Annotated in this window: 106 protein-coding genes and 4 pseudogenes (2 of these 110 running past the window's edge); 57 read left to right on the plus strand and 53 right to left on the minus strand. The window is 65.1% G+C overall.

Annotation, left to right across the window (positions count from 1 at the left end):
• Both BLT45_RS01475 and BLT45_RS01480 read left to right on the plus strand, forming a co-directional pair.
• Window positions 1–273 carry the 3' portion of a fasciclin domain-containing protein gene (locus tag BLT45_RS01475; RefSeq protein WP_175455684.1) on the plus strand. 180 nt of this gene lie to the left of the window's left edge, so 273 of the gene's 453 nt are visible here — the last part of the coding sequence; the start codon falls outside the window, past its left edge; it ends in the stop codon at window positions 271–273.
• Window positions 274–894: 621 nt separating this feature from the next.
• A complete protein-coding gene (locus tag BLT45_RS01480; protein WP_093294232.1) occupies window positions 895–1521 on the plus strand; it encodes a DUF4142 domain-containing protein in 627 nt (208 codons plus the stop codon).
• Window positions 1522–1675: 154 nt separating this feature from the next.
• Here BLT45_RS01480 and BLT45_RS01485 read toward each other — a convergent pair whose 3' ends face one another.
• Window positions 1676–2494 (minus strand): transglutaminase family protein, encoded by an 819-nt coding sequence (locus BLT45_RS01485; RefSeq protein ID WP_093294235.1) that lies wholly within the window; start codon window positions 2492–2494, stop codon window positions 1676–1678.
• Window positions 2495–2803: 309 nt separating this feature from the next.
• Here BLT45_RS01485 and BLT45_RS01490 point away from each other — a divergent pair, with 309 nt between their 5' ends.
• A complete protein-coding gene (locus BLT45_RS01490) occupies window positions 2804–3430 on the plus strand; it encodes a tyrosine-type recombinase/integrase (RefSeq protein ID WP_093294238.1) in 627 nt (208 codons plus the stop codon).
• Window positions 3431–3711: 281 nt separating this feature from the next.
• Here BLT45_RS01490 and BLT45_RS01495 read toward each other — a convergent pair whose 3' ends face one another.
• Window positions 3712–4608: an alpha/beta fold hydrolase gene (locus BLT45_RS01495; protein ID WP_175455685.1), complete on the minus strand. Its 897-nt coding sequence runs from the start codon at window positions 4606–4608 to the stop codon at window positions 3712–3714.
• Between the two features lie 700 nt (window positions 4609–5308).
• On the opposite strand from BLT45_RS01495, the gene BLT45_RS01500 reads away from it, so the two are divergent.
• Window positions 5309–7900, plus strand: coding sequence for a histidine kinase (locus BLT45_RS01500; RefSeq protein WP_175455686.1), 2592 nt, complete (start codon window positions 5309–5311; stop codon window positions 7898–7900).
• 166 nt (window positions 7901–8066) lie between these two features.
• On the opposite strand, the gene BLT45_RS01505 is transcribed toward BLT45_RS01500, so the two are convergent.
• On the minus strand, window positions 8067–9317 hold the full coding sequence (locus BLT45_RS01505; protein WP_093294246.1) for a GAF domain-containing sensor histidine kinase: 1251 nt from the start codon (window positions 9315–9317) through the stop codon (window positions 8067–8069).
• Window positions 9318–9420: 103 nt separating this feature from the next.
• Window positions 9421–9771: a hypothetical protein gene (locus tag BLT45_RS01510; protein ID WP_139187862.1), complete on the minus strand. Its 351-nt coding sequence runs from the start codon at window positions 9769–9771 to the stop codon at window positions 9421–9423.
• 240 nt (window positions 9772–10011) lie between these two features.
• Here BLT45_RS01510 and BLT45_RS18255 point away from each other — a divergent pair, with 240 nt between their 5' ends.
• Window positions 10012–10167: a hypothetical protein gene (locus BLT45_RS18255; RefSeq protein ID WP_175455687.1), complete on the plus strand. Its 156-nt coding sequence runs from the start codon at window positions 10012–10014 to the stop codon at window positions 10165–10167.
• A gap of 767 nt (window positions 10168–10934) precedes the next feature.
• Here BLT45_RS18255 and BLT45_RS01520 read toward each other — a convergent pair.
• Window positions 10935–11561 carry a tyrosine-type recombinase/integrase gene (locus tag BLT45_RS01520; protein WP_093294255.1) on the minus strand — a complete coding sequence of 209 codons (627 nt, stop codon included), beginning with the start codon at window positions 11559–11561 and terminating at the stop codon, window positions 10935–10937.
• Window positions 11562–11815: 254 nt separating this feature from the next.
• Entirely contained in the window at window positions 11816–12724 is a 909-nt protein-coding gene (locus BLT45_RS01525) for an NAD(P)/FAD-dependent oxidoreductase (RefSeq protein WP_093298355.1), read from the minus strand.
• Between the two features lie 175 nt (window positions 12725–12899).
• On the opposite strand from BLT45_RS01525, the gene BLT45_RS01530 reads away from it, so the two are divergent.
• Complete coding sequence (locus BLT45_RS01530; protein WP_139187864.1) at window positions 12900–13262, plus strand: hypothetical protein; 363 nt, start codon at window positions 12900–12902, stop codon at window positions 13260–13262.
• On the opposite strand, the gene BLT45_RS01535 is transcribed toward BLT45_RS01530, so the two are convergent.
• Window positions 13263–13526 carry a hypothetical protein gene (locus BLT45_RS01535; protein ID WP_093298358.1) on the minus strand — a complete coding sequence of 88 codons (264 nt, stop codon included), beginning with the start codon at window positions 13524–13526 and terminating at the stop codon, window positions 13263–13265.
• A 39-nt stretch (window positions 13527–13565) separates the two neighbouring features.
• Here BLT45_RS01535 and BLT45_RS01540 point away from each other — a divergent pair, with 39 nt between their 5' ends.
• Window positions 13566–14570: a magnesium transporter CorA family protein gene (locus tag BLT45_RS01540; protein WP_093294261.1), complete on the plus strand. Its 1005-nt coding sequence runs from the start codon at window positions 13566–13568 to the stop codon at window positions 14568–14570.
• 1 nt (window position 14571) lies between these two features.
• Here BLT45_RS01540 and BLT45_RS18260 read toward each other — a convergent pair whose 3' ends face one another.
• Entirely contained in the window at window positions 14572–14748 is a 177-nt protein-coding gene (locus BLT45_RS18260; protein WP_165688562.1) for a hypothetical protein, read from the minus strand.
• A gap of 148 nt (window positions 14749–14896) precedes the next feature.
• Between BLT45_RS18260 and xth the strand changes: the two genes are divergently transcribed.
• On the plus strand, window positions 14897–15691 hold the full coding sequence (gene xth, locus BLT45_RS01545; protein WP_093294264.1) for an exodeoxyribonuclease III: 795 nt from the start codon (window positions 14897–14899) through the stop codon (window positions 15689–15691).
• Between the two features lie 7 nt (window positions 15692–15698).
• Here xth and BLT45_RS01550 read toward each other — a convergent pair whose 3' ends face one another.
• On the minus strand, window positions 15699–16256 hold the full coding sequence (locus BLT45_RS01550) for a cysteine hydrolase family protein (RefSeq protein ID WP_093294267.1): 558 nt from the start codon (window positions 16254–16256) through the stop codon (window positions 15699–15701).
• Between the two features lie 7 nt (window positions 16257–16263).
• Window positions 16264–16923: a DUF6766 family protein gene (locus BLT45_RS01555; protein WP_093294270.1), complete on the minus strand. Its 660-nt coding sequence runs from the start codon at window positions 16921–16923 to the stop codon at window positions 16264–16266.
• A 129-nt stretch (window positions 16924–17052) separates the two neighbouring features.
• On the opposite strand from BLT45_RS01555, the gene BLT45_RS01560 reads away from it, so the two are divergent.
• The 5 genes and pseudogenes from BLT45_RS01560 to BLT45_RS01575 all read left to right on the plus strand — a co-directional run bounded on the left by BLT45_RS01560 (window position 17053) and on the right by BLT45_RS01575 (window position 21660).
• The gene (locus BLT45_RS01560; RefSeq protein ID WP_093294272.1) at window positions 17053–17661 is read left to right on the plus strand and encodes a spore coat protein; all 609 of its coding nucleotides are present in this window, start codon (window positions 17053–17055) and stop codon (window positions 17659–17661) included.
• Window positions 17662–18107: 446 nt separating this feature from the next.
• A pseudogene (locus BLT45_RS01565) lies at window positions 18108–19882 on the plus strand (catalase); the annotation flags it as partial.
• Window positions 19883–20152, plus strand: a complete 270-nt coding sequence (locus BLT45_RS18445; protein WP_343123875.1) for a type 1 glutamine amidotransferase family protein — start codon at window positions 19883–19885, stop codon at window positions 20150–20152.
• A 6-nt stretch (window positions 20153–20158) separates the two neighbouring features.
• Window positions 20159–20929: a DUF72 domain-containing protein gene (locus tag BLT45_RS01570; RefSeq protein WP_093294274.1), complete on the plus strand. Its 771-nt coding sequence runs from the start codon at window positions 20159–20161 to the stop codon at window positions 20927–20929.
• Window positions 20929–21660 (plus strand): DNA-formamidopyrimidine glycosylase family protein, encoded by a 732-nt coding sequence (locus BLT45_RS01575; protein ID WP_093294277.1) that lies wholly within the window; start codon window positions 20929–20931, stop codon window positions 21658–21660. Before BLT45_RS01570 ends, BLT45_RS01575 begins: the two co-directional genes overlap by 1 nt.
• 106 nt (window positions 21661–21766) lie before the next feature.
• Here the strand turns inward: BLT45_RS01575 and BLT45_RS01580 are convergent, their stop codons facing one another.
• Window positions 21767–22930, minus strand: a complete 1164-nt coding sequence (locus BLT45_RS01580) for a zinc-dependent alcohol dehydrogenase (RefSeq protein ID WP_093294280.1) — start codon at window positions 22928–22930, stop codon at window positions 21767–21769.
• Between the two features lie 268 nt (window positions 22931–23198).
• Here BLT45_RS01580 and BLT45_RS01585 point away from each other — a divergent pair, with 268 nt between their 5' ends.
• Window positions 23199–23435 (plus strand): hypothetical protein, encoded by a 237-nt coding sequence (locus tag BLT45_RS01585; protein ID WP_093294283.1) that lies wholly within the window; start codon window positions 23199–23201, stop codon window positions 23433–23435.
• Window positions 23436–23512: 77 nt separating this feature from the next.
• On the opposite strand, the gene BLT45_RS01590 is transcribed toward BLT45_RS01585, so the two are convergent.
• From BLT45_RS01590 to BLT45_RS01615, 6 genes and pseudogenes are all read right to left on the minus strand, one after another.
• On the minus strand, window positions 23513–24235 hold the full coding sequence (locus BLT45_RS01590; RefSeq protein WP_093294286.1) for an SOS response-associated peptidase: 723 nt from the start codon (window positions 24233–24235) through the stop codon (window positions 23513–23515).
• Between the two features lie 219 nt (window positions 24236–24454).
• A complete protein-coding gene (locus BLT45_RS01595) occupies window positions 24455–25645 on the minus strand; it encodes a catalase family protein (RefSeq protein ID WP_175455688.1) in 1191 nt (396 codons plus the stop codon).
• A 94-nt stretch (window positions 25646–25739) separates the two neighbouring features.
• Window positions 25740–28222, minus strand: a pseudogene (locus BLT45_RS01600) (excinuclease ABC subunit UvrA).
• Between the two features lie 23 nt (window positions 28223–28245).
• Entirely contained in the window at window positions 28246–29127 is an 882-nt protein-coding gene (locus BLT45_RS01605; protein WP_093294289.1) for an NAD(P)H-hydrate dehydratase, read from the minus strand.
• Window positions 29124–29902: pseudogene (locus tag BLT45_RS01610) on the minus strand (histidine phosphatase family protein). Before BLT45_RS01610 ends, BLT45_RS01605 begins: the two are co-directional and overlap by 4 nt.
• A gap of 190 nt (window positions 29903–30092) precedes the next feature.
• Window positions 30093–30779 (minus strand): annotated as a pseudogene (locus BLT45_RS01615) (response regulator transcription factor); the annotation flags it as partial.
• A 222-nt stretch (window positions 30780–31001) separates the two neighbouring features.
• On the opposite strand from BLT45_RS01615, the gene BLT45_RS01620 reads away from it, so the two are divergent.
• Window positions 31002–31358 carry a BON domain-containing protein gene (locus tag BLT45_RS01620; RefSeq protein WP_093294295.1) on the plus strand — a complete coding sequence of 119 codons (357 nt, stop codon included), beginning with the start codon at window positions 31002–31004 and terminating at the stop codon, window positions 31356–31358.
• Between the two features lie 364 nt (window positions 31359–31722).
• Here BLT45_RS01620 and BLT45_RS18265 read toward each other — a convergent pair whose 3' ends face one another.
• Window positions 31723–31863, minus strand: a complete 141-nt coding sequence (locus BLT45_RS18265) for a hypothetical protein (RefSeq protein ID WP_175455689.1) — start codon at window positions 31861–31863, stop codon at window positions 31723–31725.
• A gap of 333 nt (window positions 31864–32196) precedes the next feature.
• Here BLT45_RS18265 and BLT45_RS01625 point away from each other — a divergent pair, with 333 nt between their 5' ends.
• Window positions 32197–32823 (plus strand): DUF4142 domain-containing protein, encoded by a 627-nt coding sequence (locus tag BLT45_RS01625; protein WP_093294298.1) that lies wholly within the window; start codon window positions 32197–32199, stop codon window positions 32821–32823.
• Between the two features lie 717 nt (window positions 32824–33540).
• Window positions 33541–34008 carry a nuclear transport factor 2 family protein gene (locus BLT45_RS01630; protein ID WP_093294302.1) on the plus strand — a complete coding sequence of 156 codons (468 nt, stop codon included), beginning with the start codon at window positions 33541–33543 and terminating at the stop codon, window positions 34006–34008.
• A 297-nt stretch (window positions 34009–34305) separates the two neighbouring features.
• Here the strand turns inward: BLT45_RS01630 and BLT45_RS18450 are convergent, their stop codons facing one another.
• The 3 genes from BLT45_RS18450 to BLT45_RS01645 all read right to left on the minus strand — a co-directional run bounded on the left by BLT45_RS18450 (window position 34306) and on the right by BLT45_RS01645 (window position 39004).
• Window positions 34306–34989, minus strand: coding sequence for a hypothetical protein (locus BLT45_RS18450; protein ID WP_254771762.1), 684 nt, complete (start codon window positions 34987–34989; stop codon window positions 34306–34308).
• A 656-nt stretch (window positions 34990–35645) separates the two neighbouring features.
• Window positions 35646–36647, minus strand: a complete 1002-nt coding sequence (locus BLT45_RS01640; RefSeq protein WP_139187866.1) for a hypothetical protein — start codon at window positions 36645–36647, stop codon at window positions 35646–35648.
• Entirely contained in the window at window positions 36644–39004 is a 2361-nt protein-coding gene (locus BLT45_RS01645) for an integrase catalytic domain-containing protein (RefSeq protein ID WP_093294310.1), read from the minus strand. Before BLT45_RS01645 ends, BLT45_RS01640 begins: the two co-directional genes overlap by 4 nt.
• A gap of 434 nt (window positions 39005–39438) precedes the next feature.
• Between BLT45_RS01645 and BLT45_RS01650 the strand changes: the two genes are divergently transcribed.
• The 7 genes from BLT45_RS01650 to BLT45_RS01680 all read left to right on the plus strand — a co-directional run bounded on the left by BLT45_RS01650 (window position 39439) and on the right by BLT45_RS01680 (window position 48795).
• Window positions 39439–40299: an MlaA family lipoprotein gene (locus tag BLT45_RS01650; RefSeq protein WP_175455691.1), complete on the plus strand. Its 861-nt coding sequence runs from the start codon at window positions 39439–39441 to the stop codon at window positions 40297–40299.
• A gap of 84 nt (window positions 40300–40383) precedes the next feature.
• Window positions 40384–41568 carry an efflux RND transporter periplasmic adaptor subunit gene (locus BLT45_RS01655; protein ID WP_217629520.1) on the plus strand — a complete coding sequence of 395 codons (1185 nt, stop codon included), beginning with the start codon at window positions 40384–40386 and terminating at the stop codon, window positions 41566–41568.
• Entirely contained in the window at window positions 41565–44666 is a 3102-nt protein-coding gene (locus BLT45_RS01660; RefSeq protein WP_093294319.1) for an efflux RND transporter permease subunit, read from the plus strand. Before BLT45_RS01655 ends, BLT45_RS01660 begins: the two co-directional genes overlap by 4 nt.
• A gap of 97 nt (window positions 44667–44763) precedes the next feature.
• Window positions 44764–45750 carry an aspartyl/asparaginyl beta-hydroxylase domain-containing protein gene (locus tag BLT45_RS01665; protein WP_093294322.1) on the plus strand — a complete coding sequence of 329 codons (987 nt, stop codon included), beginning with the start codon at window positions 44764–44766 and terminating at the stop codon, window positions 45748–45750.
• Window positions 45751–45827: 77 nt separating this feature from the next.
• The gene (locus BLT45_RS01670; RefSeq protein WP_217629543.1) at window positions 45828–46508 is read left to right on the plus strand and encodes a response regulator transcription factor; all 681 of its coding nucleotides are present in this window, start codon (window positions 45828–45830) and stop codon (window positions 46506–46508) included.
• Complete coding sequence (locus tag BLT45_RS01675; protein ID WP_093294328.1) at window positions 46501–47841, plus strand: sensor histidine kinase; 1341 nt, start codon at window positions 46501–46503, stop codon at window positions 47839–47841. Before BLT45_RS01670 ends, BLT45_RS01675 begins: the two co-directional genes overlap by 8 nt.
• 159 nt (window positions 47842–48000) lie before the next feature.
• Window positions 48001–48795, plus strand: a complete 795-nt coding sequence (locus BLT45_RS01680) for a MipA/OmpV family protein (RefSeq protein WP_093294331.1) — start codon at window positions 48001–48003, stop codon at window positions 48793–48795.
• Window positions 48796–48802: 7 nt separating this feature from the next.
• Here BLT45_RS01680 and BLT45_RS01685 read toward each other — a convergent pair whose 3' ends face one another.
• From BLT45_RS01685 to nirK, 5 genes are read right to left on the minus strand one after another with little or no spacing between them, the layout of a single operon-like run.
• A complete protein-coding gene (locus BLT45_RS01685) occupies window positions 48803–49042 on the minus strand; it encodes a hypothetical protein (protein WP_093294334.1) in 240 nt (79 codons plus the stop codon).
• Between the two features lie 54 nt (window positions 49043–49096).
• Window positions 49097–49552, minus strand: coding sequence for an azurin (azu, locus tag BLT45_RS01690; protein ID WP_093294336.1), 456 nt, complete (start codon window positions 49550–49552; stop codon window positions 49097–49099).
• 55 nt (window positions 49553–49607) lie between these two features.
• Window positions 49608–50174, minus strand: coding sequence for an SCO family protein (locus BLT45_RS01695; RefSeq protein WP_093294339.1), 567 nt, complete (start codon window positions 50172–50174; stop codon window positions 49608–49610).
• Window positions 50171–50953 (minus strand): formylglycine-generating enzyme family protein, encoded by a 783-nt coding sequence (locus tag BLT45_RS01700; RefSeq protein ID WP_093294342.1) that lies wholly within the window; start codon window positions 50951–50953, stop codon window positions 50171–50173. Before BLT45_RS01700 ends, BLT45_RS01695 begins: the two co-directional genes overlap by 4 nt.
• A 7-nt stretch (window positions 50954–50960) precedes the next feature.
• On the minus strand, window positions 50961–52019 hold the full coding sequence (nirK, locus tag BLT45_RS01705) for a copper-containing nitrite reductase (protein ID WP_093294345.1): 1059 nt from the start codon (window positions 52017–52019) through the stop codon (window positions 50961–50963).
• A gap of 216 nt (window positions 52020–52235) precedes the next feature.
• Between nirK and BLT45_RS01710 the strand changes: the two genes are divergently transcribed.
• On the plus strand, window positions 52236–54299 hold the full coding sequence (locus BLT45_RS01710; protein ID WP_093298361.1) for a TonB-dependent copper receptor: 2064 nt from the start codon (window positions 52236–52238) through the stop codon (window positions 54297–54299).
• 25 nt (window positions 54300–54324) lie between these two features.
• Here BLT45_RS01710 and BLT45_RS01715 read toward each other — a convergent pair whose 3' ends face one another.
• Genes BLT45_RS01715 through BLT45_RS01730 form a run of 5 tightly spaced genes read right to left on the minus strand, consistent with a single transcriptional unit; the run spans window position 54325 to window position 57629 of the window.
• On the minus strand, window positions 54325–55563 hold the full coding sequence (locus BLT45_RS01715) for a hypothetical protein (protein WP_093294348.1): 1239 nt from the start codon (window positions 55561–55563) through the stop codon (window positions 54325–54327).
• The gene (locus BLT45_RS01720) at window positions 55560–55826 is read right to left on the minus strand and encodes a DUF2249 domain-containing protein (RefSeq protein ID WP_093294351.1); all 267 of its coding nucleotides are present in this window, start codon (window positions 55824–55826) and stop codon (window positions 55560–55562) included. Before BLT45_RS01720 ends, BLT45_RS01715 begins: the two co-directional genes overlap by 4 nt.
• A complete protein-coding gene (locus tag BLT45_RS18270) occupies window positions 55811–55960 on the minus strand; it encodes a hypothetical protein (RefSeq protein WP_175455692.1) in 150 nt (49 codons plus the stop codon). Before BLT45_RS18270 ends, BLT45_RS01720 begins: the two co-directional genes overlap by 16 nt.
• 5 nt (window positions 55961–55965) lie before the next feature.
• Entirely contained in the window at window positions 55966–56367 is a 402-nt protein-coding gene (locus BLT45_RS01725; RefSeq protein ID WP_093298364.1) for a SirB2 family protein, read from the minus strand.
• Between the two features lie 5 nt (window positions 56368–56372).
• Window positions 56373–57629 (minus strand): NnrS family protein, encoded by a 1257-nt coding sequence (locus tag BLT45_RS01730; RefSeq protein WP_093294354.1) that lies wholly within the window; start codon window positions 57627–57629, stop codon window positions 56373–56375.
• Window positions 57630–57793: 164 nt separating this feature from the next.
• Here BLT45_RS01730 and BLT45_RS01735 point away from each other — a divergent pair, with 164 nt between their 5' ends.
• Entirely contained in the window at window positions 57794–58039 is a 246-nt protein-coding gene (locus tag BLT45_RS01735; RefSeq protein WP_093294357.1) for a hypothetical protein, read from the plus strand.
• 55 nt (window positions 58040–58094) lie between these two features.
• Here the strand turns inward: BLT45_RS01735 and BLT45_RS01740 are convergent, their stop codons facing one another.
• From BLT45_RS01740 to BLT45_RS01790, 11 genes are all read right to left on the minus strand, one after another.
• Entirely contained in the window at window positions 58095–58376 is a 282-nt protein-coding gene (locus BLT45_RS01740) for a hypothetical protein (protein ID WP_093294360.1), read from the minus strand.
• Between the two features lie 9 nt (window positions 58377–58385).
• Complete coding sequence (locus tag BLT45_RS01745) at window positions 58386–58628, minus strand: hypothetical protein (RefSeq protein ID WP_093294363.1); 243 nt, start codon at window positions 58626–58628, stop codon at window positions 58386–58388.
• Complete coding sequence (locus BLT45_RS01750; protein WP_093294366.1) at window positions 58625–59173, minus strand: hypothetical protein; 549 nt, start codon at window positions 59171–59173, stop codon at window positions 58625–58627. Before BLT45_RS01750 ends, BLT45_RS01745 begins: the two co-directional genes overlap by 4 nt.
• Before the next feature lie 85 nt (window positions 59174–59258).
• A complete protein-coding gene (locus tag BLT45_RS01755; RefSeq protein ID WP_093294369.1) occupies window positions 59259–59687 on the minus strand; it encodes a DUF3592 domain-containing protein in 429 nt (142 codons plus the stop codon).
• A 40-nt stretch (window positions 59688–59727) separates the two neighbouring features.
• The gene (locus tag BLT45_RS01760) at window positions 59728–60024 is read right to left on the minus strand and encodes a hypothetical protein (protein ID WP_093294372.1); all 297 of its coding nucleotides are present in this window, start codon (window positions 60022–60024) and stop codon (window positions 59728–59730) included.
• Window positions 60025–60051: 27 nt separating this feature from the next.
• Complete coding sequence (locus tag BLT45_RS18275; RefSeq protein WP_093294374.1) at window positions 60052–60573, minus strand: YqhG/Tai3 family protein; 522 nt, start codon at window positions 60571–60573, stop codon at window positions 60052–60054.
• 52 nt (window positions 60574–60625) lie between these two features.
• On the minus strand, window positions 60626–61006 hold the full coding sequence (locus tag BLT45_RS18280; RefSeq protein ID WP_093294377.1) for a hypothetical protein: 381 nt from the start codon (window positions 61004–61006) through the stop codon (window positions 60626–60628).
• A gap of 534 nt (window positions 61007–61540) precedes the next feature.
• Entirely contained in the window at window positions 61541–63814 is a 2274-nt protein-coding gene (locus tag BLT45_RS01775) for a nitric-oxide reductase large subunit (protein ID WP_093298367.1), read from the minus strand.
• Window positions 63815–64020: 206 nt separating this feature from the next.
• On the minus strand, window positions 64021–64776 hold the full coding sequence (locus BLT45_RS01780) for a helix-turn-helix domain-containing protein (protein WP_093294379.1): 756 nt from the start codon (window positions 64774–64776) through the stop codon (window positions 64021–64023).
• 19 nt (window positions 64777–64795) lie between these two features.
• On the minus strand, window positions 64796–66193 hold the full coding sequence (gene hemN / locus BLT45_RS01785; RefSeq protein WP_093294382.1) for an oxygen-independent coproporphyrinogen III oxidase: 1398 nt from the start codon (window positions 66191–66193) through the stop codon (window positions 64796–64798).
• A gap of 93 nt (window positions 66194–66286) precedes the next feature.
• On the minus strand, window positions 66287–67264 hold the full coding sequence (locus BLT45_RS01790; RefSeq protein ID WP_093294385.1) for a precorrin-2 dehydrogenase/sirohydrochlorin ferrochelatase family protein: 978 nt from the start codon (window positions 67262–67264) through the stop codon (window positions 66287–66289).
• Window positions 67265–67359: 95 nt separating this feature from the next.
• Here BLT45_RS01790 and BLT45_RS01795 point away from each other — a divergent pair, with 95 nt between their 5' ends.
• The 16 genes from BLT45_RS01795 (at window position 67360) to BLT45_RS01870 (ending at window position 84156) form a co-directional block, all read left to right on the plus strand.
• Window positions 67360–67935: an ANTAR domain-containing response regulator gene (locus tag BLT45_RS01795; RefSeq protein WP_175455793.1), complete on the plus strand. Its 576-nt coding sequence runs from the start codon at window positions 67360–67362 to the stop codon at window positions 67933–67935.
• 5 nt (window positions 67936–67940) lie between these two features.
• Window positions 67941–69005 (plus strand): CmpA/NrtA family ABC transporter substrate-binding protein, encoded by a 1065-nt coding sequence (locus BLT45_RS01800; protein WP_093298370.1) that lies wholly within the window; start codon window positions 67941–67943, stop codon window positions 69003–69005.
• Window positions 69006–69414: 409 nt separating this feature from the next.
• The gene (locus BLT45_RS01805) at window positions 69415–70584 is read left to right on the plus strand and encodes an MFS transporter (RefSeq protein ID WP_175455794.1); all 1170 of its coding nucleotides are present in this window, start codon (window positions 69415–69417) and stop codon (window positions 70582–70584) included.
• Window positions 70585–70595: 11 nt separating this feature from the next.
• Window positions 70596–73052, plus strand: a complete 2457-nt coding sequence (gene nirB / locus BLT45_RS01810) for a nitrite reductase large subunit NirB (RefSeq protein WP_093298373.1) — start codon at window positions 70596–70598, stop codon at window positions 73050–73052.
• A gap of 1 nt (window position 73053) precedes the next feature.
• Window positions 73054–73416, plus strand: coding sequence for a nitrite reductase small subunit NirD (gene nirD / locus BLT45_RS01815; protein ID WP_093294394.1), 363 nt, complete (start codon window positions 73054–73056; stop codon window positions 73414–73416).
• 8 nt (window positions 73417–73424) lie between these two features.
• Window positions 73425–76184 (plus strand): nitrate reductase, encoded by a 2760-nt coding sequence (locus BLT45_RS01820; protein ID WP_254771763.1) that lies wholly within the window; start codon window positions 73425–73427, stop codon window positions 76182–76184.
• 71 nt (window positions 76185–76255) lie between these two features.
• A complete protein-coding gene (cobA, locus tag BLT45_RS01825; RefSeq protein WP_175455795.1) occupies window positions 76256–77005 on the plus strand; it encodes a uroporphyrinogen-III C-methyltransferase in 750 nt (249 codons plus the stop codon).
• Window positions 77006–77136: 131 nt separating this feature from the next.
• A complete protein-coding gene (locus tag BLT45_RS01830) occupies window positions 77137–78360 on the plus strand; it encodes a molybdopterin molybdotransferase MoeA (protein ID WP_256385818.1) in 1224 nt (407 codons plus the stop codon).
• The gene (locus BLT45_RS01835; RefSeq protein ID WP_093294405.1) at window positions 78357–78917 is read left to right on the plus strand and encodes a molybdenum cofactor guanylyltransferase; all 561 of its coding nucleotides are present in this window, start codon (window positions 78357–78359) and stop codon (window positions 78915–78917) included. The genes BLT45_RS01830 and BLT45_RS01835 overlap by 4 nt, the downstream gene beginning before the upstream one ends.
• A gap of 98 nt (window positions 78918–79015) precedes the next feature.
• Window positions 79016–79186: a periplasmic nitrate reductase, NapE protein gene (locus BLT45_RS01840; RefSeq protein WP_093294408.1), complete on the plus strand. Its 171-nt coding sequence runs from the start codon at window positions 79016–79018 to the stop codon at window positions 79184–79186.
• Between the two features lie 3 nt (window positions 79187–79189).
• Window positions 79190–79702, plus strand: coding sequence for a ferredoxin-type protein NapF (gene napF / locus BLT45_RS01845; RefSeq protein WP_093294411.1), 513 nt, complete (start codon window positions 79190–79192; stop codon window positions 79700–79702).
• Window positions 79699–80028: a chaperone NapD gene (locus BLT45_RS01850; protein WP_093294414.1), complete on the plus strand. Its 330-nt coding sequence runs from the start codon at window positions 79699–79701 to the stop codon at window positions 80026–80028. Before napF ends, BLT45_RS01850 begins: the two co-directional genes overlap by 4 nt.
• A complete protein-coding gene (gene napA / locus BLT45_RS01855; protein WP_254771764.1) occupies window positions 80012–82504 on the plus strand; it encodes a periplasmic nitrate reductase subunit alpha in 2493 nt (830 codons plus the stop codon). The genes BLT45_RS01850 and napA overlap by 17 nt, the downstream gene beginning before the upstream one ends.
• Before the next feature lie 10 nt (window positions 82505–82514).
• Entirely contained in the window at window positions 82515–83072 is a 558-nt protein-coding gene (locus BLT45_RS01860; RefSeq protein ID WP_093294421.1) for a nitrate reductase cytochrome c-type subunit, read from the plus strand.
• A gap of 3 nt (window positions 83073–83075) precedes the next feature.
• Complete coding sequence (locus tag BLT45_RS01865) at window positions 83076–83675, plus strand: NapC/NirT family cytochrome c (protein ID WP_093294424.1); 600 nt, start codon at window positions 83076–83078, stop codon at window positions 83673–83675.
• Window positions 83676–83763: 88 nt separating this feature from the next.
• A complete protein-coding gene (locus BLT45_RS01870) occupies window positions 83764–84156 on the plus strand; it encodes a transposase (protein WP_093294427.1) in 393 nt (130 codons plus the stop codon).
• Window positions 84157–84182: 26 nt separating this feature from the next.
• Here the strand turns inward: BLT45_RS01870 and BLT45_RS01875 are convergent, their stop codons facing one another.
• From BLT45_RS01875 to BLT45_RS01895, 5 genes are read right to left on the minus strand one after another with little or no spacing between them, the layout of a single operon-like run.
• Window positions 84183–85457: a dicarboxylate/amino acid:cation symporter gene (locus BLT45_RS01875; protein ID WP_093294430.1), complete on the minus strand. Its 1275-nt coding sequence runs from the start codon at window positions 85455–85457 to the stop codon at window positions 84183–84185.
• Window positions 85454–86236: a L,D-transpeptidase family protein gene (locus BLT45_RS01880; RefSeq protein WP_093294433.1), complete on the minus strand. Its 783-nt coding sequence runs from the start codon at window positions 86234–86236 to the stop codon at window positions 85454–85456. Before BLT45_RS01880 ends, BLT45_RS01875 begins: the two co-directional genes overlap by 4 nt.
• Entirely contained in the window at window positions 86236–87090 is an 855-nt protein-coding gene (locus BLT45_RS01885) for a MurR/RpiR family transcriptional regulator (protein WP_093294436.1), read from the minus strand. Before BLT45_RS01885 ends, BLT45_RS01880 begins: the two co-directional genes overlap by 1 nt.
• 55 nt (window positions 87091–87145) lie before the next feature.
• Window positions 87146–88243, minus strand: a complete 1098-nt coding sequence (locus BLT45_RS01890) for a dipeptide epimerase (protein ID WP_093294439.1) — start codon at window positions 88241–88243, stop codon at window positions 87146–87148.
• The gene (locus tag BLT45_RS01895) at window positions 88240–89613 is read right to left on the minus strand and encodes a C40 family peptidase (RefSeq protein ID WP_254771765.1); all 1374 of its coding nucleotides are present in this window, start codon (window positions 89611–89613) and stop codon (window positions 88240–88242) included. Before BLT45_RS01895 ends, BLT45_RS01890 begins: the two co-directional genes overlap by 4 nt.
• A 359-nt stretch (window positions 89614–89972) precedes the next feature.
• Here BLT45_RS01895 and BLT45_RS01900 point away from each other — a divergent pair, with 359 nt between their 5' ends.
• The 6 genes from BLT45_RS01900 to BLT45_RS01925 all read left to right on the plus strand — a co-directional run bounded on the left by BLT45_RS01900 (window position 89973) and on the right by BLT45_RS01925 (window position 102251).
• A complete protein-coding gene (locus BLT45_RS01900) occupies window positions 89973–91394 on the plus strand; it encodes a transglutaminase-like domain-containing protein (RefSeq protein WP_093294444.1) in 1422 nt (473 codons plus the stop codon).
• A gap of 52 nt (window positions 91395–91446) precedes the next feature.
• Window positions 91447–94455 (plus strand): TonB-dependent receptor, encoded by a 3009-nt coding sequence (locus tag BLT45_RS01905; protein ID WP_093294447.1) that lies wholly within the window; start codon window positions 91447–91449, stop codon window positions 94453–94455.
• A 139-nt stretch (window positions 94456–94594) separates the two neighbouring features.
• Window positions 94595–95371, plus strand: a complete 777-nt coding sequence (locus BLT45_RS01910) for an N-acetylmuramoyl-L-alanine amidase (protein WP_093294450.1) — start codon at window positions 94595–94597, stop codon at window positions 95369–95371.
• A gap of 362 nt (window positions 95372–95733) precedes the next feature.
• Window positions 95734–98646: a TonB-dependent receptor domain-containing protein gene (locus BLT45_RS01915; RefSeq protein WP_093294452.1), complete on the plus strand. Its 2913-nt coding sequence runs from the start codon at window positions 95734–95736 to the stop codon at window positions 98644–98646.
• Window positions 98647–98742: 96 nt separating this feature from the next.
• Window positions 98743–100989 (plus strand): serine hydrolase, encoded by a 2247-nt coding sequence (locus BLT45_RS18455; RefSeq protein ID WP_254771766.1) that lies wholly within the window; start codon window positions 98743–98745, stop codon window positions 100987–100989.
• Entirely contained in the window at window positions 100986–102251 is a 1266-nt protein-coding gene (locus BLT45_RS01925; RefSeq protein WP_175455694.1) for an NAD(P)/FAD-dependent oxidoreductase, read from the plus strand. The genes BLT45_RS18455 and BLT45_RS01925 overlap by 4 nt, the downstream gene beginning before the upstream one ends.
• Window positions 102252–102266: 15 nt before the next feature.
• On the opposite strand, the gene BLT45_RS18285 is transcribed toward BLT45_RS01925, so the two are convergent.
• From BLT45_RS18285 to BLT45_RS01945, 5 genes are all read right to left on the minus strand, one after another.
• Entirely contained in the window at window positions 102267–102407 is a 141-nt protein-coding gene (locus BLT45_RS18285) for a hypothetical protein (protein WP_175455695.1), read from the minus strand.
• Window positions 102408–102503: 96 nt separating this feature from the next.
• Window positions 102504–103349 carry a helix-turn-helix transcriptional regulator gene (locus tag BLT45_RS01930; protein ID WP_093294456.1) on the minus strand — a complete coding sequence of 282 codons (846 nt, stop codon included), beginning with the start codon at window positions 103347–103349 and terminating at the stop codon, window positions 102504–102506.
• 19 nt (window positions 103350–103368) lie between these two features.
• A complete protein-coding gene (trmL, locus tag BLT45_RS01935) occupies window positions 103369–103848 on the minus strand; it encodes a tRNA (uridine(34)/cytosine(34)/5-carboxymethylaminomethyluridine(34)-2'-O)-methyltransferase TrmL (protein ID WP_093298375.1) in 480 nt (159 codons plus the stop codon).
• Window positions 103849–103954: 106 nt separating this feature from the next.
• Window positions 103955–104332 (minus strand): hypothetical protein, encoded by a 378-nt coding sequence (locus BLT45_RS01940; RefSeq protein WP_093294458.1) that lies wholly within the window; start codon window positions 104330–104332, stop codon window positions 103955–103957.
• A 400-nt stretch (window positions 104333–104732) separates the two neighbouring features.
• Window positions 104733–105437 (minus strand): SDR family oxidoreductase, encoded by a 705-nt coding sequence (locus BLT45_RS01945; protein WP_093294460.1) that lies wholly within the window; start codon window positions 105435–105437, stop codon window positions 104733–104735.
• A gap of 143 nt (window positions 105438–105580) precedes the next feature.
• On the opposite strand from BLT45_RS01945, the gene BLT45_RS01950 reads away from it, so the two are divergent.
• From BLT45_RS01950 to BLT45_RS01965, 4 genes are all read left to right on the plus strand, one after another.
• Complete coding sequence (locus BLT45_RS01950; protein WP_093294462.1) at window positions 105581–108445, plus strand: M16 family metallopeptidase; 2865 nt, start codon at window positions 105581–105583, stop codon at window positions 108443–108445.
• A 105-nt stretch (window positions 108446–108550) separates the two neighbouring features.
• Window positions 108551–108868, plus strand: coding sequence for a DUF4156 domain-containing protein (locus BLT45_RS01955; protein ID WP_093294464.1), 318 nt, complete (start codon window positions 108551–108553; stop codon window positions 108866–108868).
• 134 nt (window positions 108869–109002) lie between these two features.
• Complete coding sequence (locus BLT45_RS01960; protein WP_093294466.1) at window positions 109003–110019, plus strand: 3-oxoacyl-ACP synthase III; 1017 nt, start codon at window positions 109003–109005, stop codon at window positions 110017–110019.
• Between the two features lie 67 nt (window positions 110020–110086).
• Window positions 110087–110992, plus strand: a complete 906-nt coding sequence (locus tag BLT45_RS01965) for an alpha/beta fold hydrolase (protein WP_093294469.1) — start codon at window positions 110087–110089, stop codon at window positions 110990–110992.
• Between the two features lie 114 nt (window positions 110993–111106).
• On the opposite strand, the gene BLT45_RS01970 is transcribed toward BLT45_RS01965, so the two are convergent.
• Window positions 111107–111487, minus strand: coding sequence for a YkgJ family cysteine cluster protein (locus tag BLT45_RS01970; RefSeq protein ID WP_093294472.1), 381 nt, complete (start codon window positions 111485–111487; stop codon window positions 111107–111109).
• A gap of 93 nt (window positions 111488–111580) precedes the next feature.
• On the opposite strand from BLT45_RS01970, the gene oleC reads away from it, so the two are divergent.
• The 5 genes from oleC to ubiB form a co-directional block, all read left to right on the plus strand.
• On the plus strand, window positions 111581–113224 hold the full coding sequence (gene oleC / locus BLT45_RS01975) for an olefin beta-lactone synthetase (protein ID WP_093294475.1): 1644 nt from the start codon (window positions 111581–111583) through the stop codon (window positions 113222–113224).
• Entirely contained in the window at window positions 113221–114222 is a 1002-nt protein-coding gene (oleD, locus tag BLT45_RS01980) for a 2-alkyl-3-oxoalkanoate reductase (RefSeq protein WP_093294477.1), read from the plus strand. The genes oleC and oleD overlap by 4 nt, the downstream gene beginning before the upstream one ends.
• Before the next feature lie 154 nt (window positions 114223–114376).
• On the plus strand, window positions 114377–114535 hold the full coding sequence (locus tag BLT45_RS01985; protein ID WP_093294480.1) for a DUF1328 domain-containing protein: 159 nt from the start codon (window positions 114377–114379) through the stop codon (window positions 114533–114535).
• Between the two features lie 114 nt (window positions 114536–114649).
• A complete protein-coding gene (locus BLT45_RS01990; protein ID WP_093294483.1) occupies window positions 114650–115291 on the plus strand; it encodes a ubiquinone biosynthesis accessory factor UbiJ in 642 nt (213 codons plus the stop codon).
• Window positions 115288–115343, plus strand: the start of a protein-coding gene (ubiB, locus tag BLT45_RS01995; RefSeq protein WP_093294486.1) for a ubiquinone biosynthesis regulatory protein kinase UbiB. The gene runs 1597 nt beyond the window's last position; 56 of the gene's 1653 nt are visible here — the first part of the coding sequence; its start codon is at window positions 115288–115290; the stop codon falls past the right edge of the window. Before BLT45_RS01990 ends, ubiB begins: the two co-directional genes overlap by 4 nt.

A 115343-nucleotide genomic window follows, 5' to 3' on the forward strand; every position in this document is an offset into this window, starting at 1 on the left:
CACGGCATGCTGGACAGGTTGCTCAGGCCCGAGAATAGAGACGAGCTAGCCGCAATCCTGACTTACCACATGGTCATCGGTTCTAGGACAACGGCGGATATCCGCAAGTGGGACTCCGCGCCAACCCTTCATGGCCAGGCCGCGTCGATCACGATATCTAGCGGGCAGCTGCATATTAGCGGTGCACAGATAACACGCCCCGATATCATGGCCGGAAATGGCGTCATACATGGGATCGACAGGGTCAATATTCCGGAAACCGAGACTCGCTAAGGCAAAGGAATGCGCACAGAATGAAGAGGCCCGTGCGTTCATTTCTCGCACATGACATCACCATTTACGCACGATTGGTATGTCTTCATAGGTTCCCATCCTCTGCTCCATGCTGTGGATGTCTAGTGATTTGTGCGACAACGATGGCTTAGGGAGTGCACAGAATGGCAAAGGGACTGGACAAGAAGAAGGAGCAGAAGAAGAAGCCGGCAAAGACCTTGAAAGAAAGGCGGTCTGAGAAGAACGAAAAGAAGGCCACGCGCGGATTCGCGCCGGTTTGAGCTCAGGGCAGCAGCACGCAGTTGTGGAGATCGTCGGCGTACTTAACGACTCGAACCGCGACGGGCTGGTTCGACGCGAAGTTGATTTCATCGCCACTTTCGGGGAGTTGCTGAGAGTTGTGTGCCAGTACAGTTTTGAGACCGCGAGATCAATAGATGCCTTAGCGGAATAGCGCTCGACGCGGAGGTGCTAGCTGGATCCTGGCCAAAACGGTGACCCGACGTTCCAAATGCATCCAATGCGCCCTCACTGTCCTGGTGCTTCTAGGAGTGCTCCTCAATCATGTAGTCCTCGTAGGGTGGCGACCGCGCCACTTACCTATTCTCCAAGAGCACCTTCATGAGAACCCTGCATCTGTCCGTACTCATCGTCGCGTGCACAAGCACCTTCATGCTGTCGGCCTGCCGCATCCAATCAGATTCACCTGATGTGATTGCGAGAAAGTCCGCACGCGTGAACTCGAGCTCCACAGATCACGCGTTCGCCACCGCATCAGCCGGTCCGGAAATGGCGCCCGCCGCCGTACGGCCCATACTCGATGAACGTGCGGCGCTGGGTATTCTCAACGTTATCAATGACTTTGAGATCGCGGCAGGCCAGCAGGCCCTGGCCAAGTATGTGGGCGGCGATGTGGCCGAGTACGCCCAAATGATGATCGATCAGCACACACGAAGCCGAACCATGACTAACGCGCTGGATCCCGATGGCTACACGGCAGAGGCCGACGCTAAGCGCGAAGCATTGAAGCGGGAACTGGACGCCTTGGATTCTACGGCCGAGGATGACTACGCGAGGACGTACATCTCCGCTATGGTCAAGGGTCACGCCGACGCGCTGGCAGCACTCGATGCCACCTTGATTCCTAGTGCGACGCGTGCCGAGGTAAAGGAACATCTGACAGCCACGCGTAAACGTGTTGCACGAAATCTTGAAGAGGCAAAGGTGCTGGAGGCGAAGCATCCATAGACAGTAACACCGGCTCAAGGATTCTTAGCCCGAACTGGTCACCTGAAACCAAAATCGGTCCCTCGGGCCAGCAGTAGGACAGTGATTTCAGGGCACCCCAAGTGTTTCGAGGGGTTAGGTGGTGCAAGGCCATGGCTGGCATACCGCTCGAGCACTAGTTGCCGTCGACCGGGAATGAAGAAGGCGATCCAACGGGCCGCTCGCCCACCCATACCTGCATTTCCAACGTCGTCAGCCACCCGTAGTTGGTCAGGAACGCGACATCGGCAGCGTCGCGACCGTAGGCGACGACGATCCGACCGCCACGAGGCGCGGACTGCGTAGGGTCGAAGGTGTACCAGCGACCATCCAGGTATGCCTCAAACCAGGCATGCAGATCCATGGGTTCCAGTCCGTAGAGATACCCGACCACCATGCGGGCAGGAATACGCAGGCTCCTGCATAGCGTGATGCCCACATGGGCGCAATCGCGGCAGACACCGGCACCGGCGTCCATGGTTTCTAGTGCATCCGTGCTGGCGTCGCTCACGCCATACCGGTAGGCGATCTGCGCGCGGATCCATTCCACGATCGCGCCGACCTGACCACTGCGTGGGGTGGCAGCATCCACGATAGCCTGGGCCTTATCGAAAGCGCGATCACTTGGACAATAGCGACTGGGCAGCAGGTACTGGAGTGTGTGATCGGGCAGGAGAATGGCCGGCGCTGGCGCGGCCCAAGGAGCGATGGCAATGTCGCGCTCGGTCTCGACCTCAAGTTCGGCGCGGATTCGCATGCGCCCGTTCGGCACCACGAAACGCTGGCACAAGTTGCCGAACACATCGACGAACTCCGTCGGCCGCACGTGAGGATCGAATGCATACGTTTCGCTGATCAGCCATTGGGCTTCGCCACTGCGCGGTCGCAACATGGCAACCACCGCGCAGTTCTCGTTGGACTCGACTATCAGTTCGCATCCGGCTAGCAGGCGCATCTTCGGTCCGATGGAAGGTGGGAGTGTTCCGCGAGAGCATTCAGCTCAAGGCATAGCCACGATGCAGAAAGTATCCTCGCACATGTCAAAAACATCCTGCGTGACGCTTCAAGGAAGCGTGCGACAGGCGAGTCTAGGTCAGTACCGGCATCCAGGTTTCTCACATCTTGATCGCGATCCGGGCAAGGTAGGCAGAAAATGTCCGCTTCGGGTCAGAAGTGGCCTAGCTGCGCTGTCTAGCACCTCTTGACAGAGGGGACACGTAAGCACCTGCAGCCTCTGCTTCCCATCCCGAGATTGGAGGAAGCTATGAAGCGAAGTTCAGGCCACTCATCGGCACGTCCTGCCTGGAATCTAGGCAAGCTGGTCGGACAGAAGGCACCTCTAAAGCTCAGGGAGATCTGGTCGATTCGAGTCAGACTTCAGCTTAGGGGCGATAGCCGGCAACTGGCGCTCTTTGATCTTGCAATCGACAGCAAGCTGCGTGCATGCGATCTGGTTGGGCTGAGGGTCCGTGACGTTGCACACGGCATGCACATTGGATCGAGAGGATGCGTCATCCAGCGGAAGACAAAGCGTCCTGTCCAGTTCGAGATCACGCCGCAGACTAGAGATGCATTGGTCGCTTGGATCGATAGTCAGAAGCTCGGCCTCGACGATTACCTCTTTCCTGGCAGGCAGCGAGGCTCGTCCCACTTTTCTACACGCCAGTACGCCCGCTTTGTGAAGGCCTGGGTGCTGAGCATCGATCTGGATCCAGTGAACTACGGGACGCATTCCATGCGTCGCACCAAGGCATCACTCATCTATCAACGGACCAAGAATCTGCGTGCCGTCCAACTGCTGCTGGGGCACAGCAAGATTGAGAGTACCGTGCGCTACCTGGGAGTGGAAGTGGATGATGCATTGTCGCTAGCAGAGCAGACCGAGGCGTAGCTCGTCCCCAGAAGCGGCCTTCAAACGGCCGCTTTTGGCCGGAAGCAGACATGGATCGAGAACTAAGCGAAGGACAGGCGCTCACTCCATCGACTCGCCCAATAACGCAAACCGGCCAGTTGCTAGTAGTTCTGGGATGACGCCGGTCCAGTGGCCTGCCAGGGATCAAACCAAGGTCGAAAAGTGCGCCTACTAATGCCTCTTCTGGCCTTCTGATGGCCGGCGTACGCTCGGCATGGGCGTAGTCAGCAGCGACATCTGTGTTTGGCAGGGAATCTCGCTTAGCGAGCCAAGAACTCTGTGATAATTTTTCCCACCTCGCCAGGATATTGATGATGAGGTGCATGGCCCGTCTTTGAGTAAAAAACAAATCTCGCGTTCTGCATCTTTCCTATCATAGGGAACCAGTTTTGGCCCGCCGTACTCGTATCGTGATCGCCGGCGATCACAAGAATAGGTAAGCTCGTCTCGGCCAGCTCGCCTCGGCGGCCGTCTACATCAGCATGAAACTCACCGGCGGCCTTGAAGTATTTATCAAACTGGGCTTGGTTTGATGGTATACGCTCGTCTACTCCCGAACGTTGACGAATCCTTGCTCGGGAGGCTGCGGCGCTCTCTCGACTAAAACTGGATGCAGGCTCAAAAAAGAGCACCTCCTCATCCTCAAGATCGTTGATCGGCTTGAGGGCTCTCTCTAGAAATTCGGGCTGCAGAGGGATTTCATTCTTGCCCGGAGGATTCGTCGCAAGAAGCACCAGTCGTCGAACTCGCCCAGGCCTATCGATGACATACGCTTGTGCGAGAAGTCCACCCCACGACCACCCTAGAAGGTCGAAGTCCCGCAGATTGAGCGCCCGAGCAAGGCCGTCAAGTACCTCAACACCACTACTCATTGAGTCGGGCTGCGTGCCTTGAGAATACCCAACGCCTGGAAGATCAAAAATGTACAAGGTGTGGTAGGTTGCAAGCTCGTCTAGGAATGCGGGATCCCAGGTGTCTATGGTGCCCCGGAAACGATTGACCATCAGTAGCGGTCGTCCCGTGCCAAGCTTTCTATAAGCCACCTTGTCTTGGCCAACATTGATCGTATGCGTCGCAGCCTCGACTGCGCTGTAAGCCTTTGCCGGCGCCGCAATTGCCATGATCGCAACTAGGAGTATGGAAAAGCGGTTGCGCATGACGGGCTCCGGCCAGGGGGAATATATGAAGTTTCCTTCTGGAGATTGGTGGCCTAAAGCCCCCGGGGGGTGCCTCTTCTGCCCCCCAAATAGGTGAGGTCCCAACTCAGGGCTGCGGCGCGGCCCTGTACAGCTCCACGGAACCCGTGTCACAGTTTGGAATAAGTGCGCCATAGCCGGGGGGCATAACAGGCGCTGACCGCCGCTCTCTGGGGGATTGGCTATGCGGGTCGTGATGGCATTGCTAGCACTATGCGTGCTCTTCTTGTCACCTCCGGCCCATTGCGGAGGAAGGCCGACGCCTCTCAACCAGTACGTCGCAGTGGATTTCACCGATCGGCCTAATCGCCCACTCACGTTCGACTGGGTGCTCGCAGACGCCAATGGCCTCCTATGGATCATGTCCGGCAGCCGCCTCTATCGGTTCGACGGCACTAGACACAACCGTTACGGTGCCAACACTGAGGCTGAAGACCTGGCTATGCGGCCAAGGTCGTTTATTCCCGACCCACGAAGCGGTATATGGCTTGGATATCTGACAGGTGGCGCCGTTCATGTGGAACATGACCGGTACACGCGATTCGATGAATCGTCAGGTCTTCCACCAGGCGCGGCAGTAACGGGCTTTGCCTTTAGTGAAGGCCGCGTGGTTGCGGCTACAGCCAAAGGCATCTTTGAGCTCGCCGGCGGAGGGTGGTCGATGCTGGCCGGTCATGACTTGCTGGAAGGCAAGTTCATTGACGATGTCGAGTTTGATCGCCTAGGGGGACTTTGGGCAAAGACCTCTGAAGGTGTGTTCCACCAAGCCAAAGGTGCGTCAGCCTTCTCGTCGCAGCCGCTTCCGCCCGGCGATAGCGTCCTTGGCGGCTTAGTTGTCAGCCCCGCGGGACAACCGTGGCTATGGAACATGTCGGGTCAAACTATGTGCCGACTCGATTCCATCAAGCCATTTGCATGCTGGCAGGCGCCGGGCGTCGCCGACCCGAAGTTTGATGGCGACGGAAATCTTTGGTGGGCGGACAATACTCTCGTGCATCGCGTCGCAAATGCCGACTCCCTCGATCCTTCTGACTCGCAAGCTTTGGCAAAGAGACATGAGAAGCGCGCTGTGTCTGCAGAAGAAATTGTTCATAGCCCGGATGGCAGCGTCTGGCTGGGAAATGACGACACGCTGATTCGGCTGAGGCGTCCGGTCATTGAGCGGATGCCATTGCCATACGGGGGACTTCTGGCGGAGGGCGATGATGTTTGGGTTCTAAGCTTTGTGCGAGGAATGATGCGGACGGGCGCCACGTCCGCATCGCCAGGCCAACTACTAGCGGCTGCAGATGGCAGCCAGTTCTTGCGATCCGTAGTTCCTCCATCTGAGTTGACTGACTACGAAGCCGTTACTCAGCTAGACGTTCCAATCGCGGTGCTTGAACAGCACAAGCGCGACCTATATGGGGCGATCAGGGTGGAAAGGGCGGAGGATGGGAGTATTTATATTGCTAGGCTAACGCCTCCCACTTTGGTTCGCTGGTCGCCCTCTGCGTCTGAAGAGATCGCTTTACCTGAGTTGGAGCGGGGAGCGAATATCCGGCGCGTGCAAACAGATGCGTCTGGGCGAGTCTGGGTCACACTTGATCGCGGGCAAGTTGTGGCCTACGCCCTTGAAAGCGGGAAGTGGATTCCCTACGGGGGATACAAGAGTATTTCGCGCCCCGGCCTGGTCGGGCTAGGGCTTGGAGCCGATGGTCGCTTCTGGCTCGCAGACGAAAACGATGCGTTAGCTATAGGCGAAAAGGAGCCACTAAGGTATGGCGTGCGGGAGGGGCTATCCATTGGGCTGCCGCGTCGAATTGTCCAGTCGGGCGGCAGCACGTGGGCGCTCGGAACCCGAGGCATAGCTGCGCTAGTTGCGGATCGGTTCGTTGCCCTCACCGGGCTCGACGGCGATCGCATCGAGGGCGCGACGGACATATTCCATGATCTGAACGGTGATCTGTATGTAAATGGTGCCGACGGAGTAACTCGCATAGCTGCGGAGGACTGGAAGCGAGTCCTTGCAGGAACTCTACCGGCGGTACCTTTTGTTCGTTTTGATCGGTGGGATGGAGTCCGTTGGCCACCAATGCATGCCCCTGGGCCCTCGATCGCCAGAAGCCCGGATGGAACATTGTGGTTCTCTCGCGCAGGCGGATTAATGAGACTGCTGCCCGGTGCCATCGTGCGGAAGACATCGATGCCACAAGTGATCATTGCGAGCTTAGAGATCGATGAGAAGCCCATCGATGCAAAGATCCCTACGATGCTCGAATCTGGCTCCCATAGGCTGAAGATGGAGCTGTTAGCGGCAGGGGGAAATCGTCCAGAAAAGATTCGCCTTCGCTATCGAACCATAAAGGACGGAGCAGAGGAGCAGTGGAGGCTGTTGGGAGAGGAGCGAGTGCTTTCGCTTGATCTTATAGACGCAGGTAGCTACCAGATTCAAACCCAAGCCTCTGACGAAGATGGTGCATGGCGCGGGCAGGTATCGAATTATTCGCTAGCCATTAGACCGATGTTCTACCAGACGACGTGGTTCTACTTGCTAGTAGCGACCATCGTCATTGGTGTGATCGCGGCCGTATATGTGCTCCGGATGCGAACGATCCGAAATCGAATGCATATCCAGATGATTGCCAGGATCCGCGAGCGTGAAAGAATTGCCCGTGACCTCCACGACACAATTCTGCAGGGGGCACAAGGGATGCTTTTGAGCCTTCAGGCGCTGGCGTCTAAGCTCCCTTCCGGAGATTCGTTCAGGACGCGCATGGAGGCCGTTCTTGATCGGACAGAGGATGTTATTAGCGAAGGCCGTGACCGAATTCACCTATTGCGTGCACCTGAGGCGAGTACCACTGATCTTGCGGAATGCGTGAAGTGCCACGCGGAAGATTGCGCGACCGAACACGGTTTGATTTGCAATTTCGTCGTTTCTTACGCCATACGTCCGCTTGACCCCATTGTCTATGAGGAAGTGAGGCAGATCGCGCGAGAAGCCATTGCTAACGCATGCGTCCATGCGCAGGCGCGTCAGTTGGATGTGCTGATTGAGTATGGAAAGACGGAATTGCTACTTGTCGTAAAGGACAATGGCGTTGGGATATCAGCAGATCGCCTGAAGGCGGACAGACATTGGGGTATTAGCGGCATGCGCGAACGCGCTCGCATAATAGATGGTGCTTTAACTATCGAAGTCCAGGCTTCAGGCGGTACTGAGGTCAGGCTGATGGTGCGCGCAGAACGTGCGTATACTGATAGGAGGTGAATGAGGGCCCGGTCATTTCCCTTTCTATGCCTAGCGTCTACACGCCCCGGTGATCGAGTGCATGCAGGTAGGTCAATGATGTGCTTCGTCAATTGGACATGACAGCTTCCGGCCAGAAGCGGACATGCCGCCTGGCGCCTAATACATTCATTCATTCAGCGATGATCTATCTCTGAATCAGAGGCTCGAGAGGCATCTGAAATTCGAAGATCGTGCCGCTGTCTTCAGCGGACATGACGTGTAAGGTGCCCTCGTGCGCGATGGCGATCTGGGATGCGATGTACAAGCCGAGACCCAACCCCTCTTCAGGCCGAGCGGCTCCCTGGCGATCGAATGGCTCGAATATGCGTCCGATCTTGGTTGGTGGAATCGCCCCGCGATTGGCGACACTGAGACGGAACACGCCGTCCTCCGTGCTACTGATGACTTGTATGACTGACTCCGGGCTCCCATGGACCACGGCGTTGATAAGCAAGTTGCTCAACAGCTGGGAAATTCGATACTGATCGCACAAGACCCTCTCCGTAATGTCAGTCGATGAGGTGAATGTGCGCTCAGAATGTGCCTGCCTGATTTCGTCGATTACCGCATCCAGGGTACGTGCGAGATCTTCGTTCACCTCCTTGCGCACGAGCATTCCCCCGCCTAGACGGCCGCGCGCGAAGTCCATGGTGACTTCAATGAGCTCGTGTATTCGTGCCGCACTTTGCTTGACATGACTAACAAGCTTGAGTTGCTTCTTGTCCAGCTTGCTCGTCCCGATGATCTCGGCTGCCATGGTTATTGACTGCAAAGGGTTGCGGAGATCATGAGCCAGGACAGCAATGAACTCTTCGCGTAGTTTTGCTACGCCGTTGGCAAGCAATAGGCTGTTTTCCGACTCGTCGAGATCGAGTCTTGACTGCGCGAGCGACATCTCGCGTGACGTTGCCTCCGAACTCGCGCGTGTCCTGTCATCCGCACTGTCGACATGCAAACCGTACAGGTTGGCAAGCCTCTGCATGGATTCCACCTCTTTCAAAGAGATGGGGCGAGGATCCGGATCGAAGGCGCATAGCGTTCCAAATAGCGTGCCATCGCGAGTGACCAAAGGCACGGCCACATAGCTCCGAAAGCCCATAGTCGCGGGAATGTAGTCATGGTCCAGGCTTGGGCCTTTCTCCGCGTCGGAAATGCAGATGGGTATGCGTGTATCTTTTACCTTCTTGCATAAAGTAAGTTCGGCATCGAGTCGGGAGCCCTTCCGGATGCCGTAACCAGCTTTATCAATAGCGTCGAGCGCGATCCAGCTTTCGCGTGTGACGCGAGCGGCAACCGCGCACCGCATCCCGGTAATGACTGCAACAAGCTCCAGGATGTCGCGACTTCCCGTAGACGAAGTCGTGACAGACCCCTCAACCGCTGCCTCGCTATGCATGCTCTTCCCCTTGGGCTACGAGGAAGGTGCGCTACTTAGACGGCTCTGTCCAATAGCCGGCTGAGCCAAGCTGAGTCAGTCAGCGCTGGGCATAGAGGGGCCATCATCTGCGTGGCATCCAGTTGGCGAGCTCCCAGGCATAGGACAAATGTGGGGTTGGGTATGGCAGGAGCGCCACAAGATCGTCTCGCCCGCACGCATGGGCGATGATGTGCTGCCGCTCCATCGTCCAGCTCTCCGCCTTCGATTTTCCAATCTCGACGGTTCGCACAGCGAACCGCAGCGGCGTAATACCAGGGGCTTTGAGCAATGATCGGAGCACCCAAACGTCGCGATCAGGATCAATCTGTATGAGAGCGTGTTCGCCAAGATGCAGGATGTGCTGGTCTCCCTCCTGCCGCCATTCATACTCCAGCGAGAGCTCACGGGTGCTAGGCATGTGCAGGATGTCCACGATGGGACAAACCACACTACGCCGTTGTCGTTGCGCTACCGTGAGGATGCCGCATTGACGACCGACAACATTTCCCGCTGAGGGACAAACAACAAGTTGGGGCAACAGCTGCCGAAAGACTACCGTCCGTCGGTCCGGCGAACGGACTATTGAAAGCCGTCTAGCCCTAAGGCTGCACACGGTCGTCATGTTCGTCGGCGCATGGTGAGTTACCGACAACCTTGTCGGTGGAGATTCATCATGAGCAGCACCAAGAACAGGCCGGACCAACCACAGCGAAAGACGCCCGCGGCAGTCGCCGGCGAACGACCAGAAAAGGCCGCAACGGGTAAAGACATGAAGCCCGCGAACTCGCCAGGGAAGGGCGAGCAGCGCAATCCCAGCAAGCGATCCTGAGCGGGAAAGCGATTCGACATCGCTTTGGCGCTGGCCGTCGTTTTTGTAAACGTCCAGCGCCGGATTCAGCATTCGTCGAGCCGCACTCATGACCGTAGACCATACGAGCGCGGCTGGTGCGCTCATGAAGAAGATCTGCTACCAACTGAGGCCTTCAGCCAGCACCACTATGTCGCTTTGCTCCCGCTGTTCCAAGCCGAGCCCGGGCGGACAGCCTTGCGCCTACTGCTTGACGAGCGAGCTCGGGAAGCTGATAGAGAATCATGGGGCGGCGGTGCGCTGGCTCGAATCTACCAAGCAAGCCACTCAGGACGAGAACACGGTCCTTAGATACGCCCGCCAACTTCATGAAGTCGGGTAACCATAGCCGCTCCCCAAGGATGGGGAAGTACGCAAGGATGCGTCAAATGCGTGCCGGCCGAACCTAGAGTGAGCTGGATATGAGAACGCCATCGGAGATTCGCTCTCTGTTGCAGGAAAGCTCGGCTCGGCTACGAGATGGCCAGGTCGGGAATCCTGGCGAATTCCTGCAGAAGCTGAGAATCCAGCTGCTGTGTGACGTGCCTGGAGAGATGGAGCTCATTATTCGTGAGGGTTTGGCAGTGTTGGACGCTAGGCTTGACGACAAGGCGCCCGCACTACTCACTTTGGGTGAGTTAGCGCCTCCGCCTGACTGAAACCCTCATGCAGAGCGCCGCCAAGCTTTCAACTGTAGATGTCCGCTTTGGGTCGAAAGCGGCCGTTCGTGGCCGCTTTCGGAAGGCAGACTACGCCTCGGTCTGCTCTGCTAGCGAGAGGGCATCATCCACCTCAACCCCCAGGTAGCGGACGGTGCTCTCTATCTTGCTGTGCCCCAGAAGCAGCTGGACGGCACGCAGATTCTTGGTGCGTTGATAGATCAGTGATGCCTTGGTGCGACGCATGGAATGCGTCCCGTAGTTCACTGGATCCAGACCGATACTGAGCACCCACGCCTTCACCAAGCGGGCGTACTGGCGCGTAGAAAGGTGGGACGGGCCCCGCATCCTACCCGGAAAGAGGTGATCGTCGAGGCTGAGCTTCTGACTATCGATCCAAGCGACCAATGCGTCTCTAGTCTGCGGCGTTATTTCGAACTGGACAGGACGCTTTGTCTTGCGCTGGATGACGCATCCACGTGAGCCAATATGCATGCCATGTGCAACGTCACGAACGCGCAACCCAACCAAATCGCATGCGCGCAGCTTGCTGTCGATTGCGAGATCAAAGAGCGCCAGCTGCCGGCTATCGCCCTTGAGCTGAAGCCTGACTCGAATCGACCATATCTCCTTGAGTTTCAGGGGCGCCTTCTGCCCAACCAGCTTGCCTAGATTCCAGGCAGGACATGCCGTTGAGCGGCCTGAACTTCGCTTCATAGCTTTCTCCAATCCAGAGATGGGATGGAGAGGCTCTAGTTGCCCATGTGTCGCCTTAGTTAAGAGGCGCTAGGCGGTCCAGCTTGACCGCTTACGACCCGGAGCGGACGTCAGGCTGGGATGCGCCGCGAGCGAAAACCGCTCGCAAGTTGGGCCATCGCTGCCCCAAAAGCCTGCTCTTCCGAGCTTTACCAAGTCTCAGCAGAAGAAGTGATAGGACGCGACGCCTAGATTTTTCGAGTGGAATGTTAGGTCTATGGCTTCGATCGATTTCGGCGTGCTTCGGGCAGAGCGCGGTGTATCGCGCTAGCGGCCACGGCCGCATGACCGTAGGCAACCGCAATCTGATTGAGATCAGTTACCACGTCGCCTATGGCGTAGAGTCCCGGACGGGTGGTTTCCATGTGCTCGTTGGTCAGCACCGCGCCGTCGGCGTCCACCATCGCACCCGCCTGTTTCGCCAAGTCGCCCCGGGCTGGCGCCCCCATGGCTGCGTAAACCAAGTCAAACCAATGGACGTGGTCGTCTGCATCGATGACTTTCCAGCCCCCGTCGATGCAGGCCAAGCTTTTCAACGGAGGAAGGGTCGCGATTCCTTCCGTGGAAGGAGTGGCGGACGGCTGCGTTCCCTCTTGCGATAGCGGTACGATGGTGACGTCTGCCGAGAAGGTGCTGAGGTAGTGGGCGTTGGCCGTGGCTTTGGCAAGGGGCCCTACCACGGCTATCCGGCGATCCGTCGCTTCATAGCCATCGCAGAGCGCACACGATCGCAGCAATCCGCTCCGCAATGCTTCTTCTGCGTCGCCGGACGAAAGCTCCGGCAGGCGATCCACCACGCCGGTGGCCAGCAGCACCGCGGGAGCGCTCCAATGCCCGGATTGCGTGTCAACGCGCCATCCGCCCGTTGTGGCATGCAAGGAGCCAACGCGCTGGGACCGAATCGTTGCGCCATACGTTTCCGCTTGGGCCTTTAGTCGGCTGAGCAATTGATCGCCCGACACGCCCGAAGGAAAACCCGGACAGTTGTGGCTTTCGGGGATCCAGCGAGCCCGGCTCCGACCGTCGTCGAACACGACGACGCGACGATGCAAGCGGCGGAGGTAGGTGGCTGCGGTCAGCCCCGCAGGTCCGCCGCCGATGATGATGCAGTCGAGGTCCGTCATGGCGTCCTGCTGAAAAGGGTGGATGGCCAAGTTCTACGGTGCCATGAAAAGGCTGCGTAGGCATGAGGGATGGCGAAGGCGACGCAGGTTTCACGGGTGGGAGGGTAGTGATGATCCGTGGCCCATGCTCGCGGGGCCACGCGGAGGCCTCTGGTGCGCGGGATGGAGTGAAACGATGGGACGGTTTGATTCTGAGCGCTTTCATCGCGTGGTGGAATTTCTCCACCGGTCGGGTGGGGTGGGCAAGTGTCTTCAGTATCCCGACATGACCCCCATTCCCGCCGGCTTCAACGACTTTGCCAGCCGGGATGCCAAGTCGGTGGAAGGTGACTGGGAGGATGTGTGCCCGGCCTACGCACTCGCCCTGATCTCGGTGGGCACCTATGGGCTTCCCCAAGACGACGCCGAGATGGAAGTGTTGTGGGACGAACTTGGCGGCAATTCCACCAAGCTATGGCCCGAGGTGCGCGACATTGTCATGCGCTCGTGGGGGTGGCTGGACGCCCAACAGCCACAAGCGACGAGCGATAGGGCTTGATCAGCCAGCGATTCGTTTCTTCCGCCACACGACCCATTGGCCGATGACGGCTGTCAGGAGAATGAGGCTGTTCGTAGTGATGAAAACCCAGTTGTCGAGCAACCAGCTGTAAACGATGAATCCGACCGACGCCACCATTTGCCCCAGAAACAGCCACCGGGAAACCCCTTCCGCGTTGTCTTGGGTCGCTTGCTTGTGAATCTGCTTCACCAACGTCGCTAGCAAAATGGCAGACGCTAGCCAACCGATGGCATCGGGCGACATGAAGAAACCCCCCAATCTGGATGACATAGGTAGGAAGGAATGACCGGCGTCACCGAAGTCACCGAGAAGCGCCAGGTTCGAATGCAGGCCATGCTATTTGACGCCCAACGAGGAAACCGTGAAATCGGCGCGGATGACCTGCTGGCGCAGGAGCGGTCGAGCGACCAACTGGTGTGGATCGACCTAGAAGACCCATGCGAAGAGGACGTCCATGAGCTGGCCGTGCGCTTGTCCTTACCCTCTGCGGCGGTGGAGGGATACTTGGGGACGGAGACGAACCCCACACTGGAGAACTGCGGGAAGTGCTTCTGGCTTCGCGTGGTGGCGGTGGCCGACACATCCGGTCACGAGTTCACGGGAACCGTTCTAACCATCGTCGCCGGTTCCAACTTCGTGGCTACCTTGCATCGCACCCCGGTGGAGTTCCTGGAAACGTTCCGCCAAGGGACGGCGTCGAAAGGTGGGGTGGGAGCGTTGGGATCCGGCAGCTTTGTGGCCGCCCTGCTGGACTGGCATCTGGGAACCTACTTCGAAGCGGTGTCACGCTTTGAATTGGCCGTTGAGCGACTGGAAGTCGAGGTGCTCTCCACGGAGCCTCGCGATTGCTTGACCGAACTTCGGCTGCTCCGTAAGGGTGCTTCCCGCCTGAGGCGGATGCTCGCCCCACATCGGATCGTGTTCACCGCTTTGTCGCGCCCGGATTTCCGACCAGAAGAAGATGAGCTGACCGACCGCCACTTTCGAGTCCTGGACACTCACTACGAACGCGCCATGGACATGGTGGAGAACGCCCGGGATTTGGTAGTGGGCAGCTTCGAGTTGTTCAGCAGCCAAACCGCATTGGCTGCCAACGAGACGATGAAAGTGCTGACATTCGTCACGGTGGTGGTGGGCGTGCTGGCCGTCATCGGTGGTGTTTTGGGAATGAATTTCGAGGCGCCGTTCTTCAAGACCGGCGTCATAGGCTTTTCCGTCGCGGTCGCCTTGATGCTGATTCTGGCTGGTATCTCCGTCTTCTTGGGGCGGAAGCGACGGTGGATCTAGGTTACTCCGGGGCCTTGGCGGGCACGAAGGGAGACACTGGATCGCTGGCGGGGAAGGTTTCCTCCAAGGCTTGGTCCTGGTTTTCGCTCTCGTGCTGCTTGCGCTCCTGGCGCTTAGCACTGCTTTCCTCGCAGTCCACTGATTCACCCGGTGCGGGCGTGTCTTTACGGTCTCTCATGTCAGTGCTCCTCAGGGGTTAGGCCCATTGAAGTCCTCGTCGCGTGTAAGCGATGTGGTGTTGCCACCCATGAGAGTTCACGGGGCAGTTACAAGGGTTGGCGTGGACTGAGGTTCTTCCCTTGATGCCTACTTAGTCGAACACTCCTATGGCACGCAAGAAGACGCTCAAGATCGCCACCTTCAACGTCAATGGGGTCAACACCCGTCTGGCGCACCTGCTGGGGTGGTTGAAGAAAGAGCAGCCGGACATCGTGGGGCTGCAGGAGCTCAAGGCGCTGGACGGTGCGTTTCCCGAAGACGCCATCCGTGAGGCGGGGTATGGCGCGATCTGGCAAGGGCAGAGGTCCTGGAACGGCGTCGCGTTGTTGGCCAAGGGCCAGGACCCGGTGGAAAGCCGGCGGGGCTTGCCCTGGGATCCCAAGGACGAGCAGAGCCGCTACATCGAGGCAGCCATCCACGGCATCGTCGTGGGTTGTCTATACCTGCCCAACGGCAATCCCCAGCCGGGTCTGAAGTTCGACTACAAGCTCAAATGGATGGCACGCCTCCAGCACCACGCCAAGACCTTGGTGGATCTGCCCCATCCTGTCGCCCTCATCGGTGACTTCAACGTCGTGCCAACCGACGAGGACATCTACGATCCCAAAGGGTGGCGGCGGGATGCCCTCTTGCAGCCCGAATCCAGAGAAGCGTTTTTCAAGCTGCTGGAGCAAGGGTGGACTGACAGCCTTCTCACGATTCACGGGTCGAACAGCGGGGTCTTCACCTTCTGGGACTATTTCCGCCAACACGCCGAGCGCGACCGAGGTTTGCGCATCGACCACTTGCTGCTGAACCCCGTGCTCGCCAAGCGGCTGAAAGATGCGGGTGTGGATCGATGGGTTCGGCTGCAAGAGAAGGCGAGTGACCACGCGCCCTCCTGGATCCAAGTGGGCGCCTGAAGAAACGCTACTGCTCAGCAGCCAAGCTGCGAAGGACGGTCTTGGCCCCTCTGGTGTCCAAGCTCATTGAATCGCGCATCAGTGCCAAGCCGCGGGCGGATCGGGCAGGGGTCTGGGCGGCAACGCAATCCTGAGGGACCCGCACCTTGTATCCCCGCATGTGGGCGTCCTGCACGGTGGCCAAGACGCACGAGTCGGTGGCCACACCGGTGATCACAAGCTTCTGAAGCTTCAAGTCCGCCAGAATCGCGGGCAGGGTCGTGCAGAGGAAGGCCGAATGCCTCGGCTTGAGCACGTAGTATTCCCCCGGCTTGGGCTCCAGCACGGCGGCAATCTCGCTTGACGGGCCAGGATGCTGGCGGCACTTCGCCACCAGGTCAGTGAACTCCTGGTTCCAGTCCATGAAGTTGTCGTTGGCGAACAGCACCGGCCAGTTGCGGTCGGCGAAGGCTTGGCGAAGGGTGGCAATAGGGCCGCACGCTTTGAGCGCTTGGACGCCCAGTTGGTCGCCCCCTTCGAAATCGAAGAGGTTGATCATGTCGATGATGAGAAGCGCGGGGCGCATAACGGCATTACGTCCCGGTCTGACTGTGGGGTGCTTCGACCGGCTTGGACTGCGGCGAATCCTTCTGGCGCAGAAAGATGGTCAACAAGACAAGCGCCGCCACGGCGAGGAACTCGCTTTGCCAGTTCTGAAACGACTCGAACCAGAACTGGGCGCTGACCAGGTGATCCCATAGTTCAGTGGGAGGTTTCCCATCGAGCTGACGCTGGACGCTTTCATGGCGCCAACTGCCATCCAAATGTAGTGCGAACGAGAGCAGGAAGAGCACACCAAACGCGATGGCCAGAGAGTGCTCATAGAGCTTCAGCCACACTCCGCCAATTCGCACGGGCCAAGGAGTAGCGCCGCCTTCAACGCGATCCTCTTCTTGCGAGGGCTCCAATGGGCGCGACTCTGCCGAGCCCTTTTGCCGAAGGGAGACGCTTAGCAGCACATACATGCCCATCTGAAGAAACTCGCTCTCCCAGTTCTCAAACGTGGCAGACACGAAGTGGCCACTAGCAAGGTATTCCAGCAGGCTAAGTTGCGGGGCGCCGAGGTCGGAGAGTTCCTCGTTGTAGACAACGTGTCCCGTCAGGATTTGTCCGAGCCACGTTCCGAGCATGAAAAGCAGTACGACGATCGACAAACCGTTGCGCTTCCAGAAGGTGGTGTTGCTGTTGTGCATGTTGCTCCCCAGTTGTTCGCAGGGTGGGCGCGGAGAAGTGTTGACGAAGTGAAAGTTTTTTTCACGTTGCGTTGCCGCCGTGGCGGCCACTATGCGCTCCTTAGTTCACCCCAGCTAACGGAGTCAGTCATGGCAAGCAAGGGTTACGATCAGAGCGGCGTTAAGGAATTGCTCCTTCAGTCGCTGGAAACAGAGCGTGGCGGCATCAAGATCTACACGGCTGCCATCAGCGCCGCGGTCAATGAAGACCTGCGTGAAGAATGGCAGGAATATCTGGAAGAGACCCAGCATCACGAGGAGGTTCTCACTCATGTTTTCGGTGAGCTGGGGATGGATACCGAGGAAATGAGTCCGGGACGTGAAGTCTGTGCGCACAACGGCGCTTCCCTTGTCGCGGCCATCGAGCTGGCAAAGGCGAACGCTGATCCAGCTGCAGCAGAACTGGTGGCGTGCGAGTGCGTCGTCCTGGCCGAGACCAAGGATCACTCCAACTGGGAGTTGATCGGAAAGGTCGCCGAATCAGCGGATGACAAGGTAGCCAAAGTCTTGAAAGCCGCCTACGACGAGGTGGAGGAGGACGAGGATCACCACCTCTACCACACCAAGGGATGGTGCCGTGAGCTATGGATCCAGAGCTTGGGGATGCCAGCGGTGTTGCCCCCGCCCGAGGAAGTGAAAAAAGTCGAGACCGCCATCGGCGCGGCACGGGCCGAGCAAGCCCGCGAAGACATGTTGTGAGCAAAGCCCGCCTTATAGCGGGCTTTTACCATCTTTACGCACGCCCCGACCCCCAGATGGTGGTTGGGGTATTGCCCATCCGAACAGGAAGCGGTCCCATGGCGACGTCACGCAAGAACTCCCCCAAAGACAAGAAGAGCGTGGCTAGTGCCTCTACTGCTCGCAACTCGGACAGTTCCGCGTCCAAGGCTCCATCGCAAGGCTCGAACGACTTGGCAGCTGAGCAGAGCGCGGAGGTGGAGGCCACGGCCGCCGCCATGCCGTTCAACGAGAACAAGGCAGCCGAGCACGGGCGCGAAGCGGCGCTGGATCCACCCGAGGGCACCCAGATCGTTCCACCGTCGTCGTTGGTGACCGCAAGCACCCTGGCGGAGACCAATACGTCCGAGAAACTGGGCACGCGTGCTGAAGAAGGCGCGAATCCGACGGTCGGCTCCCTCGATCGCGTGCGTGTTGACAGTAGTGGACAACGCCTGACAACCAACCAGGGCGTGCCGATCGCCGACAACCAGAACTCGCTCAAGGCAGGCCTGCGAGGCCCGGCCCTGCTGAAGGACTTCATCCTGCGGGAGAAAATCACGCACTTCGATCACGAGCGGATTCCCGAGCGGATCGTGCACGCGCGAGGCTCGGGCGCGCACGGCTTCTTCGAGAGCTATAAGAACCAGCGGAAACTGACGCGCGCGGCACCGTTCCAGGAGGCAGGCAAGATCACGCCCGTCTTCGTGCGGTTCTCCACGGTCGCGGGAGAGCGGGGCAGCAAAGACACCGCGCGCGACGTGCGCGGGTTTGCTGTGAAGTTCTACACCGATGAGGGAAACTGGGACCTGGTGGGCAACAACATGCCCGTGTTCTTCATCCAAGATGCGATGAAGTTTCCTGACCTGGTGCATGCGGTCAAGCCCGAGCCGCACCACCAAATGCCGCAGGCCGCCTCGGCTCACGACACCTTCTGGGACTTCGTGTCGCTGATGCCAGAGTCCACTCACATGCTGATGTGGCTGATGTCCGACCGCGCCATTCCGCGCAGCTACCGCATGATGCAAGGCTTCGGTGTTCACACCTTCCGCTTCGTCAACGACCAAGGCCAGTCGTCCTTCGTGAAGTTCCATTGGACACCTCTTCAGGGCACCCACGCTCTGCTTTGGGACGAGGCTGTGAAGATTTCCGGCTGCGACCCTGACTACCACCGGCGAGATCTCTGGGAGGCCATCGAGGCGGGCGCGTATCCGGAGTGGGAGTTGGGCGTGCAAATATTCTCCGAAGAGGATGCTGAGCGTTTCTCGTTCGACATCCTGGACGCGACCAAGATCATCCCTGAAGAACTCGTGCCCGTTACCCCCTTAGGCCGCATGGTGCTCAACCGTAACCCGGACAACTTCTTCGCCGAGACAGAGCAGGTGGCGTTTTGCACGGCACACGTCGTCCCAGGCATCGACTTCACAAACGACCCCCTGCTGGCCGGGCGGATCCATTCCTACGTCGATACGCAGCTCTCTCGCCTGGGTGGACCGAACTTCCACGAGATCCCGATCAACGCCCCCATAGCGCCGGTCCACAACAACCAGCGCGACGGGTTGCATCGCCAGGCCATTCACCGCGGCAAGGTCTCCTACGAGCCGAACTCGTTGGGGGGCGGCTGTCCCTTCCAGGCCGGGGCTGCCGGTTTCGTCTCGTTCCCCGAACCGGTAGAGCAGGACGAGGTGCGCGGCAAGCCCGAGAAGTTTGCCGAGCACTTCAATCAGGCCGCCCTGTTCTTCAACAGCCAGACACCTGTGGAGCAAGCTCACATCGTGGCCGCGTTCCGCTTCGAGCTTTCCAAGCTGACGGTGCCGGCCATTCGCCAGCGCGTGGTGTCCATGCTTCGCAACGCCTCAGAAGAGCTGGCGGCGCAGGTGGCCGAAGGACTAGGCATGCCGCTCCCGGATGCCATGCCCCGGGCGCTGCCGAAGCCGCCCAAGGCAGAGGTGGACATTTCCCAGCCGTTGTCGATGTTTGCCCACCCAGGGAAGGCAGGCGTGGCAACGCGAAAAGTCGCCATCTTCGTGGGCGACGGTGTTGACGGCGAGCAGGTTGCGGAAGCCCAGCAGGCATTGCTGGACGCCGGAGCCGTCGGCCGTCTGGTAGGACCGCGCGTGGGAATTTTTACGCAGCCGATGGCAGTGAGATCGATGCGGACGCGTCCTTCGAGAACGAGCCCGCCGTCCTTTTCGATGGGGTGATCCTTCCTGATGGGGAGGGCACGGCAAAGGGATGGGCGCGAGACGGGCGCGCTGCCGAGTTCGTGAAGGATCAGTTTCGCCACCTCAAGACCATTCTGGCCTTGGGCGAGGCGGTCGCTTTCGTGGAGGGTGCCGGCGTGCTGAGGGATGAGGCCGATCCCGGACTGCTGCTGCAGAGTGAGCCAGAGGACAGTGCGATCGGTCAGTTCCTGGAGGCCTTGGCTCTGCATAAGCACTTTGGGCGGGAAACCGATCCGCCCCTGTTATGAAGCCGAATGGCGGCTTCCATGACCGCGGCTAGGACTCGCCTGCGGATTGGGTGCGCAGGGTGGAGCATTCCTGCCCCCCAGCGCGGTCTCTTCGGTGAAGGTGAGACCGCGCTGGAGCGCTATGCAACGCTGTTCGATGCAGCTGAAATCAATTCCTCGTTCTATCGTCCCCATCAGGCCAAGACCTACGATCGCTGGGCGCAGGCGGTCCCTCGCCATTTTCAGTTCTCTGTAAAGATACCGAAATCCATCAGCCACGAAGCGCGGCTGCAAGGCTGCGGCGAACTCTTGGATCAATTCATTGGTGAAGTTGAGGGGCTCGGTAGCAAACTCGGCGCTCTCCTTGTGCAGTTGCCGCCCTCACTGGGGTTCGATGCACGAGTGGCGTCCACGTTCTTTGCCATGGTCCGTAGACGAACGTCAGCGCAGATTGTCTGTGAGCCACGCCATCGCACCTGGTTTGAAGCCAACGCTGACCTTGCTCTCAAGCGATACGAGATCAGTCGAGCCGGTGCGGACCCTGCGATCACTGGCGAAGCCGCCACACCAGGTCCCTTTGGGCGACTCCGCTACTGGAGGTGGCATGGATCGCCTCGGATGTATTACAGCAGTTACAGCGAAGATGCGTTGGCGGCATTGGCCGATCAAGTACGCGGCCAACTTTCAAAGCGGATATCGGCATGGGTCATCTTCGATAACACGGCCCACGGGTATGCCACTGCCAATGCGGCACGCTTGAAAACGCTGTTGTCAGCCGATCTAAAGGGTGAGCCCTGATGCCGGAAGTTCCTTCCATCCTCATTCTCCGTCAGGAGGCTGCACGATTTAGAGGTAAGACGGTGCGTTCAGTGAGTGGGAACAGCACCCTGGACATTGAGCGCATGCAGGGCAGGCGGATTGTCTCCGTGCGCAGTTGGGGCAAGCATTTCTTGCTCGAGTTCTCCGGCTTTAGCCTGCGCATTCATCTGATGATGTTCGGTTCCTACAGAATCGATGAAAAGAAGGCAGGCGCAGAACCACGGCTGTCCCTTCGCTTTGATAAGGGTGAGATCAATTTCTACACGTGTTCCTTGAAATACATCGAAGGTCCGCTCGAGGAGGCCTACGATTGGAGCGGCGATGTGCTGTCCGATCAATGGAGTCCAAAAAAGGCTAGAGCAAAGCTGAAAGAGATCCCCGATACGCTGGTATGCGATGCCCTGTTAGATCAGAACATCTTTGCTGGCGTGGGCAACATCATCAAGAACGAAGTGCTGTATCGCATCCGGGTCCAGCCAGCCAGCCTGGTGGGGGACCTGCCTCCCCGGAAATTGGGCGAGATGATCAAGCAGGCGCGCCAATACAGTTTCGACTTCCTGGAGTGGAAGAAGGCCTTCGTTCTGAAGAAGCACTGGTCGGTGCACACCAAACGGGTTTGCCCTAGTTGTGGTCAGCTCTTGACCAAAGCCTATCTGGGCAAGACACAGCGGCGAAGCTTCTTCTGTGAGCGCTGCCAGGTTCTCTACTAGCTCAACCCGAAAACACGATACGTATGGGTAAGAGAACACCCCGTGACGTGGTCGACGGAGTGTTTGGCGGATCCCTTCTTTCGGTAAACCCTTTTGCCCATTTCCGCTATGGGGTTAAGACAACCTTCCTGCAGTCGTCCTCTGCCTTATCGAACGTAGCGTAGCCTTTGGCGGCGTCTGCCAAGCTCATCCGATGCGAGATGATGATCTCCGGTTTGATGAGGCCGTTGCCTACGTGTTCCAGCAGCTCAGGCATGAGCGCCTGGGCATGGGTCTGGCCCATCTTGAAGGTCAGGCCCTTGTCGAAGGCGTCCCCAAACATGAACGCATGGATGAAGCCTGCATAGACGCCCGGCACGCTTACCGTGCCGCATCGGCGGGTGGCAGCAATGCACTGGCGCAGAGCGGCACCGCTGCTGCCCTCGATCTTGAGGTTGGTCAGGATGGTTTCCGTGGTGCTGCCTTTAGCTTCGAAGCCTACGGCGTCCACGGTGGCGTCCACGCCACGACCATTCGTCTGCTGCATGATCAGCTCAGCGGGGTCATCGACGTCTTTCATATTAATGGGGATGACGCCATACGCTTGAACGGCGAAGTCGAGCCGATACTGCAACTCATCCACCATGAAGATCTGTTCCGCACCCAACATTCGTGCGCATGCGGCAGACATCAAACCCACGGGTCCGGCACCGAAGATGGCAAGGGAGGAGCCTTTTCCGATGCCGGCGTTGAGCACCGCCTGATACCCAGTGGGCAGGATGTCTGAAAGGAACAGAACCTGTTCATCGGACAGGGCGTCTGGAATCCTTAGCGGCCCCACGTTGGCCTTGGGGACCCGCACGAACTCTGCTTGCCCTCCTGGCACCCCCCCGTAGAGGTGGGTATAGCCGAAGAGGGCGGCCGGGGGCTTGATCCCCTTCTGGTTGAGCGCCGCGCCTTTTCCTGTGTTGGTGGTCTCGCACGCCGAATATTCGTCGAGTAGGCAATGGAAGCACTTGCCGCATGCGATCACGAAGGGAATGACTACCCGATCGCCCACAGACAGCTCGGTGACACCACTGCCGACCTCCTCCACGATCCCCATGAACTCGTGACCTAGGATGTCGCCATCCTTGAGGGCGGGAATCTTGCCGCGATAGAGGTGAAGGTCTGAGCCGCAAATGGCGGTGGCGGTGACCCGCAGAATGATGTCGTCGTTCTGAACGAGACTCGGATCGGGCACTTCCTCAACGCGAACGTCGTGCGAGCCGTGATAGGTAAGAGCTTTCATATGAATCCTTAGAGTGAGTTCTTCTTATGTTTAATAGAGCAGTTCTGCGTCGTGCGCCTCGCAGAACTACGCGTCTCAAGCTATCTGAATGAAAGTCAGATTTCTCAGAAAAATTCTCCATCTGAGCCGACTGTCATCACCTACTTCTACTCCTCAGACGTCAATGCGAAGTGAGGTTGAAAATAACGTCCATGGATCACGTTGCGCTCACTGCATAGCGCCTAGCTTCGGTGCTACGACAAGTGTGTCGGCGATCAGGAGAATAAAAATGGGTAACAACCAAAACCAGAATGACCAGAACCAAGGTGGTCAGAAGCAGAGCGATCAGCAGGGCCAAGGCCAAAACCGCGAGCAGCAGGGTGGCCAAGGTCGCGATCAGCAGAATGACCAGCAGAAGGGCCAGGGTCAGGGCCGTGACCAGCAGGAAGGTCAGAACCGCGATCAGAAGCAGACCACCGAGCAGCAGGCGAACGATCAGCAGAAAGATCAGAACCAGAAGCGCTGATCAGCAGTGGTAGCAAGAAAATGCCCCGCGTTGAGCGGGGCATTTGCTTTGAGCGATGACTATTTCTTCTGGGCGCGTTAGTCACCATCCACCTCGTCAAAGTCATCTTCCATAGTAGTCCGCTGCAAGTCTGGATCTACTGGTTCGAGCAGTGTGTAGTCTTCTCGCGTCGGGTCTCCTATGGCGCGAGTGACGGGATAGCTCTCCAGCAGTGGGCGCTGGGCATGCCGCATCAAACTGCGGGGAGTAGACAGCGAGCCTCGCAGCCAGCGCAGCGCTTGGTCCGTGTCGAGGAACACGGGACCATCAGGGGTAAGCGGGAGGGGAATCGAAGGATTGGGTCCGGTCAATAGCGCGAAGCTGTGCAGAAACGCTCCTTCTTCCCCTAGCCAGGTTTCCCACAGGCCAGCAGCTAACAGTGTTAAGCCGTCCTGCCGCTGGATGAAACGCGGCCACGGTGGCTTACGCTGCCGATCCCATTTGTAATACCCGGTCATCGGAACAACGCAGGGTCGTTCTTTCCAGGCCTGAGCAAATATTCGGCTTCTTGGAGCGCGCTCAAGCCGAGCTGTAACAGTGGTGTAGGGGGTTGCCGGTTCTTTGGACCAGCGCGGTATTAGGCCCCAGATCATCTCCGCGACGCACAGTTTTCCTTGCGCATCCATGGCCAGCACCAACGCCGGTTTTCCTTTGGCCACGTTATAACGATCTGGGCCATCTATCAGCGCACTAGCCAAGACCTCGGGCAAACCTTCGGGAAGAACTTCTGAAGTTGCTAATGCTTGAGCGAAGCGGCGCATAGCGGAACCGTATCTGACTCCGCGTGTAGGAGACGTTGGGCACGTTTCAATAGTGGGTTGTTCACGCCTTCATCAAGCCTGACACTGGACACTGCTTTGGCGCCCAGTCGCCTTTACTGGTGGCGGGTTTGCGGTAGGGCCGGCATCCCCTGTGTCGGCCCTACCTTATTGGGGCTACAACGCATCTATAGCGCGGCGCTCGCTACGACTTCGGAATCTTCAGTCCCGCTGCGGAGTTTCCGCCGATAGATCGATGTCGTCGCCATCAACTCCACGCGCTGTTGGATCGAATCCGTGGGGCTCGGTAATAGGACATCGGTTGAAGGCGCTACGAAACTCCCTGGACGCCGCCATAACCTCGCGCCTAGCTCGGTTGACGCCACCCAACGGGCGATGGGCCGCCAAGCAATTCCATGGAGCAAAGGCCAGACCGACCTCCTGCTGCGCTGCTGCGTCAGACCATCCCCGCTGAGGCGGCACATACACGGTGGCCACTGTCAGCCATGGGCTCTCCTCTTCCGACCAAGGCACCGAAGCATCTTCCAATGGCATGTCGCTGAGGTTTCGGCACAACTGCACACGAAACTCCCACGTCAGATCGTGATCCAGGGCGCTGGTGAGTTGATCAATAGCCTCTCGCTGGGTGTCGGGCGAGCTTGAGATCGGGGCTCCTTCCAATGCAAGCAGTGCATTGTCAGACGGCGCGAGTGAGAATTTGGCTATGTAGCGCCCGTAGAGGAACGGCACCTGTGTGAAATAGGTCTCGCCAAGGGGATGACGCTGGGGCTCACCTCCCAATGCTTTCAATTTGTCACTGGGTGCGCCTAAAGCATCCAGTGCTGCTTCGGCCCCTCGCAGCGTGGCGGATATCACCGTCTTCGTTCGTGGCATTTTCTCTGTCGTGGAGGCTAGCAGTTTTGCTGGGCCCAAGAACTTGGCTGGAGTAGGTGCTGTAAATGTAGGTCCGTTGACCAGCAGGAAATCTTGGGTCTTTCCAGGAAAACTATCCGGTAGCCGCTCACCTTCCACACCGATGATCTTTATTGCCACAGCTCGGGGTGTTGAAACCGAATCTGGCAACTGTTCTGCAGGAGGGGAGGAGAAGCGAATCAGCGCCTGATACCGGCCAGGAGACGAGAACAGACCTTGAGCGAGCTCAGGTGGCAGGTCGGCATGAACCTTAAAGGCTGCTCGCAAGAGCGCCTGACCTTTGGCGTGAACTGCTCGATGGGCCTGCCCCTCATGTTCGGCCACCGTGCTAGCCATGCGCACGAAAACTTCTTTCAGCTCCTCGATAGCAGCGCTTTCTCCTTCTTGGATCTGCTCCAACTCGGAGTGATAAAGCACGGGGTCTTGTAAGGCGGGCATATGAATCCCCACGTATTGGATTTGCTTGGGAGCCTCAATCAACCCGACTGGCGTGCTGGGCGGCTTGCAGGCGACGACTACCCTGGCGAACAGGTGGGCCCACCATACGCGCTACCCGTGTAAGGCCAGTGAAGCACTAAGGTGCCTGCTGCATTGCGCTTAGCAAGTAAGGAGCAGTAGCACTGCGCTTAGACGTCGCAATCTTCGAGGGTGATCCTTCCGCGACGATCCTACCGCCTTGATCACCTGCTCCCGGACCAATGTCGATGACCCAATCACTGTCGGCGACCACGCGCATCTCGTGTTCCACGATAACCACGGTGTTTCCAGCGTCAACCAATCCCTGGAGTTGCGCCATGAGCTTATCGACGTCAGCCGGGTGAAGGCCCGTAGTGGGCTCGTCTAGAACGTAAAGGGTGTCGCCGCGTTGGCTGCGTTGAAGCTCTGTGGCGAGTTTGATCCGCTGCGCCTCACCGCCTGACAATTGCGTGGCCGGCTGTCCGAGTGTGAGATAGCCAAGCCCTATATCTCGCAGCAACAGCAATGGGCGAAGAATGACGGGTTCGCCTTCGAAGAGGTTGATCGCCGCATCTACAGATAGGGCTAATACCTGTGCGATATCGTGCGAACGCCACGTAATCTCGAGCGTCTTTTCGTTGTAGCGCTTGCCATGGCAGGTCGGGCAGGGCGCGTAGACACTTGGCATGAAAAGCAACTCCACATGCACGGAGCCTTCCCCTTCGCACGTCGCGCAGCGACCTTGCTCGATATTGAAGGAGAACCGACCTGCACTGAATCGCCGCTTCTTTGCCGCGGGCGTGGCGGCGAACAACTTGCGCACATGGTCGAACAAGCCGGTATAGGTGGCCAGATTGGAGCGCGGCGTGCGCCCAATTGGCTTTTGATCCACGTTGACCAGTCGCTTGACCTGCTCAGCGCCTGAGACGATACGTCCCTGTGTCTTGGCCAGCGACTCGACGAGTGTCGGCTCACCTTCACCTTCCTCAGTGGCGGGGGCGTGTCCAAGATGCTCACTCACCAGTTCGACCAGCGCCTGGCTCACGAGGCTGGACTTGCCCGATCCCGACACCCCGGTAACCGAGGTTAGCGCTGCCAGCGGAAATCGGACCTCCAAGTCGCGCAGATTGTTGCGAAGAATTCCGCCGAGCACCAACCAGCCCGCCGGCTTTCGGGGAAAACGGGGTGCTACTTGGCTATTTGGAAACAGATAGCGACGGGTATGGGAGCGCTCGACACTTCGAAGACCCTCAGGTGGTCCGTTGTAGATGACGTGGCCGCCCTCGGTGCCCGCGCCTGGCCCCACATCCACCAGCCAGTCAGCCCGCCGAAGCATGTCCAAGTCGTGTTCGACCACAAAAAGCGTATTGCCGACGGCTTTGAGATCGTCCAATGCATCATGCAGGGCAGCAGCGTCTGCGGGATGCAGCCCCGCAGAGGGCTCATCCAACACATAGACAACGCCGAATAGGTGAGATCGGATCTGTGTAGCCAAGCGCAGTCTTTGTAGCTCGCCCGATGACAGCGTCGGCGTGATCCGATCCAGGGATAGGTAGCCCAGTCCCAATGCCTGCAAGGAGGCAATTCGCTCGGTCAGATCCTGCGCAATGCGTTGGGCCGCGATCTGCTTCTCCTCCGACATGTCAGGGGTTCGCCGGACGTCAGAGCTGCCAGAATGGGCAGCACCCCCTTGGCTCACGCGCAGGCGGGCATCCTGCTTGCTTGTAGCTTTGCTTCTGGATTTGCCGCGCCCCTGGGGTGAGAACTGTCCCGAGGCCGCCGGCATCAGCACCTCAGCAATGCGGTTCAAGGGTAGGTGCGAGAGCGTGCCGATATCCAAACCGGCGAAGGTGACAGACAGTGCTTCCCGCTTGAGACGCCCCCCTTTACACATGGGGCACACCGTGCCTTTCAGGAAACGGGATACCCGCTTCTTCATCTGTGCGCTTTGGGTGGTCGCGAATGTATGAAGCACATACTTACGAGCACCTATGAAGGTGCCAATATAGCTGGGCTCCGTTTTTCGCCGCAGCGCCGTTCGGGTTTCCGCAGGCGTGAAACCGGCATACACCGGCACGCTAGGCTGTTCTTCGGTAAAGAGGATCCAGTCTCTGTCCTTCTTGGGAAGATCCCGCCAAGGCTTATCGACGTCATAGCCAAGCGTTACCAGGATGTCCCGAAGGTTCTGGCCGTGCCATGCCGGTGGCCACGAGGCGATGGCCCGGTCGCGAATACTCAGGCTGGCGTCCGGCACCATGGATGATTCGGGAACGTCATACACATGTCCAAGCCCGTGACAGTGGGGGCAGGCGCCCTGAGGTGTATTGGGAGAGAAGTCTTCTGCGTAGAGCATGCGCTGCTTGGCCGGATACGTGCCGGCGCGCGAATAGAGCATGCGGAGCGAACTGGAGATCGTCGTCACGCTGCCTACAGCGTTCCGAATGCAAGGGAGGATTTGCCGGAACCCGAGATGCCAGAGAACACGACCAAAGCGTCGCGCGGGATATCTAGATCGACGTTTTTGAGATTGTGCTCGCGTGCACCTCGGACGACGATGTATCCGTCTGTTTCCTTGCTGCCGTTGTTCGTTCGTTTGCTCATGGGGTATCCGTAGGGTCTCGAGACTAACCCTGTGGCGGTGCAAGAGAGTCCAAGATCGCAGGCACCTCGATGGGCAGCTCTCGTGCAAGTAATCCCAAGCTACCGATCGAGCGGGCGAGGGATTCACCCGCGCGACCGTGCAGATATACGCCCCACACCGCGGCTTGAACCGGCTCAGCGCCACGCGCCACCAAGCCGGCAATGATCCCGCACAACACATCGCCAGAACCGGACGTTCCCAGACCGTGGCAGCCCCCGTCATGCCGCCACAGCCGTCCGTCCGGATCTGCTATCCATGTGCGAGGACCTTTCAAGACGACGATGATGCCCGCTCGAACGGCCAGCTGGATTGCGACCTCATCCGGCCTAGCTTGAACCTCCTCCAGGTTAGCATTGATGAGCGAAGCCATTTCACCTGCGTGGGGTGTGAGGATCGGTGTGGCAGAGAATGTTTGGGTTTGATCGAACGCTGCTATCGCCCCCGCGTCGGCAACGACCGTGCATTTTGCGTGTCCCGCGATCCTACTGATAAGACGCCTAAGGGTGGGGGTGTCATCCATACCCGGGCCAATCAGAATTGAATCAGCGTAGGAACAGGCAAGCTCCAGCGCCGGGGTGGGCCGGCATCCCCCCGCGTTGGTAGTAGGCAGTGGCATCACCTTGGCTTCTGGCAAGGCCAGTGCCAGCGCGGAAGCAACCTGGGCGGGCACCCCCAGTTGGAGTTTGCCGGCCCCAGACCTCAACGCGGCCTCGCCCGCCAACAAGGCTGCGCCAGGAACTTGAGGAGATCCCGCAATGACTACCACGCGCCCTCGGTCGTCCTTGCCTTTGCTGCCTTCTGGCGAGGGTAGGGGCCATCCCTTAAGCAGGGTTGCTTTGATTAAGACCGTGCTGCGGTTGCTCATTTCGGGCCAACAGGCGTGTCTGCTGCGACGGTAACCTCAGCCATTGCGGCGAGTTCTGGCGGGACATAGTTGGCGCGGCGCAAGGCGAAGCGTTCTGCGTCTCTCCCCTCGCCAAACCCATACTCCGTAACGGAACAGTTGGGCACATCGGCAAGCTTGTCTATGTCGAGAATCGCCTTTTCATCCAGGCATTCGAGCAGATAGCGAAAACAGTTGACGATCACTTGATGACCACGATAACTACGCGATCGCCAACATGATCCCGACGTAACACTTCCACAACACTTCGCAAGCGAAGAATGACGTCACACCAGCTCTCACCGCCTGGTGGACGGAAATAGAACTTGCCAACCAAGGCGCGTTGCTCTGCCAGCTCAGGGAACTTAGACCGAATCCCATGCACCGTATAACGGTCGAGAATCCCGAACTATTTTTCTCTCAGCCTTTCGTCGACGCTGATGTTGTCGACGTCGACGTCGACGTCGACGTCCAGTTGAGTGGCGATCGCAGCGCAAGTTTGATGCGCCCTTACAAATGCGGAGCTCAAAAAATGAGTCGGACGTTGATTTTCTATCAGGCTGGCAAACCATTGGGCCAATGCCTCGGCCTGCCTTTCGCCTAGCTCTGATAGGGGTGTGTCGGCGTCACGGTGTTCGAGATCAATGAGGGTGGCACCCCCCAACTCAGCTGCGTCCCGTGCGACGTTGCCCGCGCTTTGCCCGTGCCGGATGACCCACAGTCGCTCGGGCCAATCCGTATGTTGAAGTTTGGGCATTGCTCCCTCCTTGGTTGTCTTACAGACATTAGCGGGACGAGCGTGAAGAAGGGGGTATGAGTCGCGGCAGCGAAAGTGCCAGTGCAGACGGCTACCTAGTGGGCACTTCCCCTCGAATCGGAGCACAAGGAGTCGCACCGGGTGCTGAGTGATGTGCCGTCGATGAAGAGGTTGCCACTTTACGCATAGCAGCAAGGTCGGCGATGCGATAACCGGAACTTTGAACCGTGTGAAGGAGCGGGTTCTCAAAGCCGCGATCTATGATCCTTCTTAGGTTGTAGAGCTGGCTGCGCAAAACATCAGAATCAGGAAGGGCATCACCCCAGAGCTCGCGTTCGATCTGTCTACGACTTACGACTCGAGGAGATTCGCGCATAAGTATGCTCAGCAGCTTGGTAGCAGACGGTGAGAGCTCAATCTCCTTACCAGCTCGTTGAATGCGATGGCACGTGGGATCAAACGAGAGATCTCCGACCCTAAGCACCTGACGCCCGACTTCCCGACGGCTGCGACGAATTACAGCGATCAATCTTGCTTCCAACTCGCGTGTGGCAAACGGTTTCGTCAAGTAGTCATCTACCCCTTGTTCCAAGCCCTTAACCTTGTCTTCCAGTTGATCTCTTCCCGTCACCATGATGATCGGTGTTGAGATGCGCGCCTCATTCCGGAGCATTCTCACGATCTCGAGGCCGTCGAGCCAGGGAAGATGCCCATCTAGGACAATCGCGTCATAACGGTTCTCGGCCGCTAGTCGATAGCCTTCGGCGCCGTCATAGGCGTAGTCAACCTCCATGCCCTTGGCTTCCAAATAGCCGCCTATTGTTTCAGCAACGAAACGGTCGTCCTCCACGATCAGCACGGATGCAGAAAAAGACATGGCGCTACCTTCTTTCCATAGTCATCTCTGTTAACTTTGCGCCAAAGGTCGTCGTACGGTCGTGAAAGACAATTGTCGCCGTGCTCACATCGCCGTTCAGCTTGCGCGAGGTGAATTCACGGTGCCGCTACGGTTGAGGGGTCAGCCTGCAAGTCCGAAGCGATGGAACCGAAGACGACGCTGAGGACTACGAATCTAGACCTCACAACTTGGAGAAGACTTATGAAGATTTCAAACATGGCGCTTTCCGCGCTTGCAGTTGCAATGCTTGCCGCGCCGGGTTTTGCTTTCGCATATGGAGATGGCGATAAGCCCAAAGCGGCAGCTGAACACGCTCAGCATAAGGACTCTGCCCAGCCCGTGGATGACACATGGATTACCACGAAGGTGAAGGCTGATCTGTTGACCAGCTCCAATGTTCCCGGCACGGAGATCAAGGTCGAGACTGTTAATGGCGTAGTTACGCTGTCGGGCACCATTTCGTCTCAGGCCGAGAAGGATAAGGCACTGAAGGTTGCCCGTGGGATTAAGGGCGTCAAGACAGTGGAGTCGGCAGGCCTCAAGGTGGCCACTCGCTGAGCAGGTCGGCGCAATAGCGCCTCGACCCTGCGACCGTGAGAGGCACTTGGCTCCTCGTTACCCAAATAGTTGAACACTACCTGGGCGGCGGGGAGCTTTTGTTTTTCCAATAAGCGGCACGTAGCTGAGCATGCACCGGCTTCCGAGAATGTGTAGTGGTAGATATCGACTCCACGCGCCCGACCCTACAAGTGAGGCTCTGCTACGTTGGAGTTGCTCATGGCCCGCCCGATCTGGACCGGATCGCTGTCGTTTGGTCGTCTAAACATCCCCGTATCCCTCATGTCCGGCGAGCGTCGAACGGATCTGGGGCCAAGACGGGAAGGGTCAGAATCTGAATCAGGGTGGCCAGGGTGGGCAGCGACTAGATGACCAGCGACAGGGTCAGGATGAACAGGATGAGGATCAGGAAGATCAAGGTCAGTCGCCCGACGAAGAAGATGAATAAGAAGGTGACGGCGATGAGACCGGACCTGGCCGAGGCGAGCAGTAGCAGGACGGGCACGCGACTGCCCACGCAGCTCGGGTCCCGCCACTGCACTCAAGGAGCTCCCTAGGGAGCTCTTTGTTTTCGGGTGAAGCATCAAGCGGCGCGAGGTAAGGACGATTAGAGTCATGGCTAAAGACCGCCACAGGTCTCTTCCAAGCGCGGCGCCATAGAGCGCATTACCTAAGTGCCCGCTTACAAAGGCAGGCAATCTCATGGCACGCGATGTTCCGAAGACGCATAAAGAAGAACACGCTGCGTTCACACCGTGAAGCGCTCTGTGGTGCAGCCGGCGCCTGAGAGCGGACCAGCTTGAGGCGCGCGATATCCCGAATCTACTGGAGTACCGAAATGAAGACACATCCCTTGAGCGTTCTTGCTATCGCATGTGCTGTCACGCTGGCAATTACGAGCTGCCGCAACGAGCCAGATGCGCCGACAGTCGATAACGATCCGACAGCGGAGGTCGCCGCCCCGATGGATACGACAGCCGCGGACACTACAAAGCCCATGCAGGACACCATGGCCAGTGCAACCAAGACAGGAGCTTCGGAGAGCGCGTCACTTGGTGTGCTCAATGCTATCAACGATCATGAAATCGCCACCGGAAAGCAAGCGTTGGCCAAGGGTGTTACAGGCGATGTGGCGAAGTATGCCCAGATGATGATTGACGAGCATACGAAGAATCGGACCGAAACTAATGCATTAGGTCCTGACGCAAATGCCTCCGATGCCCAAGCGCAGCGGCAAACAAGCGAGCAGGAGCTTGCCACATTGGATTCAAAGAACGCTTCTGACTATGCCAGCGCATACGTGGCGGCCATGGTCAAAGGTCACGCTGACGCGCTGCAGGTCCTGGACACTAAACTTATTCCAAGCGCAACACGCCCCGAGGTTAAAAGCCATCTGACTGCAACCCGAGGTCATGTGGCGGAGCACTTGGAGAAGGCAAAAGAACTCGAGACTGCCGCTCGCTAGCAAGTATTCTCCTCATGCATGCCTCGTCCGCCGTGGCTGTGAAGTTCTGCCTGGTTGTTCGAGTACCTTTGCTGCAAGGACTTAGAGCTTGACAGAATGTCGGCTGCTGGCTTGAAACGGATACCGGGCAGATTGATATGGGAATGTACTCACGGCCCTTCCGGCTCAAGCGAAGGACCGTCGCATTCGTAAAGCCTCCAACGCAGTTCCGAAGCGACACTTACAAGCAACACCGAACAAGGCCCGCAGATGCGGGCCTTTGTTTTTTTCAGGTGTTTCCAGTGGATGCGGATGATATGTATCCAACCGCGAAATGGACGGTTGGAGCGTAAGTTGCCTTAGTGCCGGCTTCGGGGCATCTGAAGAATTTGCCGAGAGTCGGCATCTGTCCGAATCTGTTGAAAGCACAGTCGGGCGCCATCCGGCTAAGGGCACCGGGTAGGGTTACAAGTCGGCTTGTTGGTCGAAACAAGTCATGTAGCCGGACCCGAGCTAGTGCACTGGCAAATAGCCCGAAGACATCAAATAGCGCGAGGCATCTTAGCCGGCCCCAGCCACCCTAAGATCGAGTCGCACCAAGGGGGACAGCCCACTACATGGTGCGCTGAGGACAAGTCGTATACCGGCCCCAGGTGTCGGGCTGTTAGATAGTTGGGCGGGCTGACTGTTCAGCCAGTTCCCGGGTCAGCTTTTCTCAATATCAAAGGGAAAGAGACTATGTTTAGAGCACTGGCCATCGCTACGCTTATAGCCTTAGCGTTTTCTTTGTCTCCCCACGTGTTCGGCCAAGTGGCCGACCAACAATCGAGCGACACGACCCCAGCCAAATACATACAGGCTCTTGCCAACGAACTTGCAAGCGCCATTGTCAAGCGAGACGTCGCCGCGATGGAGCAGCTACTGGCCGACGACTACATGGACGTAAATCCAGATGGCGTAGTCAGTTCCAGAGCACAATTCATCGCTGAGCATAAGAACTCCCCAGCTACGACCAATAAGTTCGAAGCTGCTGAGTTCGGAGAAAGCGGCTTAAAGGTGCGTTTCTACGGCGACGTGGCAGTGCTGACAGGGCGAAGCACTTGGCGTGGACACACGGCAGAGGGACATGCCTTTACCGGCACACTGGTGTCAAGCATGGTGGCTGTGAAAGAGAATGGGCAATGGAAAATTGCAACAACTCACTAAAGTTCAGTTCCACCATCACAGGCAGCGACTAATCCACCAGAGTAGGGTGCGGTGTGACCATGCCTGCCTAGCAGTTCATTCAAGCCGACGCCGCTTCGCGGAGCGGCTTAGTTCAGACGTTGGTCGATGTCCGCTTCTGGCCGAAGGAGGACAAGGAAACGACGTGTCTGCGCGTCGCCAGGCAAGCTTCGCCGCTCTTTCGTTGGAAATTCCAGCTCTTCAATGTAGTCAACCAGAACGTCGATCAACCAAAGTCGACGTCGCACTCAGATACATCACCCGCCTAACTGGGCTGGGCTAGACAGAAATCCTTGGCATGGAGAGCCCCTCTCTCCAGCTTTCTTCCCAGGGAGCTTGCCAGTCGTCTCGCGCGTCTCTGAACATTCTTGATGTGTACTCCTCGACATTAAGTATTCCGTTTGAGACGGCAACTATCCGAGCGGCTTCTCGTTCCTGAATGCCGAACACTGAGCAAAGCTCGGGCGTTGGATCCCTATCTCTCTCTTCCTCTTCAAGGATTCTCAAGGCCAATCCAAAAGCTCTGTTCCTGGCCCGGCCCAAAACAAGATGAGGCTGCGAGGCATAAGCATTCTTGTACTCGTCATAGAGCTCGCCGGCGAACAAGCTTAGAATTCCGCCGCAAAGGCCGTAACGCTTCTTGATAAACGTTAGGCTGGGCAGAGGGTGTCGAATGGAAAGGAGCCCGGACATAAGCAGGACCGCTCTCCGCGCGGGAAAGTCTCTCCAGTACTCATGGAAAGGAACTCCCACGAATCGATCCTCCGCATCAAAGAGTCCCCTTACGGGCGCTGTGTAGGGGTTAACTAGAAAATCACGGATGAAGACACCGTGGACTGCTGCAATGTTCAGCAGGCCCCTAATAGTAGGATGACTGAGAGCGAATCCATTAAAGCGATTGAAGAGAGATCCATCATCTTCCATCCTCGATGTGAACACTCTGTAGTTCGCTTCGGGGATCATGAACGACTGGTCTGATGACATCCAGAGGACTAGATCTGTGAGGCAGTCGTCGATCCACTGAGAGACAAAGCTTGGCGGTTGCTCAACATAGCGACCGGCACCAAAGAGAGGGGAGCTACAATGCGGGCATAAGAGGCTCAGGCGAAGGGGAGTACTCGTTGGCAGGCTCGCTGAGCATGTCCGGCACGAGTCTTCAATCAAGCAGCCGTGCAATCCGCATCGGCTCAACTGATCGAAGACCCAGATCAGTTGCTGCGTCTTGCCAACGGCGCGCCCAGCCTCCAGGCAAGGCGGACACCAGCGCCGATGGGTACTGATCCCAAGCCCAGCGCGCTCCCTAAGCACGCAATTGAGAGATAGAAGCGTCCCCTTATGGAGATCCTCAACGCCAGTCGCTGATACAAGCCCCTTGAGCCTGCGCACAAATCTGTTTCCCGGGCCAACCAGTAGGCCGGGCAGCTGACCACTGCCGGCGTCCTTCCTGCCTATGGACCGATCAAGGGTAGATAAGAATCCTTTGACACTTTCACCAGTTGTGGCTGAAATCCTTACGACATAGCTTTCGAGTGACTCGACCTGCGCGGTACCCGTGTCTAGGAGGGGTAAACACGGTAAGGCGGTCCAATGAAAGACTTGGCTTGTGTGCGGGCGATAAGTCACTTGCCCTTGCCCCAAGTAATCACAAGGTCACCGAGGTCGCGAGGGTCGTCGACGTCCTCGAGTAGCGAGTCAAAGGCGGCTGCCTTCGCCCAGAGAGTGACTCTGTTCTCCTTGCTCAGAGCCGCCTTCTCAAAATCACGAAGTGTAATCGTGTCGCCTGATCGGTTTCTCCGGGACAGATCTGCTCGAACATGGAGCTGGAGAAGCTCGCCATACGAGCCGGCAGTATTGGCGAGTGCAAGATCCAAATCGTTCAGTAGAACGTCTGGCTCATTGAGTGGAAACCTTCTTCCCACCGCCATTACCAGGTCGGCAAATCCTTGCAGATCGCTTTCCACGCGCTCACTGTATCTCTTTAGCCAAACGAACAGTGACCTCCTTACTACGTCTGGAAACCCGGACCAGAGTTTGAAGGAGTCACCCGTTCCGAGAAGAATGATGGTCAGTTTGCATTCCTCTGCCAACTGCATCAGTCCTATCATGTACTTGTCGATATCGTGGCCACGTGGCATACACGTAATACATGCAGAGTCCTCAATGAACAGCCACCTTACCCTTCTAGCGATGGCGTTCTTCTCGAATTCCAGTATTAGCTGATGTGCTGTCGTTCCTCTGCGCTCGGCCTGCCAGATAGGAGTCTGCACGAAGGACTCTGTCCTATCATGGACGATGTCAGGGTCCAATACCTCATCACGCGAGAGCGCCCATCTGATGTCAGGCTGGCGAAGCGAGAGCGCCAGGCGCTCTGCCAGATCCTTTTGGTTGAAGTTGTTCCTGTCAGTTAGAGTTGCGCGAACCGCCACCGCAGGAAGTGTCCCCCTTAGCCACGAATCCGGCTTTCCACACACCTTGCGCATTGCTCTGTATCTAAGTTCGCTCTTCCCGGAGCCGGAAACTCCGGTGACGAAAACCAAGGCCCCAGGTTTGCTGGCATCGAGTGCGTTAAGAAGGTCTTGCGTTCCTCTTGAGAAGTGTTCGTGAAGAATGACAGCGCTCATGACTTAGCCTCTATAAGCTCGGTAGTACTTCGCGGAGGACTGATCTTCAGGGGCGCTTGTTGCTCAGTGACAGCGGCGGCGGCGTCATCTTTGGCTAGGTCAGGGTGCTGGGTAGCGGAAACCATTGCGCTTCGGCGTGCGTATGAGTTTTCGGCTATCCGTTGCCGGATTTCCGCCTTCTGCTTGCCGAGTTGCGCGAGGTAGTAGCTCCTAAACTCAATGTCTATTTCCGAATCCGTCGCATGGAGGGGAGCGATACTTGACCAGGCCCTGTACCTTCCTGAGGTTGTCTGAACACGAAGCAGCGAAGAATCTTGGCAGTCTCTTCTGACCTCGCTAATTTCGGAGCTCCTAAGTGCCACTAGGAGCTCTCTGCTCGTGTATCTATACGCGCCATGATGAACCTCGCCGCGAGCGCCAGCCTTCTTGACGTCCGTTTTAATGGATGTCTGAAACCGAAAGTCTTCATCGAATGGGCACGGCGTACCCTGCATTCCGAACTGACGAATCGACTCCTCTTGTATCTCTAGAGGGGTGAATCCATTGGCCAGGGGAAGGTTTGATATGTCCTCATACAAGATTTGGTCAACTTCCTTCCTGATGTGGCGAAACTGCAGAGCGGCTGTGCGGCGGCTCTTGAACCGTCCATCTGCGCTTCGACCCTTCTTGTCGAAGTACGTGCCACCAGGGAGACGCTCAAGCGGCCCGTTTACTCGCCCGAGCAAGTTCTCTACTTGGCCGTTCGATCGAGATTTTGCCGCGGGGTTGATGATCAATGTGATTCTGTAGTGCTCACAGAACTTCCGCAGCCACGAAGATCGGTTCTCTGGCCCTCGATCGATCTGAATTATCGAGGGAAGACATCCATGGCGAGCCACGTAGTCCCGCAGCAGAATAGCGAGTCCGTCTCTTCTGGCGGGCCCGAAAATTAGGCTGGATGCTGCTGGGGTGCTGCTGTGGCAGTCCACTGCTACATAGAGAACTGGAGCTTCAAGAAGTAGTTTGTCCTCGATTCCTGGGAAGACTTTGTTGTCCACCTTCGTGGAGTCGATCTGAATCTTTATGCCCGTGGCAGAAGGAGGTGCAGAGCGTGAACGTGGATCAGCTGTTTGCGAGATGGCTTGGTACGCTCTCTTCCCGCCTTGGGCAAGGGCACGCTTGGCAGCGCTAGTCGCTTCTAGACGCTTTCGAAGTGTCGTCTTAGAAGGTGGTTCGATCTTTCGCTCGCGACATGCAATTGACAGTTCCGAGTACGCGTCCCCGAAAGAGGTCAAGTTGCCGCTCTGCCATTTCTTGCAGACGCCACTAAGCAGCTGAGCTTGGATCTCATCCAGCCTGCTAGTCCTGTTGCCGGAAGCCTGGTAGTTCGTTATGCACACTTCAAGTGCATTCGTTCCAGCGCGATCTGCTTCTAGAACACTCCTAACAAGCGGCTTAAGCCGCTCAGTCGCGGCGACTGTGCCGGCGATTACTTGACGTACCAGCGTCAGCCTCTTGATCCCCTTGTCAATGTCTAATTTCGAGGCTTTTGATAGACGGTCATCCGATTGCCTGAGAAGTTGATCTACTGAGGACGCGGTTCTGTCGCGCAGTATTTGTGCTTGATGTACGTCCGTCGTTAGCCAGAAGCTTTCTGTGTTGTCGATTGGCGTGGACGAGATAGGGCCGTAGACCAACGCCGTCGCGAGCATGTGACCTATATCTTTGATCATCAAACCGCTTATTCTTTCCCGGAGAAAGTGAAGTGATGCCGGTCCCTTCCTCAATTCATTCAAAACCGCCGCTTCGTACTTAGGCCTGCTGCCAAAGTCAACATTCGCATAGAGGAACTCGAGATTTCTGAGTTCAACAGAGAAGTGGCTTGGTTGCACCCATACCGTAAAGTTCGCACCGATGGCGTCAGCCCATTTCTCAAGAACTGGATTTGAGACCTTCGTACTAGTCCTTACCCACTCTTCTGGCTTCTTCTGGATCAGGGACTCGACCGCACTTAGCGGCTTACACTCAACTAGATCGACACTGGACTTCCGTATTACTAGGAAGTCCACCGTGAAACTAGACACATGTCGTCTTCCATATCTTTCGCGAACGATGTTCTTGCACAGAACTTGGGTGAAGTACCCAAGGACATCGCTATCTAGTTCCAGCTGATAGGCATAGAGGCGCTCAACGGTGTGACTTTCCATTTCCCGGAAAGCGCCGTTCTTCTTTGAGTACAAGTAGACAATCGAGTTCTCCAAGGCGTGCTCACCCACCTGCCGTGCTGCGGCGGCTTCGCACATTTCAGCGATCCGCGAGATGGCATCAGGGTCTAGTCCCTGCTGAGCAAGCGCCAGTCGAACTTTTGAGATGTCCATGGAGAGCGTCCGGCAACAGTCACCCGACGCACCAGAGGGTGGTGCGGGGCTGGATGGTCTTGGAACGGGCAACACAGATCGGGAGGCGCGAGTCGTCAATCTCGGGCGGCCCCGTCAGTGACCATGCCACCGCGCTGTCGAGATGTCAATAAGTAATTGATTTTGCTACTTTTATTGCAGAATAAAGCTCAACTTTTGTTTGTGTAAGAACGCTACTGAAAACCAACTTTGGTTATCAGAATCACCATAGTTGGTATGGAAATCATCCGGAGGACTACGCACTTTGGTGTGCGATCACCCACGCACTTTGGCTTCCCGGCCATGTGGAGCCGCTTCCGCGCGACCTTCCGCCCACATTGCGACGACATCGACACACCACGCTGCAGCACATGCCGATCCGGCGGTACGTGCCGGAGGCGCACCGGGTGACTGTCATGCACGCTCTCAGGATCGGTTTCCTCTTCGTGGCGCTCATCGCAGGCAGCGGCTGCGCGAGCCGCTCCGCGCAGGTGCGTCCCTCGCTGGACGACATGCAAGTCGTCGCTGCGAACGACATACAGGTGCCGGATGCCGACGCGCTATCGGACGCGCGACCACTCGCCGATGCGCACGCCGTGTCGCCCCCCGGCGAAGACGCCGCGGTCATCGAAGAAGACCTCGCGCTCGTCTATGGCGACGCCGAGGTGTGGGATCCGTGGGAGAAACAGAACCGCCGCGTCCATCGTTTCAACACTGTGGTCGATGCGCACGTCCTGCGCCCGCTGGCGCGCGCGTACACCCGCGCGCTGCCGGCTCGGATCCGTGCGGGCGTCACCCGCTTCTTCCGCAATCTCGGCGAACCCGCCAACGCGATCAATCACGCACTGCAAGGCCATCCCGGGCATTCGCTGGCCACCCTCGGCCGCTTCGCGCTCAACACCACGCTCGGCGTCGGCGGCGTGTTCGATCCCGCCTCGCGCATGGGCCTGCGCCGTCGCGATGAGGAGGACGTCGGCCAGACGCTCGGCACGTGGGGATGGCGGCGCTCGCGCTACCTCGTCCTGCCGCTGCTCGGGCCGCGCACCGTACGCGACACGCTGTCGCTCGTGGCCGACCAGCGCGTGGCGCCGCTGCGGTACGTCAACGACGGCACCACCGCGCTCGCTTTGCAGGCGCTCGAGGTCGTCGACGGCCGCACGCAGCTCGCGGCCTTCGACGACGCCCGCGAGGACGCCTACGACGACTACGCCTTCGTGCGCGATGCCTGGTCGCAGCGCCGCGTCCACCAGATCGAGCGCGACGCGCCGTCCGAGTAAGCGGACGCCCGACATTTGGACGACACCGCGATTCCATCCTTCCTCCCGCCGGGCGCAAGCCCCTCCCGACGCGCGCCCCTCCCCATGCCCATGCCCTTCCTCCAGCACCGTCGTCCTCTCGTCATCGCGGCCATCGTCATCGGCGTCCTCGCCGTCGTGCTGGCGCTTGCGTCCGGGCGCGCCGACGACGTGCCCGCGTCGAGTGCGCCGATGCCGGTGATGTCGGTCGTCCTGACCACGCCGCGCGCCGCACCGTTGCCGCTGCGGGTGCCGGCGACGGGCCACGTGATGGCGTGGCAGGAAGCGACCATCGGTGCCGAAACCGAAGGCCTGCGCCTGACCGACGTGCACGTCAACGTCGGCGACCTCGTCGTCCGCGGCCAGGTGCTGGCCACGTTCAACGCCGCGCTCGTGCAGGCCGACGTGGCGGAAGCGCAGGCCGCGGTCGCGGTGGCCCAGGCCGAGGCGCAGGAAGCGGACGGCAATGCGCGCCGCGCGAAGCTGCTGGAAGGTTCCGGTGCGATGTCGGCGCAGCAGATCAGCCAGTACCTGGCGGTGGCCGCCGTGGCGCGCGCACGCCTGGACGCCGCCCGCGCCGCCGCGCAACGCGAACGGGTGCGCCTCTCGCATGCGCGCGTGCTCGCGCCGGCCGACGGCATCATCTCCGCGCGTACCGCGACGGTCGGCGCGGTGGTGCCGGCGGGCCAGGAACTGTTCCGCATGATCAAGGACGGACGCCTGGAATGGCGCGCGCGCGTGGCGCTGTCCGACCTGGACGCGCTGGTGCCAGGACAGCTCGCGTTGGTGCGTGTGTCCGGCCACGCGCCGATCCGCGGCACGCTGCGCATGGTCTCGCCCGACATCGACACGCAAACGCACAGCGGCCAGGTTTACGTCGACCTGCCGCGCGACAGCGGCGTACGTGCGGGCACCTTCGTCACCGGCCATGTCAAGGTCGGCGAGATCCCGGCGCTCACCCTGCCGCAGACGGCGGTCTTGCTGCGCGACGGGTTCCACTACGTGATGCGCGTGGGCGCTACCTCGAATGTGGTGGCGGTGAAGGTCGAAGTGGGTCGGCGGATCGGCGACCGCATCGAGATCACCCGCGGCGTGGGGGCGGCCGACCGCGTGATCGCCTCCGGTCTCAGCTTCCTCAGCGAAGGCGACTCGGTGCGCGTGCTCGAGGCGTCGCCGCAAGCCGCCGCCGTCGTGCGCCACGGCAACCCCGCGCGCACGAATGCCGAAGCGCCGGCCCGGAGCGCGCCGTGAACCTCAACGTCTCGCGCTGGTCGATCCGCAACCCGGTCGCCACCACGCTGCTGTTCCTGCTGCTGACGCTGGCCGGCACCGGCGGCTTCCTGGCGATGAAGGTGCAGAACTTCCCCGACATCGACTTCCCGGTCGTCACCGTCACCGCCGCGTTGCCGGGTGCGTCGCCCGCGCAGCTGGAGAACGACGTTGCCCGCAAGATCGAGGATTCGCTGGCCAACGTGCAGGGGTTGAAGCACGTCATCACCACGCTGACCGACGGCGTGGCCACGATCACTGCGGAATTCCGCGTCGGCAAGCCGGTGCAGCAGGCGATGGACGATGTGCGCGATGCCGTCTCCGCCACGCGCGCGCAGCTGCCGGCGGACCTGCAGGACCCCGTCATCACCAAGATGGAGTTGGCCGGCACGCCGGTGCTCACGTACACGGTCGCGTCGTCCACCCGCGACGATGAAGCGCTGTCGTGGTTCATCGACAGCCAGGTGAGCAAGCAGTTGCTCGCCGTGCCCGGCGTGGGCGCGGTGTCGCGCGTCGGCGGCGTGGACCGCGAAGTGCGGGTGGAACTGGACCCGACCCGCCTGCTCGCGTTGAACACCACCGCCGCGGATCTCTCGCGCCAGCTGCGCGAACTGCAACAGGAAGCCTCGGGCGGCCGCGTCGACGTGGGAGGCGCCGAGCAGTCGGTACGCACCATCGCCACCGTCGAGGCCGCGCAGGACATCGCCCGGCTCGACGTCGCGCTCAGCCACGGTCGCCGGGTGCGGATGGACCAGGTGGCCACGGTCACCGATACCTCGGCCGAGCCGCGGTCGATGGCGCAGATGGACGGCCGCCCGGTGGTGGCCTTCGACGTGCTGCGCGCCCGTGGCGCCGGCGAGATCGACGTGGCGGAGGCCGCGCGCGCGGTGATCGACGAGCTGCGCGCCGCGCATCCGGAGATCGTCTTCGCCGAAGCGGTGAATCATGTGGATCCGGTCGCCGAGAACTACCACGGCTCGATGATGTTGCTGTACGAAGGCGCCGCCCTGGCGGTGCTGGTGGTGTTCTGCTTCCTGCGCGACTGGCGCGCCACCGTGATCGCCGCCGTCGCATTGCCGCTGTCGGCCATCCCGACGTTCGCGGTGATGCACCTGATGGGCTTCACCCTCAACACCGTGTCGCTGCTCTCGCTGTCGCTGGTGGTCGGCGTGCTGGTCGACGATGCGATCGTCGAGATCGAGAACATCGAACGCCACTTGCTGATGGGCAAGCCGCCGCTGCGCGCCGCCACCGAGGCGGCCGACGAAATCGGGCTGGCCGTGGTGGCGACCACGTTCACGCTGATCGCGGTGTTCGTGCCGACCTCGCTGATGGGCGGCACGGTGGGACGGTACTTCGTTCAGTTCGGCTGGACCGCGGCGATCGCCGTGTTCTTCTCGCTGGTGGTCGCGCGCATGCTGACGCCGACCATGGCCGCCTACCTGCTGAAGGCGCCGCAACGCGCGCACAAGCCACCGCGCTGGATCACCCGCTACCTGCACCTCGTGCGCGCCTGCCTGCGGCACCGCGCGCTGACGGCCGCGGCGGCGCTGCTGCTGGTCGTCCTCGGCCTGGGCGTGGCGGCGGTGTTGCCGGGCGAATTCATCCCACCCGATGACGGCAACCAGACCCAGGTGACGCTGACCCTGCCGCCGGGCAGCACGCTGCAGGACACCCGCGCGCTCGCCGAACAGGCGCGCACGCTGTTGCGCGCGCATCCGCAGGTCGTCTCGGTCTACACCGCCATCGGCGCGCCGACGCGCGGTGGCGATCCCGACGAGGGCGCCGCGATCGCCAGCGTCGCGACGGCCGTGCTGACCGCCAACCTGGTGCCGCGCGCCGAGCGCGACGGGGTCAGCCGGCAGGCGATCGAACGCCGCCTGCGCGAGGACCTGGTCCAGCTGCCCGGCGCGCGCGTGGGCGTCGGCGCCGGTGGCGACAGCGAAGGCTACGAACTGGTGCTCGCCTCCGACGACGGCCCGACGCTGATGCGCCATGCCAGCGTGGTGGAGCGCGAACTGCGCGGCATCCCCGGCATCGGTGCGGTGACCTCGTCCGCCAGCGTGGTGCGGCCCGAGCTGGTGGTCCGCCCCGACTTCGCCCGCGCCGCCGACCTGGGCGTGACCTCGGCGGCCATCGCGGAAACGCTGCGCATCGCCACCGCCGGCGACTACCGGCAGGACCTGGCCAAATTGAACCTCAGCGAGCGACAGGTCTCCGTGGTGGTGCGCCTGGCCGATGAAGGCCGCGACGATCTCGACACCTTGCGGCGCCTGCCGGTGCCCGGCGCGCGCGGACCGGTGCCGCTGGAAAGCGTGGCGGACTTGCAGTTGCTCAGCGGCCCGTCCGAGCTGACGCGCTTCGACCGCATGCGCAACGTGACGCTGAAGGTGGAACTCAACGGGCGGCCGCTGGGCGACGTGGAAGAGGCGGCTGCCGCTTTGCCCAGCCTGCAGGCGTTGCCGCGCGGCGTGGTGCAGGCCGCGGCCGGCGATGCGGAAGTGATGGGCGAACTGGTGGCGAGCTTCGCCGTCGCCATGCTCGCCGGCGTGCTCTGCGTCTACGCCGTGCTGGTCTTGCTGTTGAAGGACTTCGCGCAGCCGCTGACCGTGCTGTGCGCGCTGGTGCTGTCGATTCCCGGCGCCTTCCTCGCCTTGTTCGTCGCCGGCGCCACGTTGTCGATGCCGTCGATGATCGGGCTGATCATGCTGATGGGCATCACCACCAAGAACTCCATCCTGCTGGTCGACTACATCGTGATCGCGCGGCGCGACCACGGCATGAACCGCACCCGCGCCATCGTCGATGCCTGTCGCAAGCGTGCGCGGCCGATCGTCATGACCACCATCGCGATGGGCGCCGGCATGCTGCCGGTGGCCTTGGGCGTCGGTGCCGACCCCAGCTTCCGCGCACCGATGGCGATCGTCGTCATCGGCGGCCTGCTCACCTCCACCGTGCTGTGTCTGCTGGTGATCCCGGTGGTGTACAGCGGCGTCGACGATGCGATCCGCCATGCCCGCGCATGGATCGGCCTGCGTCGCGACGATGCCTCCCCACGTGCCGCCGAGGCCCGCGCATGACCCCGGCCCCCGACACGGACGCAGCGTCCCTTCTTTCTTGCGCGGCGACGGCACGGCAAGGCCCGTCGTCCGCGCCTTTTTGTCCAAGGTGCGTCCCATGACCCCCAGCACTCTCGCGCTGGCCCTGCTCGGCCTGTACGTGGCCGGCAGCATCGCCTACGTCTACCGCTGGCGTGGCCGGCGGCGCTATGCCGGGTTCGGCGAATACCTGCGCAAGAGCTGGCCGGTGTTCGCGCCGCTCAACTGCGTGCTGTACATGGCCACGCGCCGGTTTGCGCGGCAGCCGGTGATCGACCGCGGCTATCTCGACGGCATCTCGATCCTGCGCGCGCACTGGCCGCGCATCCGCGACGAAGCGTTGACGCTGTACCGCGCAGGGCATCTGGACGCGACCGCCCACCCGGGGTCGCCGGGCTACCACGACCTGGGCTTCCGCACGTTCTACAGGCGCGGCTGGAGGAAGTTCTACCTGGCCTGGTACGGCACGCCGCATGCGTCGGCGCAACGGCTGTGCCCGGAGACGGTGTGGCTGCTGGCGCAGGTGCCCGGCATCCGCGCCGCGATGTTCTCGGTGTTGCCGCCGGGTGCGGAGCTCAGCCTGCATGCCGATCCGCTGGCGTGCTCCTTCCGCTACCACCTGGGCCTGGCCACGCCGAACGACGATCGCTGCTTCATCAACGTCGATGGTCGTGCGTTGTCATGGCGCGACGGTGAGGACTTCGTCTTCGACGAGACCTATCCGCACTACGCGCGCAACGACACCGATCAGATCCGCCTGATCCTGATGTGCGATGTCGAGCGGCCGATGCACGCGGCCGGGCGCGCCTTCAATTTCGGCTACGCGCAGCTCGCGCGTGCGCTTGCGGTGCCCAACACGCACGGGGATCCACGCGGCTGGCTCACCGCGGTGTTCGCCGGCGTCGCGCCGCTGCGCGAGCGCGCGGTGACGATGAAGTCGCGCCATCGCGGCGCGTACGTGCTGCTGAAATATTCGTTGAACGCGACGCTGCTGTTGCTCGCCTTCCTGCCCGTCTACGCCGTGCTACAGTGGGTCGAGCGCGCGGGCATCGCCGCGCTGTACTGAACCATGTGCAGCCCATTGCGCCCGATACCGCACCCGGCCGCCCACCGCGAGGCGCACGCGCCATGAGCAGGGAATCCCTGTCGATTCTGATCATCGAGGACAACGCGCAGCTCGCGGCCAACCTCTACGACTACCTGGAAGGTTGCGGCCACGTGCTCGACGCCGCGCCGGACGGGTTGTCCGGCCTGCACCTGGCGTCGTCGAAGGACTACGATGCGATCGTGCTCGACTGGAACCTGCCGCGGCTGGACGGCCTGACCGTGCTGCGCCGCCTGCGTGGCGAAGCGAAGAAGAAGGTGCCGGTGATCATGCTCACCGCGCGCGACCAGCTGACCGATAAGATCGACGGCTTCGAATCCGGCCTCGACGACTACCTGGTCAAGCCGGTGGCGCTGCCGGAGATCGAAGTCCGGCTGCGTGCATTGGTGACGCGGCTGCGCCAGTCGGCCGCACCGGAGGACATCCTGACGGTGGGCGACCTGACGTTCCACATGGGCACGATGGAGATCCATCGCGGCGCGCGCCGCATCGTGCTGACGAGGACCGGGCGGCGCCTGCTGGAACTGCTGATGCGCGAAAGCCCGCAGGTGGTCAGCCGCGCGAAGCTGGAGCGCGCCGCGTGGGGCGAAGGCGTGCCCGGCACCGACCTGCTGCGTTCCCACATGTACGTGCTGCGCCGTGCGTTGGAACAACCGCCGGAAACCACGCTGCTGCACACGGTGCCCGGCACCGGCTACCGGCTGTACGCGCTTGAATAGGCTGCGCGCCCTGCTCGCGAAGCCGCGCGGCGTGCACGGGGGCATCACCGTGGCGCTGGTGGTGTTCGGGCTGATCATGATGGCTTCGCTGACGTTCCAGAACTTCAGCAGCCAGGGCCTGATCGAACACCGCTACTGGGCCGACCTGCTGCGCTCGGTATCGGCCGACCACGCCGCGCGCGTGCGGGCGGGCGAAGCGGACACGCTGCCACAGACCGGCCTGGTACGCTCCTGGTACATCGCCCCGGGCCAGCGCGCCACGTCCGCGCCGTCGTACCTGGCGGACCTGCCTCCGGGCTACTACTCCACCGAAAACGGGTTTCGCAATTTCACCGCGCTCGACAGCTTCGACGGACACGGCAGCTTCCATTCGGTGGTCGTCGAGCTGCCGCCGGGCCGGCTGATCACCGCGCTCGACATCGGCGAGATCGAGGACCAGCAGAACCGCACTTCGCTGTGGAGCGTGGCGTGGGCGCTGTCGTTCGCGCTGATGATCGGCGCGGTGATCGCCTGGCTGCACACGAATCTCGTGCGCCCCGTGCGCGACCTGGCCGACCGCATGCAGGCCATCGATCCGCGCGACAGCAGCGCCCGCCTGCCGACGACCTACCTGCGCGAAGAGATCCAGGTGATCGCGCAGGCCAGCAACGTGCACCTGGAGCGCGTGGGCCAGTTCATCGAGCGCGAGCGCAGCCTGCTCGACCAGGCCAGCCACGAATTCCGCACGCCCATCGCCGTCATCGCCGGCGCCGTCGACGTGCTCCAGCAGATGCCATTGCCGGATACGTCGCGTCCGGCGCTCGCCCGCATCGAGCATGCGGTCGAAGGCCTCTCCGAGACGATGGTGGCGCTGCTCTACCTGGCGCGCGAACCCGAGGCCGGCGACGAACCGGCCGATGTCACCGCGTTGCACGAATGCCTGCCCGGCGTCGTGCGGGACCACGAACACCTGCTGCAAGGCCGGAGCACGCAGCTGCGCATCGGCGCGCTGCCGCCGACCTACCTCGCCGCACCGGAAGCCATGGTGCGCATCGCGGTCAGCAACCTGGTGCGCAACGCCATCGAGCACACCGAGGCCGGCGCCATCGACGTCACCCTGGCCGACGGCGTGATCGCCGTCGTCGACTCGGGCAGCGGCTTCGATCCGGTGGAAGCCGCGCGCCGCTACCGCGACAGCCTGCGCCAGGCCACGCCGCCGCGCGGCCAGGGCCTGGGCCTGTTCCTGATCGGCCGCATCTGCGACCGCTTCGGCTGGAAGCTCGATATCGACGCCGGCGGCATCGCCGGCACGCGCGCGCGCCTGGACGTGTCCGCCAGCATCATCCCGCTGTAACGGCCGCCGACAGCCGGCATTCAGCGCGCCGCCGCCGCGCACGACATTGCGGCGACATCGCCCCTCCATCCTGCCGTGGCCGTTCGCCGCCACGCATCCGAGCATGCGCTGACCGCGTCGCGAACGCGGCATCCCACCCCAGACAAGGTCGCGCATCCCATGAAGAAGCTCCTGTTGTCCGTGTTGTTGTCCAGCCTGCCCTTGGCGGCGTTCGCGCAGGAAGACGGCGATGGCCCGCCGGAAGGCGGCCCGCCGCGCTGGAGCGTCGGCCTGGGCGCGATGATCAAGGACAGCCCCTATGCCGGCGAGGGCACCGACGTGCAGCCGATCCCGCTGGTGTCGTACGAGGGAGAGCGCTTCTACTTCCGCGGCATCACCGCCGGCTGGCGCTTCATCGATACCGGTGCGTTCGAACTGAGCGCCTTGGGCAAGTTCCGCTTCGACGGTTTCAAGGTCGATGATCTCGGCCGCGTCGAACTGGCCCGCAACGGTCTGGATTACCGACTGCTCGACGACCGCGACATGGGCTTTGACCTGGGCCTGGGCATGACGTGGAAGGGCCGCGGCGGCGAGCTGGAAGTCGAACTGCTGGCCGACGCCACCGGCACCAGCGAAGGCCAGGAAGTGTCGCTGCAGTACGGCTACCCCATCGAGATCGGCCGCGGACAACTGACGCCGAACATCGGCGTCACCTGGCAGTCCAAGGACATGGCGAATTACTACTACGGCACGCTCGACGAGGAAGTCGCGCGCCGCGTGGTGGACTACAAGCCGGGCGCGGTCACCGTCCCGCACATCGGCGTGCAGTACTTCCGCCCGATCGGCGAGAAGTGGTCGGTCATGGGCTTCGCCCGCTACAGCAGCCTGCCGGACGAGATCTCCGACAGCCCGCTGCTGGAGCCGGACACCGACGGCAGCGCCTCGCTGTTCATCGGGTTCTCGCGCGGCTTCTGATCCTTGATCAACCGCTGCACCCGCCGCAGCAGACCGACGGCAGCCGCACGATGTCATCGGGACTCAGCCGGTAACCGGCATGCGCGAACGCCAGCAACAGTTCCACGGCAAGGGCGCTGGTCGCGCAGCGCAGATCGCCGGTGATCACGTCGCGATCGATGAGCACGGCAGGATCGAGGTCCACCAGATGGTGCGCCAGGATGGCGAGGTCGACCGGTCGCGCGCCCACGTGGATGACGTATTCCATCGCAAGACTCCTGAAACGGATGCGCCGCCCGGGTGGGCGGCGCGTCGGATCGGCTTACTTGGTCACGACCAGCTTGCCCTTCATCATCGTGGAGTGGCCGGGGAAGCTGCAGAAGAAGCTGTAGTCCCCGCCGGCGGTGAGCTTCTTGCCGGGGAAGGTGATCTTGGTCTTCTGGCCACCGCCGACCAGCGCGGTATGCGCGATCACGCGTGCGTCGTTGGCCTGCACGTAGGCACCGGCCGCGCCGGCCTTCATGCCGTCGCGGGCGACGGCGGCCAGGTCGGCGGTCTTGGACACGACCACGTTGTGGCCCATGGCGGTGACCGGCAGCTTGCCGCTGTGGGTCAGCTCGATGGTGATGGTGGGGCAGCTGGCGGAGACGGTGGCCTCCTTCAGGTCGAACTTCATCGCGTCATCGCCCTTCAGGCTGACGGTGCAGTTGCCGGCCGCCTGGGCCATGCCGGCGGCGCTGAGCAGGGCGATGGCGGCGAAGGTACGGGAGAGTTTCATGGTGGGGCTCCTTGGAGGAAGGGATGGAATCGGGAGGGCTGTGGGTGCCATGTCATCACGGCCCGGCGAGCAGCGCCTTGATCTGGATCAGGAAGGCGGGGTCGACGGCGGCCGCCGTCACTTCGCTGCGGGCGCGCACCCGTCCCTCGGCGTCGAGCAGCACCAGCACGCTGGTGTGGTTGATGCTGCCGTCGTCGCGGAAGCGGTAGCGCACGTCCAGCACGCTGGCGATGGCGCGGACGTCGTTCGCCGCCGGCGTCAGGAACTGCCATCCCTCCGGCACGCGATGGCGCCGGGCCACCTCCTGCATCGCATCGGGGGTGTCGCGGCCGGGATCGAGGCTGACCATCACCATGCCCAGCTGCCGGCGCTCGGCCGGCGACAGCTGTTTCTGCACGCTCTTGGCGTTCTCGATGATCAGCGGGCACATCAGGTGGCAGTTCGTGTAGAACATCGACACCAGGCGCGGCTGTCCGCGCAGCGAGGCCCACGCCACAGGCGCACCGTGGCTGTCCTGCGTGCGGGCTTGCAGGTGGTAGACCGAATCGCCGGGCAGCGACTGCGCCTGCAAAGGCGTCGCGAGTACCAGCAAGGCGGAGAGGAACAGGGAGGCGATCTTCATGGCGTGCTCCTTGCACAGCGGAAGCCGAGGTTGCCCAGCGTGGCGTCGGGTTGCAGCGCGGACAGCAGCACGAAGCGCTTCACCACGCCGTAGTCGCCGGGATCGTTGAAACTCATGGCGGTCGCGCCGCAGTAGCGCAGCGCGTCCCCGTCCTGCTGGCCGCGACGATCGCCGTCGCCCAGCAGCGAGGCGTAGTCCTCGCTCCATTCCCAGTGCGCGCCATGCAGACCGTGGATGCCGTAGGCATTCGCGGGCGCGTCGGGCGCCGCATCGATGGCGTGCGGCGTGCCGTCGTTGACCTGGCGCATTCGCCATGCGGCATCCTGGCGTGCGTCACGGCGCGCGGTATCGGCGGCCGCCGCGTACTCCCATTCGACGAAACGCGGCAGCCGCGCTTGTTGCGCGCGGCAATAGGCATCGGCGGCATACCAATTGACGTGCACGACGGGTGCTTCCGGATCGACGCCATCGCCCGGCGCATCCGGGCCGGCCCAATGGCCGAGATACCCCGGACTGGCGAACACGGCAGGAATGCGGTCGCGCCGCCATTGCGGCTCGCGGGCGACGAAGGCGGCGAAGTCGCGGTTGCTGACGGGTTGCGCCATCAGCGAGAACGACGCCACCCGCACGATGCGGGTGGACTCTTCATAGCGCACGGACGAACGGAAGTCGCCGCCCTCGATCCACCGGTAGCCGCTACCTGCGTCGCCGGCGACGGCGAGCGCCGACGCCATGGCGAGCAGGAGGAGCGAGGCGGTCGGGGGCAGCGTCCGTTTCATCCGTTCCTCACTTCTTGTCGGCCGGTTTCGCTTCCGGGTACTCGATGTCGTGCTGCTGGCCCGTGTAGATGTCGGGGTTCTTGTCGCCCTCGACTTTCAGGATGCCCAGCGAGCCCTTGTGGAACGTGCGGAAGATGCTGTGGTCCACCAGCACGAAGTTGCCCGGCACGTCCGCCTTGAACTCGACCATGGCCGAACCGCCGGCGGGGATCAGCGTGGTCTGCACGTTCTCCTGGTACTTGCTGCCGCCCTCGGTCCAGACCTTGTCGAAGATCTCGCCGATCACGTGGAAGCTGGAGACCAGATTTGGGCCGCCGTTGCCGACGAACATGCGGATCGTCTCGCCGGCCTTGGCCTTGAGCGCGTTGTCGCCCTGCAATGCGTCCACCGATCCGTTGAACACCACGTAGGTCGGGTGCTCGTCGATCGCCTTCTCCAGGCTGAAGGGCTGCAGGCCGGGCTCGCCGTACGCGCCTTCGGTGTAGAAGTCGCCCTGCACCACGTAGAACTCCTTGTCGACCGGCGGCAGGCCTTCTTCCGGCTCCACCAGGATCAGGCCGTACATGCCGTTGGCGATGTGCATGCCGACCGGCGCCATCGCGCAGTGGTAGATGTACAGGCCGGGATTCAGCGCCTTGAAGGAGAACTGCGTTTCCTTGCCCGGCAGGGTGAACGTGGCTTCCGCGCCGCCACCCTGGCCGGTGACCGCATGCAGGTCGATGTTGTGCGACATGTGCGAGTCGTGGCGGTTCTTCAGCTTGAACTCCACCGTGTCGCCCTTGCGCACGCGGATGAAGCTGCCCGGCACGGTGCCGCCGAACGTCCAGAAGTTGTAGGTCACGCCGTCGGCCATGCGCATGTCCTTCTCGATCATCTCGAGATCGACGACGACGTGGGCCGGCGTCTTGCGCGTCAGCGGCGGCGGCACCATCGGCGGTGCCGTCAGCACGGCATGGATCGTTTCGCCGGCGGGCGTGATCTTGCCGCCTTCCCCACCCGCGAAGGCGGGGCCGGCGAGCAATGCGGCGAGGGCACAGGCAAGCAGCGAGGTATGCAGGCGTTTCATGGCGCTTTTCCTTGATCGGTCGTGGGTGGGTGTGTGGCCATGGTGGAAATGCGCGCGCCCCACGACGTTGATCTGGATCAATCGACGCATGCCGATCGCGCGGATTCGTGCGCAGGCTTGACCAAGGTCAAGCGCGCGGCCGCCTGCGACACCGTGTCGCATCTGCACTCCAGGGTGCATCCCGACAATGGATGCATCCATGAGGAGCACCGCGCCATGAACCGAAATCTGCTTGCCGTCGCCCTGATCGGCGCACTCGCCCACACGGTGTCCGCCCATGCGCAGGACGCGCACGCCGGCGCGCACGCCGACGCGCTGCCGGTCACCACGCTGGACGACGTTGTGGTGGTGGGTGTCGCGCCCGCGATGGCCACCACCGTCATCACCGATCCGAAGCTCCCGCGCCAGCCCGTGCCCGCCAGCGACGGTGCCGATTACCTGAAGACCATTCCCGGCTTCTCCACGCTGCGCAGCGGCGGCACCAACGGCGATCCGGTGCTGCGCGGCATGTTCGGTTCGCGCATCAACCTGATGACGAACGATGGCGCGATGAGCGGCGCCTGCCCCGCGCGCATGGACAACGCGCTCTCGTACATCGCGCCGGAAACCTACGACCGGCTGGTCGTCATCAAGGGGCCGCAGACGGTGCTGTGGGGCGGCGGCGCGTCGGCGGGCACGGTGCGCTTCGAACGCGAGATTCCGTACTTCGCCGAACCGGGCGTGCAGGGGTCCGGCAGCGTGCTGGCCGGCAGCCACGGCCGCAACGACCAGGTGCTCGACCTCAGCGCCGGCACCCCGCGCGGCTATGCGCGCCTGTCGGCCAACCGCTCCGAGGCCGACGACTATGAGGACGGCAACGGCGACATCGTGCCGTCCGCCTGGAAGAAGTGGAACGCCGACGCTGCGCTCGGCTGGACGCCGGACGAGAACACCGTGCTCGAACTCAGCGCCGGCATCGGCGATGCGCAGGCGCGCTACGCCGGTCGCGGCATGGACGGCGCGCAATTCCGCCGCGACAGCCTGGGCCTGCGCTTCGAGAAGAAGCATATCGGCGGCGTACTGGACGCCGTGGTCGCCAACGTCTACCAGAACGACGTGGACCACGTGATGGACAACTACAGCCTGCGCGAACCCGACCCCGCCAGCAGCATGCCGATGCCGATGGCCAGCAACGTGGCGCACCGCACGCGCGGCGGTCGCGTCGCGACCACCTGGCAAGCGGGTCGCTGGGAAGTGACCACCGGCCTGGACCTGCGCGACAGCCGGCATGGTCAGCGCAGCGCCAGCGGTCGCGGCGCCTACCTCGCCGTGCCCTGGCGGGTGGACGCGAAGTTCCAGAGCTGGGGCGCGTTCGCCGAGTCGCACTGGCACATCACCGACACGCACCACCTGATGAGCGGCGTGCGCCTCGATCGTGCCGAAGCGCAGGACCTGCGCGTGACCACCGGCGGCATGATGCCGATGCCGAATCCCACCGCCGGCATGACGCGCGAGGAATCGCTGCCCAGCGCCTTCGTGCGCTACGAATACGACCTGGGTGGCCGCTGGGGCGCGTACGCCGGCCTGGGCCACACGCAGCGCATGCCCGACTACTGGGAGCTGTTCTCGCCTACGCGCGGCCCGGTCGGTGCAGCCAACGCCTTCGCGGGCGTGGAGCCCGAGCGCACCACGCAGCTGGATGTCGGCCTGCAGTTCAAGGGCGCGAAAGTGGATGCGTGGGCATCGTTGTATGCCGGACGCGTGCAGGATTTCATCCTGTTCGACTACTCGACCGGGATGATGGGCAGCAGTACCCGTGCGCATAACGTGGATGCCGACATCCGCGGTGGCGAGGCCGGCATCGACTGGCGTCCGGCGCAAGGCTGGAAGCTGTCGGGCGCCGCGTCGTACGCCTGGGGTGCGGTGCGCGATACCGGCACGGCGCTTCCGCAGATGCCGCCGCTGGAGGCGCGTTTCTCGGTCAGCCATGAACGCGGGCCGTGGTCGTGGGGCGCGTTGTGGCGCGTGGCGGCCGCGCAGGAGCGCGTCAGTACACAGCAGGGCAACATCGTCGGCCGTGACCTCGGGCCGAGCGCGGGCTTCGCGGTGTTCTCCCTCAACAGCGGCTATCGCTTCAACGATCGCCTGCAACTGACCGCCGGCATCGACAACCTGTTCGACCGCACCTACAGCGAGCACCTCAATCTCGGCGGCAACAGCGCCTTCGGTTATCCGGCCGACCCGGTGCGCATCAACGAGCCCGGGCGCACCGCCTGGGTGAAACTCAACCTGCGCTATTGAGCCCCGTGCGCGCGGCGCCGGCGCATCAGCCGGGACCGGGCGCCTGCCACGTCATCGAGAGCCGCCAGCAGCGGAGGAGCGCGTGCAGGCTCACCGCATAAGCCAGCGTCACGACGAGGCCTGCGATGCGCGCGAGCGCGGGCATCGCGACGGCGGCGACCAGCAGTCCGCCTGCGATCGCCTGGATGACGAAGGCACGCTGCTTCCGGGTTTCGTCGAACAGGCTGCCCACGCCCGGCACGCGCACGCCGCGCGGCACCCGCTGGCGCAGGGCGATCCAGGTCAGGAAGCCGGTGATCTCCATCGCCATGCCCACCACCGGCAAGGACAGGCCGACGCCGAGTACCAGCGCACCGGTGAGCATCACCGGGATGGCAGGCCACGGCGCGAGCATTCCGGCAAGGAGCAGGGCGGCGCAGCCCGCTTGCCAGAACGCACGCAGCTTCGCGTTGCGCCGGTGCGGCGCGCGTGCCTGCAGGACGAACACCGCCATCGCGAACACGACGAACGGCCACGCCGCGATACGGGCGGCCTCCGCCGCAAGAACCCCTGCGCGCGCGGCCACGACGATGCCCACGGTCAGCAGCAGCGCGATCTGCCAGGCTCGCGAGGCCGCGGCCGGCGGTGCGCGCGTGCCCTGCAGCATCGGCAGCGTCACCGCGCCCACGGCCGCGAGCAGTCCCATCGCCCAGCCGATAACGCCGAAGGCCGCGTGCATATCGACCACGCCCGGTGCCGCCGGCGCACGCCAGCCCGTGCGCGCCGCCAGCAGAAGCAGCCCCAGCAGCGCCGTCGCCAGCAACGCGAGCACGGCCATGCCGATGCCCTCGCGCACGACGCGCGCCCCGCGTCCGCGCACGACGGCCGCCAGCGCCAGCGAGGCGAAGAGTGCCAGTGATCCCCCCAGCAACAACGCAGCGGGTACTGCCAGCACATGCGACGACATCGCGAGCGTCGCCAACAGCAAGGCCAGGCCGAGGTTGAACGCGAAGTGCAGTCCCGGCACGAGGCGCATGCAAGGCAACGGACTGCCGGCGGCGACCGGGAGGAACTGCACCAGGCTGCCCAGCATCGCGTTGCCGAGCAGGCCCAGCGCGAACACGTGCACCAGCACGAGCGTCGCCGGCGTCCACCGCGACAGCAGTGCGACCTCGCCATGCCAGGCCAACCACAGGCCGGCCACGCCGCCCCATGCCAGCGCCGTGGCGAGGAAACGCATCGGCAGCGACGGCGGCGGCGCCTGCGCGAACGCCAGCCCGCTCATGCCGCCTGCGGCGGTTCCAGCGCGTGCCGGTCGGCGACGTGGCAGATCGCGATGCAGGCACTGCCTGCTTCGGCATCGCGCACGCGATAGGCGAATCCCCACTGGTCGAGGATCGGCAGCAGCGGCGCCGGAAACAACGGCGTCATCGCCACCAGTCGTTCTCCGCGCTGCAGGCCGCGCAGGCAGTCGAGGATGCGCTCCATCGGCTCCGGTGCGGCCAGGTGGCGCAGGTCCATGCGCAGCAGGGTCAGTCCATGCGCCATGCGTCGTCGCTCCTGTCGTCAACGGCGGGTGCGCACTCGAGCGACAGCCCCGCCGCATCCAGCGATTCGCGCACGCAGCAGGCGCACGGTGCGAATGCCTCGGGCAGCCGTGCGGTATCGAACACGTCGTCCATCCGGCTCAGCCCCCCAGCCACAGCCACCAACCCCGCGGATCGTGTGCCCGCGCGATGCCATACACCTGCAGGAAGCACAGCGCCGCCGCCGCCACCAGCGCGGCGCGCGCACCGCGGCCGCGTGCGGGACGGAAGGCCGCCATGCCCAGCCCGATGTACGCGACCAGGAAGGCGATCTTCACCACCAGCCAACCGTTGGCGAACAGGCCGGCCGGCAGGATCGTCAACAGCATCATCGCGCCGGTCAGCAGCACCGTGTCGATGCTGTAACTCAGGTAGCGCACCGCGGCAGCGCGTGGCCAGCGCATTCCGGCGATCAATGCGAGCGAGCGCAGCGCGAACAACGCGCCGCTGGTCATCGCGGCGCCCATATGGACCAGCTTGATGTCGGGGTAGAAGGCCATCATCGCGCTCATCCCGGCCGCCCGTCGGCGCGCGGACGCAGGTAGATCCCGCCGATCCGGCCCACCCACGGCGCCAGCGCCAGCAGCCAACCTACCGCGGCCGCGGCCTGCCACGCCATCGCGTCCGGCGCGAGGTCGGCGACGATGCGCATCACCGCGACGACCTGGATCGCGACGAAGGCGAACCATGCCACCTTCGGCATCACCAGCGGTCGCCCTGAGTGGCCCTGCGTCACCCGCGTCACCATCGCCACCAGCAAACTGCCGAAGAAGCCGATGAACATCGCGTGCATGGGCGCGCGTCCGAGCACGAAGTGATCCGTCGCGAGGAACGTCACGCTCTGCACGACATACAACAGGAAGGTGATCGGCAGCCACGCGGTGCCGATGAACAGCACGGCCAGCAGTCCCGGCATGCGGCCGCGCGGCCACCAGCGGTGCACGGCCCGGGCGGTCAGCACCAGCAGCGGCACGTCGGCCAACCACAACCACCCGTACGCGTGCACCAGCTCCAGCCCGAGGTGCATCATCAACAGCGCCCACACCGCACCCAGCCACGGCAGCGAACGCCACGGCACGTAGCCCGGCACCACGTTGCCGGCGAAGAACGGAAACATGCGGTGCGCCACCGTCACGTACACCGGCAGCAGCAGACCGAAGCCGCCGAGCTTGATGCTGGCGAACGCCCACGTCGGCGACGCGCCCAGCGCGAAGGCGATGAACATCACCAGCCCCAGCCAGCCCAGCAGCAACCCGACGAAGCACGAGCGCGCATGCCAGGTCTTCGCCGTGTCGTCGGCCAGCAGTCGGCCCAGTGTCAGCAGCGCGGTGGTCCAGCCGGCCAGCGCCATCCACAGGCCCACGGTCAGTCCCGCCTGCCAGCCTGCGACGCCGAGCAGGATCGCGAGCTGTCCGCCCATCAAGCCCAGGCCCACCGGGACGTAGTGCCAGCGTTTCAGGTCGGCCATGCCCATCCAGCGCGGGAACACGGTCAGCAGGAAACCGAAGATGAAACTCGGCAGCACCAGGTACTGCATCAGGAACGCATGCAGCCAGCCCGCGTAGATCGGCGTCTCCGGCATCGCCCACAGGCCCCAGCGCGTGGCCACCAGCCACAGCGTCCACCACAGCATCGCCAGCAGCACGTTGCCGGCGCCGACGAAGAACATCAGCCGGTGCGGCGCATGCGCGAGCCACGCGGGGGAAAGTCCTGGCGGCGATGGCGCGGCGCGGGGACGGGGCGGGGGAACGACGTCGATCTTCATGCGGCCAGCGTGCCCTTCCCGCCACGCCACCGCCTTGACGTGGGTCAGGCCGGACGCGATCCGGCGGCCCGCGGGGCCTTGATCCGGGTCAAGGCCGCCCGTGCCGCCAGCCCCTACAGTCCTCCCACCCGCGCATGCGCGCACCCACCCGCACAGGAAGCCCGATGTCCGATCACGCCCATCCCCCGACCGAGCAGCGCCAGCAGGCCATGACCGACGCGCTGCGCGCCTGGGATCCGGAAGCCGAAGTCACCCTCGAGGCCGGCACCGGCCGCCTGATGGTGATGACCACCCTGCCCACCGAGCGCGTGATCGCCATCCTCAAGGAAGCCGGCGAACATGCCGAAGCCGGCGAAGGCGAACCGCGCGGACACAAGGCCGGTCAATGCTGCGGCGGGTGTTCGCACTGATCGGCAGATGATCGGAGGCAGAGGCGAGCCGTCACCCACATCGCCTCGTACGCCCTCAGAGCTTCCTACTGATCCAGAGATAGCGGAGGCCGCAGTAGGCAGCCACGACCAAGGCGCCGACGCCCAGCGCCAGGACCATGTGGGGCAGGTAGGGCTTCAGCGTAGGCATCAACGACTCGAGCCACACACCTTTGACGTGGCGATACGCCGGCGCGGTGATCCAGCCATGCTTCGCGTTGAAATACACCAACAACGCCGCCACGCCGACCATCGAAGAGCGGACGCAGCGCCAGGCCAGCCGGTCCAGTTCTTCTTCCTTCAGTGCATTCGTCGTCATGGCGGCGCCCTATTCGCCGCGACCGTCGAGGGCAACGCGAACCAGGGTGATGCCCGCAAGCAACGCCAGCTGGGCGAGCAGCCAGGCGATCCAGCCGGCGCCCGTCGAGAAGACCACGAGCGACACCACCAACGAAAGCGCGGCCCACAGGACGGCGTGGTCACGCGCGCCATTGCGCGCCTCGATCTTCCCCGCATTGAAGTACAGGGACATGCCGACGATGCACAGGGCGACCTGGGTGTAGATGCTCACGCGCGCCCGAACTCCGCCGCGATCGGCTTTGACGCCAGCTTCCATGCGATCCAGCCGAACAGCGCGCCGAACGCGAGCGCAAAGACGACGCTCACCAGGCCCATGGCGATGAAGAACGCTCCCATATCGGGCGCGCCCTGCATCTGGGCCGCGGAAAACTGGTCCCGCATGAAGGAGAACATCGTCGCTTGCATGATCAGGCCCACCACCTGCCAAACCACGCCCAGAATCATGATCGCGATGAAGCACAGTCGCGCCCAGTTCCGGCGTTTCAGCAGTCCGATCGAACACGCCAGCATGAACAGGTTGACCAGCAGCATGGCCAGGAAGAACCACTGGACATGCTCGAACATGAAGGTGGCCATGGGCGGCAGGCTGGGCTGCCCAGGCGCGGTCTGCATGGCGTGACCGAACTCTCCGCTGCGGAAGACGGTCTGGATCATGATGTTCTGCAGGATCCCGATCAGCGCGCCGAAGCCCGACAGCGCGATGAAGATCCATGCCACTACGGTGACGAAGGTCGAGCGTTGTTTCACGTCGGACATGGCCCTTCCCCGGGCGACGAAGACGGGCCCATCATGGGGCAAGTTTCGGACGAGGCCAATCGCCGCGCGTTGCCTTGTCGGTACGTCAGGAGAGACGGATGCACGCGGCAGTCGCGAAGAAGAGCGCCGATACCAGCAGGAGCCAAGGCCACGCACCGACGTCCTCGCGCGTGAAGCCCGTGCCCGGATTCCTCGGGTCGTAGCGGACGACGGTCTCCTCGACCAACGGGGGCCTGCGCCACAGCTTGAAGCCGGAGACCTGGATCACGGCGCGATCTTCCACCGGCTTGCGGTATTCCCGCCCGTCGACGGTCCAGACCAGGACATGATCCGTGTCGCTGTTGAAGACGAACTGGCTCCGGCTGAATTCTCCGAACGACGATTGGGGCGGTAGTTCCACCACTCGCGCGGGCGCGGTAGGCCACGTTCTTGCCGCGCGCGTACGCAGGAAGTCCAGCACGGCCCACGTGCCGGTCACGCCGCCGCCAGCGAGCAACAATCCAAACATCGTCATCGTAGATATCCCAAATGGAGCACCTGCATTTCCAGGCGATTCATGGCGCCTGACGTCCAAAGAGCGTGATCCCGATGACCAACATGGCCAAGGAAACAAGGACGGTGGCCGCCAGTTCTATCAAGTCGCTGGCCTTGAGCTCACCGATATCCGCGAAACGGAAGGTAAAATCCTGCGCCTCGCCCCGACGCGCGCGACCCCTGCCCATGATTGCGTTGACACGAAAGCAGGACAGCGACATGCCACCCAGTACGAGAACGATCATGCCCGGGTGCGAATCCGCGGCGAGCATCACGCAGGTGGCGGCGACGAGCACCATCGAAATGAAGACGTTCATGCCAATTTTTTGCATACCGGGTCCAGGTTAGCTCGTTTCGCCGGCGTGCTTCGTGATGCACGAGCGTCCGATGTAGGCGCGCAGCGATTCGATCAAGCTGCCGCCCTGTTCGAATCGGATGTTCGCGATACGCCACGATTCGCCCACCTTCACCAGGACGACGGTATCCGTCCAACGCAGACTGGGGTCGTAGGCCAAGTGTGCCGAGACAAGCGCAGCGGATGTCCCTCGCGAAACCAGTGAGGTGCCCTCGATCGAGTTGGCGCCGTCCGATGAGTAGTAGTACCAAGGGTCGGCATCGATGATCCACGGCTTCACGTCGGGCGGTACAAGTTGGGTGCATGCATCCTGATAGCGATCGGTCGCGGTCAGCAGCGCATCCAACTCTTTCGACAGCAGGTGCCGGACGTTCCCGAGCATGCGCCCGTCCGTAGTGAATGGCCCATGGATCTCCCGCGTATAGAAGTCCTTGACGACGTCTTGCGGGTTCGCGGCTTCTGCGCCTTGGGCGGATGACGCCAGTGCAAGCAGCAGAATGAGCTTCTTCATGTGTCGTTCTTCCGTTCGGATCGGACGCGGCATGCGTTTGGCGGTGAAGGACTCAACGGTCCGGCGTGGGCGAGCGTGCACGGGCAAGCCCCCACAGCGACGGAGCCAGCCAGCCCAGGACGGTGAGGGCAGCGATGACCACGCCCACCACCCCATTGATGCGGAAGAACTGGAAGAAATACTGCGTCCCTTCGATGAACGTATAAGCGGCCACCAAGGCGCTCGTAACCAGACCGCAGAGCAGGACGGTCCCACCCACCCGTGTCGAAGCGATGGTGCCCATTGCATTGCGGCAGGCGAAAAAGGAGATCGGTGCGAGCGCGAAGGCGCCCGCGCTACCGGCGACCCAGCCGTGTCCGCCGCCCGACAGCAGGACGCCGGCCAGCAGCGTCAGCAGTGCTACCGCCGTCGAGATGACGAATTCCTTGGACACCCGACCAGCACTCCCCCGGCACCCCTGCCGCCCCACCCGATGTTAAAGGCGAAACACCCCACCGGCCCGGATAAATGTGAGGACATGGGGCTCCAAGCCCCATCGATCGCCCTCCGAGCGCCATGCGCAAGGCGCCGAGTCCCAACGATGGGGCTCGGCGTGTGAGGTGCCGGGCTCCCGAGGGCGATCGATGGCTCTCCGAGTGCCATCGATGGCTTTCCGAGCTCGATGTGCAAGGCGTGGAGCTTCGCGGATCGGGCTCGGAAGGTGAGGTGCTGGCTTTACGAAACCCATCGATGGCTCTCGGCGTGTGATCTGCCGGGCTCAATGTGAGAAAGATCGGGCTCGGAAAGCCATCGATGGCATGGCGGTGCCTCGCGCATGACATTCCGAGCCCCGTTCGCAGAGCTCCGAGCCTCGTCGCCGGGAGGGTCCGGTGGATGCACGAACAAAAGAGAGCCGCGTGCGCGGCTCTCGGGCTGCAACCTGCAGCAGGTGGCCCGGCCTCCCCACCCGGAGAGGCCGGTTCCAGGGTCAGGCTTCGGTCGGTTGTGCGACCGGCAGCGGCTCGCGGCGCGGGGCCAGCCACAGGCTGGCCACGAACCACACCAGCGCCAGCGCGCCCACGCTGAAGAGCGTGTCGGCCGGTACGCGCATCCACACCAGCATGTCCACGATCGGCTGCTGCATGAACTCCGCCGAACGCGCGAACCAGTACCCGTGCTCCAGCGCCGCGTTGAGCTGCAGGATGCCCAGCGGCAGCAGGGTCAGCAGCGACATGCCGGCCAGGCCGATGTTGAGCGACCAGAACGCGGTCTTCAGCAGCTTCTCGTTCCACACCACGTCCGGCTTCAGGCCGCGCAGGCAGAACAGCATCAGGCCGATGCCGAGCATGCCGTACACGCCGAACAGCGCGGTGTGGCCGTGGTTCGGCGTCAGGTTCAGGCCCTGCATGTAGTACAGCGGGAGCGGCGGGTTGATCAGGAAGCCGAACAGGCCCGCGCCCACCAGGTTCCAGAACGACACCGCGATGAAGAACTGGATCGGCCAGCGGTAGCGCTGCATCCACGGCGTGGCCTTGCCCATCTTCCAGCTGTGGTACGCCTCGAAGCCCACGTAGGCCAGCGGCACCACTTCCAGCGCCGAGAAGCTCGCACCCAGGGCGATCACCGCCGTCGGCGTGCCGGTGAAGTACAGGTGGTGCAGCGTGCCCAGCACACCGCCGGCCATGAACACGATGGTGGCGAACAGCACCGCGATGGTCGCGGTCCTGGTCTGCAGCAGGCCCAGGCGGGTGAACAGGAAGGCGATCACCGCCACCGCGAACACCTCGAAGAAGCCTTCCACCCACAGGTGCACCACCCACCAGCGCCAGTACTCGACCATCGACAGGTGCGTGTGCTCGCCCCACATCAGGCCGGCCGCGTAGAACAGGCCGATCGCCACGGTGGACAGGAACAGCAGGCTGACGATGCTGCGCGACTCGCCGCCGTTGCGGATGGCCGGCCACAGCGCGCGGCCCACCAGCACCAGCCACAGGGTCAGGCCGATGAAGAGGAACCACTGCCAGAAGCGGCCCAGGTCGACGTACTCCCAGCCCTGGTGGCCGAACCAGAAGTTGTGCTCCAGGCCGAGCTTCTGCATCACCGCGAACCACTGGCCGGTGAACGCACCGACCACGATGATGATCAGGCAGGTCCAGAGGAAATTGACGCCGAGGCGTTGGAACTTCGGCTCATGCCCGGAGATCGCCGGACCGATGTACAGGCCCATGCCCAGCCATGCGGTCGCGATCCACAGCACCGCGAGTTGGGTATGCCAGGTGCGCGTCAGCGAGTACGGCAGGATGTCGGCCAGCGCGAAGCCGTAGGCCTCCTGGCCTTCCACCTGGTAGTGCGCGGTGATCGCGCCGAGCAGGATCTGCACCACGAACAGGGCGATGACCACCCAGAAGTACTTCGCGGTGGCGCGCATCGACGGCGTGATCCTGATCTTCGCCAGCGGATCGCTCTTCGGCAGCACCGGGGCCATCTCGTCGCCGTGGTTGACCGCGTAGTGCCAGCCCAGCAAGGCGACGCCGGCGATCAGGAACAGCACGCTGAAGACCGTCCACAGGAACGCACTCGGCGGTGGCGTGTTGCCGACCAGATCGTCCGCCGGCCAGTTGGCCGTGTAGCTGATCGTCGCGCCCGGGCGCTCGGTGACCGACGACCACGCCGCCCACCAGTAGAACGCGGTCAGCTGGCGACGATGCTCGGCATCGGGCACGGTGTCGTTACGCATGGCATAGGCCTCGCGCAGGTCGCCGGTGGCGGGGTCGGCGGAGAACAGGCTCTGGTAGTGCGCGCCGACCACGCCGATCGCGTCCGCGCGATCGTTCGACAGGGTGATCGTGCCGGTCGTGGCGTCGTAAGTGTTGGGCCGCATCAACGCCTGCACGCGCGTGGCGTAGGCGGCCTGGGTGGGCGCGTCGAGCTGCTTGTAGCCCGGCACGCCGGCCTCGCGTGTCGCCCAGCCGTCCAGGATGGCCTCGGCTTCGCGGTGCAGCCAGTCCGCGCCCCAGTCGGGCGCCACGTAACCGCCATGGCCCCAGATGGAGCCCAGTTGTTGGCCACCGATGGACTGCCAGACCTGGCGGCCGGTCTCGATGTCCTGGCGGGTGAAGATCACCCGGCCGTCTTCCGCCACGACCCGCTCGGGCAGGGGCGGCGCCTGGCGATGCACTTCGCTGCCGACCCAAAGCAGGACGGCGAACGACGCAATGAGCAGGGCCGCCAACCCCACCCACAACTTGCGTGTCGAATTCATGATGCGGCTCTCCTCGGGAAACGGCCGCATCATCGGCGCGCCGGCCCGGGGGCTCCATGACGCAGGTCAAGTGGGGAGCAGAACGGACGATGTGCCCTCTGTAGGAGCCGTTGGCCGTTGTTGTGGGAGCGACGTCAGTCGCGATGGTCCACCGGTAAAGCTTCATCGCGACTGACGTCGCTCCCACACCGGCATCCCCGCCGCGATCAATCCCGCAGCACGGCCAGCGCGAGGGCTTCCAGGCGGGGCAGGTCGAGGATCTCGACGTCGCGCTGCTTGATGTGCAGCAGGCCGTCCTGTTCGAAGCGGCGCAGCACGCGGCTGACCGTTTCGGGCGCCTGGCGCAGGTAGTTGGCGATGTCGGTGCGCGCCATCGTCAGCTGGAACCGGCGTGGCGAGAAGCCGCGGGCGGCCAACCGGCGCGACAGGCCGATCAGGAACGCGGCCATGCGCTCGTCGGCGGTGTTGTCGCGGGCGAACAGCGAGGCGACGCCGATGTCGCGGCTCATCAGCTTGAACAGGTGCGCCTGCAGGTTGGGCAGGCGCGCGGCGAGCAGCGCGATCTTCGGGAACGAGAAGCGGCACAGCATGACCGTGTCCAGCGCGATGGCGTTGCACGGGTAGCGGTCGCCGTGGATGGCGTTGAGGCCGATCACCTCGCCGGGCAGGTGGAAGCCGAGTACCTGCTCGTGCCCGTTGCGGTCGATCTGGTAGGTCTTCACCGTGCCGGCGCGCACCGCGGCGATCGCACCGAACGGGTCGCCTTCGCGGAACACGTGTTCGCCGGCGCGCAGCGGGCCCACGTGTTCGACCAGCACGTGCAGGTCCATCAGCGCGCGCTTGTCCATGCCTTCGGACAGGCAGGCCTGCGAGAACGCGCAGGTGGAGCAGAAGGTCAGCGAATCGCCGTCGTCGGCGACGATGCTCGCATCGGTGCGCGGGAAGACCAGCGGCGAGGTCATGCGGACACTCCCGGAAACGTCAGACCGTGCGCGAGAAGCGAGGCGTCGAGGCTGCGGCGGTGGGCAGGTAGCGGTCGAAGCACATGGCGATGATACGCAACAGCATGCGCCCGCGCGAGGTCGCGCGCAGGCCGTCGCCGCGCAGCTCCACCAGGCCGTCGTCCTGCAGCGGGCGCAACCGCTGCAATGCGTCGGCGAAGTACGTGGTGAAGTCGATCACGTGCCGACGGCCCAGGTCGCGGTAGTCCAGCGTGCCGTGGCACATCAGCTGCTGGATGACATCGGCGCGGATCACGTCGTCTTCTTCCAGGCGCATGCCGCGCCACACCGGCAGGTGGCCCTGGTCGATCGCCTGCTCCCAGCTGCCGAGGTCGCGCGGGTTCTGGCTGAAACTGGGGCCGATGTGGCTGATGGCGCTGACCCCCAGCCCGACCAGGTCGCTCTCGGCGTGGGTGGTATAGCCCATGAAGTTGCGATGCAGGCCGCCGCGCCGCTGCGCTTCGGCCAGGCTGTCGCCGGGCAGGGCGAAGTGGTCCATGCCGATGTAGACGTAGCCGGCTTCACCGAGCTTGTCGATCGCGCATTGCAGCAGGCCGAGCTTCACCTCCGGCGAAGGCAGATCGTCGGCGTTGATGCGTTGTTGCGGGCGGAACATCGACGGCAGGTGGGCGTAGCTGTAGATCGCCAGGCGGTCCGGCCGCGCGCGCAGGGTGATGTCGAGCGTGCGCGAGAACCCGTCCAGGCTCTGCTTCGGCAGGCCGTAGATCAGGTCCACGTTGACCGACTGCAGGCCGTGCGTGCGGCAGGCGTCGATGATCGCCAGCGTCTGTTCGACGCTCTGGATGCGGTTGACCGCGCGCTGCACCTCGGGATCGAAGTCCTGCACGCCGAGGCTGGCGCGGTTGAAGCCGGCCGCGGCGAGTTCACCCACGTCGCTCGGGGAGATGAAGCGCGGATCGAGTTCGATCGAGCAGTCCAGCCGCGCGGGCGCGGCGAACGAGAAATGCCGGCGCAACACGTCCATTGCTTCGGCGATCTGCGACGGCGACAGGAAGTTGGGCGTGCCGCCGCCGAAGTGCACCTGCTCCACGTCGCGGTCGCGATCGAACAGCGAAGACACCATCGCCACCTCGCGATATAGGCGGGTCAGGTAGGCGGCGCCGCGCGCGGTATCGCGGGTGATGATGCGGTTGCAGCCGCAGTAGAAGCACGGGCTGGTGCAGAACGGGATGTGCAGGTAAAGCGAGAGCGGGCGCGGAATGGGGTCGCCGTTGCTGATCGCCGCCATGCCGCGCAGGTCGGCTTCGTCGAATCCGGGCGAGAACTGCGGCGCGGTGGGATACGAGGTGTAGCGCGGCCCCGGCGTGTCGTAACGCCGCAGCAGCTCGGGATCGAAGAGAGAGGACAGGCTGGCCATGGGAGCAGCCTAGGCGCGCGACGCGGGACTGTCCTTGACATGGGTCAACCGGGTGCGGTGCACCGTCGCAGCCTTCAGCCGCGTGAAGGCAGGCTAGACCACCCGGTGCGCCCGTCCGGTGCATTCGATCACGGCGAGCCCCGCGTCGGGCGCGTTGGCGGCGAGCGCGGCGATGGGCGAAGCATCGGACCACAGGACGACCACGTGCCGGCCATCCGCAACGGCATCGCCGAGCGCGCGGGCCGCGTCGTCCTCCCATGCGGCGAGGACCGTCCGCGCCGCATCGCGCCGGGCCAGCGCGACGATGCCTTCGTCCAGTCCGGCGTGGACCGCGACATGGTCGGCCTGGTGCATCGCGCGCAGGGCGCACAGGGTGAGCTGCGCGGCGTCATTACCGGGCACGGTGATCAACGTGAGGCTGCCGCACGCGACGCCTGTGTCGGTCGAGGCGAGCGATGCCGCCAGCGCGCGTTCCGCACCGGCGGTATCGCCCTGTCGCAGCAACGCCATGGCGTCGCCGTCGATCCGGGCGTCGTACCACCGACGGCGTTCCGCCAGGTCCGGGAAGCGGCGGCGGATCGCATCGCGGTGGCGCGCGAACAGCGCGGCCAGTGCGCCCCACGCGGGATCGAGCTCGGTCTCGAACTGCCGGCCGAGCCGCCGCGCCAGCATCGGTGCCGCGCCGGACGAGGAGATCGCGACCAGCAGGGGATCGCGGTCGACGACGACCGGGACCTGGAAGCTGGACAAGGCCGCGTCGTCCACGACGTTGACCAGTTTCTTCCGCGCCGCGGCCTCCCGAGCGAGGTGTGCGTTGAAGGCCCCGTCGTCGGTCGCGGCGACGATCAGCCAGACGTCATCCAGCCACGCGGGTTCGAACTCGCTCGGGCGATGCCGCACGCGACCGGTAGCCGACCACTGCGCGAGCGCAGGGGACAGCGCGGGCGCGCACACCTGCACGCAGGCGCCTGCGCGAAGCAGCGCCTCCACCTTGCGGGTCGCGACGTCGCCCCCACCGACGACCATCACCTCACGTTGGTTCAGGTCCGCAAACAGCGGGTAAAGCGGCATCGGCGTCCTTCCTGCGTCGGGGCTCGCGGTCGCGTTTGTTGCATGGCAACATGCGGGCGAGAGCCACGTCAAGCCAACGAGCCATCCCCACGATGTTGCGCGTCCTGCTGGTCAACGACACCGACAAGCCGATCGCGGAACTGCGCGAGGCGCTGCTGGCGCTCGGTTACGACGTGCTGCCCGAAACGGTCGGCAGGTCGGCCGGACTGTTGATGGCGGTGCAGCGGCAGCAACCGGACGTGGTCATCCTCGACGTGGATTCGCCGTCGCGCGACATGCTCGAGCAACTCGCGATGCTGAGCCGGCAGGCGCCCAAGCCGGTGGTGATGTTCGCGTCCGATGGCGACGACCGGCTGATCCGCGACGCGTTGGGTGCAGGGGTGGCGGCCTACGTCGTCGATGGCCTCGCACCGGCGCGGCTGGCGCCCATCCTGCGGGTGGCGATGGCACGCTTCGAGCAGCAGTCGCACGTACGCCAGAAGCTGGACGACCTGGAACAGCAACTGCGGGACCGCAAGGACATCGACCGTGCCAAGGGCGTGTTGATGGACAAGCGCGCCATGAACGAAGCCGAGGCCTACGCCACCCTGCGCCAGCAGGCGATGAGGCAGGGCCTCCGCCTGGCCGACGTGGCGCGCCGGATCATCGCGATGGCAGACCTGCTGGGATGACGACCATGACGACCCCGCTCCGCACCCTGGATATCGGCTTCATGCCGTTGGTCGACAGTGCGCCGCTGATCGCGGCCGCGCGCCTGGGCCTGGACCGCGCCAACGGCCTGCGCCTGCGCCTGCACCGTCAGGCTTCGTGGGCGGCGATCCGCGACCGCCTGCTGTCCGGCGAGCTGGATGCGGTGCACGCGATGGCGGCGATGGTGTACGGGGTGCAGACCGGCATCGGCGGTCCACGCGCCGACCTGGCCATCCTGATGGGGCTGAACTGCAACGGCCAGGCGATCACCCTGTCTCCGACGCTGGCCGACGCCTGCAGCGGTGATCGGCCGCTGGCGGATGTGCTGCGTGCGCTGCCGCGCAGGCCGGTGTTCGCGCAGACGTTTCCCACCGGCACGCATGCCGTGTGGCTTTATTACTGGCTCGCCGCGCAGGGCGTGGATCCCAATCACGGCATCGACGTGGTCACGCTGCCGCCGCCGCAGATGCCGGATGCGATGGCGCGCGGCGAGCTGGACGGATTCTGTGCGGGAGAGCCCTGGGGCGCGCAGGCCGAAGCCATGGGCGCGGGCCGGAGGGTGATCCGCAGCGGCCAGCTCTGGCCCGGGCATCCGGAGAAGGTGCTCGCATGCCGGCGCGAGACGGCGGCGCTGCAGCCCGAGCTCGCGCTTGCGCTGACGAAGACCGTCCTGGAAGCCTGCCGATGGCTGGACGATCCGGCGCACCATCCCGACGTCGTCGCGTGGCTGTCCGAGCCCGATGCGATCGGCGTGCCGGCAGCGTGCATCGCCGCCTGCCTGCATCCGAGCGAGGACGAACGTCCGGGTGAAGGGTTGCGCTTCCACGCGGGCGGCGACGCGAACTTCCCCTGGTTGTCCGATGGTCGCGGATTCCTGCGGCAGTTCAGACGTTGGGGCTGGCTGCCGGCCGCGCCGGCGAAGGACGACGACTGGCTGCGCGACGTGCATCGCCTGCAGACGTATCGCGAAGCGGCACGGGCACTCGGCGTGGCCGTGCCCGTGCGCGACGAGCGCGAGAGCGTCCTGTTCGACGGCGTGCGCTGGGACTAAGCGCGCACGTTGCGCACGATCATGGTGCGCGCGCGCACTTGCGGAGTGCACATGCGCCGCGCGTGACGGCATGCCGCGACGTGGAGGCCCGCGGGCGGTCGCGCTAACAGGTTGAAATCGTTCGTCATTCGCGAGGCTGCGCGCATCGCGGCGCGATTGGCACGGCGATTGCGTAGTCATCCCCGCGGGTACAACGGCGTACCCGCAAAAAAAGTGGATATCGCGTACGGGCCAACGGCGGTCCGTCCGCGCAGACAACGGCGTCTTTCCGGTGCGAATCGGAAGGCGCCTTTTTTTTTGTTCTCCGATGCAGTCGTCCACCTAGCGGCGGCCGGCCTTGCCGTCCGCACCCCACCTGGAGATGGCGTGAATGAATCGATCGTTCTGGCAGGCCGGGCATGTGCCCACGCTGTTGTCGGCCTTCCTCTATTTCGACCTCAGCTTCATGGTCTGGTATCTGCTGGGCCCGTTGCAGGTGCAGATCGCCGAAGCCCTGCGGCTGGATACCCAGCAGCGCGCGTTGATGGTCGCGGTGCCGATCCTGTGCGGTGCCGTGCTGCGACTCGTGCTGGGCATCCTGGCCGATCGCATGGGTGCCCGCCGGACGGGCCTGCTGGCCCAGGCGATCGTGATCACGGCGCTGTTGTGCGCGTGGCGGTTGGGCGTGCACGGGTTCGCCCACGTGCTGCTGCTCGGCGTGATGCTCGGCGTGGCCGGCGCGTCGTTCGCGGTCGCGCTGCCGCTGGCATCGCGCTGGTACCCGCCGGAACACCAGGGCACCGCGATGGGCATTGCCGGTGCCGGCAACTCGGGCACCGTGCTGGCCGCGCTGTTCGCGCCCGCGCTCGCGGCGGCGTTCGGTTATCAGGCCGTCTTCGGTCTGGCGTGCATTCCGCTCGTCCTGGTGCTGCTGGTGTTCGCCGCCTGTGCGAAGGAGGCGCCCGGGCAGGTGGTGCGCAAGGGCCTGGCCGACTACGGCCGCGTGCTCGTCGGCAACCGCGACGCGTGGTGGTTCATGTTCTTCTACGCGATCACCTTCGGCGGTTTCGCGGGCTTCGCCAGCGCGCTGCCCGGCTACTTCCACGATGAATTCGGTTTCGGGCCCAAGGCCGCGGGGTGGGCGACCGCGGCCTGCGTCCTGGCCGGCTCGGCGATGCGTCCGCTCGGGGGTGTGATCGCCGACCGCATCGGCGGCACGCGCACGCTGCACGCCGTCTATCTGTCGGTCGCCCTGCTGGTGGCCGTCGCGGGCATCGGCGCCGGCGGTCCCGTCGTGGCCGTGGTGGTGTTCGTACTGACATTGCTGTGCCTGGGTGCCGGAAACGGTGCGGTCTTCCAACTGGTGCCGCAGCGATTCGGCACCGACATCGGAGTGATGACCGGCCTGATCGGCATGGCCGGCGGCGTGGGCGGCTTCCTGCTCGCGGCCGGCCTGGGCGTCCTGAAGCAACAGACCGGCGGCTATGGCGTCGGGCTCTGGGCCTTCGCCTACATCGCCCTGCTCGCGTGGGGCCTGCTGCGTGGCGTCACCCGCCAGTGGCGCAACCAGTGGGCGGCGCTCGGCGCCGCGCGCGTCTGAGGAGCACGACGATGAAGAAGCCACGGCTGGTGGTGGTGGGCAACGGCATGGCCGGCATCCGCACGCTCGAGGAGCTGCTGAAGCTGGTGCCGGACATGTACGACATCACCGTGTTCGGTGCCGAGCCGCACCCCAACTACAACCGCATCCTGCTCTCGCCGGTGCTCGCGGGTGAGCAGGACTTCGACGACATCGTGCTCAATCCGCTGTCGTGGTACGCCGACCACGGCATCCGCCTGCACCTGGGCAAGGAGGTGGTGAAGATCGACCGCGTACGCCGTTGCGTGGTCGCGGCCGACGGCACGGAAGCCGAATACGACCGTCTGCTGCTCGCGACCGGCTCGCTGCCCTTCATCCTGCCGGTGCCCGGCAAGGACCTCAGGGGCGTTATCGGCTATCGCGACATCCACGACACGCAGGCCATGATCGATGCCGCGAAGGTGAAGCGGCATGCCGTGGTGATCGGCGGCGGCCTGCTCGGCCTGGAGGCGGCCAATGGATTGAAGTCGCGCGGCATGGATGTGACCGTCGTCCACCTGGCCGGCTGGCTGCTGGAGCGCCAGCTCGATCCGGTGGCGGGCGCCCTGCTGGAGAACTCGCTGAGGGCGCGCGGCCTGCAGTTCCGGCTGAACACCTCGACGACCGAAATCGTCGGCAATCCCGACGGCGACGTCGTCGCTGTCCGTTTCTCCGACGGCGGGGAGGTGCCCGCCGACCTGGTGGTGATGGCGGCGGGCATCCGCCCCAACACGGTGCTGGCGCAGGCGGCAGGCATCCACTGCAATCGCGGCATCGTGGTCAACGACACCCTGCAGACGTTCGATCCCCGCGTCTACGCCGTGGGCGAATGCGCGAGCCATCGTGGCATCGCATACGGACTGGTGGCCCCGCTGTTCGAGCAGGCGAAGATCTGCGCCAACCACCTGGCGACCTACGGCATCGGCATCTACAAGGGGTCGGCCGTGTCGACCAAGCTCAAGGTCACCGGCATCGACCTGTTCTCGGCCGGCGACTTCATGGGCGGAGACGGCGCCGAGGAGATCGTGCTGTCGGATCCGGCGGGCGGGCTGTACAAGCGCCTCGTGATCCGCGACGACACGCTGGTGGGCGCATGCCTCTACGGCGATACCGGCGACGGCGCGTGGTACTTCAAGCTGATCAAGGATGGCACCGGCATCGGCGATCGCCGGGACCAGCTGGTGTTCGGCGAGAAGGCATTGGGCGATGCCGGCATCGCAGGCCAGGACCGTGCGGCCAGCATGGCCGACGGCGACGAGGTCTGCGGGTGCAACGGCGTGTGCAAGGGCGTCATCGTCAAGGCGGTGCGCGAGCAGGGCCTGTTCACCGTCGACGAGGTGAAGAAGCGGACCAAGGCGGCCAGCTCGTGCGGTTCGTGCACGGGCCTGGTGGAACAGATCCTGATGAACTGCCTGGGCTCCTCCTTCCAGGAAACGCCGAAGACCAAGGCGGTCTGCGGCTGCACCGACCTGAGCCACGGCGACGTGCGGCAGGCGGTTCGCGAACACCGGCTGGTGAGCCACGCCCAGGCCTATGCGTTCATGGGCTGGCGCTCGCCGAACGGCTGCGCCACCTGCCGGCCGGCGGTCAACTACTACATGCTGTCGACGTGGCCGCGGGAGGCGGTGGACGATCCGCAGAGCCGTTTCATCAACGAGCGCGCGCACGCCAACATCCAGAAGGACGGCACGTTCTCGGTAGTGCCGCAGATGAAGGGCGGCGTGACCAATCCGTCCGAGCTGCGGCGCATCGCCGACGTCGCCGACAAGTTCGCGATCCCGATGGTCAAGGTCACCGGCGGCCAGCGCATCGATCTGCTCGGGGTGAAGAAGGAAGACCTGGTGGAGGTGTGGAAGGACCTCGGCATGAAGTCGGGCCACGCCTACGGCAAGTCGATACGCACGGTGAAGACCTGCGTGGGCAGCGAGTTCTGCCGCTTCGGTACCCAGAACAGCACGCAGATGGGCATCGACTTGGAGACGATGCTGGCCAACATGTGGAGCCCGCACAAGGTGAAGCTGGCGGTGTCCGGCTGCCCGCGCAACTGCGCCGAATCGGGCATCAAGGACGTGGGCATCATCGCCGTGGATTCGGGGTGGGAGATCCACGTGGGCGGCAACGGCGGGATCAAGACCGAGGTCGCGCGTTTCCTGGTGAAGGTGAGGACGGCCGATGAGGTGAAGGAATACACGGGCGCCTTCCTGCAGCTGTATCGCGAACAGGCGTACTACCTCGACCGCACCGTGCACTACCTCGACCGGGTGGGCCTGGACTACGTGAAGCAGCAGGTGGTCGAGGATGCCGGCAACCGCCGCGCGCTGTTCGAGCGCCTGCTGTACGCGCTGGAAGGGCTGCCCGACCCGTGGGCCGCGCGCATCGCCGGCACGCAGGCGCGCGAGTACGCGCCGCTGCGCATGGACCGGCGCATCGCCGCCCAGGTGGAGGACTGACATGGATACCGTGGCTTCGTGGGTGCCGGTGTGTCCGCTGGACGACATCCCGCTGCTGGGCGCGCGCGTGCTGGCGCGCGACGGGCTGGACGATATCGCGCTGTTCCGACCGGCCGAAGATCGCGTGTTCGCGCTCGCCGACCGCTGCCCGCACAAGGGCGGGCCGCTGTCGCAGGGCATCGTGGCCGGCGACACCGTCGCCTGTCCCCTGCATGGCTGGCAGATCGCGCTGGGCGACGGGCAGGCCTGCGCGCCGGACGTGGGGTGCGCGCGTCGCTTCGATGTCGAACTGCGCGAGGGCATCGTCTGGCTGGCGCTGCCCTCGCCGCCGCAGGACGCCGGCGCCGTGGCGGTGTCGTCCTGATGGATGGCATGGGCGCCTCCGCGGCTGCAGCACGACGGTCGACGCGTTCGACCTGCTGCTACTGCGGGGTCGGCTGCGGCGTGCTGGTCGAGACGCAGCACGACGCCGACGGCGAGCGCATCGTCGGCGTGGAAGGCGACCCGGCGCATCCGGCCAACCTCGGCCGCCTGTGCAGCAAGGGCCGCGCGCTGGCCGAAAGCGCCCGCGGACTGCAGGGTCGCGCGCTGGCGCCCGAGCTGCGTCGCCGTCGCGACGAGCCGCGACGTACGGTCGACTGGGGCGTGGCCCTGGACACGGTCGCCGACCGCCTGGCCGACATCGTCGCGCGGCACGGTCCGGACAGCGTGGCGTTCTATCTGTCCGGCCAGCTGCTGACCGAGGACTACTACGTCTTCAACAAACTGGCGAAGGGGCTGATCGGCACCAACAACATCGACACCAATTCGCGCCTGTGCATGTCCAGCGCGGTGACGGCCTACAAGCTGGCGTTCGGCGCCGACGGCCCGCCGACCTGCTACGACGATCTGGAGTACGCGAAGACCGTGCTGTTCGCCGGCAGCAACACGGCCTACGCGCACCCCGTGCTGTACCGGCGACTGGAAGACGCGCGCGCGCGCGACCCGGAGGTGCGATGGATCGTGGTGGATCCGCGCCGTACCGACACCGCCGCGATGGCGGACCTGCACCTGGCGATCCAGCCGGGCACCGACGTGGCGCTGTTCAACGGGATGCTGCACCACCTGGTGTGGGAGGGATGCATCGATGCGGCGTTCATCGACACGCACACCACCGGTTTCGAAGAACTCAAGCGGTCGTTGCGCGACTACACGCCGCGCATGGCCGCCGACATCTGCGGGATTCCGGTCGCCGACCTGATCACCGCGGCCGAGTGGTTCGGCCGCAGCCCGGCGGCGCTGTCGCTGTACTGCATGGGCCTCAACCAGTCGGCGCACGGCACCGACAAGAACCTCGCGCTGATCCAGTTGCATCTGGCCACGCGACAGATAGGCCGGCGCGGTGCCGGGCCGTTCTCGCTGACCGGCCAGCCCAATGCGATGGGCGGGCGCGAAGTCGGCGGCATGGCGACGATGCTCGCCGCGCATCGCGAGATCGCCAGCGACCACGATCGCGCGGAACTGGAAGCCTTGTGGCGCCTGCAGACCGGCCGCCTGTCCGAGCGACCGGGCCTGGCGGCCGTGGAGCTGTTCGAGGCGCTGCGCAACGGTACCGTCAAGGCGGTGTGGATCGCCTGCACGAACCCCGTGCATTCCATGCCCGACATCGGACGGGTCCGCGAAGCGCTGCAGCGTGCGGAGTACGTCATCGTGCAGGACGCATTCCGCGACACCGACACCGTGCCGTTCGCCGACGTGCTGCTGCCGGCGGCGACGTGGGGCGAGAAAGAGGGCACGGTGACGAACTCCGAGCGTCGCGTGTCGCGCGTCCGCGCGGCGGTGGCGCCGCCCGCGCAGGCGAGGACGGATTTCTGGATCGCCCGCGAGGTCGCACGCCGGCTGGAGGCGCGGCTCGCGTCGCCGGGCGCACCGGCGCTCTTCGACTTCGACGATGCGCGCGCGGCGTTCGAGGAGCACCGCCGACTCACCGTCGGGCGCGATCTCGATATCGGCGGCATCGACTACGCACGCCTGGACGCCGACGGGCCGCAGCAGTGGCCGTTCCCGGCCGGCGCGACGCAGGGCCAGGCGCGGCGCTATGAAGAGGGTCGCTTTGCGACACCGGACGGACGCGCCCGTTTCCATCCCACGCCTTACCGCCCGGTGGCGGAACCGACGTCGGCGCGTTTTCCCCTGCGCCTGCTGACCGGCCGCCTGCGCGACCAGTGGCACGGCATGTCGCGTACCGGTCGCGTACCGGCGCTGTTCGCGCATGCGCCGGACCCCGCGCTGCGCATGCATCCCGACGACGCTGCGCGACGCGGCCTGTCCGCGGGCGAGTTGGTGCGGGTGGCCAGCAAACGCGGCGAACTGGTATTGCCGCTGGAGCTGTCCGACGAAGTGGGCTCGGGCACGGTGTTCGCGGCGATGCACTGGAACGCGCAGTTCCTGTCCAGCGGCGGCATCAACGAGATCAGCCTGCCCGCGGTCGATGCCCGCTCGCGGCAACCCGAGCTCAAGCACGCGGCCGTCCGCGTGGACCGGGCGACATTCGGCTGGCATGTGTTGGCCGCGCGCCGCGGCGATGCATCGGCGATGCGCACCGCCGCGCAGCCGTTGCTGGCCGCGTGCGGCTACGCATCGCTCAGCCTGCGGCTCGAAGCGGGCGCGCCCGAGGGCGTGGCCTGGCTGGTGTTGCGCGCGGCCTGTGCGGCGGCCCCCGCGCAAGACTGGCTGGCGGCGCTGGATGCCGCGCTCGATCTGGGCGGCGGCGCGGACACGCTGGAATACCGCGATGCGCACCGCGGGCTGTTGCGTCGGGTGGCGTGGCGCGCGCACGCATCGGCGGACTTCATCGACGGCCTGCAGTGGATCGACCTGCAGCCGTCGCCGCAGGCCGCGTCGCTGCTGTCGACGGCGTTGGCGGGGCAGGCGTGGCCAGGGTCGCGCCTGTCGGCGTTCGCCGGCACGTCGTGGCGTGCGGCCGATCCCGTCGTTTGCGTATGCCGGCAGGTCGGCGAAGCCGCGATCCGGGCGCGCGTGCAGGCCGGCGCCGATGTGGCGGCGCTGCAGCGAGATCTCGGCTGCGGAACGGTCTGCGGTTCCTGCCTGCCGCAACTCCATCGCCTGGCCGGTGTTCCGGCGCGGGCCTGACATCGATCATGACGAAACCCTTGAGGACAACGATGCATGCCGACTCCCTCCCTGCACGCGCGCCGGCCGACGTGGTGCTGCTGTCTGCCGGCCCCGGCGACCTGGACCTGCTGACGTTGAAGGCGGTCAAGGCGCTGGCTGCGGCGGACGTGTTGTTGCTGGACGAACTGGTCGACCCGCTGATCGCCACGCTGGCACCTTCCGCGCGGGTCGTGCGCGTCGGCAAGCGTGCCGGATGCCGCTCCACGCCCCAGTCCTTTATCTGCCGCTTGACGAGACGCTATGCCCTGCAGGGCTTGAACGTCGTGCGGGTGAAAGGGGGCGACGCGCTGATGTTCGGGCGCGCCGGCGAAGAGATCGCGTTCCTGCGCGCGGCGGGGATCGGCGTGCGCATCATCAATGGCGTCAGCGCTGCATTCGCGGCCGCCGCCGCGCTCGGCATCTCGCTGACCCATCGCGAGCACTGCCATGGCGTCACCTTCGTCACCGCGCACACGCACGATCATGGGGAGCCGGATTGGGGAGCGCTGGCACGCACCGGCACCACCCTGGCCATCTACATGGGCATGTCGCGGCTTGCATCGCTGGCCGCAGGCCTGCTGCCGCACCTGCCTGCCGCCACGCCCGTGGCCATCGTGCAGGGCGCCAGCCGCGCCGGCGAACACTGCCGTCTGACCACGTTGCGCGCCTTGCGCGATGCGTCATCGCAGACCACGACAGACGCGCCCGGCGTCATCCTGGTAGGGGCGGCCATCGCCGATGCGCGGGTGTGCGAACGCGGGGCGGAGCTCGGGACGACGATGTGGGCCGTCGGCGGCTGAGCCGCACCGTCCCGTTGGCAACTGCGTGGCGCGGGCACTAGGCTGTCGGCTTCGCGCCGCCCGTCCTTATCGGTGGTGCACCGCGCAGGCGGCACGGACAGGGAGGCGGGGTGATCGGGTATCACGAGGCGGTGGCACGGATGACGGACGGCGCTGCGCTGCGTGGCACGCAGACGGTCGCGTCCGGCGACGCGCTCGGCCGCGTGCTGGCGGCAGCGGTCGTCAGCGACATCGCCCTGCCGCCGTTCGACAACGCCGCCGTGGATGGCGTCGCCCTGGCGACCGGCGGCGTGCCGGTGTCGGCCGCGCAGGCGTGGGAGATCGGTGCGCGCATCGGCGCCGGCGAGCCAGCGCCGCAGGACGATGCGTCGGCGTGGGAGATCATGACCGGCGCGCCGTTGCCGGCGCGTGCCGACACGGTGGTCCCGGTGGAGCGCATCGATGCGCTGCCCGCTTCCGCGTCAGGCGTCTCGCGCATCCGCGTGCAGGGCGAGGTGGTGCCGGGCGCGAACATCCGTCGACGCGGCGAGGACGTAAAACCGGGGCAATGCGTGCTGCCGGTCGGCCATCTGCTCGATGCCGGCGCGCTGATGCTGGTGGCCGGGCTGGGCATCGACCGCCTTGAAGTGGCACGGCGTCCGCGCGTGGCGGTGCTGGCGACGGGCCGCGAGATCGTCGCGGCGGGCGCGCCGCTGCCGCCGGACGGCATCCACGATGCGACCTCGCCCTGGCTCGCGCTCGCCGTGGCGGCGTCGGGCGCGGAGGCGGTCCGCACTACCCGCGTGGGCGACGACGTGGCCGCGTTCCAGGCGGCGCTGGATGCCGCGCTCGCCGACGGCGCAGACCTGGTGCTCAGCACCGGCGCGGTGTCGAAGGGCTGCTACGACTTCGTGCCCGGCGCACTCGAGGCACGCGGTGCCGACCTCCTGTTCCACGGTGTGGCGATACGACCGGGCAAGCCGGTGCTGGCGGCGCGCCTGCGCGAGGGACCGGTGTTCGTCGGTCTGCCGGGCAATCCGCTGTCGACGGCGGTAGGGTTCCGCTTCCTGGTCGAGCCGCTGCTGCGCGCCTGGTTGGGCCTGCCGCCGGAAACGCCACGCTGGCTGCCGCTGGCCGACGACTGCCGCACGCGTGCCGGCCTGCACGCCGCCTTCCACGGCACGCTGCACTGCGATGACCAGGGTCGACTTCGTGCTCACGTCGCGCAGGCGCAGGCCTCGTTCCGCCTGTTCCCGTTCTCGCGGGCGTCCGCATGGATCACGCTGCCTGCCGAGGCCGGTGATGTGGCCGCCGGCACGTCCGTGCAGGTGCATGGCCTGAGCCATCTGCAGCCGCCCGGCTGGACGCCGGCATGACCCCGCCTTCATCGACCTGGCGCGCGGTGCTGCTCGCGGGCGGACGCTCGTCGCGGATGGGCACCGACAAGGCGGCGCTGCCGTGGGGCGACGGCACGCTGCTGACCCACATGCACGCATTGCTGAGGGCGGCGGGCGCGGACGAGGTGATCGTCAGCGGGGATCGTCCCGAGGTCGGCGGCGTGCCCGACGCAACGCCCGACACCGGCCCGATGGGTGCGCTGGCACAACTCGCGCCACGCCTGGGCGACGGTGCGTGGATCGTGGTGCCGGTGGACATGCCGTTGCTGTCCGTCGACCTGCTGCAGGCACTGCTCGTCGCCGGTGCTCCTTGCGCCTGCGTGGACGGCCACGCCTTGCCGATGGCGCTGCGCATGGACGTCCCCATGCGCGCGGTGATCGAAGAGATCGGTCGCCGGTCCGGTCGCGAGCGCTCGCTGCGTGCGCTGCATCAGCACGTGGAGACGCAGAGGCTGCCGCCCGCGCGCTGGACGCAGGCGTTGCGCAACTGCAACACGCCGGAAGACTGGAGCGCGCTCCAGCGTCCGACATCCTGAGCGTCCTGCCGATGACAGGCGCCGGGGCGGTCACATGAATGTGATAGCCTGCGGCCGCAGCATCGTCGCACCCAGTACCCAACCGCAAGGTAGGCATCATGGAGCAGAGCGAAGGAACAGCCGTTGCGAGCAAGCAGCAGGAGCGTCTGGCGTTCCTGCTACTGACCGTGGTCATCTTCCCGTTGATGGCCGTGCTGATCGTCGCCGGCTACGGCTTCCTCGTGTGGATGTGGCAACTGGTGTTCGCCGGCCCGCCGACCGGTCCGTGAGCGATGGACGGTATCCGCTCCGCCTCCCGTCGTGCCCTGCTGTTCGGCCCCGTGCCGACTGCACCGCCGCCTGCCGTATTCCGCCCGCCGTGGGCCAAGCCCGAACCTGAGTTCCTCGCCGCGTGCACGCGCTGCGACGCCTGCGTGCGCGCGTGTCCGGAGCAGGTGCTGCTCCGCGATGCCGACGGCCTGCCGCGCTTCGATGCGCGCGCTGGCGAGTGCACGTTCTGTGGCGACTGCGCGGCCGCGTGCGGCAGCGAGGCGTTCGAGCCCGTGCGCGATCCGCCCTGGATGCTCATCGCCGACGTCGCCGGCACCTGCCTTTCGGCGCAGGGCGTCGTCTGCGCCAGTTGCCGCGAGGTCTGCCCCGCGTCCGCGATCCACGTGGCGCCCGGTGCGCGCGGCCCGGCCCGTGTCGATTCCGATGCGTGCACGGGGTGCGGCGCCTGCGTCGGCACCTGCCCCGTGGACGCCATCCGTCTGCAGAACATGTCCGCCATGGAGGCCGTCGCGTGAACGCACCCGCATCCGATGCCGAAGTCCACATCGCGAGTTTCGTCATCCAGCACCGCGAGACGGCCGCCGCTGCGCTCGCGGCGATGATCCGTGAACACCGCGACCTCGACCTGGCCCTCGCCGCCGGCACCCGCAGCGTGGTGATCTGCGAATCCGCCGACCGCCATGCGGTGATGGAGCGCGTGGACCAGCTGCAGGCCGTGCCGGGCGTGCTGAACGTGCTGCTGGTCTACCACCACGCCGAGCCGGCGCACGCGCTCGATGAGCCCCTGCCTTCCCTGTCCATCCTGTCCGCGACCGGAGATGCCCATGAGCACACGTCGTGAATTCATCCGCCACAGCGCGCTGGCCACGGCCGCCGCCGCGGCCGGCCTGCCGCTGACCGGCACCGGCAGCAACGTCGTCACCGAAGGCGACCTCACCACCCTGAAGTGGGACAAGGCGCCCTGCCGGTACTGCGGCACGGGCTGCGGGGTGAACGTCGCGGTGAAGGACGGCCGCGTGGTGGCCACGCATGGCGACGTGCATGCCGAGGTCAACCGCGGCATCAACTGCGTGAAGGGCTACTTCCTGTCCAAGATCCTGTACGGCGCCGACCGCCTGACCCAGCCGCTGCTGCGGAAGAAGAACGGCGTGTACGCGAAGGACGGCGACTTCACCACGGTGGAGTGGGACGAGGCGTTCGACGTGATGGCGGCGCAGTTCAAGCGCGTGCTCAAGGAAAAGGGCAGCGATGCGATCGGCATGTTCGGTTCCGGCCAATGGACGATCTTCGAAGGCTACGCGGCCAACAAGCTGATGAAGGCCGGCTTCCGCAGCAACCACATCGATCCCAACGCGCGGCACTGCATGGCGTCGGCGGTGATGGGCTTCATGCGCACCTTCGGCATGGACGAGCCGATGGGGTGTTACGACGACATCGAGGCCGCCGATGCGTTCGTGCTGTGGGGCTCCAACATGGCCGAGATGCACCCCATCCTGTGGACCCGGGTGACCGACCGGCGACTGTCGCAACCGCACGTGAAGGTGGCGGTGATGTCGACCTTCGAGCACCGCAGCTTCGAGTTGGCGGACATCCCGATCATCTTCAAGCCGCAGACCGACCTGGTCATCCTCAACTACATCGCCAACCACATCATCCGCACCGGCAAGGTCAACCAGGATTTCGTCGGCAAGCACACCACCTTCAAGCGCGGCAACGACGACATCGGCTATGGCCTGCGTCCCGAGCATCCGCTGGAGATGAAGGCGAAGAACGCCAAGGATCCCAACGGCGGCCAGCCGATCGGCTACGAGGACTTCGCGCGTTTCGTGGCGCCTTACACGCTGGAGAAGACCGTCGAGATGACGGGCGTGGAGCGCGGGTGGCTGGAGCAGCTGGCCGAGCTGTACGCCGACCCGAAGGTCAAGGTCATGTCGTTCTGGACGATGGGCTTCAACCAGCACACGCGCGGGGTGTGGGCCAACAACATGGTCTACAACATCCACCTGCTGACCGGGAAGATCGCCACGCCCGGCAACAGTCCGTTCTCGCTGACGGGGCAGCCCTCGGCCTGCGGCACCGCGCGCGAAGTGGGCACCTTCAGCCACCGCCTGCCCGCCGACATGGTGGTGACCAATCCCGAACACCGGAAGCACGCCGAGGAGATCTGGAAGATTCCGCACGGCACCATCAACCCCAAGGTGGGCTACCACGCCGTCGAACAGAACCGCGCGCTGAAGGACGGCAAGCTCAATGCGTACTGGGTGATGGTCAACAACAACATGCAGGCCGCGGCTAACCTGCGCGAGGAGACCTGGCCGGGCTACCGCAACCCGGACAACTTCATCGTCGTCTCCGATGCGTATCCCACGGTGACGGCGCAGGCCGCCGACCTGATCCTGCCCGCCGCGATGTGGGTGGAGAAGGAGGGCGCCTACGGCAACGCCGAGCGCCGCACCCAGTTCTGGCATCAGCTGGTGAAGGCGCCGGGCGGCGCGCGTTCGGACCTGTGGCAGCTGATGGAGTTCTCCAAGCGCTTCACCACCGACGAATGCTGGTCCGCCGAGCTGCTGACGGCGAACCCGCAGTTCAAGGGCAAGACCCTGTTCGACGTGCTGTACCGCAACGGCAACGTGGACCGGTTCCCCAACGAGCAGATCGAGCGCGGCTACGCCAACGACGAGTCGGCGCTGTTCGGGTTCTACGTCCAGAAAGGCCTGTTCGAGGAGTACGCCGCGTTCGGCCGCGGCCATGGCCACGATCTCGCGCCGTTCGACGAGTACCACAAGGCGCGCGGCCTGCGCTGGCCGGTGGTGAAGGGCAAGGAGACGCGCTGGCGCTACCGCGAGGGCGCGGACCCGTACGTCAAGGCGGGCACCGGCTTCGAGTTCTACGGCAACAAGGACGGCAAGGCGGTGATCTGGGCGCTGCCGTACGAGCCGCCGGCGGAATCGCCCGACGACGAGTTCGACCTGTGGCTGGTGACCGGACGCGTGCTGGAGCACTGGCATTCGGGGTCGATGACGATGCGCGTGCCGGAGCTGTACAAGGCGTTCCCGGCGGCGGTGGTGTTCATGAACCCCGACGATGCGAAGGCGCGCGGGCTCAAGCGCGGCGACGAGATCATCGTCGCTTCGCGCCGTGGCGAGATGCGCTCCCGGGTGGAGACGCGCGGGCGCAACCGGATGCCGCGCGGCGTGGTGTTCGTGCCGTGGTTCGATGCCGGGCAGCTGATCAACAAGGTGACGCTGGACGCCACCGATCCGATTTCCAAGCAGACCGACTACAAGAAGTGCGCGGTCAAGGTCATGGCTGCGTAGGAGGCTCGCCATGCAGAACAAACAGCTGTGGATAGCGGTGGGCCTGACGGGCGTGCTGATGGCGCTGGTGTTCGTCGCCGGCTGGATGGTCGGACGCCCGGACAGGCACGATGCGCCGGCGGCGGTGGCGTCCACGCCGGTGGATGCGCGCGCGGTGTTCGTGCCGGGCGGCGGGCAGATCGATGCGATCCGTCGCGGCGTGCCGATCGACCAGGAAGGCCATCCGCCACCGATGGCGCACGTGGAGAACGCGGACCTCAAGCGCGCGCGCGCCTACCCGATGCAACCGCCGACGATCCCGCACGCCATCGACGGCTACCAGATCGACAAGAACAGCAACCGCTGCATGCTGTGCCACGCGCGTGCGAACGCGGCCACGTTCCAGGCGCCGCCGGTCAGCGTGACCCACTACATGGATCGCGACGACCAGTTCCTGGCCACGATCTCGCCGCGCCGCTACTTCTGCAACCAGTGCCATGTCGTGCAGACCGATGCGCCGGTGCTGGTGGCCAACCAGTTCCGCGACATCGACAGCGTGCTGTCGTCGCCGGCGGCGGCGAAGGAGTAGCCCATGTGGCCACGGACGAAAGCGCGGGTGCTGGGCCTGTGGCGCACGTTGCGCCTGCCCAGCCGCCATTACAGCCTCGGATTCCTGACGGTGGCCGGCTTCCTGGCGGGGGTGATGTTCTGGGGCGGCTTCAATACCGCGCTCGAGGCGACCAACACCGAGGCGTTCTGCACCAGCTGCCACGAGATGCGCGACAACGTCTTCGAGGAGCTGAAGACCACGATCCACTACAGCAACCGGTCCGGCGTACGCGCGACCTGCCCCGACTGCCACGTCCCGCACAACTGGACGGACAAGATCGCGCGCAAGATGCAGGCCTCGAAGGAAGTCTGGGGCAAGGTCTTCGGCACCATCAACACGCGCGAGAAATTCCTGGACGAGCGCCTGATCCTGGCCACCCACGAGTGGAACCGCCTCAAGGCCAACGACTCGCTGGAGTGCCGCAACTGCCACGACTACGATTCGATGGACCTGACCCGGCAGGGCTCACGGGCCGCGCAGGTGCACAAGCTGTGGTTGGGCACCGGCAAGAAGACCTGCATCGACTGCCACAAGGGCGTAGCCCACCACTTGCCGAACATGGAAGGGGTGCCTCAAGGCTGATGCGCCATGCCGTGTCCGCATTGCCTGCGGCGCGCCGAATGCTCCTGTGCAGCGAACGGATTTCGCACGGCACGCACGGGAGGCGGACATGGCGACAGGGGATCTGCAGGGTGTCGATGGAGACGAGACGTCCTTCCTGGACGACGCACGGTGGCGCCTGATCGCCGACCGCCTGCCGCCCCTGGTGCGCGCCCGCGCCCACAACGGCGAACGCACGCGCAGATTCCTTGAAGCCGTGCTCTGGGTGGCGGTGAATCGCGCGCCCTGGGGCTACCTGCCGGCCGCCTACGGCGCCTGGCATACCATCTACGTGCGCTTCACCCGCTGGGTGCACGAAGGCATCTGGGACGAGGTCCTGAAGGCGTTGGCTCCGCATCCCGAGCTGGCCGAACCGATCCGGTGGCTGCTGGCCGGCTACCGCGCGACGCGGTATCCCCGCGGTGGACGGAACGCGATGCCTCCCACGTCCCTCGACGACTGAGCCGCGCGGTATCCCGCGCGGTCGCGTCAGGGCTCGCCTGGATGGCCCTCGATATCCGCGTCGACTGCGTCCGGTGATTGGCGCGCGACGATGCTGCTCGCGGTCAGGTCGCCGGTGACGTTGCCGGTGGTGGCGAACACGTCCGGGATGGTGTCCACCGCCAGCAGCAGGCCCAGCGGTTCGATCGGCAGGCCCATCGACTGGGTCACCGGCATCACCGTGGCCATGAAGCTGACCTGGCCCGGCAGGCCGATCGAGCCCAGGCTGATCACCACGGCCAATGCGGCACCGGCGGCCAGCGTCACCGCGTTGAGGTCGATGCCGTAGGCCCACGCGACGAAGCACGCAGCCACGACGTACTGGATGGGGCTGGTGATGCGGAACAAGGTCACCGCCATCGGCAGCACCAGCGCCGCGACCGCGCGCGGATGGCCCAGGCGGAAGCGCGCGGTTTCGACCATCGCCGGCAGCGAAGCCAACGACGATTGCGTGCTGGCAGCCACCACCTGCGCGGGCAGGATCGCCTTGGCGAACGCGAGCGGGGACTGCCGCGCGAACACCGCCACCAGCAGGTAGCAGATCAGCGTGGCGCCGAGGTACATGCCGCACTGCAGGGCGATGTAGCCGGCCAGCGCACCGATCACGCCGATGCCGGCCTGCGCGCAGACCGCCAGCACCAGTGCGAACACGCCGATCGGCGCGGCCACCAGCATCCAGCGCACGATGACGATCATCGTGTCGGCGATGCCATGGCAGAACGTGATGATCTGCGCGCGTCGATCCGCGTCCACGCGGGTCAACGCGAAGCCGAAGAACAGCGCGAACACCACCACCGGCAGCATGGCGCCCTGGGCCGCCGCCATGATCGCGTTGCTCGGCACGATGGCGCCGATCCATTGCGCCAGGCCGGGCGTCTCGGTGACGCCTGCGGCGGGCAGCGTTCCGTGCAGCGTCGCGGTCAGCGCCGGGCTCGGCGGCACCGCCGACAGCACCAGGGGCGCGACGATGGCGGCGTACGCGGCGAACAGCGACAGCACCGCGATGAACACCACCATCGCGCGTCGCGCCACGCGGCCGGAGGCGGCGGCATCGCTCGCCGTGGCCACGCCGAGGATCACCAGCGACAGCACCAATGGCACCACGGTCATCTGCAGGCCACTGAGCCACAGCTTGCCGATCGGCTGGGCGATCGCGACGGCGGTGCCGGCGGAGTCCGGCCACCAATGCGCCAATGACAGGCCGGTGAGCGCGCCCGCCACCAGGCCGATCAGGACGCGCGCGGTGGCGCCGGGCCACTTCATCGTGCGGTCTCCGGCAACTGCCAGTCGCGTGCCAGGCGTGCGTACTCCGCGCGCGGCAGCAGGACGAACACCGGCCGCTCGGCCGGCTGCAGCCAGGCGAACAGCGCGTCCATCGTCTCGGCCGCCATCGCGGTGCAACCGGCGGTCGCTTCACCGGCCGTGCGCCACAGGTGCGCGAAAATGCAGCTGCCGCCGCGTGGCGTCGCGGTGGCGTTGTGGCCGATCACCAGGCCTTCGCGGTAACGCGGGTCGCCGTTGTTGTGCAGGTCCAGGCGCATCGGTTCGGTGGAGCCCTTCGCCGCGGCCTCACCGGTCTCGCGCGTGTCGATGATGCGGTTGTAGAGCGGCGAGTCCGGCACGTCGATGCAGTAGCTGGTGGCCTGCATCGCGCGGTAGGGCAGCGCGGTCTCGCCCTTCGCCGCGTAGCCGAACGCCTCACCCAGGGTGAACACGCCGGCGGGCGCGCGGCCGTCGCCTTCCTGTTTGCGCGGGCCTTCGTTCTGCGCCGGATGCAGGCCCAGGCCCCAGGCGGCGCCATTGCGGCCCACGGCAATCGGCGCGGTCTCCGCCGCGGCGTGCCACCGGTTGTCCTTCCATTCGAAGCGCTGCAGCGTGCCTTGCGTGGCGTCCCACCCGTCGGTCAGTACCAGCACCAGCTGGCGGGCATCGCGCCACGGCAGCGGCGACGGCGTGGTCGCCGGGGCGGCGCGGGCGCTGGCGCAGGACACCAGCAGGGCGGCGGACAGAACGAGGCGGAACACGCGGGGCAGGACGGGCATCACGACTCCAGCAGGTGATGGATGCGTTCGAGGTTGATCGCGAGCTGGCGGTGCCGGCCGGGGTTCTGGCAGAGCAGCACGAACAGGAAATCCAGCAACGACTGCAGGGACGAGCGGTACAGCAGCTGTTCGACGTGCGGCTCGGGATCGTGCGCGGACACCACCAACGCCGCGTCGGCATGCGCGCGCAGCGGGTTGGCGGTGTGGCGGGTGATCGAGATGACCTTGCCTTCGCAGGCCTGGAACTGGCGGCTGACCTGCGAGAGCTCGGGCAGCTTGCCGAATTCGGAGAACACCAGCAGCACGTCGCCCGGACGCGCCGCCGACAGGTTGGCCATCATCAGGATGGGGTCGGCGTGCGGCACGGTCAGCAGGCCGAGCAGCGACAGCCGCACGGCGAACTCGCGTGCGAACAGGCCGTCGTCGCCCAGGCCGCAGACGAACACCTTTTCGGCGCCGTCGAGCAGGCCGACGATGGCTTCCACCTGCGCGCGCGGGTTGAGCGCGCGGGTTTCCTCTTCGGCCGCGGCCTTGCTCAGGCGCAGACCTTCCTGCAGCCGCAGGTACGCATCGCCGGCGTCGTCCTGCGTCGCAACCGGCAGCGCGGCCTGGCCGTTGCCGTTGCGCGCGATGGTCTCGCCGATGGAGTACTTGAGGTCGGGGTAACCCTTGAAGCCGAACTTCTGCGCGAACTTCACCACGCTGGACTGACTGATGCCCAGCGCGCTGGCCAGCTGCTGCGAGGAGTAGTCGCGCAGCAGGTGGGCGTTGTCCAGGATGAAGTCGGCGATGCGGCGCTCGATGGCCGACATCTGGTCGCGTTCGGAACGGATCTTCACCAGGGGCGTGGTCATGGCGGCAGTGTGAAGGCGGCGGGGTGGGCCTGACAACGGCGGCCGGTGGCCGCCGTCACCCCGGCAGCAGTTCGAGGCCGCGGATTTCGCGGATGCCCAGGCCCGGCGCGTCGGTGATGGTGATTTCCGACTCGTTGAAGATCACGCCGCCCTCGACCGGGTTGAACTGGCCCAGCGACGGGCCGTCCAGGTCGATCTTGGTGATCACGTTGGCCTTCGCCGCCGCCACGTGCACGGCCGCGGCGACGCTGACGCCGGCCTCGATCATGCAGCCGATCATGCATTCCACGCCGTACAGCGAGGCGATGTCGGCGATCCGGATGGCGTTGGAGATGCCGCCGGTCTTCATCAGCTTGATGTTGATGATGTCGGCCGCGCGCATCTTGATCAGGTCGATCACTTCGGTGGGGCCGAACACGCTCTCGTCGGCCATCACCGGCGTGTGCACGCGGTCGGTGACGTACTTCAGGCCGTCCAGGTCGCGCGCCTTCACCGGCTGCTCCAGCAGCTCCAGCACCACGCCGGCGTCTTCCAGGTTCTGCATCGCGAACACGGCCTGTTTCGCGGTCCAGCCCTGGTTGGCGTCCAGGCGCAGCAGCGCGCGGCCTTCCACCGCCGAATAGATCGCCTTGACCCGTTCGATGTCCAGGCCGATGTCCTTGCCCACCTTGATCTTCAGCGACTCGAAGCCGCGTTCCACCGCGCTGATCGAATCGGCCACCATCTTGTCGATGTAGTCCACGCTGATGGTGATGTCGGTGGTGATCACCGGGTCGCCGCCGCCCAGCATCTTGTACAGCGGCGCGTCGTAGAGCTGCGCCCACAGGTCGTACACCGCGATCTCCACCGCGGCCTTGGCGCTGGTGTTGCGCTCCAGCGCGGTCTGGATGAGGTCGGTGATGCGATTGAGGTTGGCGACGTCCTGGCCGATCAGGCGCGGGCGGATGAACTTGCCGATCGCCTCGATGATCGAGCCGTGGGTGTCGCCGGTGATGACCGCCGTGGCCGGCGCCTCGCCGTAGCCGATGTGGCCGGTGTCGGTGTGCACGATCACCACGATGTCCTCCACCGTGTCGACGGTGCGCAGCGCGGTCTTGAACGGCGTCTTCAGCGGCACGCGCAGCATGCCGAACCGGATGTCGGTGATCTTCATGGAGCCCCTTGGGGACGGATTCTCTGGATGGCGGTGATGCGGTCGACCGTGGGCTGTTCGCTGTTGAACATCAGCGGCTCCAGCGGGGTGACGGCGACGGAATTGAGGCGCGCACGCACGGGCGCGCCGTCGGTGCCGCGGTAGGTGATGCCGGTGGTGTCATGGATCGTGTAGGTGGTGCCGTTGTCGTGGCCGATCACCATCATCACGTGGCCGGGGATGTAGACCAAGTCCCCCACCTGCAGGGTGCGCAGCACGGCCAGGCGCTGTTCGTGGGTGGTCGAGGCGTCGAAGCCCACGCGTTCCAGCGCCGGGCTCACGGCCTGGGCGCTGGTGTTGCGCGGCAAGGTGATGCCCATGCTGCGGTAGACCTCGGACACGAAGCCGCTGCAGTCGCGGGTGTTGTAGCTGTGGCCCCAGCCGTAGCGCTCGCCGAGGAACTTGAAGCCCTGGCGCAGCACGTTGGCCGGCGTCAGCGGCAGGTAGTCGGACGCGACATCGGCCGTGCGCGGCAGCAGCGCGGGCAGCAGGGCCAGGGCGCCGTCGTCGCGGCGCACCGGCAGCTGGACCACGTAGGCGGTGTAGGGGTGCTGGCCGTTCACCGGCGCGTCGGCGGGCCAGTCGGTGCGCAACGGCACGCGCACGCCCATGTCGAGCTGCAGTTCGGACAGGCCGGGCTCTTCCGGGTTGTAGACCGTGCGCGCGGTGGCGCCGGTCACCACCAGCGCAGGGCCGCCGCGGCCGTAGCCGAGCACGGTGTCGCGCGCGCCTTCGCCCACGAACCGCTTTTCGATCCACGCCGCGTACAGCGGGCTGACCACGAAGTACCAATCGCCGTCGGCGCTGGTATACGCGATGACCACGGGCGTGCCGGGGAACAGCGCGCTTTCCTGGAAGCGGTCGATGTCGGTGTCGCCGCGGCTGCTGAAGACGCGCTCGCGGGTGGGGAAGGTGCGCAGGTCGGCGCGGTGCACGACCAGGCCGTAGCGGGCCGTCGTGGTGTCGGCGACCCGCGCGATGGCGGCGTTGTCGGCGAAGGAGGCGAGCCGGGCCTTCGAGACCTCGCGGCCCTGCAGGTCGTACAGCGTGCGGGTAGGCGGCGCCGACAGCGGCACCAGCCATTCGCGGACCTGGTCGCGGGTGAGCGTGGCGGGCAGGGCGTCGAGGTCGTGGACGTGGCGGTCGGCCTGGACCATCTGCCGGTTCTGCGCGGCGACCCCGGCTGCGTCGAGAAGGGCGTGTTGCGGCTGCGCCAGCTTGTCGATCCAGTACGCGGCCTGCAGGTGGCGGTCTTCGACGCCGATGACGGCATGCGCCGGCCGCGGCAGATCCACGTTGCGCGCCGAGGCGGGCAGCGCGGCCAGCAGCATGGCGGCCAGCAGCAGGGACGCGCCCGACCGGACGCGGGCGGGGTGCCCGTGGAGGCTTGGCCACCGGGCTGGCCGGTGTTGCATCACTCGGTTCATCCGCTCCCCTTCCTTCGTGGCCCAAGCCCGCCCGTGTACATCACGCCATGCCGGGACAGGTTCTGCAAGAATATTTATTTCTTCCCATATAAAAATCAAGAATAAATTATTGACCCTGTATTCATGCCGTGTTACACAACCGTGACCGGTCGGCCTGGGGATTGTTCGACGTGGATGCCAGCGTTTGCCAGCACACGGTTGCAGTACGGGGCAGGCGCCGACAGCGTCGGCTGGCCGCGTGGCTGTGCCTGGGCGGGTGGCCGATGGTACTCCTGGCGCCGGGCTTGGCCGCGGCCGGCGATCCGCTCGCCGCCATCGTCGCCGACGTCGACCAGGGCCGCTTCCTCGAAGCCGAAACCGCCATCCGCCGGGCCCTGGCCGCGCGCGGCACCCGCGCTGCCGACCAACAGGCCCTGCAGTTCCAGCGCGAACGCATGCGCCGGATCCGCCTGGACTTCAGCCTGGACGGGGCCGCGGCGCGCGCCCGTGTCCGTAGCCAAGTGCCCGACCTGCGCGAGGACGAGTTCCAGCGCTGGGACGCCGCCGGGCTGATCGAACGCCTCGATATCGATGGCGAGCCCCGCTACTTCAACCGGTCCGTCTCGAACCTGTTCCGCCTCAGTCCGGAGGCCGCTGCGCGCCGCGCGCCGCCGGTGCGCCCGTTCGCGCAAGGGCCGTACGAAACGTTGCACCGCCACCATCGCGACGTGCTCCAGGTGGCGAAGGCGACGGCCTCCACCAGCACGCTGCCCCGCCGCGTCCGCATCACCCACCGCATCGCGGCGAAGGCCGATGCGGTGCCCGCCGGCGAGACGGTGCGCGCGTGGATCCCGTATCCGCGCGCCATCGCCGGCCAGCAAGAGGCCATCGCGCTGGTGGACAGCCAGCCGGCGCGGCCGCAGGTGGCGCCGGAACGCGCGCTGCAGCGCACCGCCTACCTCGAGCAGCCTGCGATCGCGGGCCAGCCGACCGCGTTCTCGGTGACCTATGAAGTCACGGTGCACGCGCGCCACGTGGCGATCGACCCGGACCGCGTGGTGCCCGCCACGATCACGCCGGCGCTCGCGCCCTTCGTCGCCGAGCGCGCGCCGCACGTGATGTTCAACGAAGACCTGCGCCGCTTCAGCGCGCAGGTGGTCGGCGAGGAGACGAATCCCTATCGCATCGCGCAGAAGCTGTTCGCGGCGGTGGACCGCATCCCGTGGGCGGGTGCGCGGGAATACTCCACGATCACCAACATCAGCGACTACGCCTTCCGCGCCGGCCACGCCGATTGCGGGCAGCAGACGCTGCTGCTGATCACGCTGCTGCGCATGAACGGGATCCCCGCGCGCTGGCAGTCCGGCTGGGCCTACTCCGAGGACGTGGAAGGCCACGACACCATGCACGACTGGGGCGCGCTGTACCTCGCGCCCTACGGCTGGGTGCCGATGGACGTGACCACCGGCCAGCTGGCCTCGGACGATCCGGCGCTGCGCTGGTTCTACCTCGGCGGGCTGGACGCCTACCGCGTCGCCTTCAACGACGACTATTCACGCGACTTCATCCCCGCCAAGCAGCACGAACGCTCCGAGACGGTGGACCTGCAGCGCGGCGAAGTGGAGTGGAGGGGCGGGAACCTCTACTTCGACCAATGGGATTACCAGTTCGAATGGACCGTGCTGCCCCGGGACGGGCGCGGCTGAACACACCACCACCACACGATTCAACCAACATCTTTAGCAGGAGAGAGCGGGGATGAAAGGCAAGGTTCTGAAGAAGGCGGCACTGGGCATGGCGCTCGGTGCGTGCCTGGCGTCGATGGCGCCGCTTGCGATGGCGCAGAGCGCGACCGGTGCGGTCGCGGGTCGCGCGAACGCGGGCGACCAGATCACGATCACCAACACCGCCACGGGCGCGACGCGCTCGGTGACGGTGGGCGGCGACGGCGGCTACCGCCTGGCCCAGTTGCCCGTGGGCGACTACCAGTTGCAGGTCAAGCGCGCCGGCGACGACGTGGGCGAGGGCGTGGCGGTCAACGTCTCGCTCGGCGGCACCACGACGGTCAACCTGGGCAGCGACGGCGGCGTCGTGAACCTCAACGCAGTGCAGGTGGTCGGTTCGCGCGTGGTCAACCGCGTGGACGTGCGGTCGACCGAGTCGGCGACCAACATCAATCGGCAGGAACTGGCCAGGCTGCCGGTCGACCAGAGCCTGAGTTCCGTGGCCCTGCTCGCGCCGGGCGTCGTCAATTCCGGCGCCACCTTCGGCGGCCTGTCTTTCGGCGGCTCGTCTGTCGCGGAGAACGCGATCTACATCAACGGCCTCAACGTCACCGATCCGTACCGGCGCCAGGGCTTCTCCTCGGTGCCGTTCGGCTTCTACGAGGAAGTACAGGTCAAGACGGGCGGCTACTCGGCGGAGTTCGGGCGCAGCACCGGCGGCGTCATCAACGCCGTCACCCGGTCGGGCAGCAACGAGTTCCAGGCGGGCGCCGAACTGACGCTGGAGCCGGCGGCCTGGGAAGCCTCGAGGGAAGACCACTTCCATCACGACGGCACGCTCGACGAGCGCAACCGCACCAGCCGCGACACCAGTCCCTTCTACAAGGCCAATATCTGGGCCTCCGGCGCGATCGTGAAGGACCGGCTGTTCTTCTTCGCCATGTACGAAATGCGCGACAGCCAGCCGAAGGACATCGACACGATCGAGGCGTGGAAGACCAAGAGCAACAACGACTTCTGGGGCGCCAAGCTGGACTGGCGGATCAACGACGATCACGCGCTGGAACTGCTCGCCTTCTCCGACAAGGCCGATTCCGAGACCACCAAGTACGGCTACACCTGGGACACCGGCATGCTGGGCGACTGGCGGGGCGGCAGCACCGCCGGCTCCGGCGGCGACAACTGGTCGCTGACCTACACCGGGCATTTCGGCGACAACTTCACCGCCAAGGCGATGTACGGCGAGAACGAGCGCAGCGCCCTCAGCGGCACCCCGCTCGACGCCGACTGCAGCATCATCACCCGGTCCGGCAGCTATACGACCCGCTTCGGCGCCGAGACGATCCCCGAGGGCTGCCATCCGACCGACACCAGCATCAGCAGCCGCTACGACAAGCGCGAAGCGGCGCGCCTGGACTTCGAGTGGACGCTGGGCGACCACCTGCTGCGCTTCGGCCTCGACCAGGAGATCATGGATTCCGACAGCTCCGTGGTCTATCCGGGCGACGGCGTCAGCTACCAGGCGCAGGCCGCCAACGCCGGCGCCGCGCTTCCCAACGGCGCCCTCGTCCCCGCCGGCGTCACCCGCATCATCGATGCGCGCCGCTACATCACGGGTTCTCCCGTCACCACCGAGGCGCAGGCGTTCTATGTCGAGGACAACTGGAGCGTCACCCCCAACCTGCTGCTGAACCTGGGCCTGCGCTTCGACAAGTTCCACAACAAGCTCGCCTCGGGCGCCACGTTCGCGAAAGCGGACTTCTCGGACATGATGGCGCCGCGCGTCGGCTTCAGCTGGGACATGAAGGGCGACGGCACGACCAAGTTCTTCGGCAACGCGGGCCGCTACTACATTCCGCTGACCAACAAGCTCACCGACTACTTCGGCGGCGGCACCACGGACGAGCACACCTACTACGTGCTCAACGGCTGGATCCAGCAGACGCATCCGGTCACCGGCGCGACCTACCTGGTCCCGGACCTGGGGCCGCAGATCGGCCCGGTGAACACGGACGGCAACGCGCCCGCGCCGGATGATGTCCGCACCGCCGTCGCCAAGGACCTCAAGCAGGTGTTCCAGGACGAATACATCCTCGGATTCCAGCAGGCGATCAACCAGGAATGGTCGTACGGCGTCAACGCGACCTACCGCAAGGTGACCCGCGCGGTCGAGGACGCGCGCATCAACCACGTGGCGGGCTGCCCGTGGTACTCCGGCGACTGGCCGATCATCAATCCGGGCGAGAGCACCACGCTGTGGTGCCCGGACACCGACGACTGGGTCCAGTTCGATTCGTCGCAGGACGGCTACATCGCCAGCGGCAGCGGCAACATCATGGGCTACAAGAAGCCCCGTCGGACCTACAAGGCGGTGGAGTTCCAGCTCGACCGCGCGTGGGACGACAAGTGGGCGTTCAACGCCAGCTATCTGTGGTCCAAGTCCGAAGGCAACATCGAAGGGCCGGTCAACTCGGATACCGGCTACGCCGACACCAACCTGGTGCAGTACTACGACCATCCCGCCGTCAACGAGCGATACGGCGTGCTGTTCAACGACTTCCGCCACCAGATCAAGCTGCGCGGCAGCTACAAGCTTAACGAGCAGTGGAGCTTCGGTGCGACGCTGTCCACGCGTTCGGGCGGTCCGATCACCGCCTTCGGCGTGGTCTGGCCCGACGACAACCGCGCCGCGGGCGGTCCCGGCGAGTTCAGCGGCGGCGGTTCGGGCTGGCTGTGCTACCAGTCGCCGACAAACAACTGCGCCAACTGGGCGACGCGCCAGCTGACCTATTCGGAACGCGGTGCATTCGGCCGCATGCCCTGGGTCACCGACGTCGGCGCGAACATCACGTGGACCTTGCCGGTGGAAGGCATCGATCTGAAGGCGCGCCTGTCCGTGTACAACCTGTTCAACAACCAGACCGTCGTCAACGTGCATTCGCGTTACGAGGCGCAGCCGGGCGTGCAGCTTCCGCACTTCGGCCAGGGCACGGTCTGGCAGGCGCCCCGTTACACCCAGCTCGTGGTGACCTGGACGTTCTGACCGCACAGCGCATGCGTTCGGACGTGTGACTCTCCCATGGCCTGCCGTTCGCGGCAGGCCTTTCTTTGTCCGTGCCGTCGCCGTGCGGCGGAGCGATCCGTGCTATTCCTATGGCCGCGTGCCGTCCGAGGTGTCCCCCATGACGAAGCCCGTCCCGTCCGTAGTCCGTTCTTCCGCGCTCGCCGTGCTGGTCTTGCTGCTCGGTGCGTGCGCGCATTCCGGCCCGCGCAATCCGCTCGCGACGTGGGTACCGTCGAAGAACTTCGACGAACGACGCCCCGTCGTCATCGTGCTGCACTACACCGAGCAGGATTCCGTCGAACAGTCGCTGGACACGCTGCGCAGCCGCAACAGCGCTAGGCGGGTCAGTTCGCACTACCTCGTCGGCAAGGACGGGCACACCTACCAGCTGGTCAGCGACGCGAAGCGGGCGTGGCATGCGGGCGCCGGACGCTGGGGCGCGATCACCGACGTCAACAACGCTTCGATCGGCATCGAGATCGACAACGACGGCAAGAGCCCGTATCCGGACGCGCAGATCGAGAGCCTGATCGTCCTGCTGCGCGATCTGACGACGCGGCTCCGCATTCCACCGACGCAGATCATCGGTCACTCGGACGTGGCGCCGACACGCAAGATCGACCCCGGCCCCCTGTTTCCTTGGAAGCGCCTGCACGAAGCGGGTTTCGGTCTGTGGCCCGCGGCGGATGCGGGCGAACCGCCCCCCGGTTTCGATCCGTGGCTGGCCCTGCAGGCGATCGGCTACGCCGTCGACAACCGGGGCGACACCGTGCGCGCGTTCCATCACCGCTTCCGCGGCATCGACGGAAACGAACTGGATGCCGAAGACCTGCGCATCCTGCATGCGCTCACGCGTTCGGCGCCGCCGGAAAGTCCTCCGCCGACAACGCCTTGAATGCGAATATTCAAGTCGGTTTCTTCTGATGAAAGGAATAATTTATTGACTCGCCGCACATGGCGTGCTACATCGAAGTACAGGGGTTTTTCCCCGCCGGACGCGATGTTCGTTCCGGCGGCGCAGTAAACCGGCGGGGTGCCGGCGCAACAACCAGATCGTCAACGATGTTCCGCGTTGCGTGCCCGGGATGGGGCGCGTCGGTTGGTACGTATGGGGAATCCTGAGGCTCCTGTGGCGCGCATGTCGATGCGGCGCGTCCGGGCTTGAAGCCCGCAGTGGGGATCCCGTCGAGCGACCCGCGCCGCGCAGCACATCGTCCTGGCTGCATCCGCAGCGTTCTTTCATCCAGGAGATTCCGCATGCCCGCTCGATCCCTCCCGCTCAAGCCAAGCCATCTCGCCGCCGCCATCGTGCTGGGTCTGGCCGTCCCGGGCGTCAGCCTCGCGCAGGAGTCGGCGCCCGCCAGCGGGAACAGTGCGCGCACGCTCGACACCGTGACCGTCACCGGTTCGCGCATCAAGCGCACCGAAGTGGAGGCGCAGTTGCCGGTGACGGTGCTGCAGAAGGAGCGCATCGACGAACTCGGCATCTCGTCGGCCGAGCAACTGCTCATGTTCCTCAACATCGCGGGCAACGGCTCCGACAATCTCGCGAGCAACGGCGGCATCGTCAGCGAGGAGCAGCGCGGCAACAACGGCGTCTCCGGCGCCAACCTGCGTGGCCAGGGCGCCGATGCGACGCTGGTGCTGCTGAACGGGCGCCGCGTCGCCACCCATGGCCTCAAGGGCCGGGCCGTGGACCTGAACTCGATTCCCTTCGCCGCGCTCGACCGCGTCGAAGTGCTGCGCGATGGCGCGTCCGCGGTGTACGGCACCGATGCCATCGGCGGCGTGATCAACTTCATCACCAAGAGCGACTACACCGGGCTTGAAGCGTCGACCTTCGTGGATGTCACCGAGGAAGGCGGCGGCAACATCTTCCGCGCCAATCTGCTGGGTGGCTGGGGAGACCTGGACAACGATCGCTGGAACGTCTTCGGCACGGTCACCGTCAAGAAGAACGAGATCCTGCGCGGCACGGATCGCGACTACTCCAATACGTTCCAGGCCGACCGCGGCCTGTCGCCGGACACGCGCGGCACGCCGTTCGCGACGGTGTTCAGCCTGGGCAGCACCGGGGTGGGCGCGACCAGCCTCCTCCGCAACGGCCAGATCGATCCCGCCGATCCGCCGGGGCCGAATCCGTTGCGCCAGACGGCGATCAACATCCTCGACCTGCCGGGCGCGTCGGGATGCGCGAGTGGCGGCGACATGATGGGGCCGTACGACCATCGCCTGTGGAGCAGCACGGCCTCCCGTTTCGCATGCGCCTGGGACTATCCGGCCGCCGCGATCATCCAGCAGCCGCAGAAGAGCGTGGACTTCATCGGTCGCGCCACCTTCAAGATCAGCGACAACCACCGGGCCTACGTGGAGCTGGTGGGCTCGCAGGTGGATGTGGAGAAGACGTTCGAGCCGAACCAGATCTCGTCGAGCACATCGACGGCCACCACCGCCCTGGGCCCGAGCACGTGGTATCCGCTCAATGCGACGACCCAGGCCACGTACGACATGATCTACAACGCACTGGCGACCTACTTCGGCGCGGGCAACCTCAACTACGGCGCCCCGATCGCGTACCGCTGGCGCTGCATCGCGTGCGGCCCGCGCCAGATCGAGACGACGACCAAGTCCTACCGCTTCCTCACGTCGGTCGAAGGTTCGCTGGGCAGCAAGTGGGACTACAACGTGGGCCTCTCGCGCGCCTCCAGCAAGTCCGAATCCACGCTGGGCAGCGGTTTCCACTACACCGACGCGTTGAGGACCGTCCTCGGCAGCGGCCTGCTGAACCCCTTCCTCATGCCGGGCCAGGAGCAGAGCGCCGCGGCGATGTCCGCGCTCGATGCGGCGTCCGCCGCCGGCGTCATGCTGTACGGCGGCGAATCGATCCTCACCACCCTGGACGCGACGTTCTCGGGCAGCCTCGGCTTTTCGCTGCCGGGCGGCGAAGTGCTGGCGGCCACGGGCATCGACCTGCGTCGCGAGGAGTTCAAGTTCGACGGCGACTCGCGCGTCGACAGGCGCCCGGTGTTCAACGCCCCATTCGACGACTCGAACATCCTCGACAACGTCAGCCGCGACATCAAGGCGGTCTATGCGGAAGTCTACCTGCCGCTGCTCGACAACCTCGACATCACGGTGGCGGGCCGGTACGACGAATACGACGGCTTCGGCAGCACCACCAACCCGAAGGTGTCGTTCAAGTTCGAACCCTTCGAAGGCGCCGCGCTGCGCGGCGCGTACAGCACCGGCTTCAAGGTGCCGTCGTTCAACCAGTTGTTCAATGGCGTGACCGAGACGCTGTACGTCGGACAGGACCTGGCCGATCCCGCCACCTGCCCCAGCGGCATCGCCAATCCGGCGGTCGCCGGCTGCGAATCGATCCGCCCGGTCGAGCTGTTCGGCGGCAAGGAAGACCTGCAGCCCGAGGAGTCCACGCAGAAGAGCTTCGGCGTCGTGCTGGCGCCGGTCGACTGGCTCAACGTGAGCGTGGACTGGTGGGAAATCGAGCGCGAGAACACGATCCGTTCGGCGCCGCGCGACATCCTGATCCAGTACTACGACGTCTTCGCGGCCAACTGGATCCGCGACGCCAGCGGCGAGGTCGTGGCCATCGATCGGCGTTACGTCAATTCGGGCGGCAGCCTGATGCGCGGCATCGAGATCGACGGCAACGTCATGGGCGATCTCGCAGGCGGGACCTTCCGTCTGAACCTCAACGGCAGCTACATCAACACGTTCAAGACGAAGGCGCTGGAGACTCTGCCCTATACCGACAACCTGGTCGGCGACTATGTCCGTTACTACAACCTGCCGATCAAGTGGAAGCACACGCTGACCTTCACGTGGCAGAAGGGCGACTGGTCGCACAACCTGAGCCAGATCTACCGCGACGGCTATAACGACGAGCTGCCCGTGAGCGTGCGCAATAACACGTACATCCCGGAGAACTGGAACCCGCGCGTGTCCAACTACACCACCTACAACTACAGCCTGGTGTACTCCGGCATCGAGCGGATGAAGCTGACCTTCGGCGTCAAGAACGTGTTCGACGAGGATCCGCCGTTCACCGCCCACCAGAACGATTTCGCCGCCGGCGCCGCGTGGGAGCCCCGCATCGCCGATCCGCGCGGTCGCGCGTACACCCTGCTGATGGAATACAAGTTCCGCTGAGCGGGGAAGGGCGTCATGGCACGGGCGGCGGCACGCCGCCCGTGCGCATCGAAGGGTCGCCGGTGCCCCGGTGGCCAGAAGCAGGAAGGAACACGCGTGCAGTCGTCCGAATCGAACCTCCTGGCGCACGCCCGCACGCGCCTGCGCGTCGTGCTGGCGTGCGCGCTGGGTGCCATCGCGGTAACCGCCGCCGCCGAGCCGCCGGCGTTGCGCAACCAGCGGGACGCCGCGTTCGAAGCCACCTTCGAACGCTACCGCTTGCCTGGCTTGGCCGTGGGCATCGTCCGCGACGGGCAGGTGGTCTACCAGCGTACCGCCGGTGAACGCGTGGCCGGCGGCGGCGAACAGATCGATGCGGACACGCTGTTCAAGATCGCCTCCAACAGCAAGGCGATGACGGCGGGGGTGCTGGCGCGGCTCGTGGATGCCGGCAAGCTCAAGTGGGACGATCCCGTCACCCGGCATCTGCCGCAGTTCCGCATGCACGACCCCTGGGTCACGCAGCAGATGCAGGTGCGCGACCTGCTGATCCACAACAGCGGCCTCGGACTCGGCGCCGGCGACCTCATGCTGTGGCCGGAGCCCAACCGCTTCACCCGTGCCGACATCATCGCCGGCCTGCAGTACCTGAAGCCGACGCACAGCTTCCGTGCCAACTACGCCTACGACAACCTGCTGTACGTGGTGGCCGGCGAAGTCGCCGCAGCGGCCGGAGGCGCGCCGTACGACACGTTGGTGAAGCGCGAACTGTTCCAGCCCTTGGGCATGCGACGCTGCCAGGTCGGTGAATGGAACCGCGCGCGGGTCGGCAACGTGGCGCAACCGCACATGCGCACGGACGAGGGAAACCGTGCCATCCGCGAAGATGGCGACGTGGTGCCCGACATCACGTCGATGGCGGCCGGCGGCATCCGCTGCAGCCTCAACGACATGCTGACCTGGGTCGGCATGTGGCTGTCGCCGGACGCGACGCCGGCCTGGCTGTCGCCGGCCCAGCGCAAGGCGGTCTGGACTGCGCACATGCCGATGCCGGTCAGCGCGCGGATGCGCGCGTGGGACAACAGCCACGTCTCTGCCTACGGCTACGGCTGGCGGCTGTCGGACGTGGACGGTGCCTGGAAGGTCGCGCACACGGGGACCCTGGCCGGCATGTACTCCTCGGTGATCCTCCTGCCCGACCAGCGCACCGGCATCGTCATCCTCATCAACGGCGAAGGTGAAGCGGCCCGCACCGTGCTGGGCGAAGTGCTGACCAAGCAGATCACCGTGCCGGGCCAGGCGCACTCCGTCGCGCATTACGCCGCGCTGCTGGACGAGGAGCGCGCCGGTGAGCGCGCGGCCAATCCCGAGTCCGATACACGCCATCGCACGCCGGCGCCCGCGAACGCGCTGGCATCGTGGACGGGGCGCTACCGCGATGCCTGGTTCGGCGAGGTGACCGTGTGCGCGCAGGGCGATCGCGTGCGTTTCGCGTCCGCGCGTTCGCCGATGCTGACCGGCACCGTGATGCAGGTGGATACGCGCTGGCTGGTCGACTGGGACGATGACAGTGTCGATGCCGAGCCCTGGCTGCACTTCGCGACGGATGGGGGTTCGAAGACGCTCAAGCTTTCGCATGTCGATCCCGACGCGGATTTCAGCTACGACTACCAGGATCTCGCCTTCGTCCGCGAAGCCGCATGCGACGTGGTGTCCGCGCCGAAAGTCGAAGTGTCGCCTGCGAAGGAGGCGGCCGCCGTCGGCCTGGTGGATGTCGCCGCGCTGGCGCCGAACCTGCAGCGCGAGATGCGTTATGCCGGCACCGCCAATTTCACCGGTGCACGCGTGCCGGGCTACGGGGCGAACACCTGCCTGTTGCTGGCGCCGGTCGCGCAGGCGCTGGCGAACGTGCAGGCGGACGTGCAGCGCGAGGGCCTGTCCCTGAAGCTGTTCGACTGCTATCGCCCGGTGCGTTCGGTGAAGCATTTCGTGGCCTGGGCGCGCGACACCCGCGACCAGCGGACCAAGGCGGCGTATTACCCCAACCTCGACAAGGCGACGCTGCTCGATGGCTACATCGCCGAGACGTCCGGCCACAGCCGCGGCGCGACCCTGGACCTGACCCTCACGCGCTGCGAGGGCGGGGCGTGCGTCGACCTGGACATGGGCACACCGTTCGACTTCTTCGATCCGCGCGCAAACACCGCGCATGCCGATCTGTCGCCTGAGCAGAAGGCCAACCGCGCACGCCTGCTGGACGCGATGGCGCGCCACGGGTTCCATAATTACCCGATGGAATGGTGGCACTTCACCTTCCGCCCCGAACCTTCTCCCCACACCGCGTACGACGTCCCGATCCGATGACTTCCTCCCCCTCCTTCCGGCCGCCGCGGACCACCGACGTCGCGGTGATCGGCAGCGGCATCGTCGGCCTGTCGACAGCCCATCACCTGCTCGACCGCGGGCTGTCCTGCATGCTGATCGATCCGAAGGGACCGGCCGGCGAGACCTCGTTCGGCAATGCGGGCTCGATCTCGGTCGGCAACGTGATGCCGCAGTCGACGCCGGGCATCGTCGTCAAGGCGCTGCGCATGCTGGCCAATCCGCTGGCGCCGCTGAAGCTCGACTGGGGCGTCAGCCCGTCCTACGCGCGCTGGTTGCTGCAGTTCCTCGTCCAGGGCCGGTTGCAGCACGTGTTGCCGATCATCGATGCGCTGAGCGCGATCAACCGCGCTTCGCGCGACGCCTGGCTCGACCTCGGCGAGCGCATCCAGGCGCAGGACCTGATCGCGCACACCGGTTACCTGCACGTGTACTCCGCGCTGGAGAGCTTCGCGAAAGGCGAATGGGAGCGCGGCCTGATGCGCGACCGCGGCGTCGCGTTCGACGTGCTCGATGCCGCGCAGCTGCGCGAGCTGGAGCCGGGGATCGGCGAGGGTTTCCAGCGCGCGGTGTTCCAGCGCGAGTCGCTGGCGATGCGCGATCCCGGCGATTTCTGCCGGCGGCTGTTCAACCATCTCAGTGCGCGCGGCGCGGTGCCGCTGACGGCCAGCGTGTCGGCGATCGCGCGTCGCGACGGCGGCTACCGGGTCGACACCGACCACGGTCCGGTGCATGCCGGCCGCGTGGTGGTGGCGGCCGGCGCATGGAGCAATGCGCTGCTGCAGCCGTTCGGCCTGAAGATTCCGGTGATCCCGGCGCGCGGCTATCACCTGATGTATCCGCAGGCCGACGCGGTCGTTCGCCGCCCCACGCTGTGGGCCGAGCGCTACATGGTGGTGTCGCCGATGCAGGCGGGCATCCGCATGACCAGCATCAAGGAGCTGACCGCGCTCGGCCGCGATCCGCACTACCACCTGATCCGCCGGCTCGATCCCGAAGCACGCAAGCTGTTCCCCGGCATCACCGGCCAGGCGGTGTCGGAATGGGCCGGCAACCGGCCCTGCACGCCGGATTCGCTGCCGATCATCGACCGCGTGCCGGGCGAAGAGATCTTCGTCGCGACCGGCCACGGCCACCTGGGGTTGACCCAGGGACCAGTGACCGGCCGCCTGCTCGACCAGCTGATGGCAGGGGCGGCGACGGACATCCCGCTGGCGCCGTACGCGCTGGCGCGCTTCGGCTGAGGCGCTTGCCGCGGCTCAGGCCGCGGCGTCGTTCGCTTCCCGCAGTTTCTCCGCGCATTCCTCGCAGCAGACTTCGACGGTGCGACCGCCGAGGGTCACCTTGATCGCGTTGCCGTCCAGCGGATAGTCGCAGGCGGCGCAGGTTTGTTCGGCCATGACACGTTCCAGTAGGCAGCCCGGGTTTGGGCAGCCACAGGAAACCATGGGCGCCGGCGCGACGCTGTCGGAATCTTTAGCGGTTTTCGAGCGCGCTCAGGACGTGCGGAATGCGCTCGGCGAACGGCCGTAGGCTTGCCGGAACGCGGAGGTGAAATGGCTGTGGCTGGAGAAGCCGAGGTCGTGCGCCAGCGTGGAGACATCCGTCGCGGTCGCGAGCAGGTCCAGCGCGCGGGCCAGCCGCAGTTGCAGCTGGTAGCGGTACAGCGGCATCCCTTCGACCTGGCGGAAGACCTGAGTGAGATAGACCGGCGAGCCGCCGACCTCGTGCGCGATCTCGGCCAACGTCCAGCGCCGTCCGGGATCGCTGGCGAGCAGCAGCTTGACCCGGTCCACCAGCCGTTGCCGCGCGCGCGTCGCACCCGGTACATGCGCGGTGCGCGCGCCGAGGCTGCGCGAGGCCAGTGTCAGCGCGAGGCCTTCGGCTTCGAGCGGTTCGCACGTCCCGCGCCGCAAGGCATGGCCGAGCAGCGCGACCAGCGCCTGGGTGCGGGCATCGATGCGCAGGGCCTGGTGGCGGAAGGCGACCGTCGTGCTCTTGCGCCGCAATGGCGTCGGCGCGAGTTCGTCGAGCAGGACGTCGGCGAGTTGCAGGACCAGGCTGGCATCGCCGCCGTCGACCGGATGGCTGACCTGATAGCCCTCGCCGGCATTGAACAGCAGCACATGGTTGGCATCGGCCACGGCCTGGGTCTGGCCGACATGGCGCAGGTAGGTGCCCCGATACGGGAACACCAGATGCGTCGCGCCGACGCATTCCTCTTCGCTGCGGTGCCGGCATTCGCCGCGGCAGCGTACGTCGCGCACCGACACGGTGGCCGTGTCGAGCAAGCGCGCGACATCGAACTGCGAAGCGGACGGCGGGCGCGCCGGGGAGGCCATGGCGCCAGCCTACGCGCAATCACGCGCCGCCGGTGAACCCGGCCTGCCGCCAGACTTCGAACACCACCACGGCCACGGTGTTGGAGAGATTGAGGCTGCGGTTGTCCGGCCGCATCGGCAGGCGCAGGCGCTGCTCCGGCGGCAGGCCGTCGAGCACGTCCTGCGGCAGGCCGCGCGTTTCCGGACCGAACAGGAAGGCATCGCCACGACGGTAATCGGGCTGGTCGTAGCGCACGGTACCGCGCGTGCTGAGCGCGAACAGGCGCGCAGGACGGATGCGCTGCAGGGCCGCATCGAGCGATGCATGGACCTGCAGCGTGGCGTATTCGTGGTAATCCAGACCGGCGCGCTTGAGCTGCTTGTCTTCCAACGAGAACCCGAGGGGTTCGATCAGGTGCAGTCGCGCGCCGGTATTCGCACAGAGGCGGATGGCGTTGCCGGTATTCGGGGGAATTTCCGGCTGGTACAGCAGGACGTCGAGGTCCAGGGCGTCGGTCATGGCGCGCATTCTACGCGGCGCTGCATGGCCTCGCGGGCGGTGATGCGGTGGAACTCCGGCCGCAGCCGGCTTGCGTGTTACGCGGTTGGAACGTGTTGCCTGCGTATCAACGCGAAGCCAGCTGGCCGGCCAGCACACCCGCCTGCGCAGCGACCTGCTGCATGTCTTCCGCCGACGGACGCACGGTGACCACCGGCATGTCGACCACGCGCACCGCCTGGCTGGCGACGAAGTAGGCGATGTCGCTGGCGTTCGGCGTCACGGTGACCGTGGCCAGGTCGACGATCTTGGCGTCCTTGTAGGTGTTGTAGTGGGCCAGGTCGGCGGCGTCCGGCGTCACGGTGACGGTCGGCAGGTCGACGATGGTGGTCGCCTGGGCGACGTTGTGGTTGTTGTCGGCGTGGGTGGCGGAGATGACCATCGAACCGGCGCACAGCGCGAAGACGACGGCGGCGGTCAGCGGGAGGAGGTTCTTGGCGTTCATTGTCATGCCTCTGTAGTGATGTTGTTGGGTGGTGTGGTAGTAAGGTAGTACACCTAGACAGAACGGTCAAGCGAAACTTTTCGCCTTGGTGTGCTGATTCAGGGTTCAGTCAGGTTCGGTGCGGAACGGCGGGAATCTTGTTATAGGTAATGCAGGAACCGTGCCAACTGCAAGTTATTGATCCAATTGAACTTAAGTATGTTTCTTCGCTGTCCGGTGTCCGAGTTGCGTGTCCGTCCGGGTGTCCGTCCTGCATGAGCAAGACGCCAGGAGGTGTGTGTTGTGACTGCGAACACGCCGCTTCGGTCGGGGGCCGGTCAGGTGGGGGTGTGCTGGTTGTGATGCCGTTTAGGTAGGAACCGTTGCAGTTCCTCGGCGTCGCCGCGGGCGGCGTTCAGTTTCACCAGGGGAGTGGCTCGCCTTGCCAGTCGAGGAACCGCCCACTGTCCTCCGGCGTGAGCCGGTCGATCACATGCAGCAGTCCCGATGCGGACTCCTGCACGTGAAGCGCCGCGTTCTGCCCGCCCATGTCGGTGCGGACCCAGCCGGGGTGCAGCGCCACCACCGTGACGCCTTGGGCCGCGAGCGCCTGCGACAGCAGTGAAGTGGCCATGTTCTGCGCCGCCTTGCCGATCGCATAGCTGGGTGTGCGGAATTCCTGCCGCAGGCCGATCGAGCCGACTTCCGAAGACATGTTGGCGACCACGCCGCCCTCGGCCAGCCGGGGCGCCAGCGCCTGGGTCAGCAGGAACGGGCCGGCGGCATTGGTGTGGAAGCTAGCATCGAGATCGGCGGGCGCCACCTGGCCGAAGCGTTCGCCGCCGCGCAGGATGCCGGCGTTGTTGACCAGCAGGTGCAGCGGTTCCTCGTCGGTGACCAAGGGCAGTTCGCGGACGAGCTCGGCGCGGCTGCGCGGATCGGCGACGTCCAGCGGCAGCACGTGCAGGCGTCCGGGGTGGTCGCCTGCAAGGGTGTTCAATGCGGTCGCCTTGCCGGGCTGCCGGCAGGTGGCGATGACGTGGCATTGCCGGCCCAGCAGCTGGCGGACGAGCTCCAGGCCCAACCCGCGGTTGGCGCCGGTGACGAGGCAGTGCTTGCGGTCCATGGCACCTCCAGGGGCGGACGGGGGGTCCGGCGGCATGCGCCGCATAGGCCATCCGTCATGGCTTGTGGCCTAGTGTAATGAGCCGGGGCGACGGTTAGCATCGCGGATTCTGCTGCCCGTTCAGTATTACTAAGGAGTCTTCGATGCGCGTTTCCCGCCGGCCCCGCGCCGCCCTGCTTGCCGTCGCCCTGTCCGCCGCCCTCGGAGGGCTGGCCTACGCGCCGGCACCCACGTACGCGAAGCCGGCCGCCGGTGCGGACATCGTGATTCCCTATGAGGAGTTCACCCTGCCCAACGGCCTGCGGGTGATCGTGCATACCGACCGCAAGGCGCCGATCGTCGCGGTGAACATCTGGTACCACGTCGGCAGCAAGAACGAGACCCCCGGCCGCACCGGCTTTGCGCACCTGTTCGAGCACCTGATGTTCCAGGGCAGCGAAAACCATGCGGGCGAATTCTTCACCCCGTTCGAACTGGTCGGCGCCACCGACCAGAACGGCACCACCAACCAGGACCGCACCAACTACTTCCAGAACGTGCCGACCACCGCGCTCGACATGGCGCTGTGGATGGAGTCCGACCGCATGGGCCACCTGCTCGGCGCGATCGACCAGAAGGGCCTGGACGAGCAGCGCGGCGTGGTCCAGAACGAGAAGCGCCAGGGCGAGAACCAGCCTTACGGCCGCCGCATCATGGCCCGGATGTTCGAGGCGCTGTATCCGGCCGGACATCCCTACAGCTGGCAGACCATCGGCTCGATGGCCGACCTGGACGCCGCCACCCTGGATGACGTGAAGACCTGGTTCCGCAGCTGGTACGGCCCCAACAACGCCGTGCTGGTGCTGGCGGGCGACATCGACGTCGCCACGGCCAAGCAGAAGGTCACCCGCTACTTCGGCGACATCCCCGCCAGCGCGACCTTGGCCGACATGAAGGCCGACATCCCCACCCACGCCAAGGACACCCGCGAGACCATCCCGGACCGCGTGCCGCAGGTGCGCCTGTACCGCGGCTGGGCGGTGGCCGAGATGGGTTCGAAGGATGCGGCGCTGCTGGACCTGTTCGCCCAGGTGCTGGGCGGCAGCGCGGCCTCGCGCTTTGATACCCGCCTCGTGCACGGCGAGAAGATCGCCGACCAGGCCAGCGCCTACCAGTGGAGCAGCGAGATCAGCGGCACCTTCTTCCTCGTCTCGACGGTGAAGGAGGGCGTGGACCCGGCGAAGGTGGAAAAGGCGCTGGATGAAGAACTCAAGCGCCTGATCACCGAAGGGCCCACCGCTGACGAACTCGAGCGCGCCAAGGTGGCCGGCCGCGCCAGCTTCGTGCGCGGCATCGAGCGCATCGGCGGCTTCGGCGGCAAGTCCGACGTGCTGGCCTCGTGCGCCGTCTACGAAGGCACGCCGGACTGCTATCAGGAAGAGCTCGCCATCCTCGCCGACGCGACCGCGTCGGAGGTGCAGGCGGCCGCGAAGAAGTGGCTGGCAGGTGCGTCGCACACGATCCTCGTGCAGCCCAGCGAAACGCCGGCGTCTTCGCTGCCGGAGACCGTGTTCGCCGCGCCCGCGACCACGCCGGCCGCCACGCCCAAGGTCGATCCGAAGTTCAAGACGGTGAAGACCGACGTCGACCGCAGCGCCGGCGTGCCGAAGACCACCACCTTCCCGGACCTGAAGTTCCCCGCCGTGCAGCGCGCCACGCTGTCCAACGGCATGCAGGTGGTCCTCGCCGAGCGCCACGAGACGCCGGTGGTGCAGGTCAATGTCGAATTCCCGGGTGGCTACGCCGCCGACGTGGGCAAGAAGCTGGGTACCGCGAGCTTCGCGCTGCAGATGATGGACGAGGGCGCCGGCGACTACAGCGCCTTGGCCTTCGCCGCGCGCAAGGAAGCCCTGGGCGCCGAACTGAGCACCGGCGGCGGGCTGGATTCGGCCTCGGTCGGCCTGTCCGCGTTGACCGAAAAGCTGGAACCCTCGCTCGACCTGCTGGCCGACGTGCTGCGTCGTCCGACCTTCGACGCCGGCGAGATCGAGCGCGTGCGCGCCACCTGGATCGCCGGCATCAAGCAGGAGAAGGCGCGCCCGCAGACCGCCGCCCTGCGCACGCTGCCGCCGCTGCTGTACGGCGCCGGCCATCCGTACGCGATCCCGTTCACCGGCTCGGGCACCGAAGCCTCCATCGCCTCGCTGACGCGCGACGACCTGGTCGCCTTCCATCGTGACTGGCTGCAGCCCGACCAGGCCCGCGTCACCATCGTCGGCGACACCACGCTGGCGCAGATCGTGCCGCTGCTGGAAGCCCGCCTGGGCAACTGGAAGGCGGCGCCGAATGCCCCGAAGCTGGCCGCCGTGCCCAAGGTCGCCAACCCGGCCAAGCCGCGCGTGTTCCTGATCGACCAGCCCGGCGCGATCCAGTCCAACGTCTACGCCGCGCAGCTGGTGCCGCCGACCGGCGACGCAGGCACGATCGATTTCGACTTCGCCAACGGCGTGCTCGGCGGTCAGTTCAGCTCGCGCCTCAACATGAACCTGCGCGAGGACAAGCACTGGGCGTACGGCTCGTACAGCGGCGCGCGCAACACCCTGGGCCAGCGCCCGTGGTGGGCCAGCGCGGCGGTGCAGAGCGACCGCACGGCCGACTCGATGAAGGAACTGCAGAAGGAGATCAGCCAGTTCGCCACCGGCCAGGCCCCGGCCAAGCCGGACGAGATCGCCAAGATCCGCGCCGCGAATACGCTGGAACTGCCGGGCGCCTACGAGACCGCCTCCGCCGTGCTCAGCCAGATCGCCTCCAACCAGCGCTACGGCCGTCCTGACGACTACATCGTCCAGTACAAGGCCCGCAACGAGGCCATCGGCGGCGCCGACGTGGCCAAGGCCGCGGCGACGCTGTCGCCCGCCGCGCTGACCTGGGTGGTCGTGGGCGACCTGTCCAAGGTCGGCGACTCGGTGCGCGCGCTGCAGCTGGGCGAAGCGGTCGAGCTGGACGCCGACGGCAAGACGAAGAAGTAAGGCAGTCCCTGCCGCCGCTCCTCGCACGAGGGGCGGCGGTCGGCCCGGATCGATTCATCCGGCGTCGGCCAGAATGGCCACGACTCACACTCCAAGGTGACCCCGATGCGTCTCGCCCTGCTTGCCGTGGCTTCCACCGTGCTGTTGTCCGCCTGCACCTGGGTGCACCTGGCCCCGACCGCGAAGAACGTCCGCGTCATCCCGGGCGGCGCGGCCCCCGCCGGCTGCGAGAAGCGCGGCGAAGTGTCGGTGTCGGTGAAGGACAGCGTCGCCTTCTACGAGCGCAACAACCTGCGCGTGCGCGACGAGCTGGAAACCCTCGCCCGCAACGAAGGGCCCGGCCTTCAGGCCGACACCCTGCAGCCGCTGGGCGACCCCGCCAACGGCGAGCAGCGCTTCGCCGCCTACCGGTGCGGCCGATAAAGTGTGAACTGAGTCACATTTATGCGCCGGCCCATGAACACGGCTGGCGACGGCGGGTGGCGTAAAGGTGCGGTGAAGACGGGAAGTCGTTACCCTTGTCGCCCCCTTCCGCCTGAGCCTTGGCGCTAACCTCGATGCTCTTCAAGAATGTCTCCATCGCGGGACTGGCGCATATCGATGCGCCCCACACGCTGACGTCGGACGAGATCAACGCCCGCCTGCAGCCCACGCTTGACCGCCTGGGCATCAAGACGGACGTCCTCAACGACATCGCCGGCGTGCATTCCCGTCGTCTGTGGGACGCCGACACCCAGGCTTCCGACGCCGCCACGATGGCCGCGCGCAAGGCCCTGGCCGATGCCGGCATCACCGCCGACAAGGTCGGCCTGGTGGTGAACACCTCCGTCAGCCGCGACTACCTGGAGCCGTCCACCGCCAGCATCGTCTGCGGCAACCTGGGCGTGGCCGAGCATTGCCAGACCTTCGACGTCGCCAATGCCTGCCTGGCCTTCATCAACGGCATGGACATCGCCGCCCGCATGCTCGAGCGCGACGAGATCGACTACGCGCTGGTCGTCGACGGCGAGACCGCCAACCTGGTCTACGAAAAGACCATCGAGCGCCTCAACGGGCCCGACATCACCGAACAGCAGTTCCGCGACGAACTGGCCGCGCTCACCCTGGGCTGCGGCGCGGTCGCCATGGTCATGGCGCGCAGCGCGCTGGTCCCGGACGCCCCGCGCTACAAGGGCGGCGTGACCCGCTCGGCCACCGAGTGGAACAAGCTCTGCCGCGGCAACCTCGACCGCATGGTCACCGACACCCGCATGCTGCTGATCGAGGGCATGAAGCTGGCCAACAAGACCTTCGCCGCCGCCAAGGTCGCGCTGGGCTGGGCGGTGGACGAGCTGGACCAGTTCGTCATCCATCAGGTCAGCCGCCCGCATACGCAGGCCTTCATCAAGTCCTTCGGCATCGACCCGCAGAAGGTCATGACGATCTTCACCGAGCACGGCAACATTGGCCCGGCGTCGGTGCCGATCGTGCTGAGCAAGCTGAAGGAACTGGGCAAGCTGAAGAAGGGCGACCGCATCGCCCTGCTCGGCATCGGCTCGGGCCTGAACTGCACGATGGCCGAAGTGGTCTGGTGATTCCGGCCGCACTTCGTATCCAGGGGGCCGGTTCGCCGGCCCTTTTCTTTGACGGCGGCGACGCACGATGAACCTTCCCGGCTATCCCTCCCATCCGCAGCGCTTCGAGGTCCGCCCGGGCCTGTCGATGAACTACCTCGACGAAGGCCCGCGCGACGGCGAGGTGGTGGTGATGCTGCACGGCAATCCGTCGTGGAGCTATTACTGGCGCACGCTGGTGGCGGGGCTGTCCGACCCCGCTGCTGACAAGCGTTACCGGTGCATCGTGCCGGACCACATCGGCATGGGCCTCTCCGACAAGCCCGACGACAGCCGCTACGAGTACACGCTGCAGTCGCGCGTGGACGACGTCGCCGCGCTGCTGCGCCACCTCGGCATCACCGGCCCGGTGACGCTGGCCGTGCACGACTGGGGCGGCATGATCGGCTTCGGCTGGGCGCTCTCGCACGCCGCGCAGGTCAAGCGCCTGGTGGTCACCAACACCGCCGCCTTCCCGATGCCCGCCGCGAAGACGATGCCGTGGCAGATCGCCCTGGGCCGTGACTGGACGGTGGGCGAATGGATCATCCGTGGGTTCAATGCGTTCTCGGCCGGTGCCTCGTGGATCGGCGTGGAGCGGCGCATGCCCGCCGACGTGCGCCGCGCCTACGTGTCGCCGTACGACACCTGGGCGAACCGGATCTCCACCATCCGCTTCATGCAGGACATCCCGCTGGGACCGCAGGACAAGGCGTGGCCGCTGCTCGAAGCCTCCGGCAAGGCGCTGCCGTCGTTCGCCGACCGCCCCGCGTTCCTGGGCTGGGGATTGAAGGACTTCGTGTTCGACAGGCACTTCCTCGACGGCTTCCGCGCTGCGCTGCCGAACGCCGAGGTGCACGCCTATGAAGACGCCGGCCACTATGTGCTGGAAGACAAGCACGAGATCCTGGTCCCGCTGATCCGCGACTTCCTGGATCGCCATCCGCTCGCATAGCGCGTAGCCCGGGTAAGGCCAACGGCCGCACCCGGGAATCGTGCGCCACCGCGTGGCGTCCCGGGTGCGCTTCGCTTACCCGGGCTACGCAGGCCTACTCGCCTGAGCGGCGGCTCAGATCTCCGGCAGCGGATTCTTCTCCGCGTCCACCACGCCCGCCCAGTCCGCTTCCACCAGCAGGGGCAGACCATGCGCCAGCCGCGCCTTGTCGCACTGCGCGCTGCGTTCGCCGAACTCCAGCGACGCCGGCACCAGTGCGCATACCGACGGACGCCGGTCGTGGATCGTGCAACGGCTGTAGCGGCCGATGTCGGCATCGAGGGCCACGCAGCGCGGGTCCTTCTGCGAGGTGCCGCGCATCACCCGCTCGTGCACGCGCAGCGGCTCGGTCAATGCGATCGGCACCACGCCGCCCTGGTCGGGATCCGCCTCGCTCCAGTGGAAGCTCACGCGGAAGTGGGCGCAGCAGGCGCCGCAGGTTAGGCAGGGATGCATCGGAGGTCGGCTGGCGGTGGTGCGCGGGCGGGACGCGCATTCTGCCAACGCCGCGGGCTGACGCAAGTACCGCCCAGCGGCGACAATGCCCGCATGACCGATCCGTGCAACATCGCCGCCAGCCTGCCCCGGCTGGCCCGCGAGCAGCCCGACCGCGTGGCCATGCGCTGCCCCGATGGCGCCGGCTGCTACACCCGCGAGCTCACCTACGCGCAACTCGACGCCCGCAGCGACGCCATCGCCGCCGGCCTCGGCGCCTACGGCATCGGTCGCGGCAGCCGCACCGTGGTGATGGTGCGGCCCACGCCGGAGTTCTTCCTGCTGATGTTCGCGCTGTTCAAGGCCGGCGCGGTGCCGGTGCTGGTGGACCCGGGCATCGACCGGCGCGCGCTGAAGCAGTGCCTGGACGAAGCCGAGCCCGAGGCCTTCATCGGCATTCCGCTGGCGCAGGTCGCGCGCCGGGTGCTGGGCTGGGCGCGGTCGGCGAAGAAGATCGTTACCGTCGGCACGCGCTGGGCCTGGGGCGGCACCACGCTGGCGAAGATCGAAGCGCGGGGCAGCGGCGCGGGTCCGCAACTCGCGGACACCTCGCCCGACGATGTCGCCGGCATCCTGTTCACCAGTGGCTCCACCGGCGTGCCGAAGGGCGTGGTGTACCGCCATCGTCATTTCGTCGCCCAGATCGAGCTGCTGCGCAACGCGTTCGGCATGCAGCCCGGCGGCGTCGACCTGCCGACGTTCCCGCCCTTCGCGCTGTTCGATCCCGCGCTCGGTCTGACGTCGGTGATCCCCGACATGGATCCCACCCGGCCCGCCAGCGCCGATCCGGACAAGCTGCATGCAGCCATCGCGCGCTTCGGCGTCACCCAGCTGTTTGGCTCGCCGGCGCTGATGAAGGTGCTCGCCGACCATGGCGCGCCGCTGCCCACCGTGCAGCGCGTGACCTCGGCCGGGGCGCCGGTGCCGCCGGACACGGTCGCGAAGATCCGCACGCTGCTGCCGGACGGCGCGCAGTTCTGGACGCCTTACGGCGCCACCGAATGCCTGCCCGTCGCCGTCATCGAAGGCCGCGAACTGGAAGCGACGCGTGCGGCGACCGAGGCCGGCGCCGGCACCTGCGTCGGCCGCGCGGTGCCGCCGAACGAGGTGCGCATCATCCGCATCGTCGATGCCCCGATCGCCGACTGGAGCGGCGTGGAGGAGGTGCCCGACGGCGAGGTCGGCGAGATCACGGTTGCCGGACCGACCGCGACCGATACCTACTTCCGCCGCGACGCCGCCACCCGCATCGCCAAGATCCGCGAAGTGCAGGCCGACGGCGGCGAGCGCATCGTGCACCGCATGGGCGACGTGGGCTGGTTCGACGGCGAGGGCCGGCTGTGGTTCTGCGGCCGCAAGACGCAACGCGTGGAGACGGCCGACGGCCCGCTTTACACCGAGCAGGTCGAACCGGTGTTCAACACGCATCCGCAGGTGCGCCGCACCGCGCTGGTCGGTGTCGGTGAGGCCGGTCGCCAACAACCGGTGCTGTGCTACGAGCTGATGCCGGGCGTGTCCGCCGACCGGGCGCGCCTCGAAGCCGACCTGCGCGCGATCGGCGCGCGCCATCCGCATACCGCGCGCATCGGCACGTTCCTGCCGCATCCGGGCTTTCCCGTCGACATTCGCCACAACGCCAAGATCGGCCGCGAGACGCTGGCCGTATGGGCCGCCACGCAAAAGGAGCAACACGCATGAAGATCCTCGTCACCGGCGGCGGTGGTTTCCTCGGCCAGGCGCTGTGCCGCGGCCTGGTCGAACGCGGGCACGAGGTGATCAGCCTCAACCGCGGCTACTACCCGGTGCTGCGCGAACTCGGCGTGGGCCAGGTGCAGGGCGATCTCGCCGATGCGCATGCGGTGCGGCACGCGGCCGACGGCGTGGACGCGGTCTTCCACAACGCGGCCAAGGCCGGCGCCTGGGGCAGTTACCGCAGCTACCACGACGCCAACGTGGTCGGCACGCAGAACGTGCTGGATGCGTGCCGCGCGCAGGGCATCGGCCGGCTGGTCTACACCTCCACGCCCAGCGTGACCCATCGCGCCACCCACCCCGTGGAAGGCGGCACGGCCGACAGCGTGCCGTACGGCGAAGGCTTCAAGGCGCCGTATGCGACGACCAAGACGATCGCGGAAAAAGCCGTGCTCGCCGCCAACGACGCCAGCCTGGCCACGGTGGCACTGCGCCCGCGGCTGATCTGGGGCCCCGGCGACCACCAGATCCTCCCGCGCCTGGTGTCGCGCGCACGCACCGGCCGCCTGCGCATCGTCGGCAGCGGCGAGAACCACGTCGACACGACCTACATCGACAATGCCGCGCAGGCGCACTTCGATGCCTTCGATCACCTCGCGCCCGGCGCCGCCTGCGCGGGCAAGGCGTACTTCATTTCCAACGGCGAGCCGTGGCCGATGCGCAAGCTGCTCAATGCGCTGCTGGAAACGGCCGGCGCGCCGCGCGTGGACAAGCATCTGTCGTTCAAGGCCGCCTACCGCGTCGGCGCCGTATGCGAAACGTTGTGGACGGTGCTGCCGCTGAAGGGCGAGCCGCCGATGACGCGCTTCCTCGCCGAACAGCTGGCGACCGCGCACTGGTACGACATGGCGCCGGCGCGCCGCGATTTCGGCTACGTGCCTCGCGTGTCGATGGACGAAGGCTTCGCGCGCCTGCAGGCCTGGTTGCGCGACCATCCCGTCTGAGGCGGCGCCGTCGGCGCGGCGCCCTTCACGCATGGATCACGACGCTTAAGCGTTTCCGTCTGCGTGCGCGTCATGCTCACGCGGCGATGACTCCCGGCATTCCAGCATGGCCCCACCACCGGCCTTCCCGGCCGCATGCCAACAGGAGTTTCCCATGCTGCACTACGCCGTCATCTTCTTCATCGTCGCGATCATCGCGGCCGTGCTGGGTTTCAGCGGCATCGCCGGCGCCGCCACCAACATCGCGTGGGTGCTGTTCGTCGTGTTCCTGATCCTGGCCGTCGTTTCGATGCTGCGCGGTCGACGCGTCTGACCCCACCGTCTCTCTCCGCCGGGGCGGCAGGATGCCGCCGCGCCCGTCCAGTCCGGCAGGAGGCCGGTGCATGGTCGGGCAGGGGCGCACGGGCTTTGCCGCTAGAATGACGGCATGGACCTGTCCCCGTTCGATGCCCTGAAGCCGCTCGCCGGCCGCGCGCTGGAAAACGCGCTCAACCACGCCCTCACGCTGGATCCGGATACCCGGGCGGCACTGTTGCCGTTGGAAGGCCGTCGCATCCAGTTGCGCATCGATGCACCCGCGCTGGCGATTGACATCATCGTCGGCGGCGGCCAGCTGCAGGTGGGCCCGGCCAGCGAAGTGCTCGAGGCCGATCTCGCCGTGCGCAGCACGCTGGGCGGCCTGTTGTCGCAGTTGCCGTTCTTCCGCCGCGATGACGCGGCGCCCGTGGGCAAGCTGCGTGTCTCGGGCGACGCCGATCTGGCGCGCCGGCTGCAGACGCTCGCCACCCGCTTCGATCCCGATTGGTCGCTGCCGTTTACCCGCGTCTTCGGCGACGTAATCGGCGTGCAGGTCGCCAACACCGTACGTGCCGGCCTGCAGCAGGCGAGGATCGTCGCCGGCAATGTCGCCGAAAGCGCCGCCGAGTACGTCACCGAGGAATCGCGTGACGTGGTCGGCCGCGCCGAACTCAACGCCTTCCACGACGATGTCGATGCCGTGCGCGACGATGTCGAGCGCCTGGCCGTGCGCGTCGGCCGTCTCGCCGCCCGCGTGGAGCACCGCGCATGAAGTCGGTGTTGCGGGCCAGCCGCATCGGTCGCGTCCTGCTGCGGTACCGCTT

Source organism: Pseudoxanthomonas sp. CF385 (assembly GCF_900104255.1).
Taxonomy (GTDB): Bacteria; Pseudomonadota; Gammaproteobacteria; order Xanthomonadales; family Xanthomonadaceae; genus Pseudoxanthomonas_A.

Coding starts and splice junctions, on each gene's coding strand:
- BLT45_RS01875 (WP_093294430.1), bottom strand. CDS start 85,457: ATGAAGTGGCCCGGCGCCACCGCGCGCGTCCTGATCGGCCTGGTGGCG.
- BLT45_RS01885 (WP_093294436.1), bottom strand. CDS start 87,090: ATGACCACGCCCCTGGTGAAGATCCGTTCCGAACGCGACCAGATGTCG.
- BLT45_RS01990 (WP_093294483.1), top strand. CDS start 114,650: ATGGACCTGTCCCCGTTCGATGCCCTGAAGCCGCTCGCCGGCCGCGCG.
- BLT45_RS01650 (WP_175455691.1), top strand. CDS start 39,439: ATGCACGCTCTCAGGATCGGTTTCCTCTTCGTGGCGCTCATCGCAGGC.
- BLT45_RS01560 (WP_093294272.1), top strand. CDS start 17,053: ATGGCAAGCAAGGGTTACGATCAGAGCGGCGTTAAGGAATTGCTCCTT.
- BLT45_RS01930 (WP_093294456.1), bottom strand. CDS start 103,349: ATGGCCTCCCCGGCGCGCCCGCCGTCCGCTTCGCAGTTCGATGTCGCG.
- BLT45_RS01755 (WP_093294369.1), bottom strand. CDS start 59,687: ATGACGATGTTTGGATTGTTGCTCGCTGGCGGCGGCGTGACCGGCACG.
- BLT45_RS01655 (WP_217629520.1), top strand. CDS start 40,384: ATGCCCATGCCCTTCCTCCAGCACCGTCGTCCTCTCGTCATCGCGGCC.
- BLT45_RS01575 (WP_093294277.1), top strand. CDS start 20,929: ATGCCGGAAGTTCCTTCCATCCTCATTCTCCGTCAGGAGGCTGCACGA.
- BLT45_RS01840 (WP_093294408.1), top strand. CDS start 79,016: ATGGAGCAGAGCGAAGGAACAGCCGTTGCGAGCAAGCAGCAGGAGCGT.
- BLT45_RS01715 (WP_093294348.1), bottom strand. CDS start 55,563: ATGAGCGGGCTGGCGTTCGCGCAGGCGCCGCCGCCGTCGCTGCCGATG.
- BLT45_RS18275 (WP_093294374.1), bottom strand. CDS start 60,573: ATGAAGAAGCTCATTCTGCTGCTTGCACTGGCGTCATCCGCCCAAGGC.
- BLT45_RS01945 (WP_093294460.1), bottom strand. CDS start 105,437: ATGGACCGCAAGCACTGCCTCGTCACCGGCGCCAACCGCGGGTTGGGC.
- BLT45_RS01710 (WP_093298361.1), top strand. CDS start 52,236: ATGAACCGAAATCTGCTTGCCGTCGCCCTGATCGGCGCACTCGCCCAC.
- BLT45_RS01645 (WP_093294310.1), bottom strand. CDS start 39,004: ATGGACATCTCAAAAGTTCGACTGGCGCTTGCTCAGCAGGGACTAGAC.
- BLT45_RS01535 (WP_093298358.1), bottom strand. CDS start 13,526: ATGTCGCCCGATGCCATCGGTTGGCTAGCGTCTGCCATTTTGCTAGCG.
- BLT45_RS01620 (WP_093294295.1), top strand. CDS start 31,002: ATGAAGATTTCAAACATGGCGCTTTCCGCGCTTGCAGTTGCAATGCTT.
- BLT45_RS18285 (WP_175455695.1), bottom strand. CDS start 102,407: ATGGCCGAACAAACCTGCGCCGCCTGCGACTATCCGCTGGACGGCAAC.
- napF (WP_093294411.1), top strand. CDS start 79,190: ATGGACGGTATCCGCTCCGCCTCCCGTCGTGCCCTGCTGTTCGGCCCC.
- BLT45_RS01485 (WP_093294235.1), bottom strand. CDS start 2,494: ATGCGCCTGCTAGCCGGATGCGAACTGATAGTCGAGTCCAACGAGAAC.
- BLT45_RS01750 (WP_093294366.1), bottom strand. CDS start 59,173: ATGTCCGACGTGAAACAACGCTCGACCTTCGTCACCGTAGTGGCATGG.
- BLT45_RS01540 (WP_093294261.1), top strand. CDS start 13,566: ATGACCGGCGTCACCGAAGTCACCGAGAAGCGCCAGGTTCGAATGCAG.
- napA (WP_254771764.1), top strand. CDS start 80,012: ATGAGCACACGTCGTGAATTCATCCGCCACAGCGCGCTGGCCACGGCC.
- BLT45_RS01960 (WP_093294466.1), top strand. CDS start 109,003: ATGCTCTTCAAGAATGTCTCCATCGCGGGACTGGCGCATATCGATGCG.
- BLT45_RS01820 (WP_254771763.1), top strand. CDS start 73,425: ATGGGCGCCTCCGCGGCTGCAGCACGACGGTCGACGCGTTCGACCTGC.
- BLT45_RS01495 (WP_175455685.1), bottom strand. CDS start 4,608: ATGCGCAACCGCTTTTCCATACTCCTAGTTGCGATCATGGCAATTGCG.
- BLT45_RS01525 (WP_093298355.1), bottom strand. CDS start 12,724: ATGACGGACCTCGACTGCATCATCATCGGCGGCGGACCTGCGGGGCTG.
- BLT45_RS01680 (WP_093294331.1), top strand. CDS start 48,001: ATGAAGAAGCTCCTGTTGTCCGTGTTGTTGTCCAGCCTGCCCTTGGCG.
- BLT45_RS18260 (WP_165688562.1), bottom strand. CDS start 14,748: ATGAGAGACCGTAAAGACACGCCCGCACCGGGTGAATCAGTGGACTGC.
- BLT45_RS18270 (WP_175455692.1), bottom strand. CDS start 55,960: ATGGACGACGTGTTCGATACCGCACGGCTGCCCGAGGCATTCGCACCG.
- BLT45_RS01865 (WP_093294424.1), top strand. CDS start 83,076: ATGTGGCCACGGACGAAAGCGCGGGTGCTGGGCCTGTGGCGCACGTTG.
- BLT45_RS01580 (WP_093294280.1), bottom strand. CDS start 22,930: ATGAAAGCTCTTACCTATCACGGCTCGCACGACGTTCGCGTTGAGGAA.
- BLT45_RS01970 (WP_093294472.1), bottom strand. CDS start 111,487: ATGCATCCCTGCCTAACCTGCGGCGCCTGCTGCGCCCACTTCCGCGTG.
- BLT45_RS01800 (WP_093298370.1), top strand. CDS start 67,941: ATGACGACCCCGCTCCGCACCCTGGATATCGGCTTCATGCCGTTGGTC.
- nirB (WP_093298373.1), top strand. CDS start 70,596: ATGAAGAAGCCACGGCTGGTGGTGGTGGGCAACGGCATGGCCGGCATC.
- BLT45_RS01585 (WP_093294283.1), top strand. CDS start 23,199: ATGGGTAACAACCAAAACCAGAATGACCAGAACCAAGGTGGTCAGAAG.
- nirD (WP_093294394.1), top strand. CDS start 73,054: ATGGATACCGTGGCTTCGTGGGTGCCGGTGTGTCCGCTGGACGACATC.
- BLT45_RS01900 (WP_093294444.1), top strand. CDS start 89,973: ATGGTACTCCTGGCGCCGGGCTTGGCCGCGGCCGGCGATCCGCTCGCC.
- azu (WP_093294336.1), bottom strand. CDS start 49,552: ATGAAACTCTCCCGTACCTTCGCCGCCATCGCCCTGCTCAGCGCCGCC.
- BLT45_RS01665 (WP_093294322.1), top strand. CDS start 44,764: ATGACCCCCAGCACTCTCGCGCTGGCCCTGCTCGGCCTGTACGTGGCC.
- BLT45_RS01780 (WP_093294379.1), bottom strand. CDS start 64,776: ATGACCTCGCCGCTGGTCTTCCCGCGCACCGATGCGAGCATCGTCGCC.
- BLT45_RS01965 (WP_093294469.1), top strand. CDS start 110,087: ATGAACCTTCCCGGCTATCCCTCCCATCCGCAGCGCTTCGAGGTCCGC.
- BLT45_RS01500 (WP_175455686.1), top strand. CDS start 5,309: ATGCTGGCCGGTCATGACTTGCTGGAAGGCAAGTTCATTGACGATGTC.
- BLT45_RS01625 (WP_093294298.1), top strand. CDS start 32,197: ATGAAGACACATCCCTTGAGCGTTCTTGCTATCGCATGTGCTGTCACG.
- BLT45_RS01955 (WP_093294464.1), top strand. CDS start 108,551: ATGCGTCTCGCCCTGCTTGCCGTGGCTTCCACCGTGCTGTTGTCCGCC.
- BLT45_RS01520 (WP_093294255.1), bottom strand. CDS start 11,561: ATGAAGCGAAGTTCAGGCCGCTCAACGGCATGTCCTGCCTGGAATCTA.
- BLT45_RS01940 (WP_093294458.1), bottom strand. CDS start 104,332: ATGAACGCCAAGAACCTCCTCCCGCTGACCGCCGCCGTCGTCTTCGCG.
- BLT45_RS01735 (WP_093294357.1), top strand. CDS start 57,794: ATGTCCGATCACGCCCATCCCCCGACCGAGCAGCGCCAGCAGGCCATG.
- BLT45_RS01950 (WP_093294462.1), top strand. CDS start 105,581: ATGCGCGTTTCCCGCCGGCCCCGCGCCGCCCTGCTTGCCGTCGCCCTG.
- BLT45_RS18450 (WP_254771762.1), bottom strand. CDS start 34,989: ATGATCCCCGAAGCGAACTACAGAGTGTTCACATCGAGGATGGAAGAT.
- oleD (WP_093294477.1), top strand. CDS start 113,221: ATGAAGATCCTCGTCACCGGCGGCGGTGGTTTCCTCGGCCAGGCGCTG.
- BLT45_RS01895 (WP_254771765.1), bottom strand. CDS start 89,613: ATGCTGCTGGCCGCGCTGCCCGCCTCGGCGCGCAACGTGGATCTGCCG.
- BLT45_RS01730 (WP_093294354.1), bottom strand. CDS start 57,629: ATGAAGATCGACGTCGTTCCCCCGCCCCGTCCCCGCGCCGCGCCATCG.
- nirK (WP_093294345.1), bottom strand. CDS start 52,019: ATGAAACGCCTGCATACCTCGCTGCTTGCCTGTGCCCTCGCCGCATTG.
- BLT45_RS01605 (WP_093294289.1), bottom strand. CDS start 29,127: ATGAGCAACCGCAGCACGGTCTTAATCAAAGCAACCCTGCTTAAGGGA.
- BLT45_RS01740 (WP_093294360.1), bottom strand. CDS start 58,376: ATGACGACGAATGCACTGAAGGAAGAAGAACTGGACCGGCTGGCCTGG.
- BLT45_RS01695 (WP_093294339.1), bottom strand. CDS start 50,174: ATGAAGATCGCCTCCCTGTTCCTCTCCGCCTTGCTGGTACTCGCGACG.
- BLT45_RS01835 (WP_093294405.1), top strand. CDS start 78,357: ATGACCCCGCCTTCATCGACCTGGCGCGCGGTGCTGCTCGCGGGCGGA.
- BLT45_RS01880 (WP_093294433.1), bottom strand. CDS start 86,236: ATGCCCGTCCTGCCCCGCGTGTTCCGCCTCGTTCTGTCCGCCGCCCTG.
- BLT45_RS01630 (WP_093294302.1), top strand. CDS start 33,541: ATGTTTAGAGCACTGGCCATCGCTACGCTTATAGCCTTAGCGTTTTCT.
- oleC (WP_093294475.1), top strand. CDS start 111,581: ATGACCGATCCGTGCAACATCGCCGCCAGCCTGCCCCGGCTGGCCCGC.
- BLT45_RS01490 (WP_093294238.1), top strand. CDS start 2,804: ATGAAGCGAAGTTCAGGCCACTCATCGGCACGTCCTGCCTGGAATCTA.
- BLT45_RS01720 (WP_093294351.1), bottom strand. CDS start 55,826: ATGGCGCATGGACTGACCCTGCTGCGCATGGACCTGCGCCACCTGGCC.
- BLT45_RS01725 (WP_093298364.1), bottom strand. CDS start 56,367: ATGATGGCCTTCTACCCCGACATCAAGCTGGTCCATATGGGCGCCGCG.
- BLT45_RS01870 (WP_093294427.1), top strand. CDS start 83,764: ATGGCGACAGGGGATCTGCAGGGTGTCGATGGAGACGAGACGTCCTTC.
- BLT45_RS01640 (WP_139187866.1), bottom strand. CDS start 36,647: ATGAGCGCTGTCATTCTTCACGAACACTTCTCAAGAGGAACGCAAGAC.
- BLT45_RS01910 (WP_093294450.1), top strand. CDS start 94,595: ATGACGAAGCCCGTCCCGTCCGTAGTCCGTTCTTCCGCGCTCGCCGTG.
- BLT45_RS01985 (WP_093294480.1), top strand. CDS start 114,377: ATGCTGCACTACGCCGTCATCTTCTTCATCGTCGCGATCATCGCGGCC.
- BLT45_RS01890 (WP_093294439.1), bottom strand. CDS start 88,243: ATGAAGATCACCGACATCCGGTTCGGCATGCTGCGCGTGCCGCTGAAG.
- BLT45_RS01925 (WP_175455694.1), top strand. CDS start 100,986: ATGACTTCCTCCCCCTCCTTCCGGCCGCCGCGGACCACCGACGTCGCG.
- BLT45_RS01685 (WP_093294334.1), bottom strand. CDS start 49,042: ATGGAATACGTCATCCACGTGGGCGCGCGACCGGTCGACCTCGCCATC.
- BLT45_RS01905 (WP_093294447.1), top strand. CDS start 91,447: ATGAAAGGCAAGGTTCTGAAGAAGGCGGCACTGGGCATGGCGCTCGGT.
- BLT45_RS01790 (WP_093294385.1), bottom strand. CDS start 67,264: ATGCCGCTTTACCCGCTGTTTGCGGACCTGAACCAACGTGAGGTGATG.
- trmL (WP_093298375.1), bottom strand. CDS start 103,848: ATGACCGACGCCCTGGACCTCGACGTCCTGCTGTACCAGCCGGAAATT.
- BLT45_RS01570 (WP_093294274.1), top strand. CDS start 20,159: ATGGCGGCTTCCATGACCGCGGCTAGGACTCGCCTGCGGATTGGGTGC.
- BLT45_RS01775 (WP_093298367.1), bottom strand. CDS start 63,814: ATGAATTCGACACGCAAGTTGTGGGTGGGGTTGGCGGCCCTGCTCATT.
- BLT45_RS01590 (WP_093294286.1), bottom strand. CDS start 24,235: ATGCGCCGCTTCGCTCAAGCATTAGCAACTTCAGAAGTTCTTCCCGAA.
- BLT45_RS01480 (WP_093294232.1), top strand. CDS start 895: ATGAGAACCCTGCATCTGTCCGTACTCATCGTCGCGTGCACAAGCACC.
- BLT45_RS01505 (WP_093294246.1), bottom strand. CDS start 9,317: ATGCATAGCGAGGCAGCGGTTGAGGGGTCTGTCACGACTTCGTCTACG.
- BLT45_RS01915 (WP_093294452.1), top strand. CDS start 95,734: ATGCCCGCTCGATCCCTCCCGCTCAAGCCAAGCCATCTCGCCGCCGCC.
- BLT45_RS01530 (WP_139187864.1), top strand. CDS start 12,900: ATGGGACGGTTTGATTCTGAGCGCTTTCATCGCGTGGTGGAATTTCTC.
- BLT45_RS01860 (WP_093294421.1), top strand. CDS start 82,515: ATGCAGAACAAACAGCTGTGGATAGCGGTGGGCCTGACGGGCGTGCTG.
- BLT45_RS18255 (WP_175455687.1), top strand. CDS start 10,012: ATGAGCAGCACCAAGAACAGGCCGGACCAACCACAGCGAAAGACGCCC.
- hemN (WP_093294382.1), bottom strand. CDS start 66,193: ATGGCCAGCCTGTCCTCTCTCTTCGATCCCGAGCTGCTGCGGCGTTAC.
- BLT45_RS01760 (WP_093294372.1), bottom strand. CDS start 60,024: ATGAACGTCTTCATTTCGATGGTGCTCGTCGCCGCCACCTGCGTGATG.
- xth (WP_093294264.1), top strand. CDS start 14,897: ATGGCACGCAAGAAGACGCTCAAGATCGCCACCTTCAACGTCAATGGG.
- BLT45_RS01555 (WP_093294270.1), bottom strand. CDS start 16,923: ATGCACAACAGCAACACCACCTTCTGGAAGCGCAACGGTTTGTCGATC.
- BLT45_RS01700 (WP_093294342.1), bottom strand. CDS start 50,953: ATGAAACGGACGCTGCCCCCGACCGCCTCGCTCCTCCTGCTCGCCATG.
- BLT45_RS01550 (WP_093294267.1), bottom strand. CDS start 16,256: ATGCGCCCCGCGCTTCTCATCATCGACATGATCAACCTCTTCGATTTC.